This window comes from Streptomyces sp. NPDC091376, assembly GCF_044757085.1.
Lineage (GTDB): Bacteria > Actinomycetota > Actinomycetes > Streptomycetales > Streptomycetaceae > Streptomyces > Streptomyces pratisoli.
Window position 1 is genome coordinate 167,676 of the sequence record NZ_JBIVUF010000002.1, and the last position, 111,337, is coordinate 279,012.

Below are 111,337 nucleotides of genomic sequence, written 5' to 3' on the forward strand. Positions count from 1 at the left end.
TCCTCGTGCCGCTTCAGCGCGCCGAAGCGTTCGAACAGCGTGACGTCGTGCTCGTGGAGGAAGTCGACGCGCAGACCGGCCGCGGCGACGGCCGAGACGACTTCGCCGATCGGGTGCTGCCACTCGACACTGCGGTTGTGGACGGTGCGCGCGTCGAAGTCCGCGTACGTGCCGGGCGACTCGTCCACCCAGGCGTCACGGGCGAAGTAGTCGTGCGTGACGTGTGAGCCCGTGGCGTCGTCGAGGCTGTCGGTCAGCGGGTGGAACTCGGCGAGATAGAGGAAGCCGCCCAGGGCGACGAGCGCGGCGGCGGTCTCGGCCCAGCGGACGATGTCGGGGAGCCAGTTCAGCGCGCCGATACCGGTGTAGACGATGTCGTACGAGGAGTCGGGCACGGACTCCGTGGCGTCGTACACGTCGGCGGCGACGAAGGCGGCCCGGTCGGGGCCGAGGCCGGCGTCGGCGGCGAGCGAGCGCGCGGCGTCGACGGCCGGCTCGGAGAAGTCGAGGCCGACGACGTGCGCGGCGCCGCGGCGGGCCCACGAGAGGGTGTCCAGGCCTATGTGGCACTGGAGGTGGAGGAGGGAGCGGCCGGTGACGTCGCCGACCTCGGCCGTCTCGAAGTCGCGCAGCGAGTCCTTGCCGGCACGGAACGAGTCGAGGTCGTAGAAGTCGCCCGTGAGGTGGATCGGGACCCGTTCGTCCCAGCGGGAACGGTTCGCCTCCCGCCAGTCCGGAGGGGGTGGAGAGTACATGTCGCGGAGGTTATCCACAGGCTGCGGACGACGCGAACGTTTTGTGGGCGGGGCGGCGCAGAATGGTGGGCATGACTGAGATCACCGAATCCACGGCGTCCGAGGCGCCCACCACCGTGCCCGTGGCCGTGCCCGCGGCCATGCCGGCCTGGGAGCAGCGCTTCCGGGCGCCCCGCGTCTCGCTGCCCGACTGGGCGGAGGACGCCCCGCACCGCTCCCTCTTCGTTTCGAACGCGACGGGGACGTACGAGCTGTACGCGTGGGACCGCGCGACGGGCGAACAGCGCCAGGTGACCGACCGGCCGAACGGGACGACGGACGGGATACTCACACCGGACGGCGAGTGGATCTGGTGGTTCTCGGACAAGGACGGGGACGAGTTCGGGGTCTGGATGCGGCAGCCGTTCGGCGGCGGGCAGGACGAGCCCGCCGCGCCCGGGCTCGACGCCTCCTACAGCGCGGGGCTGGCGCTCGGCCGGGACGGCACGGCCGTGGTGGGCCGGTCGACCGACGAGGACGGCACGACGATCCATGTCGTGCCCCCCGGCTCCGACCCGGTCGAGATCTACCGGCACCGGGAGTCGGCGGGCGTGGGCGACCTCTCGCACGACGGGTCGCTGATCGCGATAGAGCACACCGAGCACGGCGACGCGATGCACTCGGCACTGCGCGTCGTCCGGCTGGACGGCTCGACGGTGTGCGAGATGGACGACACCGAGGGCGGTTCGGTGGAGCTGGGGCTGGAGGTCCTCGGCTTCGCCCCGGTCGAGGGCGACACCCGGCTGCTGGTGGGCCACCAGCGACGCGGACGCTGGGAGCCCATGCTGTGGGACGTGGCGTCCGGCGAGCAGAGCGATCTGGCGATCGACCTGCCGGGCGATGTGAGTGCCGAGTGGTATCCGGACGGCTCCGCGCTGCTGATCGCGCACAGTTTCGAGGCGCGCAGTGAGCTGTGGCGCTTCACCCCGGCGACGGGCGAGCTGACCCGGGTGGAGACCCCGGCGGGGTCGGTCTCGGGCGCGACGGCGCGGCCCGACGGCACGGTGGAGTACCTGTGGTCGTCCGCGGCGCAGCCGCCGAAGGTCCGCTCCACGGCGGGCCGCGAGGTGCTGGACCCGCCGGGGATGAAGGCGCCGGGGTCGGTCGACGTGGAGGACGTGTGGGTGGACGGGCCCGGCGGCCGTATCCACGCGCTGGTGCAGCGGCCGTCCGGAGAGGGCCCGTTCCCCACGGTCTTCGAGATCCACGGCGGTCCGACCTGGCACGACAGCGACTCCTTCGCGGCCGGGCCCGCGGCCTGGGTGGACCACGGCTATGCGGTGGTGCGGGTCAACTACCGGGGGTCGACCGGGTACGGGCGGGAGTGGACGGACGCCCTCAAGCACCGGGTCGGGCTGATCGAGCTGGAGGACATCGCGGCGGTCCGGGAGTGGGCCGTGTCCTGCGGGGTGGCGGACCCGGCGAAGCTGATCCTGGCGGGCGGCTCATGGGGCGGCTATCTCACCCTCCTCGGGCTCGGTACGCAGCCGCAGGCATGGGCACTGGGACTGGCCGCGGTGCCCGTCGCGGACTACGTCACGGCGTACCACGACGAGATGGAGGCGTTGAAGGCGATGGACCGGACCCTCCTCGGCGGCACACCGGAGGAGGTGCCGGAGCGGTACGAGGCCTCGTCCCCGCTGACGTATGTGGACGCGGTCACCGCCCCGGTCTACATCTCGGCCGGCGTCAACGACCCGCGCTGCCCGATCCGCCAGGTCGAGAACTATGTGGACCGCCTCGCGGCCCGCGGCGCCGACCACGAGGTGTACCGGTACGACGCGGGCCACGGCTCGCTGGTGGTGGAGGAACGGATCAAGCAGGTGCGCCTCGAGCTGGACTTCGCCGAGAGGCATCTGCGGTAGCGGCGGCGCGGGTCCCGGCCAGGGCCGGGACCCGGCAGCGGGGAGGGGAGGAGCGTTCCGTACCGTGGAGGGGTGTACCGGTTCCTGCTGACGCCCCGCTGGTGGGGCATCAATGCGTTCGTCGCGCTGGCGATCCCCTTCTGCATCTTCATGGGGACCTGGCAGCTCGGCCGGTTCGAGGACCGCGTCGACACGCACCAGGCGGCCGAGCGGCGCCCGGACGCGGCGAATCAGGGCGCGGCGCCGCTCGATGACCTGCTGCCCGTCGACAAGGACACTTCGGGCAGGCACGCCATGGCCAGCGGGCGGTACGGGAAGCAGTTCCTGGTGCCGGGCCGGGAGCTGGACGGTGAGCGCGGGTCGTATGTGCTGACGCTGCTGCGCACCGACGGCGGCAAGGCTCTGCCCGTCGTACGGGGCTGGCTGCCCACCGGGGCGAAGGCACCGGCGGCTCCGGTCGGCGAGGTGACGGTCACCGGTGCGCTGCAGGCCTCGGAGACACAGAGCAGCGACGGGGTGCGCACCGCGGGCGGGCTGCCGAGCGGTCAGCTCGGCATGATCAGCGCGGCCTCACTGGTGAATCTCGTGCCGGACGACGTGTACGACGGGTGGATCACCCTGTCCACGGCGCCGGAGGGGATGCGGCCGGTGCCGGCGGCTGCGCCGCAGGGCAGCGGGCTCGACCTCAAGGCGTTCCAGAACCTGGGCTACACGCTGGAGTGGTTCGCCTTCGCCGGCTTTGTGCTGTTCATGTGGTTCCGCTTCGTGCGGCGTGAGGCGGAAGCCGCCAAGGACGAGGCGCTGGGTCTCGACCCGGCCTGATCCCCTCTCAGCCCCGCACCCCGCACCCGGCGTCCGGCACCCGCCACCCGGACCTGGCACCCGGCGGCTAGGGGGCGCTGAGGATGCCCGTGCGGTAGATCGTGCCGGCGCACGCGTTCGGGATCGTGGCCTCGGCGTTCGGGCCGCCCGGTTCCGGGGTGTGGGTCACCGCGATGCTGCCGTCCGCGGTTCCCTCGCCCTCCTCACCGAGGAGCTGGGCCTCGGTGCTGGTCGTGCCCGCCGCGCCGTCGGTCGTGCCCGAGGAGCCGCCGTCCGAGGGCGAGGGGTCGGGTGAGGGACCACCGGTCGTGGGACAGGTCTCCGAGGGGACGAAGGCGAACTTCACCTCGTACGCCGCCTCCGGCTTGAGCACCACCGCGCTGATCTCCTCGGACGGGTCGGGGAGTCCGGCCGCCGCGTCTCCGGTGATGTGCGTCACGACATTGATCTTCGTGGCGTCGGCGGCGCCCTTCGCCTGGAAGTTCACGGCACCGGCCGCGGCGACCGAGCATTCGCTTCCGGAGACATTGGCGATGCGGAACGCGCCGTACACCTTGCCGTCGGCCTCGGGCGCCCCGGCCTGGGCCGAGTTCACACCGAGCTGACCGGCTTCGCAGGCGGGGGTGGAGACGGCGGCGCTGTCCGTCGGCGCGGCCGTGCCGCCCGTCGCGTCGCCCGTCGAGTCGGTGCCGGGGGAAGGTGACTCCACCGCCGCGCTCGGAGCGCCCGGGGCGCTGGGCTGTACCCCGGCCGAGTCGCCGTTCCAGACCTCGCCGCCGTCGTCGCTCTCGTCCTCACCGGTGCCGCCCTGGGCCTGTTCGCCGTGGCCGGCGTTCACGGGCAGGCCGTCGAAGCCGCCGGAGCTCGCCACATGGACGGCCGCGGGGACGGCGGTGCCGAGCAGGATCACCGAGGCCGCGAGGCCGACCAGGGCCTGGCGCTTGCGGGCGCGCCGCGCGGGCACCGCCCGGCGCAGATGATCCAGGGCGCCCTCGGAGGGTTCGAGGTCCTCGACCGCGCCGCGGAGCATCCGCCGCAGGGCCAGTTCGTCCTGACCGAGTCCGTCCTGACCGAGCGCGTCCTGACCCAGGTCGTCCGACGCGGACGCGTGCGGCACCGGTACTCCTGACGCTCCGGCAGCGCCCGGGCCCAGCACGTCCCGCAGCAGCCGGTCCCGGCCCGGGAGGTGGCCGAACGGGGTGTCCTGGCCGGACGGCCCGCCACTCCGGGGTGTCTCACCCCCGAGCCCGTGATCGTCCATTCCGTTCCGCGGCCCGTCGTTCACAATCTCGTTTCCAGTCCGGTCGTTCAACGGCCCGTCCGGCCCGTACCGCTCAGTCGTGTGCTTCTCGTCCCGCGCATCGCGGGACACGTCGTGTGTATCACGGGACGGATGGTCGTCCCGTCCCTGCTCGTGCCCGCGTTCGTGCCTGGTCATGCCGTGGCCTCCATGGCGACGCGGAGTGCCGCGATGCCCCGTGAGCCGTACGCCTTCACCGAGCCCAGGGATATGCCGAGCGTCTCGGCGACCTGGGCCTCCGTCATGTCCGCGAAGTAGCGGAGCACGAGCACCTCTCGCTGACGCCGCTGGAGCCCCTTCATGGCCTTGATCAGCGCGTCCCGCTCCAGCTGGTCGTACGCGCCCTCTTCGGCACTCGCCATGTCGGGCATCGGCTTGGAGAGCAGCTTCAGCCCGATGATCCGCCGGCGCAGCGCGGACCGCGACAGATTGACGACCGTCTGCCGCAGATAGGCGAGGGTCTTCTCGGGGTCGCGGACGCGACTGCGCGCCGAGTGGACGCGGATGAAGGCCTCCTGGACGACGTCCTCGCAGGAAGCGGTGTCGTCGAGCAGCAGGGCCGCGAGACCGAGCAGCGACCGGTAGTGGGCACGGTAGGTCTCGGTGAGGAGATCGACTGTGGTGCCCGCCGCCATCGCGTCGTCAGCGCCTTCGCGCTGCGACGGAATGCGGGACGGGCGAGCAGCGGGCATGGGAGCGATCACCGGCATCCCGCCGCGCGGACCCCTGCCGACGGCAAGGGGAGCGCGGAACGGCCGGACGGAAGCGCCGCGGGCCGGAGCCGCGCCGGTGCCCCGGGACGGGAGCACGCCGACGCGGGCCGGGACCACTGCCCTGCCGCGAACGGGGACCACCGCGGTGATGTCGAGAACCTCTGCCACGCCTGTTGGACACGCTGCCCCCCGTCAGGGTTGTACGCGCACACCACCGATAGTGACGATGCACCGTATGCCCTCATGCGCACCCGCTTTTCACCAATGCCCCATTTGTTGTGGCTTATCGCGGCACCGCGAAGGGACGACCGCATAGACGCTTCCCGCACAGCAACCGGTTGCACAAGGACGGGAATGCATCGTCGAACATGCCATCACCCCACTTCAAGTGGTACGGACCAGCGACTTGATCACAGGGTGCACACAGATCCTACAAAGTTCTACTACATCGGGGGATCAAAATTCCCGGGCGATGGCCTCGGCGAGCTGAGCGGTGTTCAGCGCGGCACCCTTGCGCAGGTTGTCACCGCACACGAAGAGTTCGAGCACCCGGCTGTCGTCCATGGCCCGCCGGACCCGCCCGACCCAGGTCGGATCCGTGCCCACTACATCGGCCGGCGTGGGGAATTCGCCCGCCGCCGGGTCGTCGAAGAGCACCACGCCCGGCGACGTGGCCAGGATCTCGTGGGCCCGCTCCACCGAGACCTCGTGCTCGAAGCGCGCGTGCACGGAGACCGAGTGGGACGTGACGACCGGCACACGGACGCAGGTCGCGGACACCCGCAGCTCGGGCAGGGAAAGGATCTTGCGGGTCTCGTCCCGGATCGCCAGCTCCTCGGAGGACCAGCCGTCCGCCGCGAGCGCCCCGGACCACGGCACGACGTTGAGCGCCATGGGGGCGGGGAAGGGGCCGACGCCGTCGCCGACGGCACGGCGCACATCGCCGGGGTAGGTGCCCAACTCCGTGCCCGCGACCAGCGCGAGCTGGGTGCGCAGCGCCTCGACGCCGCCCTGCCCGGCCCCGCTGACGGCCTGGTACGCGGAGACGACGAGCTCGTCCACGCAGAACTCGGCGTGCAGCGCCCCCACGGTCACGATCATGGCCAGGGTGGTGCACCCGGGGCTCGCGACGATGCCGCGCGGCCGGACCCGCAAGGAGTGCGGGTTGATCTCGGGCACGACGAGAGGAACATCCGGATCCCGCCGGAAAGCGGCTGAATTGTCCACGACCACCGTGCCCTTGGCGGCGGCGATCGGCGCCCAGTGGGCGGCCACCTCGGCCGGCACCAGGAACAGCGCGACGTCGATTCCTGTCAGCGTCTCCTCGGAGAGCGCGACGACCTCGGTCTCCTCGCCGCGCACGGCCAGCTTGCGGCCGGCCGAACGCGGCGAGGCGATCAGGCGTATCTCACCCCAGACGTCCGCGTGCTGGGACAGGATCTGGAGCATCACCGCGCCGACGGCTCCGGTCGCTCCGACGACCGCCAGAGCCGGCTTGCGGTTCATCGCACGACCACCGGCGCTCGCAGGGCGGCCGCGCGCAGGACGGTCACCGGCCGGTGCCTCCGTAGACGACGGCCTCGTCGGAGTCGCTGTCCAGACCGAAGGCGGTGTGGACGGCGCGGACGGCCTCCTTGACGTCGTCCGCGCGTGTGACGACCGAGATCCGGATCTCCGAGGTGGAGATCAGCTCGATGTTCACACCGGCGTCGGAGAGCGCCTCGAAGAACGACGCCGTCACGCCCGGGTTGGTCTTCATGCCCGCGCCGACCAGCGAGATCTTGGCGATCTGGTCGTCGTAGCGCAGCGACTCGAACCCGATGGCGCTCTTGGTCTTCTCCAGCGCGTCGATCGCCTTGCGGCCCTCGGTCTTCGGGAGGGTGAAGGAGATGTCGGTGAGACCGGTCGACGCGGCGGAGACGTTCTGCACCACCATGTCGATGTTGATCTCGTTGTTGGCGATGGTGCGGAAGATCGCGGCGGCCTCGCCCGGCTTGTCCGGCACGCCGACGACGGTGATCTTCGCCTCGGAGGTGTCGTGGGCGACACCGGAGATGATGGCCTGCTCCACCTTGCGGTCCCCTTGCGGTTCGTTGCTGACCCAGGTGCCCCGCAGCCCCGAGAAGGACGAGCGGACGTGGATCGGGATGTTGTATCGGCGTGCGTACTCCACGCAGCGGTGCAGCAGCACCTTGGAGCCGGAGCTGGCGAGCTCCAGCATGTCCTCGAACGAGATCCAGTCGATCTTGCGGGCCTTCTTCACCACCCGCGGGTCGGCGGTGAACACACCGTCGACGTCCGTGTAGATCTCGCAGACCTCGGCGTCCAGGGCCGCGGCCAGCGCGACGGCGGTCGTGTCCGACCCGCCCCGGCCGAGGGTGGTGATGTCCTTCTTGTCCTGGGACACACCCTGGAAGCCGGCGACGATGGCGATGTTGCCCTCGTCCAGCGCGGTGCGGATACGGCCCGGCGTGACATCGATGATGCGCGCTTTGTTGTGGACCGAGTCGGTGATGACGCCTGCCTGGCTCCCGGTGAACGACTGGGCCTCGTGGCCCAGGTTTTTGATCGCCATCGCCAGCAGCGCCATGGAGATCCGCTCTCCGGCGGTCAGCAGCATGTCGAACTCACGCCCGGCAGGAATGGGGGAAACCTGCTCGGCGAGATCGATCAACTCGTCCGTCGTGTCGCCCATCGCCGAGACCACGACGACCACCTGGTGGCCGCTCTTCTTGGCATCGACGATTCGCTTGGCGACGCGCTTGATGCCCTCGGCATCCGCAACGGAGGAGCCTCCGTACTTCTGCACGACAAGGCCCACGTGCGCTCCTCGCTCGGTCTTCTGCCGCAGTCATTACTGCGGTCGGCGTCAGTTTAACGAGCAGCCCGGATTCACCCTCCCCGTATCACTGCGTGAGATGTCCCGCTCACGAAGTGACCCGCGGACAAGCGCCGGGCTGCCCGGGATGTGTCTGCCCGGGGGACGGCGTGGTACGCGGATGTGTGGGCGGCCTCACACCCCGCCCGGCCGGGGGACGGGTCCGGTCACGAGCCCTGGGCCGCCCTGGTGCCGACCATCAGGGACGTACGGGCCGGGACGGCGGTGTCGTACGCCGCCTCCGCCGGCGCTGCCGTGTCCACGACCTTGATCATCAGTGGCGTACGGCCGATGGGGCCCTTCACCGCGGCGCGCAGCCGGAAGCGTTCGACGCGCGAGGCGTCGCGGGCGAGCGGGGAGCCGGACGGGACGAGCCAGTGGGGCTGGACGTCGTTGGCCACGCGGAGTTCCACGGAGTTCCAGCGTCCCGTGGCGGGATCGCGGCGCTCCAGGACGAGCCCGTTCCGGGCCGGGGCCGGACCGTCGCCCGCGCTTTCCATGATCTCCATCTGGAACGCGACGGCCAGTTCGGCGTAGGCACGCGCGCTGCCGTTGTGGACGGAGACCGTGAACTCCTTGGCGGCACCGCCCCGTACGAGCTCGATCCGGCCACCGGCGGTGGAGGCGTACATGCTGAGCACGGTCCGCCGGGCGGGAGCGGAGACCGGAGCAGGAGCGGACGGCTTTGCCGCGGGAGCGGGCGTGACGGCCGTCGACGGCCCGGACCCGGCGGGCGGGGACATCGACTCCGGGGGCGTGTGCGCCGGGGTGAGCGGAAGCGGCTGGGGCGGCTCCGACGAGGGCGGGCCCGGCACCGCGGCCGGGGCCTTCGCCTCGTCGGCGGCCGGGCCGCAGCCCGCCAGGAGCGCCGCCACCACGACCGCCGTACCGGCAGCGGTCACTCGCGCCCTCTGCATACGTCTCACAAGGACCACCGAAGGAAGAGAAGGGAAGGACGTTGAAGATCGAACGGCTTGATGGATCGTCAACGTACAGCCCGGCGGAGGCGGTGGCTCCGTCCCGGAGGTCTCGCTTCTGCTACAGCGCTCCAGCTACGGCACTTCTCCTACGGGCCGGATCAGCGCGGTGCGCGGACCGCCCGCAGCCCCAGCGGACCCGCGATCTCCTGGGCCATCACCCGGCCCGCCTCCTCCGCGAGCGTGTCCTCGGGCAGGTCCTCGTCCGTGTCGAGCCCGTCCAGCTCCTCCAGCGGCTGGTCGAGGCGGACGTGCGAGACCAGGGACTGGAGTGCGCGCAGCGTCGCCGAGGCGGTCGGGCCCCAGTTGGAGAAGTACGAGAACTGCCACCACCACAGGGCCTCGGTGGTGCGGCCCGCGCGGTAGTGGGCCAGACCGTGGCCCAGGTCGGCGACGATGTCCGCGAGGTTGTCGGAGATCCGGCACGGCACCGGTGCCTTGCGCGGCTCGTACGGGTCGAAGACCTCGGAGAAGACGTCGACCGGGTCGAGGAGCCGGGCGAACCGCTCACGCAGTTCGTCGACGTCCAGGTCGGGACCCGTGTCCACCTCGTACCGCTCCTCGGGAACGATGTCCTCGTGGGCACCCAGCCGACCGCCGGCGAGCAACAGCTGGGAGACCTCCAGCAGCAGGAAGGGCACCGCGCTGTCCGGCTCGTCGCCGCGCGCCACTTCCGTGGTGGCCACGATGAAGCTCTCGATCGAGTCGGCGATCTGTACCGCGAAGTCGTCGGGGTCCTGCGTGGCGGAGTGCAGCGTTGCGTCAGACATCGAGAAGTCGTCTCCCCTCGAAGGCACGCCCGAGCGTGACCTCGTCGGCGTATTCCAGGTCGCCGCCAACGGGAAGTCCGCTGGCGAGGCGCGTCACCTTCAGCCCCATGGGCTTGATCATGCGCGCCAGGTACGTCGCGGTGGCCTCGCCCTCGAGATTGGGGTCGGTCGCCAGGATCAGCTCGGTGACCGTGCCGTCCGCGAGCCGCGCGAGCAGTTCGCGGATGCGCAGATCGTCCGGGCCGACACCTTCGATCGGGCTGATCGCACCGCCCAGCACGTGGTAGCGCCCGCGGAACTCACGAGTCCGCTCGATCGCCACGACGTCCTTGGGCTCCTCGACCACGCAGATGACCGCCAGGTCGCGGCGCGCGTCCCGGCAGATGCCGCACTGTTCCTGCTGCGCGACGTTTCCGCACACCGCGCAGAAGCGGACCTTGTCCTTCACCTCGAGCAGGGCATGGGCGAGGCGGCGGACGTCGGTCGGCTCGGCCTGGAGGATGTGGAAGGCGATCCGCTGCGCGCTCTTGGGACCGACGCCGGGCAGCCTGCCCAGTTCGTCGATGAGGTCCTGAACCACGCCTTCGTACAACGGAACGCCTCTCTGAGAACGCTTTGATGGTTACGGTAGTTGGTCCGCCCGCGCCTTAGAAGGGCAGTCCCGGGATCCCGCTGCCGCCGCCCAGTCCCTGGGTGAGCGGGCCGAGCTTCTGCTGCTGCAGCTGCTGCGCGTTCTCGGTGGCGGCCTGGACGGCGGCGAGGACGAGATCGGCGAGGGTCTCGGTGTCCTCGGGGTCCACGGCCTTGGGGTCGATGACGAGGCCCCGCAGGTCACCGGAGCCGGTGACGGTCGCCCTCACGAGACCTCCGCCGGCCTGCCCCTCGACCTCGGTCGCCGCAAGCTCCTCCTGCGCACGGGCGAGGTCCTGCTGCATCTTCTGGGCCTGCTGAAGCAACTGCTGCATATTGGGCTGCCCACCACCGGGAATCACGGTCACTCCTGGCATTTCGACGACGATTGTTCGGTAAACCGAGCCTACGTGGTCGCAGGGCGGCATGCCCCGCCCAGTGGGCACGAACTCTTTCGAGTGACTTCCAGGCGGGAAGGGCCGTCCTTCCTCTACCGGATCAAGACCCCCGTGCGGGCGGAAATACCGGGATTTCGCTCCCGCGGCCCACCATTCGGCGGTAGGAAGACCGTACGCACCAGTACCCACGCGCGCATCGCAGGTCACGCAGGGTTAGCAGGTTACGTACGCAGTCACGCTGAGCGCAGAGGAGTGCCCCGGTGAGTCAGCCGGAGATGCAGCCTGGGGGGTCGGCCCGGGAGGAGGACGGGGTCGGGGTCCCGGCGAACGGCGGTGCCCCGGGCTCCGGAGGCACCGCGCGGGGCGATCGCGACCGCGACGGTGATCGGGTCCGTGACCACGACCGGGTCCGTGACCTGGCCGGACGGCCGTTCCCGCTCGGCGACTGGGGCGAGCCGGCGGAGCGCCTCGACGAGCTGTACCGCTGGGTGGAGGCCAACGCGCTGCGCACCGCCGACTGGTATCTCGCCGACCGCGTCCGCAAGCGCCGTGGCGCCCGCGCGCTGCGCGCCGGGACGGCTCTGGGCGCGGTCGCGGGCGCGGCGCTGCCCCTGCTGGACCTCACGGACGTGCTGGCGGGCGCGGCGGGCTGGGGCTACCTCTCGCTGCTGCTCGGCGCGGCCTGTCTGGCCTGCGACCGGTACTTCGGCCTGACCACGGGCTGGATAAGGAGCGTGGCCACGGCCCAGGCCGTGCACCGCCGCCTCCAGGCGCTCCAGTTCGACTGGGCGTCCGAGAGCGTGCGGGAGGTCCTCGGCCCCACGGAGGGCACGGCCGGCGAGGCGGCGGAACGCTGCCTGAACGTGCTGCGCCGTTTCTCGGAGGACCTCACGGACCTGGTCCGCACCGAGACCGCCGACTGGATGATCGAATTCCGCGCGGGCCCCGCGCCTCTGCTGATGCAGTCGGCGACCACTCAGCCCCGCCCCGACCCCGCCCATCCCTCGGGCCGCTTCCCGCTGTCCCCGCCGACCCGTCCGAACATGCCGAGGCAGCGCCCGCCTGAGGCGCGGTGACGCAGGCGCGCGGGCACTCGGGCACGCAGTAACGCAGGCACGTAGGCGCCCAGGCACCCAGGCAGGACCAGGTGCGGAGACAGGTCGGCCGCACGTTCGGCTCGACGACGGCTCAGCTGAAGATGATCATCGAGCCCTGTCCCAGGCTGCGGGTCGCCGCCGCGTGCAGGCCCAGCCAGACGTGGCGTTCCCGGGCGAAGGGGCTGTCGTCGTGGGGGATGGGGCCCGCCGGCTCCTCCAGGGAGGTGGGGCGGGACGGAGGCGCCGGGGCGGACGGGGGGTTGGCGGGGTCGATCCCGATCGAGGGGGCCACGTACTCGAGTTCGCGGAGCAGTCCCTGGGACGAGCCGAGGGGGCCGCCGCCGGCGAGGAGGTCCTCGTTGGACAGGGGCTCGGGGAAGTCGACGGGGACGTAGGCGCCCGCGTGGTCGTAGTGCCAGACCAGGTGGGACTCCTGGGCCGTGGACTCGAACATCTCCAGGAGCTGCTCGTAGTCACCGCCCAGTTCGTCGACCGGCGTCACCGCCAGTCCGCAGATCTGGAGCAGATACGCCCGGCGCAGGAAGTGCAGGGCGTCGTAGTCGAAGCCGGCGACGGGGGCGACGTCCCCCGAGAGTCCGGGCATGTAGGCGAAGACGGGGACGGTGGGCAGACCGGCCTCGGTGAGGGCCTTGTCGTACGAGGCGATCTCCTCGGCGAAGGGGTTGTCGGGGCTGTGGCACAGCACATCGACGAGGGGGACCAGCCAGAGGTCACAGGCCAAAACGGGCTCGCTCTCCATCGGAGTCGTACCAGGTTGTGCGATGGTCGGGACAGCGTAGTGCTACTAGCACATCGCGCACAGTCAGCCGTCGCGGGCGCTGGAGTCGGAATCGGCATCGAGGGTGTGCAGATCCCATACCCACACTCCGCCGATGCGCTCCCCCGGGCTGCCCAGCAGTTTCGCGACCGCCTCGTGCAGCGGCCCGTCGTTGTCCTGCGGCGCCAGCACCACCACCCCCGCCCGCCAGTACTCCAGGTCCGCACGGGCCTGGGCCCGCCAGTTGGCGCCGATGTCGGGTACGGGGGCGCCGTAGCGGATGTCACGGAGGAGGTTGGAGGTGTGGCGGGGGGAAGCGCCGTAGATGCCGATGCGGTCCGGACCCCAGGGCCCGTTGAAGTATCCACCGGGCACCCGGAAGCCGAGCCCGGTCGCCGACTGCCAGTGCAGCGCCTCCGCGTTGCCCGGGTCCGGCAGTGGGACCGGGACCAGGGTCTCGCCCGGTCCGAGGTGCTCGCGGTACATGCCGTCGGCGATGAACGCCGGGATCTCCGGGCGCTCCCGCACGGGGTACGGGGTCGGCGCGATGGGGACGAGCGCGGCGGCCAGGGCGGCGAGCCCGGTCAGCCTGTTCACCCGTACGGGCGTCGCGAGGAGACGGTCCGCCGCGAGCGCCACCAGCATGCCGAGTGCCGGGGCGCAGATCATCGCCATCCGTGACTCGATGACGGACTCGAACAGCGGCCGGTCGGCCAGCCATCGCCACGGTCCGGTCAGCACGATGTCCGTGTACGGGACGCGGAAGTGCACGCCCAGGGACAGGAAGGCGGCCGCGACGGTGGTGAACGCCAGTGCCCTGACCGCCGCCAGACGCCACAGGCGCACCACCACCGCCACGGTGAACGCGACCAGCGGCCAGCCGTAGAACGCGTTCTGCTCGGTGCGGTTCATGGCGAGGAGATCCGCCCGCACCTCGTCCCCCAGCAGCGACCGCCCCGAGAACTCCAGGAAGGACAGCGGGCTGTTGAAGGTGTTGTCGCCGTGCAGCACGTCGGTGTAGCTCTGCGGGCCGAAGAACTGCCACCACAGCGGGAACGCCACCAGCGGGACGGCGACGGCCACGCCGATACCGAGCCCGCTCAGCAGCGGCCGCCACGCCACTCGGGCGACGTCGCGGCGGGCTGCCGCGTACGACAGCGCGAAGAGCAGCATGCCGACGGCCGCGAGCAGCAGCGGTTCCTCGCCGAGGAAGATCTGGTACGCCGCGAACAGGCCGAGCAGCACCCCGTCGCGCACCACCCGGCGCCCCTCGCACAGCCGCAGCGCCCTGTCGATGACCACCGGAATCATGAACAGGACGAGGAAGTTGGGGTGGGCGTTGCCGTGGGAGATCATCGGTGGCGCGAAGGCGCAGAGCGCGGCCCCGAGTGCGGCCGCGCAGCGGTTGCGCACGGCCCTACCGGCGACGAGGTGCCGGGCGATCAGCCGGTACCAGGCGTACGCCGTCGCCGTCAGGCCGAGCGTGAGGACGAGGGCCCAGGTGACGGTCGGGCCGAGGGCGAGGGTGACGGGGGTGAGCGGGACGGACAGTCCCAGCATCACCGTGTTCGCCATCAGGTTCACGCCGTCGGGATGCCCCTGGAGGGTCGTGAAGAGCGGGTTGCGCAGATGGGCCACGTTGTCCGCGGTGACCGCGAAGAACCACTCCCACTGGTTCTGGTCCTGCATCGAGTCGGCGAGATAGCCGCGGCTCAGATCGGACCAGAGGTTCTTGTAGAGGAGGAGGGAGGCGAGGAGGAAGAGGCCGAGGACGGCGAGGTCCGCGCGTCGTAGGCCACGCCACGGTCCTGCGGACCGGCCGGGGCGCGGGTCGTCGGCGTGGGTTCGGTCGGCGCGGCCTCGGTCGGCGTGCGGTCGGCCCGTGCGCGCTTTGAGGCGTCCGAGCTCCAGCAGCACCTTCGCGTAGTCCACCGGCCGCACCTTGGAACCGGCGCGGTGCGACCAGCGCACCGGGACCTCGGTGATCCGCCAGCCCGCCCGCCGGAAGAAGCTGAGGATCTCGACGTCGATCCCCCAGCCGTCGATGCGCGAGTCGGCGAAGGCGGCCCGCGCCTTGTCGCCGTCGAAGAGCTTGAAGCCGCACTGGGTGTCGTGGACATCGGGTACGGCGACCGCGCGTATCAGCCGGTTCCCCATGCGTCCGAGCCATTCGCGCAGCGGGCGCTGGTGCACCTCGATACGGGAGTCGGGGTGGGCGCGCGATCCGATGGCGGCGCCGCCGCCCTCCGCGGTGAGCTGCTTGTCGACCCGGTCCAGTTCGTCGATGGGGGTGGCGAGGTCGGCGTCGGTGAGGAGGACGCGGCGGCCGTAGGAGGAGAGGACGCCGAGCCGCAGCGCATGGCCCTTGCCGTGGTTGCGGTCGCAGGTGACGACCTGGACACGGGCGTCCTCGGCGGCCGCCTCCCGGGCGACGCGCGCGGTGCCGTCCGTCGAACCGTCGTCGACGACGATCAGCTCCCACGTGCCCCAGCGGCCGGGGTCGGCGTTCAGATGCTCCCTGATCGCGTCCAGGGTGAGCGGCAGGCGGGCTTCCTCGTTGTACGCCGGGACGACGACGGTGAGGTCGACGGCCGGGTCGGAGGTGGCCGCGGGGGCGGCGCTCGAGACGTTCGCGGAGGTCACGCCGACTGCCGCTCCAGGCGGTCCGCCCACTTCAGGGCGAGGTCGTCGTGCGACGCGATCACGGCGTGGACGGCGTCGGCGTCGCCGAGGGTCATCGCGTCGACCAGCTCCTCGTGCCCGCTCCACAGCCACTCGCCGAGCTCGGGTTCGGCGCGGAGGTGGGGGACCGCGAAGGCCCAGGACTGGACGCGGAGGCGGTGCAGGAAGTCGGCGATGTAGCTGTTGGTGACGAGGGTGCCGAGCTCGCGCCAGAACCGCAGGTCGTAGCCGATGAGTACGTTCAGCTCCCCGCAGCGGGCGGCCCGTGCCGCCTCCTCCGCGCGGCGGCGTACGGAGACGAGCGCGACGCCGCTCGCCAGGTGGGCGCGCGGGGCACCGCCCTCGCGGAAGATGCCGTCGACGATGAGCGAGCGGGCCTCGATCATGCCGCGGAAGTCCTCGACGGAGAATCGGTGCACCTGGTAGCCGCGATGCTGGTTGGAGTCGAGCAGTCCCTGGCCGGCGAGATCGACGAGCGCCTCGCGTACGGGGGTGGCGGACACGCCGTACTGCTCGGCGATCTGCTTGACCGTGAACTCCTGGCCGGGCTGGAGACGCCCGGCGAGGACTTCGTCACGCAGCGCGTCGGCGATCTGCTGCCGCAGGGTGTTGCGGGTCACAGCTCCGCTCGCGGGCATCGTGTCCGTCCCCTCCATCCGGTTGCGGACACCTTAAGCCAGGGGAGGCGTGCGGCTGTCTGCGCACGGCACGCTGCCCCCGGGCGGAGCGCCTGCGCCGGGCCAGGCGCTCCGCGAGCGGCCGGCTACGCCGTGTGCTCGTCCGCCACCGCCAGCGCGGCGTCCAGCGCGGCGAGGCCCTCCTTCGCCTCCGCCTCGGTGATGTTGCAGGCCGGGACGGCGTGGGTGCGGTTCATGTTGATGAAGGGCCACAGGCCGTTGGCCTTGCAGGCGGCGCCGAAGGCGGCCATGGGCGCGGCGGCCTCGCCCGAGGCGTTGTACGGGACGAGCGGCTCGCGGGTCTCGCGGTCGCGTACGAGGTCGAGCGCCCAGAAGGCGCCGAGGCCGCGGACCTCGCCGACCGACGGGTGGCGGTCGGCCAGTTCGCGCAGGCCGGGGCCGAGGACGGTCTCACCGATGTGCGCGGCGTGCTCGACGACCTTCTCGTCCTCCATCGCCCGGATCGTGGCGACGGCGGCCGCGCAGGCCAGCGGGTGACCGGAGTAGGTGAGGCCGCCGGGGTAGGGCCGCTTGTCGAAGGTGGCCGCGATCTCTGCCGAGATGGCGACGCCGCCGAGCGGCACGTACCCGGAGTTGACGCCCTTCGCGAAGGTCATCAGGTCGGGCACGACGTCGTAGTGGTCGGCGGCGAACCACGTGCCGGTCCGTCCGAAGCCCGCCATGACCTCGTCGAGGACGAAGACGATCCCGTACCGGTCGCAGATCTCGCGGACGCCCGCGAGGTACCCGGGCGGCGGGGTCATGATGCCCGCCGTGCCGGGGATGGTCTCCAGGACGATCGCCGCGACGGTCCCGGGACCCTCGAACGCGATGGTGTCCTCGAGGTGGGTCAGCGCCCGCGCGCACTCCTCCGCCTCGGTCGTGGCGTAGAACGGCGAGCGGTAGAGGAACGGCGCCCAGAAGTGGACGACACCGGCGGAGGCCGTGTCGGAGGCCCAGCGCCGCGGGTCGCCGGTGAGGTTGATCGCCGTGGACGTGCCGCCGTGGTACGAGCGGTAGGCGGAGAGCACCTTCGTACGGCCCGTGTGCAGCCGGGCCATGCGCACGGCGTTCTCGACGGCCTCGGCTCCGCCGTTGGTGAAGAAGATCTTGTCCAGGTCGCCGGGCGTGCGCTCGGCTATGAGGCGTGCGGCCTCGGACCGTACGTCGACGGCGAACGCGGGCGCGAACGTGGCCAGCCGCCCCGCCTGCTCCTGGATCGCGGCGACGACCTTCGGGTGCTGGTAGCCGATGTTGGTGTAGACGAGGCCACTGGTGAAGTCGAGGTAGCGCTTGCCGTCGTAGTCCCAGAAGTACGAACCCTCCGCGCCGGCCACGGCGAGCGGGTCGATCAGGCCCTGGGCGGACCACGAGTGGAAGACGTGCGCGCGGTCGGCGGCCTTTACGGCCGCGCCGGCCTGGGGGTCGGGAGCGACATGAGGGGTCAGAGGGGTCATGCGGCCAGGTTAGGGACGCCCGGGTCACGGTCGACATGGCCACCTTGTATGGCCTCGGCCACTTTCATGGGCAAGGTGTCGCGACGGAGACACCCCTGCGCGAGACACCCCGAATCTGCGAGACACCCCCGAAGCATTGACAGCATGCTGCCGATATGACAGTTTACTGTCAATCGACCGCAGGGAGGCCGCCATGACCGTCCATCTCGCCGTCTACGACACCTTCGCCGACTGGGAAACCGGCCACGCCACCGCCTGGCTCGCCCGCACCGGCCACCCCGTCCGCACCGTCGGCCCCGCCGCCGACAAGCCGGTCACCAGCATCGGCGGCCTGCGCGTCCTGCCCGAACTCGCCCTCGAAGAGCTGCGGCCCGAGGACAGCGAGCTGCTCGTCCTCCCCGGCGCCGACCTGTGGGACGCGGGCGACGACCTCGCGCCCTTCGCCCGCAAGGCGCGCGAGTTCCTGGACGCGGGCGTGCCCGTCGCCGCGATCTGCGGGGCCACGGCCGGGCTGGCGCGGGAGGGACTGCTGGACGACAGGAAGCACACCAGCGCCGTGTCGTTCTATCTCGCGGCGACCGGCTACGCGGGCGGCGGGAACTACGTCGACACCGACGCCGTCACCGACGGCGATCTGATCACGGCCGGCCCGACCGAGCCTGTCGCCTTCGCCCGTGAAGTGCTCGGCAGACTGGGCGCGTTCGAGGGATCCCGGCTCGACGCCTGGTACCGGCTGTTCCACGACTCGGACCCGGCCGCGTACGAAGAGCTCAACTCATGACGGACGCACCCCGGGCGCAGCAGGATCTGCTGAGCGCCACGGCTCTCGGCGTCTTCCGCCTCAACGGCCAGTTCCTCGGTGTCGCCGAGGAACTGGCCCGCCCCGCCGGGCTGACCGCCGCCTGGTGGCAGGTACTCGGCGCCGTGCTCGGCGAGCCCCTGCCCGTCGCCGGGGTCGCCCGCGCCATGGGCATCACCCGGCAGAGCGTGCAGCGGATCGCCGACCTGCTCGTCGACAAGGGCCTCGCCGAGTACGTCCCGAACCCGGCGCACCGCCGCGCCAAACTGCTGCGCCCCACCGCCGAGGGCCGGGCCGCGATCCAGCGGATCGACCCCGGCCACGCGGACCTCGCGGCCCGGCTCGCCGAAGAGCTCGGGACGGAGCGGTTCGAGCAGACGGTACGGGTCCTGACGCGACTGTCCGAGGCGATGGACGCGATCAGTTCGAAGGACGCGATCAGTTCGGCGCACTGGCAGGATCGTCCGGCTTCGCACCGGCCCGCGCCGGCGAGCCCGTGACGTACGCCATCGACTCGCTGAACTCCGGGTCGGACAGCCGCCGTTCCAGCTCCGCCTCGTCCACGTCCTCGACGTGTGTCTGGATCCACCAGACGTTGCCGTACGGATCACGGACCCGGCCCACCTTGTCGCCGAAGTACAGGTGGGTCACCTCCGTCACCGACGTACCCCCCGCCGCGACCGCCCGCCGGTGCGTCTCCTCCGCGTCCGGCACGTACAGCCGCACGAAGGCGGGGGTGGCCGGCCAGTCCCTGGGACTGTCGAAGGCCATCAGCCGCGCGTTGCCGATGCGCAGCTCCGCGTGCCCGATCGTGCCGTCCTCCATCTCGAAGCGGCCCAGGTCCTCCGCGTCGAAGGCCCGTTGGAGGTAGTCGATGAGGCCCGCCGTGTCATGGCCGATGATCCACGGCGTGACCGTGGTGTAGCCCTCGGGAACCGGCTGAACGGTCATGCCTGTCTCCTCGCGTATGCCTACGGGATCGCAACTCGACAGAACGTAGGCCGGAATTAGGCCGGTTTCCGGCCTGGTGCCGACCATCTGTGGGGACCGCTTCCTCGCGCACTATCCTCAGGCGATCGAGCACGCGCGTACGCGCGTGACGAACTTCGGGGGGAGGGCCGCTCGGCCATGGAGCAGCTCGCATCGGGGGATCCGCGGCGCATCGGCGCGTACCGGCTGCTCGCCCGCCTGGGAGCCGGCGGCATGGGCCGGGTGTATCTCGCCCGCTCGGACCGGGGCCGTACGGTCGCGGTCAAGCTGGTACGGCGTGAGCTGGCGGAGCAGGAGGAGTTCCGCAGCCGCTTCCGCCAGGAGGTGGCGGCGGCACGCCGGGTGGGCGGGCCCTGGACCGCGCCGGTGCTGGACGCGGACACCGAGGCGGCGGTGCCGTGGGTCGCGACCGGTTACGTCGCCGGGCCCTCGCTGCACGCCGTCGTGTCCGGCGGCCGGCGTGGCGACGGGGGCGACGGGAGCCACGGCCGTCAGGGCGGCGACGACGGCGGCCGGGACAGCGGCCCCGCCGCCCACGGCCCGCTGCCCGAGCATTCCGTACGCACCCTCGGCGTCGGCCTCGCCCGCGCCCTGACGGACATCCACCGCGCCGGCATCGTCCACCGCGACCTCAAGCCCTCCAACGTGCTGATCACCATCGACGGACCCCGCGTCATCGACTTCGGAATCGCCCGCGCCCTGGAGACCGTCACGGACGGCGGGCTCACCCGCACGGGAGCGCTGGTCGGTTCACCCGGGTTCATGGCGCCCGAGCAGGTGCGCGGTGACCGGATCACCCCGGCCTGCGACGTGTTCTGCCTGGGCTCGGTCCTCGCGTACGCGGCGAGCGGGCGGCTGCCGTTCGGCTCGGCGGACAGCGGAGTGCACGCCCAGATGTTCCGGATCGCCGAGGAGGAGCCGGATCTCTCCGGCGTCCCGGACGGGCTGCGGGACCTGATACGCGACTGCCTGCACAAGGAGCCCGGCTCCCGGCCCACGCTGGAGCAGTTCCTGGAGCGGGCCGGGGGCGTGTCGCAGGACTCCACGGTGCCGTGGCTTCCCGGATCGCTCATCGCCCAACTGGGCAGCCATGCCGTGAAACTGCTGGAGGTCGAGCACCCGGAGAGCTTCCCGGACCCGTCGGAACCGACTCCTCCGGCCCCTGCTCCTGCGGGCCCTGCGCCTACGGCACCGTCCACTCCGGGTACCGCTGCTCCGGGTACCGCTGCTCCGGGTGTGCCCGCGGTGCACGCCCTTCCCACGATGCCCGGCCCTGCGACGCCGCCCCCGTACGTCCCCCACCCCGTCTACGTCCCACTGCCGCCCGCCCCCGAGCCGCCGCGCCCCAGCACTCGCGGCACGGTGGCCCTCGTCGCCGTCGCCGTGGTCGTCGCGGTCGCCGCCGGCACGTCGGTGTACGCGCTCATGAACGGCTCCGGCCATACGAAGAACCCGCCGGCGCCCGGCCCTTCGGCATCCGGGAGCCCCACGACCGCCGAGTCGTCCCCGAAGTCGCCCGAAGCATCGCCGACCACCGGCCCCGGGACCGTTCCGCAGGAGTACGTCGGCACCTGGCAGGCGGCCTTCACCACCGCCGACGGCAACACCAACACCCGCGTCATGACCATCACGCGCGGCTCGACCGGCGACACCGTCATGACCCTCACCGGCACGAGCGCCACCTACGACTGCGCCTGGTCCGCCACGCTGCGCGACCCGGGCCCGCCCCTCGAACTCGGCCCCACCCAGGTCTCCTCGGGCGATCCGCAGAGTTGCTCCCCCGGCGAGTGGAGCCGTCTCAACATGCCCGACGACCGCACGATCGTCCGCGAGCTCGTCGGCTCGGGCGGAGCCCCGCTGACGTACACGAAGGTGGACTGACGGCCGGCAAGTCCCGTCCCGCCGTCCGTTCAGTGACGGGACCAGCGCAGCGTCAGCGTCCCGTCCCCGCCGAGCTCGGGCTCCACCTGCGTGCCGAACGCGCGCCCGGCCCGGCTCAGGACCTCGCACAGCCAGCCGGAGTCCCTCGCCGAGGCGGGGTGGAGCCGCATCCGGCGGGCCTGCATCGGGACGATCCGCAGCGCGGCCAGTGCCCCCGACTCCGCGTCCAGGGACGGGAAGTACAGCAGCCGCAGGTCGTCGCGGTAGCGCTCGTAGCCGGAGATGCCTTCGTAGTCGTCGATGAGGTCGCCGCAGCCGTACAGGATGAGCTTCCCCCGGTAGACCTGGATCGGCCGCGGATGGTGCGAGGAATGACCGTGGACGAGATCCACTCCGCCGTCGATGAGCCGGTGGGCGAACGCGCTCTGGCTCTGTGAGACCCCGTATCCCCAGTTCGAGCCCCAGTGGATGGAGACGACGGTCAGATCGCCGGGCTCGCGCACGGCCCGCAGCCGCCGTACGAGCGCGTCGGCGCTGCGGGCGGAGAGATCGGGGACGAAGTCGACGCCCGGCCGGCTCTCGCCCGCCGCCCAGCGGGACGGGATGCCTGCGGACGCCATCCCGCAGGACAGGACGAGCACCCGCCCGCCCGCCTTCGTCGGCACCGGGACGGGCCGCTGCGCCTCGTCCCTGTTCCGCCCGGCCCCGGCCGACCGCAGACCGGCACGGCTCAGCGCCGCCAGGGTCTCCTCCAGACCGCGCCGCCCGAAGTCGAGCACATGGTTGTTGGCCAGCGCACAGACATCGGGCCGCGCGGCCGCCAGACACGGAACGTTGTCGGGGTGCATCCGGTACGTCACCGCCTTGCCCTGAGCGAACTCGTCACTCGTCGTGACACTGCTCTCCAGGTCGATCACTCGCACATCGGGCGCGAACCGGTCGAGCACGTCCAGCGCGGCGCCCCAGGGCCAGGCGTAGTCCACGGGCTGTGGAATCGCCCCGTTCACGGCCTCCGCGAGCGCCACATAGTCGCGGGCGTCCCGGATGTAACCCTCGCGCAGCGTGGGATCACCGGGGTGCGGAAGGATCTGGTCGACGCCCCGGCCCGACATGACATCGCCGCTGAGGAACAGCGACACGAGGGCCCGGCCGCTCATGGGTGCCATTTTCCCACCTGCGGCTCTGCGCGGCTCCGAGCCGATCAATCGTCAACACTTCAACCAGCTGTTCGGCGCTGCCGGCGTGCTGCCGGCCCGGGCCCCGCGCCCCACGGGACCTGCGGTGGAGAGCGGAGAGCCCCTCAGAGCTCCAGGCCGTAGGCGAGCAGCCTCAAGCCGGGCACGGGCTCCCAGTCGCGCTCCGGGGTCCGCACGAAGCCGATCCGCTCGTATATGCGGTGCGCGGCGTGCATGGCTCCCTGCGTCGACAGCATGAGCTGCCGACAGCCCTCGATATCGCGCGCCCGCGCGGTGCAGGCCCGGACGAGGGCCTCACCCGCGCCCCGGCCACGAGCGCGCCGCGAGACGGCGAGCATCCGGAACTCGGCCTCGCCCTCCCCCGCGACATCCGCGAAGGGCCCGCCGTCCCCCACGAACGTCACTCCGCCCAGGATCGTCCCGTCCTGGTCCACGGCGACGAGCACCTCGGCGGCGCGCGCCCGGGCGGCGACGTCCCGCAGTACGCGCAGATACGCGTCGTGCTCGCCCGAGGTGAGCAGTCCGTCCCCGAGGTAGGCCTGTGCGGTGATCTCGCCGAGCTCCTCGTACTCCTCGGGCTCGGCGCGCCTGACGGTGATGTCCATACCAGGCAGTGTGCCGCACGGGTCTGACAGCGGGACTCGGACCGGGCAGTTCAGCCCAGCAGCTCGACGGCCGCCGTACGCAGCAGCAGTGGATGTACGAAGCGGTCGGCCGCGGCGGGCGGGAATCGCCAGGCCAGCGGCCAGGTCGGACCTTCGAGCGCGGGTACGGGTACGTAACCGGCGGACCCCATGGGCGAGTTGTACCGGGTCACTCCGCGCGGCCAGGGGCGGTTGACCGTACTGGCCGCCGGGAGGAGGAAGTACACGCCCCGGCAGCCGTTGGCCTCGGTGACGACGGGGCCGGGATCGCCGCCTGTCATGCGGTGCATCAGGTCGGCCAGCCGGCGTCCGTCGTCGCCGTCGACACGTACCGCGTCGAAATGCACGCCGGCCTTTCGGAGCTGGAATCCGGAATCGGGAATCCAGTCGATGCTCGCCCCGCGAGTTTGCGCATTCACAACTCCAGTCTGACCACCTGCGGTTAGCGTTTTCCATGACCCGGGCGGGCCCGTCGCACCCCCTTTGACCTGCGTCAAGGTCCGTCGATACGGGTCGAGTTCGGCGGGGCCGGGTAGTGACCGGTTGAGACCGGTTGAGTCAGAACGGGATCGCAATGGCGCGAGCGGAAAACAAGGAATCGGCGAGTCCGACAGCGCGACTGGTGGCGGACGTGGCGCGAAAGCTCCGCGTGCGAAAGGGATGGACGCAGGAACAGCTCGGCAGGGAGATGGGCTTCTCGGCCGCGGCGGTGAGCGCGATGGAGACGTGTGCGCAGCCGGCTAGCGACGAGATGCTCGTCAAGCTGGAGCAGGTGCTCGGGGACGGGCTGGAGATCTTCGAGCAGGCGCGGGTGTACATGCGGATGGAGAAGTATCCGCCGCAGTTCAAGGACTACGTATTGGTGGAACAGAAGGCGCTGGTGCTGCGCCTGTACGCGACGTTCGTCGTCCACGGCCTCTTCCAGACGGAGGAGTACTCGCGAGCACTCATCGGGGGCGGGTACCCGCCACTGCCCGAGCACCGGGTGGAGGAGCTGGTGGAGGCGCGTATGGCGCGCAAAGCACTGTTCGACCGAGTACCGGTGGCGACGATCGAGCTCGTACTGGAGGAGTCCGCACTCAAGCGGCCGATCGGCGATGACGAAATCATGCGGAAGCAATTGCTGCATCTCGCCGAGTGCGCGGAGCGGCGCAATGTCACGCTTGAGGTGCTACCGATGAACTGTGGACTCGGCGGCGAGCACGCGGGCGACCGGGGCGAGATGAACCTCATCGAAACCCCCGAGCACGACCACCTCGTCTACCTGGAACCTCAGGACGAGAGCCTGCTGATCAGGGACCCAGGAAAGGTCAGTACGTACGCCCAGCGGTATGCGAGGATCCGAGCACAGGCCCTGGATCCCCGGGAATCACTGGGCCTCATCGAGCAGTTGGCGGGAGAGCAGAGATGAGCGAGAGCCTGCGGTGGTTCAAGTCCAGCTACAGCGATGACAGCGGCGGCAGCTGCGTCGAGGTCGCCATCGACCAGCGCACGTCGTCGCACACCATCCACCTCCGCGACTCCAAGTCCACCGACGGCCCCACCTTCGCCGTGGCACCCATCGCCTGGTCGACGTTCCTCGACTGGGCGAAGTGACCGACGACGAGCTGCTGGCGCAGCGCTTCGAGGAGCATCGGTCTCATCTTCGGGCGGTGGGATACCGCATGCTCGGCTCGTTGAGCGAGGCCGATGACGCCGTCCAGGAGGCGTGGTTGCGGCTCAGCCGCTCGGACGCGGATGCCGTGGAGAACCTGGGCGGCTGGCTGACGACGGTGGTGGGCCGCGTATGCCTGGACATGCTGCGGTCGCGTACGTCGCGCCGTGAGGACCCGCTCGACGTCTACGTGCCCGATCCGGTCATCAGTGGCCTCAGCGGCACCGACCCGGAGGCCGAGGCGCTGGTCACCGATTCCGTGGGCCTCGCGATGCTCGTCGTCCTCGACACGCTCGCGCCCGCGGAGCGGCTGGCCTTCGTGCTGCACGACATGTTCGCCGTGCCGTTCGACGAGATCGCGCCGATCGTGGGCAAGTCGGTCGCGGCGACGCGGCAGCTCGCGAGCCGCGGGCGGCGGCGGGTGGGCGAGGCGCCCGTACCGGACCCCGATCTGGCGCGGCAGCGCGAGGTCGTGGACGCGTGGATCGCGGCGTCGCGCGGCGGCGACTTCGACGCCCTGCTGTCACTGCTCGACCCGGACGTGGTCCTGCGGGTGGACGGCGGCGTCCTGGCGGCGACCACGACGAAGCTGGTCCACGGCGCGGAGAACGTCGCCGGCCAGGCGATGACGTACCAGCGCTTCGCCCCGCTCGCGCGCGTCGTCCTCGTCAACGGCACGGTGGGCATGGTCGCGGCGCCCGAGGGCAAGGCGCTCTCGGTCATGTCCTTGGCCATCGTGGGCGGCAAGGTCGTCCGGATCGACATCCTCACCGACCCGGAACGACTGGCACGTCTGGACCTGGCGGCCCTGGGCGACTGACATGTGGCGGCGTGCCCCTTTCGGCCATACGGTCGAAAGGGGGCATTCCGCGTCGCGGCGGCAGCCCGTTCTGCAGCTCACCGACGCCTTCCGGTGTGGAACCAGGTCGTAGGAAGGGCGAGCACGATGGGTAGCGTGACCACTCAGGACGGCACCAAGATCTTCTACAAGGACTGGGGTCCGCGCGACGGCCAGGCGATCGTCTTCCACCATGGCTGGCCGCTCAGCGCCGACGACTGGGACAACCAGATGCTGTTCTTCCTCGGGCACGGCTATCGGGTGATCGCCCACGACCGACGCGGCCACGGGCGCTCCAGTCAGACCGCGACCGGTCATGAGATGGACACCTACGCCGCCGATGTGGCGGCGCTGACGGACGCGCTCGATCTGCAAGGGGCCGTCCACATCGGCCACTCGACCGGCGGCGGAGAGGTCGCACGCTACGTGGCCCGCGCCAAGCCGGGCCGCGTGGGGAAGGCGGTGCTCGTCAGCGCCGTTCCGCCGATCATGGTCAAGACGGACGCCAATCCCGGGGGACTGCCGATCGAGGCCTTCGACGAGATGCGCGCGGCTCTGGCCGCCAATCGCTCGCAGTTCTTCATCGAACTTCCGACGGGTCCGTTCTACGGCTTCAACCGGCCCGGCGCGAAGGTGTCGCAGGGGTTGATCGACAACTGGTGGCGGCAGGGGATGACGGGCGCGGCCAACGCCCACTACGAGTGCATCAAGGCGTTCTCCGAGACCGACTTCAACGACGACCTCGCGGCGATCGACGTCCCGGTCCTCGTCGCCCACGGCACCGACGACCAGATCGTGCCGTACGCGGACGCGGGCCCGTTGTCGGCCGAGATCCTGAAGAACGGCACCCTGAAGAGCTACGAGGGACTCCCCCACGGCATGCTGTCGACCCACCCGGAGATCCTCAACCCGGACCTGCTGGCGTTCATTCAGGCGTGAGTCCGTGACGACCCCCTGTGTGAACAGGGACGCTTCAACGGGACGGCCACAGGCCGCCAAAGGCTGCCCAGGAGGCGGAAAGAAGCGGGGCACCACGGTTCGTGACCGTGGTGCCCCCGCCTTGTGCATCACGCTAAGGCTCAGCAGTACAGGTTGCCGCCCGTCGGGACGCCCAGGATCTGCGCGAAGCGCGTGTAGTTGTCGACCCGGCTCTGGACCTGCGCCGGGTTCTTGCCGTCGCATTCCAGCGAGCCGTTGATCGAGCGGATCGAGTGGCCGAAGCCGGCCTGGTTGACCATCGCGTTGTGGCCGGTCATCGTGCCGGGGCCGCTCTGCGTGTTCCAGTACCAGAGTCCGGTCTTCCAGGCGACGGCCGCGTCCTGCTCGACGCGCCAGGGGTTGCCCAGCAGGTCGATGCCGAGTGCGTCACCCGCGGCCTTGTAGTTGAAGTTCCAGCTGAGCTGGATGGGGCCACGGCCGTAGTACGCGGCTTGGCCGGCCGGGCAGCCGTAGGGCTGGCTCCAGTCGCAGTAGTGCGGGTAGTTCGCGGTGTTCTGCTCGACGATGTGGACCAGGCCGCCCGTCTCGTGCGAGACGTTCGCGAGGAAGGCCGCGGCCTCCTGCTTCTTGACCGTGTCGCTGCCGGTGTTGGCGAAGGCCGGGTAGGCGCTCATGGCCGTAGTCAGCCCGCTGTACGTGTAGAACGAATTCCGGTTCGGGAACATCTGGTTGAACTGCGCCTCGCTGACGACGAAGCCCGAGGGGTCCGGGTTGCCGCCACCGCCGCAGCTGCCCTGGTCGGCCCAGACATCGGCGGAGCCGGGGGTCTCGTTCTGGGTCCACCACTTGGCCAGCCAGTTGTGGCCGTTGTGGGAGGCGGTCATGCCCCCGGTGTAGACGGAGGAGGAGTTCCAGGGCGCGGAACACTCGGCCGCGGACGCGGTCGAGGGAACGAAGACCGCGAGCCCGAGTACCGCCGCGAAGGCGGCGAGCAGGGTGAGAATGCGTCGTGACAACGTTATCGACCTTTCCCTGTGGGGGGATGTGGGGGAAGCAGGGGTGCTCAGGTGCAGGGGGTGCTCAACGTGCGTTGCCATGGGGCGTGTTGAGCACTGAACCGGGAATGGTCTGGACCTGTCAAGGGTCTAGACCATGATTGTCGAAGTGGCCCAGGCCGGAGGCGGTCCCGGCATGAGGCCGGGGGCGGTCCCGGCAGGCGGAGGCCCTACGTCCCGAACGTGCGGTGTGCGAAGATCCGGACGTGGACCCGCTGACGCCCGAAGACCCGGCCCGCATCGGCCCGTTCCGCCTCCTCGGCCGGCTCGGCACCGGTGGCATGGGCCGGGTGTACCTGGCCCGTTCCGAGGGCGGACGCACGGTCGCCGTCAAGGTCGTGCACCCGCAACTCGCCGCGGAGCAGGAGTTCAGGCTGCGCTTCGCACGTGAGGTCGCCGCGCTGGAACGCGTCGGCGGCACCGGCACCGCGCCCGTGATCGGCTCCGACACGGCCACCGACCCTCCGTGGGTGGCGGTCGCCTACGTACCCGGGCCGGCGCTGAAGACCGTCGTGGACGAGGAGGGACCGCTGCCGCCGGACTCGGTGCGCACCCTCGCCGCCGGGCTCGGACAGGCGCTGGAGCACATCCACGCCGCCGGGCTCGTGCACCGCGACCTGAAGCCGTCCAACATCCTGCTGGCCGTGGAAGGCCCGCGGATCATCGACTTCGGGATCGCGCGCGCCGTGGACACCGTCACCGACGGGGGCCTCACCAGCACGGGCGCGGTCGTCGGTTCGCCCGGTTTCATGTCTCCCGAGCAGGTGCGCGGTGAGAAGGTCACCGCCGCCTCCGACATCTTCTGCATCGGGGCTGTGCTCGCGTACGCGGCCACCGGGCGGCAGCCGTTCGGCGCCTCCGACAGCGGCGTGCACGCGATCATGTTCCGGATCGCGCACGACGAACCGGACCTGCAGGGCCTGCCCGACGAACTGGGCCCGCTCGTCCGGGCGTGCCTCGACAAGGACCCCGCACTCCGCCCCACGGCCGCCCGGCTGGCGCAGGCCGCGCCCGTGTCCGGCGGCGCCTGGCTGCCGCCGGAGTTGCTGGCGCGGCTGGGTGAGCAGGCGGCGCGGCTGCTGGACGCGGAAACCCCGACGCAGGGCCTGCGCGCGCAGGACACGACGGGCGCCCCGGGCGCGCCCACGCCGGGCACCCAGGTCGACGGGCCGCCACGGTGGCGCCGTTGGCGTACCGTCCTCGCGGCCGGCTGCGCGGTGGCGGTTCTCGCGGGCGGTGGTGCGCTGGCCACCGCGTACTGGCCGGACCGGTCTCCCGAGTCGTACGAGCGGCCGCCCGGCGGCGCCACCGGCAGCGGCAGGACGGGCAAGACGCCCGGCCCGTCGGCCGGGGACGTCCCGGACGTCTTCGTCGGCGCCTGGGAAGGCGTGCTGAAAGGCAGCGACGACAGCCCCAAGTCGACCAGCCGTATCGAGATCAGCCAGGGCCGCAAGGGCAGCAAGACCGCCGTCTACGTCCAGGTCACCGGCGAACGGCTGTGCATGGGGCGGTCGGTCCTCGCCTCGGCGGACGACGACGCCATCGTCTTCGGCGAGAGCGACGTGACCACGAGCGTCCCGGCCGGGGAGTGCCTCCCCGCCGCACACCAGACGCTCACCATGCGCTCCCAGGACGTCATGCAATGGCGGTCCGGCGCCGTGACCGCCACGTTCCGCAGGGCGAGGACCGGCCCTCAGATCGTCCCCGCGGCCTTCGTGGGCACCTGGAAGCAGCACTTCGACGAGCTCGCCGGCGGCGATCAGAACGAGCTGTTCGACAACACCGTCACCATCACCCAGGGCCCGGTCGGCGCCCCGCTGGTCCGCTTCCAGGACTCGTACCCGAAGATGGACGAGACGACCGGGGAACCGCTCGAAGGCACCGTCAACTGCGCGAGCACGGCGATCCTGGGCGGCGTCGGCAGTCTGCTCGTCATCGGCCCGCGCGTGCCCGACCTCCGCGCCTCCGACGCCGACTGCGCACCGGACGGCGCCTCGCAGAGCCTGCGCATCGACCGCTTCAAGGGCAAGGAGCGGCTGCTCATGTACGGGATGGGGCCGGACGGGGAGCCCGGGGAGTACTTCCGCCGCTGAGCCGTCCCGTGTCCGGCGCGCTCTGAACCGGCACCTGGGACGTGCGCCTCCTGAACGCGCGGCGAACATCAGCCGACGGATCGCCCGGCCAGCCCCAACTCACCTCGCACGCACGTACGGTGACTGTCCGTGGAGTGGGTGAGCGCCGAGAACATCGTGGCCCTGGGTACCGCCGTGCTCGGCATCCTGGCCTCGGCCGGCGTGCTCTGGTACGAGCGCCGTGTCCCGAGCAGGAAGCGCATCGGGTACCGCATCCAGCTCGACACCCCGATCGGCAGCAACGTGCGCAACGGCCGGTCCAACATCCGGCTCGGGCTGTTCAACGACACCCCCGACATGTCCGACGGCACCCTCGTCCTGCTGCGCATCGAGAACGACGGCTCGCAGAGCATCGCGGACAACGACTACACGGGCCGTGAACTGCACGGCCTCACGGTCGACTTCACCGACCGCTTCGTGCGCGGCCTCGCCGTCACCCAGCCGTCCGGCGCGGACCATCTGGCGGAGCACTTCACGCCGGCCGCGGGGCTGCGGTTCGTCGGCAACACCCTCTACATCCCGCGCGTTCCGCTCAACCACGGCGAGCACTTCAAGCTGCTGGTGCTGCTCTCGGGCGGGCCGGTCGGCTGCGAGGTCCGGATCACGGGAGGCATCCGCGACGGCGAGGTGATGCCGAACCGCGCCATCCTGCCCGACGACAAGACCCCGCTGTTCAGCACGGCGGCCCGCAACATCACGGTGCTGCTGACCGCCTGTGTCGTCGCGCTCGCCGCGATCATCGTCGTACGGGACGACACCCGGCCGCCGATCGGCTGCGCCAAGGGCGAGCTGACCATCACCGGGTCGACCGCTTTCGCGCCCGTCGCACGGGAGCTGGCGAAGAAGTACGAGAAGGACTGCGCGGGCTCGAAGATCACCGTGGACGCGCACGGCAGTGCCGCCGGGATACGGGAACTCGCCGAGCGCGGCGAGCAGACGGACAAGGGCTCCCCGCCGCTGATCGCGCTCTCCGACGGACCCAAACCGGGTGGCTTCGCGCAGCTGCGCGAGAACCGTGTCGCCGTCTCGGCCTTCGCCCTCCTCGTCAACGACAAGGTGCCGGTGAGGAATCTCGCCCTCGACGACATCCGCAGCATCTACGACGGAGAGATCACCGACTGGAGCGAGCTGGGCGGCCCGCCCCTCGGCATCCTCCTCGTCAGCCGTGATGCCAACTCCGGCACCCGCGAGGTCTTCCAGCGCCGCGTCCTCGGCGGCAACGAGCCGGCGAACTCCTCCCGCGACTGCCTCCACAAGGACGACCCCCGGGCGAAGGTCGTCCGCTGCGAACTCGACAGCACCGAACAGGTCCTGGCCACCGTGGCCAGGCTTCCCGGCGCGATCGGCTACAGCGAACTGCGCGGTGGCGCGGGCCTGAAGGGCGCCCACCGGCTCGACATCGACGGCGAGGCGCCGTCGGTCGAGACGATCGGCGCGAGCGCGTACCCGTACCGGGAGATCGAGTACGCGTACACCTACGGCCGGCCGCCGGCCGACTCGCTCGCGTCCAGCTTCCTCAACTACATGAGGCTGGGCGGCGGGCAGGACGTCATCACGACGCACGGGCATCTGCCGTGCGTGACGCCGAAGGGGCTGCGGGTCTGCGGCGAGGAGTGACCTCACCGCGGGACCCACAGCCCCTCCGTCGTGGCTACCCGCGCTCCTACAGGAACGAGTTGATCTCGATCGTCTCGGTACGGCCGGGGCCGACACCGATCGCCGAGATCGGCGCGCCCGACATCTCCTCCAGCGCCTTCACATAGCCCTGCGCGTTCTTCGGCAGGTCGGCGAAGGTCTTGGCCTTGGTGATGTCCTCGGACCAGCCCGGCAGGTACTCGTACACCGGCTTCGCGTGGTGGAAGTCGGTCTGGGAGTACGGCAGCTCCTCGACGCGCTTGCCGTCGATCTCGTACGCGACGCAGACCGGGATCTGCTCCCAGCCGGTCAGCACGTCCAGCTTGGTGAGGAAGAAGTCGGTCAGGCCGTTGACCCGGGTCGCGTAGCGGGCGATGACCGCGTCGAACCAGCCGCAGCGGCGGTCGCGGCCCGTGGTCACGCCCCGCTCGCCGCCGATGCGGCGCAGCGCCTCACCGTCGTCGTCGAACAGCTCTGTCGGGAACGGGCCGGCGCCGACGCGGGTCGTGTACGCCTTGAGGATGCCGATGACGCGGCTGATCTTGGTCGGGCCGACGCCGGCGCCGGTGCAGGCACCGCCCGCGGTCGGGTTGCTCGACGTCACGAACGGGTACGTGCCGTGGTCGACGTCGAGGAGGGTGCCCTGGCCGCCCTCGAAGAGGACGACCTTGCCCTCGTCGATGGCGTCGTTCAGGATCAGCGTGGTGTCGGCGACGTACGGCTTGATCTGCTCCGCGTACTGGAGCATCTCCTCCACGATCCGGTCCGCCTCGATCGCGCGGCGGTTGAAGACCTTGGCCAGGAGCTGGTTCTTGTTCTCCAGCGCCGCCTCGACCTTCTGGGCCAGGATCGACTCGTCGTAGAGGTCCTGGACCCGGATGCCGACGCGGTTGATCTTGTCGGCGTACGTCGGGCCGATACCGCGGCCGGTCGTGCCGATCTTGCGCTTACCGAGGAACCGTTCCGTCACCTTGTCGAGCGTGACGTTGTACGGGGTGATCAGATGAGCGTTTCCGCTGATCAGGAGCTTGGACGTATCGACGCCGCGCTCGTTCAGCCCGCTCAGCTCGGAGAGCAGGACCGCCGGGTCGACGACGACTCCGTTGCCGATGACCGGGGTGCACCCCGGCGAGAGGATTCCGGAAGGGAGGAGGTGGAGCGCATACTTCTGGTCGCCGACGACAACCGTGTGGCCGGCATTGTTACCGCCCTGGTAACGCACCACGTAATCCACGGATCCACCGAGGAGGTCGGTGGCCTTTCCCTTGCCTTCGTCACCCCACTGAGCACCGAGCAGCACAAGTGCGGGCACAGGCGTACACCCCTTCCGGGCGGGGCATGTCCATGGTCAGGGGGCCTGAGCCGCCAACCCGGTGCCCCGGAATAGACCAAGCCCCTGGCGCAATAGCGCAAGGGGCTCTTGCACAAAGATGCTACCCGAGGAAGGACCGAGGTGTCGGCTCACGACCAGCTCCTGGTGGTCATCGACCCGGTCGCCCGCCGTTTCGACGGCGAGTCCGTTCGGATCGTGAAGGATGTGTTGTGTGCCGGGTCGGCGGCGAAGATCTGCCTGCCCGACGGGCCCGAGGAATTTTCCCGGGCGCTGGCCAGGAGGGGTTCGCGGCGGCCCGTCGTGGTCGGCGACGACCGTGCGCTGCTGCGTGCCGTGGGCCTTCTGCACCGGGCGCGGGAGCTGGCCGACGACGCCCTCTCGCTCGTACCGGTAGGGGCCGCGCCGTCCGTGGAACTGGCACGGACGCTGGGCGTGCCGACGGGTGCGGTGGCGGCCGCGCGGGCGGTGCTCGACGGCGCCGCGCACCCGCTCGACCTGCTCGTCGACGACAGCGACGGGGTGGTGCTGGGAGAACTGCGCGTTCCGGCCACGCCGACGGCGGCGGGCCCCGGTGCGGCCGCGGCCGGTGGCCCCGCGGGGGTGGCGGGCTCGGTGTGGGACACCTGCCGGTCCCTGGTCCGCACCCTGGTGCGGCCCGCCCCGCCCGTGCCGCCGCTCGCGCGCACGCACCGGCTGCGGGTGGAGGCGGACGGGGTGTTGCTGAGCGATCTGGACGAGCCGGTCGAGGACGTACGGGTACGGACGGCCGAGGGCGCCGTCGAGGTGAGCGTGCGCCGCCCGTCCGCCGAGGAGCCCCTGCGCACCCTCGCCAAGGTCGTCACCGTCTCGGGCCCGAGCTTCCGCTACCGCGCGGACGCCGTGATCACGGGCCCGGTCAGACAGCGCACGTGGACGCTGCGGCCGAAGGCGTGGTCGCTGACGCTTCCGGTGGTGGCGCCGCCCGGGTAGTCACGAGCCGCCCGGGTAGTCACGAGGGGAAGTGCTCGCTGCGGTGCGCCCGCCAGCGCTCCATCATCTCGACGAGCTCGCCCTGGATGAAGTCGAAGAAGGCGATGGTCTCCGCCAGCCGACGCCCGGCCGGGGTGTCGGCGCCGAGGCCGGCCACGCCCTCGCGCAGGGAGTCCGACCACCGCTTCAGGATCGCGTCACGGTTGGTCAGCGCCTCGTACCACTGGTCGCTGTGCACGCGGTAGCGCTCCCGTCGTGAACCGGGCTCGCGCTCGCGCGACACCATGTGCACCTGGGAGAGGTAGCGCACCGCGCCGGAGACCGCGGCGGGGCTGACCTGGAGCTGTTGCCCCAGCTCGGCGGAGGTCAGCGCGCCGGAGTCTGAGGCGAGCAGCGCGGCGAAGACCCGTGCGGGCATGCGCGTCATCCCGGCTTCGACGAGCTGCGCGGCGAAGCTCTCCACGAATCGCGAGACCGCCTCTTCGTCCCTCGCCTTGTCGGTCATCTGCGTCATCCCTGGATCATCTCCCCTGCTCACCGGCCCGCCGCCCAGTTTATACGCTTCCTTAACTTCACAAATTTGTGAAGCTAGCGTACGTTCTGAATCATGACGAAGGCAATCACGGTCGCCGGACTGCACAAGTCGTTCGGGCGTACCCACGCACTGGACGGCCTCGACCTCGCGGTCGAGACCGGTGAGGTCCACGGTTTCCTCGGCCCCAACGGCGCCGGCAAGTCGACCACCATCCGGGTCCTGCTGGGCCTGCTGCGTGCCGACTCCGGCGCCGCCCAGCTGCTCGGCAGGGACCCCTGGAAGGACGCGGTCGAGCTGCACCGGCGCGTCGCGTACGTACCCGGCGACGTGACGCTGTGGCGCAACCTCTCCGGCGGCGAGGTCATCGACCTCTACGGCCGGCTGCGCGGCGGCCTCGACAGGACGCGGCGCGGCCGCCTCATCGAGCGGTTCGAACTCGACCCGACCAAGAAGGGGCGTACGTACTCCAAGGGCAACCGGCAGAAGGTCGCCCTCGTCGCCGCCTTCGCCTCCGACGTCGACGTGCTCATCCTCGACGAGCCGACGAGCGGTCTCGACCCGCTGATGGAGGAGGTCTTCCAGAGCTGCGTCGCCGAGGAGCGCGACCGCGGCAGAACGATCCTGCTCTCCAGCCATGTGCTCAGCGAGGTCGAGGCGCTCTGCGACCGGGTCAGCATCATCCGCAAGGGCGTCACCGTGGAGAGCGGCTCGCTCGCCGACCTGCGCCATCTGACCCGTACCAGCGTGAGCGCGGAACTCGTCGGCGCGCCCAACGGGCTGGCCCGGCTGCCCGGCGTGCACGACCTCGACATCCAGGGAAAGCGGGTCAGGCTCCAGGTCGACACGGACAAGCTGAACGCCGTGCTGCGCTCGCTCACCGAGTCGGGCGTCAGGTCGCTGACCAGCACGCCGCCCACGCTGGACGAGCTGTTCCTCCGTCACTACCAGGACGACGTACGCACGGAAGAGGCGATGGCACGATGACCGCCGTAGCGGAGGCCGGCACCTTCGCCGTGCGCGGCGGAGGTTCCCGGCCGCTGGCCGGCACGGGGGCGTTGCTCAGGCTCGCCCTGCGCCGTGACCGGCTCATGCTCCCGATCTGGGTGATCGTGATCGCCGTGATGGTCGTCAGCGGGGTCGGCTCGCTCGAGACGCTGTACGACACCGAGGCGAAGCGGTCGCAGCTCGCCGCGTCGATGGCCGCGAACAGCTCGATGCGCAGCATGTACGGACCGGTGTTCGACCACGGCATCGGCGGTCTCGTCGCCTGGCGGTTCGGCACCTTCGCCGCCGTGCTCGCCGCGGTGATGAGCCTGATCATCGTCGTACGGCACACGCGCGAGGAAGAGGAGACGGGCCGTCAGGAACTGCTGTCGTCGGCGATGGTCGGCCGACGGGCGCCGCTGACCGCGGCGCTGCTGACCGCGGTGATCGCCAACGCCGCGGTCGCACTGATGGTCACCGCGGGTCTGTCCGGGCTGGGCGCGGGCGGTGCGCTCGCGCTCGGCCTCGCGATCGGCGGGACCGGCGTGCTGTTCGCCACGATGGCGGCGATCGCCGCCCAGCTGAGCGAGAGCGCCCGGCTCGCCAAGGGACTGACGTCCGGGGTCCTCGGGCTGGCCTTCGTCCTGCGGGCTTCCGGGGACGCGGGCACGGCAGACGGGTCGTCCGTGCTGACGTGGCTGTCGCCGATCGGCTGGGCCGAGAACGTACGGGCCTTCGCCGACGAGCGCTGGTGGGTGATCCTGCTGATCGCCGCGGCGGTGGCCGGGCAGTGCGTCGTCGCGTTCACCCTGGCCGGGCGACGCGACGTCGGCATGAGCTTCCTGCCCACCCGCCCGGGTCCGGCCGAGGGCCGGATCGCGACGGCCGGCGGCCTCGCCCGGCGGCTCCAGCGCGCCACCCTCCTCGGCTGGGCGGCGGGCTTCCTGCTCGCCGGGATCGTCTTCGGCGGCATGGCGAGCGGTGCGGCCGATCTGGTCGGCGACAACGAGCAGGCCAGGGAGATCTTCCAGCGGATGGGCGGGCAGGCGGCACTCACCGACGCCTTCCTGGCCGCGATGACCGGGATGTTCGGGATGATCGCCGCGCTGTACGCGGTGGCGTCGGTCCTGCGCATGCACGGCGAGGAGACGTCCCAGCGCGCCGAGCCGATCCTCGCGAACGCCGTGGGCCGTCTCCCGTGGGCGGCGGGCCACCTCACCATCGCCTTCGGCGGCGCCGCGCTCGTCATGCTCCTCAGCGGGGCCGGCATGGCAATCGGCCACGGCGGCGAACTCCCCGCCCTCCTGGGCGCCGCTCTGGTCCAGGTACCCGCGGTGTGGACGCTCGCAGCCCTCGCGCTACTGCTGTACGGAGCCTTCCCCAAGGCGGCCGTGGCGGCGTGGGGAGTGGCGGGGCTGTGCCTGGCACTCGGCTGGATCGGACCCGCGCTGAACCTGCCCCAGTCCGTGCTGAACCTCTCCCCCTTCGGACATCTGCCGAAGCTGCCGGGGCCTGAGATGTCGTGGACGCCGGTGGTGCTGCTGACGGCGCTGGCGGCGGGGCTGGCGGCGGCCGGTCTGGCGGGCCTGCGCCGCCGCGACCTCCAGACCTGACGTCCCGTTCCCCGGACGCGCGGCGCCTTCACCTGTAGCGGAGCGGGGGCGCCGCGCCCGCACGTTCCAGGGCTCCGCCCAGGAGGGGTCCGGCCCGGATCCGGGCCCCGGTCACAGCTCGACGCGCAGCTCCCGTACCCCCCGGATCACGAAACCCGGCCCCCACTGCGGCTCCGACGCCAACCGCATCGACGGAGCCTGACGCAGCAACTCACCGAACACCGCGCCCAGCTCGACCCTCGCCAGCGGCGCGCCCAGGCAGTAGTGGATGCCCGCGCCGAAGGTGATGTGCGGGTTGTCGGGGCGGGCGAGGTCCAGTTCGTCCGGGCGCGCGAAGCGGGCGGGGTCGCGATTGGCCGAGCCGAAGAGCAGGGCGACCTCGGAGCCGCGAGGCACGACCGTGCCGCCGATCTCGATGTCGTCGAGGACCCAGCGTTCGAAGAGCTGGAGCGGGGTGTCGTACCGCATCAGCTCCTCGATGGCCGTGGGCAGCAGCGCGGGGTCGGCCCGCAGGGCGGCCAGCTGCTCCGGATGCCGGAAGAGCGTCCACCAGCCGTTCGCCGTCGTGTTGACGGTCGCTTCGTGCCCGGCGTTCAGGAGCAGCACACACGTGGAGACCATCTCCTGCTCGCTGAGCCGGTCGCCCTCGTCGTACGCGGCGATCAGTGCCGAGATCAGGTCCTGGCCGGGCTCCTTGCGCCGCTCGGCGATCAGCTCCCGCAGATACGCGGAGAATTCGAGCGACGCCCGCACGGCCCGCGCCGCGGTCTCCTCGGACGGGTTCAGCTCGTACATCCCGCAGATGTCCGCCGACCAGGGCCGCAGCGGGTCACGGTCGGCCTCGGGGATGCCGAGCATCTCCGCGATGACGGCGACCGGCAGCGGTTCGGCGACCTCCGCGAGGAGATCGCCCCCGCCGTTGCCGGCCAGCTTCCCCACCAGCCCGGCGGCCAGCCGCCGTACGGTCGGCTCCAGCTCCTGCACGGTCCGGGGCGTGAACGCCTTCGTCACCAGCCGCCGGATCCGCGTGTGGTCCGGCGCTTCGAGGTCCAGCAGCCCGTTGTCGTTCAGCGTGTGGAACGGCTCGTGCGCGGCCGGCGGCGGTGTACGCCCGAACTCCTCGTGGCTGAACCGGTGCAGATACGTCCGGCCGAGGCGACGGTCCCGCAGCAGGGCCGACACGTCGGCGTGGTGCGGCACGAGCCACTGCCTCGTCGGCTCGAACCAGTGCACCCGCCCCCGCGCACGCAGGTCCGCGTACGCGGGATACGGGTCCGCGACGAACGCGGGCGACCAGGGAGCGAACACAGGAGCATCCATACGCGGACGCTAGCCGGGCTACCCCGGCGTGACCAGCCTCGCCTCGTAGGCGAACACCGCCGCCTGCGTCCGGTCCCGCAGCCCCAGTTTCACCAGGATCCGGCTGACGTGGGTCTTGATCGTGGACTCGGCGACGACGAGGTGGGAGGCGATCTCCGCGTTGGACAGGCCCTGGGCGATCAGGACGAGGACCTCCGTCTCGCGTTCGGTCAGATCGCCGATCTGGGCCAGCGCCGGAGGCCGGGGCGCCGCCGAGATGCGGGAGAACTCCGTGATCAGACGGCGGGTGACCGTCGGGGCGAGGAGCGCCTCCCCGGCCGCCACGACCCGGACGCCGTCGGCGAGCTGCCGGGCGGAGGCGTCCTTCAGGAGGAAGCCGGAGGCCCCGGCGCGCAGGGCCTGGTACACGTACTCGTCGAGGTCGAAGGTGGTCAGGACCAGGACCTTCGCGTCCTCGTCGGCCGCGACGATCTCCCGGGTGGCTTCTATTCCGTTCAGCTCGGGCATGCGGATGTCCATGAGGACGACATCGGGGCGCAGGGCGGCGACCTGGGCGACGGCCTCGCGGCCGTTGACCGCCTCGCCGATCACCTCGATGTCGGGCATGGCGTTCAGCAGGACGGAGAAGCCCTCGCGGACCATCGCCTGGTCGTCGACGATCAGCACACGGATGCTCATGCGGTCTCGTCCTTCACGACGGGGAGGAACGCGGCGACCTCGTAGCCGCCGTCGTCGGTCCGCTCGGCCGTCATCTCGCCGTTCAGCATGGTCACCCGCTCCCGCATGCCCGTGATGCCGTGCCCTGCCCCCGGCGAGGGCTTGACCAGCCCGCGCGCGGGTCCGTTGACGATACGCAGACCCAGCCCGCCGAGGACGTAGGAGACCTCGACCTTCGCGGGCGCGCCGGGCGCGTGGCGCAGCGCGTTGCTGAGGGCCTCCTGGACGATGCGGTACGCGGACAGCTCGACGCCCTGCGGCAGTTCACGCACCGCGCCGGTGATCGCGAGGTCGACCTCGAGACCGGCGTCACGGACATTGCCCAGCAGCCCGTCGAGATCGGCGAGCGTCGGCTGTGGCGCGTCCGGCGCCTCGTAGTCCTCGGCCCGTACGACTCCGAGGACCCGGCGCAGTTCGGTCAGCGCTGCGACCGCGTTCTCCCGGATCGTCACGAAGGCCTGCTCCAGCTCGGGCGGCGGGTTCTCCACCCGGTAGGGGGCGGCCTCCGCCTGGATCGCGACGACCGACATGTGGTGGGCGACCACATCGTGCAGCTCACGGGCGATGGTGGTGCGCTCCTCCAGGAGCGTGCGCCGGTCGCGCTCCACCGCGGTGACGCTCTGCTGTACGGCGACCTCCTCACGCGCCTCGCGACGGACCTGGACCATGGCGACCACCAGGAGCACGAAGGCCGAGAGGACCATCAGCGGACCGGTGCTGCCGGTGCTGTACCCACGGCTCAGCAGCGTCTCGGCGGCAAGTCCGTACGCGCCCGTCAGGAGCCACATCCACATGGCGGTGCGCGGACGGGTGCGCGCCGCGACGAAGGTCAGGACGGCGACGTGCATGGTGATCGTGGCGCCCGACCAGGGCCAGTCGCCCCACGGGTTGGCAAGCACCCCGAAGAAGAGCGTGGTGGCCAGCGAGGCCCAGAACGCCAGCACCGGACGGACCAGCGTCATCAGCACCACGGCCGCGGGGATCGCGCCGAAGACGATCGACACGAGACCGTTCAGACCGTTCGTCGTTCTGCTCGCGGCCAGCACGATCAGCGCGACGAACGCGACGAACGCGTGCGGGGTCCAGACCGCGTACCTGCGTATCCGCTTCGGCAGCCGGCGGATCACCGGCCCGTCGGCCGGCCTCGGCTGCAGCGGGCGGTAGGCGAAGGCGTCGTGGAAGAGGTCCTGCCGCAGTCCGCCGAGCGCGCCCATGGCCAGGCGGAACTCGGGGCTGCGGCTCTCGGCATCGGTGCGCGGTGAGCGCGGTATGCGCTGCGTGGGCTGCGTGTCGGTCACGTCAGCCAAGGTACGTGCGCGGACGGACGCGGTCGTCACCTGTGATGCGGATCCTTCCGCGTCCGTCGCAGGTACTACACGGGTCCGCCCTGGTCAGACACGGAACGCGGCCGCGTGCTCGGCCGCCCGCCGGGCGAAGGTACGGGCCGGGCGCCCGGTGACCCTCCGCACGGGATGCGGTGACCCGTCGTGCGAAGCCGGTGACCCTGCGTACGGGCTGTCGTGACCCGCCGCACGAAAGCGGTGACCCGCGTACGGTGCCGGTGACCTGCGTAGGAGTTGCGGTGACTCGCCGCGCGAAAGCGGTGACCTTCGTGCGGCTTCGGTGGCCTTCGTGCGGCGCCGGTCGGGCCCGGCCGCCGTCACCCGGCGGGCGCGGTCACCGAGCCGCTGTCACCAGGCCAGTTGGGCGATCTCCTCCGCCACCACCGCGCACGCGTCCGCCGCCGGATCGATCAGCGGGAAGTGACCGACGTCTTCCAGCAACGTCAGCCCCACCGTCTCGCCCGCCTTCGCGGCCGCGTCGACGTACGCCTCGGCGACGGCCTGCGGGACGACGGTGTCCTCACGACCCTGGACGACGGCCGTCGCGATCCCGGTGGGCAGCAGCGCCGCCGGGTCCACGTACCCGGCGCGCTTGTCGAACTCGCCCTCACCGCCGATGAGCTGGAGCACCGCGCCACCGCACACGTCCAGCTCGACCGCCCGCCCCAGGTCCGCGATCGGGGCGAGCGCGACGACACCGCGCAGCAGCGGCGCCGCCGTCAGCCGCCACGGCGAGCCGGCCGGCAGCACATGCCGGGCCGCCGCCCACAGCGCGAGATGCCCGCCCGCCGAGTGGCCGGTGACGACCGTGCGTCGCGCGTCGGCCTGCGGCAGCGTCGTACGGACCAGCTCCGGAAGCGCGTCGAGCGCTGCCGCGACGTCGTCGAACGTGTCCGGCCAGCGGCCCGCCACCGGGCCGCCGCCGGCCGCGTCGTCGTCGCGCTGCTGGGGCAGCGAAGGGCCCCGGCGGTACTCCACGTTGGCCACGGCGAAACCTCGCCGCGCCAGGAAGTCCGCGAACGGCGTGATGTGCCGCCGGTCGTACGGCGCCCGCCACGCCCCGCCGTGCAGCACCACCACCAGCGGCGCCCGGTCCCGGCCGTCGCGCGGCGCGTAGAAGTCCACGACCTGGTCGGGGTGTTCGCCGTACGCGGCCGAGGCGTCCGGGGCAACGGCCGGATGCGACATGGCCGAGGCCTCCTCGGCGGCGTCGCGAGCGGCGGCGGAGTCCGGCATGCTGCTCCAACCTTTCGGTGAGGGGGCCGAATTGGCCTGACCAGCGGGGACGGTACCAGGCCCCCGGCCCCCCGCTGTCAGCCGATCTGCGGGGCGGGCACCTCGGCGAGGACGTCGGCGAGAGTCCGCGCCGCGCGCTCGGTGTCCGCGAATCCGACGTACAGCGGAGTGAAGCCGAATCGCAGCACGTCAGGGCGGCGCAGATCGCCGACGACCCCGCGGGCGATCAGCTCCTCCATCACGGCCGGGGCCTCCGGGCAGGACAGCGCGACCTGGCTGCCGCGCTCGGCGTGCGCGACCGGGGTGAGCGAGGTGACCCTCCCCTGCGGCACGTACGCCTCGACGCACTCCAGGAAGAAGTCCGTGAGGGCGAGGCTCTTGGCCCGTACCGCCTCCACCGGGACCCCGTCCCACACGTCGAGGGCCGCCTCCAGCGCGAGCATCGACAGGATGTCGGGCGTGCCGACCCTGCCGCGCACCGCTCCGTCCGCCGCCGCGAATCCCGCGGCCATCGCGAACGGGTCGGCGTGCGAGTTCCAGCCGGGCAGCGGCGAGTCGAACCGGTCCTGGTGGCGCTCGGCGACGTACAGGTACGCCGGCGAACCCGGGCCTCCGTTGAGGTACTTGTACGTGCACCCCACCGCGAGGTCCACACCGTGCTCGTCGAGGCCGACGGGCAGCGCGCCCGCGCTGTGGCACAGGTCCCACACGGCCAGGGCGCCCGCCTCGTGGACGGCCGCGGTGAGCGCCGGCAGGTCGTGCAGCCGGCCGGTGCGGTAGTCGACGTGGTTGAGGAGCACGACGGCGGTACGGGGCCCGAGCGCGGCGGGCAGCTCCGCCGGGTCGACGGGCACGAGGCGGCGGCCGGTCAGCCGGGCCGCGGACTGAGCGATGTACCCGTCCGTGGGGAACGTCGTCGCGTCGACGAGGATCTCCTCCCGGTCGTCCGGGGCCATCCGTACCGCCGCGACGACGGCCTTGAAGACGTTGACGCTGGTCGAGTCACCGACCACGACCTGGCCGGACGCCGCGCCGACGAGCGGGGCGATCCGCTCGCCGATCCGCTCGGGCGCCGTCCACCAGCCGCTCTCCTCCCAGGAACGGATGCGCAGCTCGCCCCATTCACGGGTGACGACATCGGCCAGCCGGTCAGGGACGTGGCGCGGCAGCGCGCCGAGCGAGTTCCCGTCGAGGTACACCACGGAGCCTTCGAGCGCGAACAGTTCGCGTCGCTTGGCCAGTTCGTCCGCGGCGTCCAGCGCCGCCGCCTTGTCGGCGAGTGTGGTCTCAGACATGGCTGCGCGCCGTCCACAACTCGGGGAACACGTTCTTCGTCGCCCGCTTCTCCAGCCAGGCGACGCCGGCGGAGCCACCGGTGCCGGTCTTGGAGCCCATGGCCCGCCGGGTCGCGACGAGGTGGTCGTTGCGCCAGCGCCACACCAGCTCGCCGACGTCGGTCAGCGCCTCGCCGAGCCGTACCAGCTCGGCGTGCTGGTCGTCGCCCCGGTACACGGCGGCCCACACCTGCTCGATCTCGGGCGACGGCTCGTAGCGCTGCGACAGATCGCGGTCGAGGACGGACTGCGGCACGGGCAGCCCGCGCCGGGCGAGCAGCCGCAGCACCTCGTCGTAGAGGCTCGGCTCGTGCAGGGCCTTCTCCAGCTCGGCGTGGACGCGCGGGGCGCCGCGGTGCGGCACCAGCATCGACGCCGACTTCTCGCCGAGCAGGAACTCCATCCGCCGGTACATCGCCGACTGGAAGCCGGAGCCCTCACCGAGGGCGCTGCGGTACGAGTTGAACTGCATGGGCGTGAGCTGTGCGAGGGGCCGCCACGAGGCGTTGAGCGCGTCCAGCTCCCGTACGGAGCGCTTGAGCGCGTCCAGTGCGACGGGCACTTCGTCGCGGCGCAGGGCGCGGGAGGCGGTCTCCCACTCGTGGACGATGACGGTGAACCACAGCTCCATCACCTGGGTGGTGACCAGGAACACCATCTCGCCGGGATCGTCGGAGAGGGGGTGCTGGAGGTGGGTGAGCACGTCGGCCTGGACGTAGTCCTCGTACGGGGTCGTGCCCGCGAAGTCGAGGTTCGGGGTGTCCGAACCGGCTCCGGAGGCATCGGGATACTGCGACATTCGCTGTCTCCTGACACAGGTGTCCGGGTAGCGGTCCGCCCCTTTCCGTTGGTGGTGTCGGAGCTCCGGTCCCCTGCGCGCATCATAAACACGGGTCCCGCCGGTGACGCGAGGGGCGGACGCCCGGGAAGGACGTCCGCCCCCGAGGGCCGGTGGGGCCGGGGCCGGGGATCAGCCGAGGGTGTCCGCCGCCGTCTGGGACGAGTCCCGCAGGAACGCCGTGCAGCGCTCGTACTCGTCCTGCTCGCCGATCGCCTGGGCGGCGCGGGCGAGCGCGTGCAGGGCACGCAGGAAGCCACGATTGGGCTCGTGCTCCCACGGCACGGGGCCGTGGCCCTTCCAGCCGCTGCGGCGCAGCGCATCGAGGCCCCGGTGGTAGCCCGTGCGCGCGTACGCGTACGACTCGACGACTCGGCCGCCCGCGAACGCGTCGTCGGCGAGCTGGGCCCAGGCCAGCGAGGAGGTCGGGTACTTCGCGGCGACGTCGGCGGGCGCCGTGCCGCTCGCGAGCATCTCCCGCGGCTCGGGGACGTCGGGCAGATGAGTGGGGGGCGGTCCCCCCAGCAGGTTTTCGTGGATGACCATGGGTTCCAGTGTCACAGGTCGATGCGGAATCCGTGGAAGCGGTGCGGGCCGTCCGGGCCGGGCCGGCGGCGAGATCATGTGGATCTTCAACCAGATCGACCGCCCGTAGGGTCCTGCCCGGTCGTTCCCGTCGTGCCCGTCGTCCTCCTCTGCGGTTCCAGCGGCGGTGCGCCGACACCGCAGTGGAGCTTGCACTTGGCGTGGGAGTACTTCTCCGGCGTACGCACCGTCGCGAAGGCCAGCACCGCCCCCACCACGAGCACCCCCGCACACAGGGGCATCGCCCGCCGGAACGTCGCCGCGAACTCCTCCGGAATCCGGTACGCCTCCGGGCCCATCCCGGTCAGCAGCGGCAGCGCGGCCACTGCGAGCAGGCCGGCCGCGCGGGCCGCCGCGTTGTTGATGCCGCTGGCCAGCCCCGCCCGCGAGCTTTCGACGGACGCCAGGACGGTCGCGGTCAGCGGCGCCACCACGGTCACCATGCCGAGGCCCATCACCAGCAGCGCCGGCAGCACGTCCGTGGCGTACGAGGCGCCCGCGTCCACCCGCAGCATCAGCAGCATCCCGGCGGCGCACAGCAGCGGACCCACGGTGAGCGGGATACGCGGGCCGATCCGCTGGCCGAGCTCGCCGGAGCGCGCGGAGAGCAGCAGCATCAGCACCGTGGTGGGCAGCAGCGCGACGCCGGCGGCCAGGGCCGAATAGCCGAGGACGACCTGGAGTTGCAGCGAGGCGAGGAAGAAGAACCCGCCGAACGCGGCGTACACGCACATGGTCACCAGGTTGACCGCCGTGAACAGCCGGGAGTGGAAGACCGACAACGGGAGCATGGGATGGGGCCGGTGTCGCTCGACCCACACGAACAGCACGCCCACGACGACGCCCGCGATCCCGGTCCACCAGGTCGTGTCGATCAGCGCGTACGTCACCAGCGCAAGGCTCAGGGCCCCGAGCGCCGCGCCCAGCACGTCGAACCGGCCGTGCGCCGCGGGGTCCCGCGACTCGGGGACGTGGCGCAGCGCCACGGGCACGCACAGCGCGGCCAGGGGCACGTTCAGCAGGAACACCCAGCGCCAGCCGGGCCCGTCGACCAGCCACCCGCCGACGAACGGCCCGATCGCCGCGCCGACGCCGCCGAACCCGGACCACAGGCCCACGGCCTTCGCCCTGTCGTCCGGGTGGAAACTCGCCTCGATCAGCGCGAGCGACCCGGGGGTGAGCAGCGCGCCGCCGACGCCCTGCAGGGCCCGGGCGATGATCAATGCCAGGTCGTTGGGCGCCAGCCCGCAGGCGAGCGACGCCAGCGCGAACCACACCACCCCGATCACGAACACTTTTCGTCGCCCGTACCGGTCCCCGAGCGCCCCGCCGAGCAGGATCAGCCCGGCGAGGGTCAGTGTGTAGGCGTTGACGATCCACTGGAGGCCGGCGAGGTCCGCGTCGAGGTCGTCGCCGATGTGGGGCAGGGCGACGTTGACGACGGTCGAGTCGAGCAGGGCCATGCTGGACCCGAGGACGGTCGTCAGGACCACCCAGCGCCCGGTGGCCGACGCGAGCCTGATGTCCATAGGGCGATCATCGCGTCCCCTCGTCCCCCTGGCGACCCGGCCGGGTACGGAGCCACCGCCCCCCGGCCCGGCGCCGTCAGGTCAGGAGGCCGGGACGGGAGGGCGGCCAGCCGGTCGGCCGGTCGGTCACGCCGTCATGCCGTCACGCGGGCACGCGGGCACGCGGTCGCCTGGTCAGGGCGATCACGCTGTCAGGCGGGTCAGAGCGCGGACGAGGGCATCGGCGCCGGCCTCCGCCTTCGTACGCGGGCAGCCCAGGTTCATGCGGACGAAGCCCTCCGCCCCGTAGACCCCGCCCCGCATGATCGCGACCCGCTCCCGCTCCACCAGCTCCCGCTGGAGCGCCTCGTCGTCCACGCCCAGCGCGCGGAGGTCGATCCACGCCAGGTATCCGGCCTGTGGCGGCTCCCAGCGCAGCTCGGGGAACGCGGATCGCAGCCGGTCCGCGAGCATCGTCATGTTCCCGGCGACATAGCTTCGCGCCGCGTCCAGCCACTGGGCCCCCTCCCGGTACGCGGCGATGTGCGCGGTCAGGGAGAGCACCGCCGGGGAGGCGAGGCCCTCCCCCGTCTCCATCCGGCGGACGAACGTCGCACGCTCCTCGGGATCGCCGATGATCCCGTACGAACCGTTCAGCCCGGGGAAGTTGAACGCCTTCGACGCGGACGTGATCAGCGCCCAGCGCCCCGGCCCAGGCCCCTCGTCCGTCACGAACCGCGTCCACGGCAGATGACGGTGCCCGTCGTGCGCGAAGTCCGCGTGGATCTCGTCGGCGATCACGGCGACGCCGTGCGTCCGCGCCATCCGGGCCATCTCACCCAGCGCCGTCTCCGTCCACACCCGTCCGGTCGGGTTGTGCGGCGAGCACAGGATCAGCACCTTCGCGTCCGGCCGGGCGAGCTCCCGCTCCAGACCGGCCGCGTCCCTCATCGGCACCCCTCGAAGCTCCCGCCCGAGCCCGGTCACCGCCTTGCGGAAGCCGTCGTACGTGGGCGTGTGGACGACCACCCCGTCCCCCGGTTCCGTCCACATCTGCAGCAGCTGCGACAGCAGGCTCAGCACGGACGGCGCGTACACGATCCACTCCGGATCGAGCGCGGTGTCGTGCCGTCCCGCGTACCACCCGCGTATCGCCTCACGGAACTCGCCGAGCCGCCAGTCGGTGTACCCGAACACCCCGTGCGCAACGCGCTCACGCAGCGCGTCCAGCACCTGCGGCGGGCAGGGGAAGTCCATGTCGGAGATGGTGAACGGCAGCAGTCCGGGCACGCCGAAGCGGTCGGCGACACCGTCCCACTGCACGCTCGCGGTGCCGCGCCGGTCGACGGAGGTATCGAAGTCGTACGTCGTCATCCTCGTGCTCCCCTTCGGGCAGGACGGCAGGACGAAGGCCCGGCACCGAGGTCGGTGCCGGGCCTCTGCCTGCCTGAGCTTGGTGGCCGGCTGAGCCGGGTGACAGCTGAGCCGTGTGCCTGCTTGGGCTTCGTGCCTGCTTGAGCTTCGTGCCTACTTGAGCTTCGTGCCTACTTGAGCTTCGTACCGGTCGAGCGCAGCGCCGCGCACGCCTCGGTCACGCGCTTGGCCATGCCGGCCTCGGCCGCCTTGCCCCAGGTGCGCGGGTCGTACGTCTTCTTGGAGCCGACCTCGCCGTCGACCTTCAGCACACCGTCGTAGTTCCTGAACATGTGGTCCGCGACGGGGCGGGTGAAGGCGTACTGGGTGTCGGTGTCGAGGTTCATCTTCACGACGCCGTTCTCCAGCGCGGTGGCGATCTCCTCGGCCGTGGAGCCGGAGCCACCGTGGAAGACGAAGTCGAACGGGTCAGCCTTGCCGAACTTGGCGGCGACTCCGGCCTGGAGGTCCTTGAGCAGCTCGGGACGGAGCACGACGTTGCCCGGCTTGTAGACACCGTGGACGTTGCCGAAGGACGCGGCCAGCAGGTAGCGGCCCTTCTCGCCCAGGCCGAGCGCCTCGGCGGTGCGGATGGCGTCCTCGACGGTGGTGTACAGCTCGTCGTTGATCTCGTGGGTGACGCCGTCCTCTTCACCGCCTGTCGGGGTGATCTCGACCTCAAGGATGATCTTCGCTGCGGCGGCCTGGGCCAGCAGCTCCTGGCCGATGGCCAGGTTGTCGGCGAGGGTCTCGGCGGAGCCGTCCCACATGTGCGACTGGAAGAGCGGGTTCTGGCCGTTCGCGACGCGCTCGGCGGAGATCGCGAGCAGCGGGCGGACGTAGCCGTCCAGCTTGTCCTTGGGGCAGTGGTCCGTGTGCAGGGCGACGGTGACGCCGTACTTCGCGGCGACGATGTGCGCGAACTCAGCGAGCGCGACCGCGCCGGTCACCATGTCCTTGCTGTACTGGCCGCCCAGGAACTCCGCACCACCCGTGGAGATCTGGATGATGCCGTCGCTCTCGGCCTCCGCGAAGCCGCGCAGCGCAGCGTGCAGGGTCTGGGACGAGGTGACGTTGATGGCCGGGTAGGCGAACTTGCCAGCCTTCGCCCGGTCGAGCATCTCGGCGTAGACCTCGGGGGTTGCGATGGGCATCTGTCCGCTCCTTGTGATGTGCGGTTTGCGTGCTTGGCCCTGACCTGGGGGCGACGTCATCGTCGCACCTATCCTTCCAGACGCCCATGCGGGCTCCCGGTCCAAGGGCGGGACGTTTCACGTGAAACTCCCGCCCTATGGCGAAACCGCAGGTCAGGCCAGACCGAGGTCGTCGAGCGAGTACGCGTTGACGTACGGGAGGCCCGCCTCCGCGATCTTGGGGGCGGCGCCCCGCTCCACGATCACGGCGACCGCGACGACCTCGCCACCGGCCTCCCGTACCGCCTCGACGGCGGTCAGCGGGGAGCCACCGGTGGTGGAGACGTCCTCGACGACCAGGCAGCGCCGGCCCTTCACGTCCGTGCCCTCGATGCGGCGCTGCATCCCGTGCGCCTTGCCCGCCTTGCGGACGACGTACGCGTCGAGGCGCTGCCCGCGAGCCGCTGCCGCATGCAGCATCGAGGTGGCGACCGGGTCGGCGCCGAGCGTCAGACCGCCCACGCAGTCGTAGTCCAGGTCCGCGGTGGCGTCGAGCATCACCTGGCCGACCATCGGTGCCGCCTGACCGTCCAGCGTGATCCGGCGCAGGTCGATGTACCAGTCAGCCTCGATCCCCGAGGAGAGGGTCACCTTGCCGTGCACGACGGCCTTGTCCTTGATCTGCTGGAGCAGCTCAGCGCGTACGTCAGTCATGGCCCTGAGCTTATGCGAGGCGGCGCCACGTCCAGGTCGCGGCGATTTCGAGGGGGTCGATGGGGGTGACCAGACGCGGGTGGGTGTTCAGCCCGTTCGGCGGGCCGGACTGCGGCTCGACGCAGACCGCTTCGTCCTGCTGGTCGTAGACGACGACCCACTCGGTGCGGCTCTTCACCGTGAGCTCCAGCTGATCCGGCCACGTGACGGTGACGTCGAGGCCGTCCTCCATGCCGAAGCAGTCGTCCCACGGGCCAGGCGTGGGCTCGATGCGCCGGCCGGTGGGGAGGTAGTTCGGGCCGCGCTCCTCCTGCCAGTCGGCGATGAAGTCGAGCCGGGCGCCCTTGCCTTCGGGGAAGGCGTTGCGCAGGAACCACGGGTGCCAGCCGGCCTGGGCGGGAAACGAGTCGTCGTACGTCTCGATGCCGAGCTGCAGCGCGAGGGAGTCCTCGGTCAGTTCGAACGTCTGGGTGACGAGCCCGGTGTACGGCCAGGGGTCGGCGAGTTCGTAGGTGAAGACCGCCTCCGCCGCACCGGTGCGCGCGGTACGCCAGGCGGATTCGCGGGCGGTGCCGTGGATGGCGTGCGGCGGGTCGTTGATGGGGAGCTGGTGCTCGACACCGCCGTTGCGGAAGCGGCCGTTCTCGGTGCGACCGCACCACGGGACCATCGGGAAGCAGCCGTAGCGCTCTCCCTGCCGCAGCAGCTCGGTCCCGGCGATGCGGAGGCTGCTGATCCGGCACCCGTTCGCCGGGGCCACGGTCAACTCGACGTCGCCGGCGGTGAGCCGGACGCTCTCTTCGCTACTCACACTCCGACCCTACTGGGGGGCGGCTCGGCGCGCCCGCGCCCAAGCGGGCTACTTGCGGCGGCGCAGAGCGCGCCCGACCACCACGGCGGAGGCGAGCGCGAGCGCGGCGGCCGGGGCGACCCACCGCAGGGTGTTCCCCGCGGTGCCGGTCTGCGGCGCGGGCACGGGGGCGTACCGTCCCCGCGGCGGCGCGTGGTCGACCTCCTCCGCGCTGCGCCCGATCATCGTCCGGCGGGCGTGGGCAGCCTCCGCCGGCGGCTCCTCGTCGTCCCCGAACGCCTCGTCCGCCAACGGGTCCAATGCCGAGGGCGGCACCTCCACGTCGTAGACGGACGCATCGGCACCGGGCGCGTCAGCCGCGTCGGCGCGCTGCGTCTCACCGGCACCGTTCTCCGCGGGTCCGGGCTCCGCGTCCGCGGCGGGCGTGCCGTCGTCGTCCCCGGACGGCCGCGTCACCGCGTCGTCCGTGCTCCCGGCGCCGGAAGGTCCTTCCGGCTCCCCGCCGGGGGTGGCACCGGCATCGGTCTTACCCGGGCCGGCCTGCGCCTCCGTGGACGCCCGCGTCGCGCCGGCGTCCTCCGGGCGGCCGCCCGACGGTCCCGGTTCGGTGGAGTCGTCCGGCCGCGCCGGGTCCTGCGGCGCGTCCGCGACGTGCGAGGCGCCGGGCCGCGCCTCGGAAGGCCGCGCCGGGCCCGGCCCCTGATCCGTCGCCTTGGACGCGAGGGACGACGCGAACCGGTCGAGCAGGCGCGTGCCCGCCTGAGCGACCGTGGCGGCGTCCGCCTCCGCGAGTCGGCCGTCCGCGTGGGCCGTGCCGGTGAAGGTGAGGGTGGTGCCGCCTTCGGCGGGCGTGAGGCGGAGGGTCAGGGCGAGCTTGGCGGAGCCGGAACCGCGGGCCTCCGTGCCCTCGCCCTCGACCGCGAAGCCGTCGTCCTGCCCGGTGATCCGGAGAGCACCGCGGTAGGTGATCGTGTGGCCGCCCACGCGGACCTTCAGCCGGCCGGCGAGCGGGCCCGCCGACGCGTCGGCGTCCTGTTGGAGCCCGGGGACGCACCGGGCGACCCGCGCGGGGTCGGCCAGCGTCTGCCGGAGGGTCTCTGCCGGAACCGGAACGAACACCTCATGCTCCATGGAAGCCGAGCCTACTCAGCCCCGGCCCGCCGGGAGACCTTCTGCGCAGAACCGGCACAGTCGGCGGCGCTCACTCGGCGTACCGCGGACGCAGCAGCGTCGACGGCGGGAGTCCCCTCGGCCGCTCGTCCTCCACGCCGACCACCCCGGGTCCCGGGGCCGGCGGCGTGCCTCCCGCCACGGCGACCGCGAGGACGAAGCCCCGGTCGGGCCGGCCCGGTGCACGGTACGCCCGCGTCGCGAACCCGGCCGCGCGGATCGTGGCCTCGACGGTCCAGTAGGCGTGCGACCTCGCCGTCACGGGCCCGGCGTGCACCGCGAGCCGTCCGCCGTCCGCGAGGACGTCCGCCGCGAGCCCGTAGAACTCCTGGGAGTACAGCTTGGCGCTGGGCGCGACGCCCGGATCGGGCAGGTCCGAGATCACCACGTCGTAGGCATGGTGCGGCACCGCCGTCCCCCGCAGCCAGCAGAAGGCGTCCGCGTACACGACCTTCAGCCGCGGGTCCCGGTACACGTACCCGTTGAGCGCCGAGAGCGCCGGATCCGAGCGGGCGAGGCGCACCATTCCGGGGTCGAGCTCGACGACGGTCACCGACCGCACTCCGGGGTGCCGGAGCACTTCGCGCGCCGCAAGACCGTCGCCCCCGCCGAGGACGAGGACGCGCGCATGCGGTCCCCCGCGCATCGCGGGGTCCACCAGCGCCCGGTGGTGCCGGTCCTCGGGGCCCCCGCTGACCTGCAGCCTGCCGTCCAGGAACAGCTTGACCGGCCCGTGCTCCGCCCCGGTCAGCACGACCTCCTGCACCCCGGTCCGTACGGCGACCCGCACCGGCTCGCCGTACACCGCGCGCCGCGCGGCCGACTCGAAGTCGTCGACCAGGGCCGTCGCGGTGGCCAGCACGGCCAGCACCGTCAGATTCGCCACGAGCAGCCACCACCGCGACCGGGCCGACATGTCGCGCCGGAACAGCCACAGCACGAGCGCCCCGCCCGCCACCGCGTTGACCGCGCCGGTGAGCAGCGCGCCCGTCAGCTGGCCCAGCCACGGCAGCAGCAGGAAGGGAAAGGCGAGTCCGCCGACGAGCGCGCCCACGTAGTCCGCGGCGAACAGGTCGGCCACGGTACCCGCGGCGTCCTCGTCGCCCCCGTCCCCGCCGCCGCGTCGTGACGCCCGCTGGATGAGGGTCATCAGCAGCGGGATCTCGGCGCCGATCAGCACCCCGATGGCGAGTGAGAACGCCACCAGCGCGTGCCGCGCCTCGCCGAGCCAGGCGAACGCCGCGTACAGCACGAGTGCCGAGCAGCCGCCGATGAGCGCGAGCGCCGCCTCCACCAGGGCGAAGCCGACGGCCGCATGGCAGCGCAGCCGCTTGGCGAGCAGGGAGCCGATGCCCATCGCGAAGACCATGACTGACAGCACGACGGACGCCTGGGTGACCGAGTCTCCGATCAAGTACGAGGCGAGGGCGACGAGTTCGAGTTCGTACACGAGTCCGCATGCCGCGCAGACGAAGACCACGAGGAGGACGAGGAACCGGCCCGCGCCCGGACGGACGGGCGGCCGCACCCCGCCCTGAACCGGTGCGGGCAGAGGCGGGTCGATCATGTCGTAACGCTACGTTATGCATCTGTCGCGCATGGTCACCCACAAGGGTGCAACTGCCACAAAATGCCGTAGCGGCGCATGGAGTCAGCGTGCGGTGGGCAGTCGCGCGCCGACCCGGGTACGGGTCACCACGAGCTGGCCCTCCTGCGGGTACGCGTGCCAGGTCCGCCACCCCACCTGGCCGTCCAGGCGCTGGGCGACCATCGCCGTGAACGCGTGCGGCGAGCCGGGGAACGTGCCGGCGAGCCCGTGCGGATGGTCGGTCACCAGCGCGAGCAACTCCTGCGCACGGCCCGCGAACGAGTCCTGCGACAGCGTCTCGACGCGCGCGGCGAACTCGTACTCCCAGTCACCGAGCCGCTGTTCGACGCCCAGCGGCAGGGGGGTGCTGCTGCCCGGCATGCAGGCGACGGTCTCGGAGCAGGCACCCCGGTCCTCCTCGAGCAGCACCTGGTGGGAAGCGCCCAGCAGTCTCAACTGCAGCTTCGCGCCGGACAGTTCGAGGTCGAGCTCGGCGAGGGCGGGCAGCGGCTCCCGGCCCAGCGCCCAGGCCAGATCGGCCGCGCGGGTGTCGGTGTAGGAGGTCTTCAGGGTCGTGAGCATGGATCGGCTCCGCAAACACGCGTGACGGGTGGACCGGGGCACCCCGGAGGCGGCACAGAGGAGGTGGGGGATCTGCCGGCTCGGGTCCACAGGAGGTCCGAGGGCTGGATGTTCTCAACAGCGAGGGAATCATGAAGTGGGAGACGCTCACAGCGCTTTTACCCAACTTGACGTGGTTTCCATCCCCCCGGGGGCCTGTCTGTTCAACTGTTCAACTGAAATCCCTCTCCGGGGTGCACAATCTCGCCGCGCACATGCATCAGGCGTCAACAGGAAGGCGCCCGGAGGGAGTTCGTCCCGCCGGGCGCCTTCGGTCGCGGCGCGGTCGGCTGCCCCGTGTCAGCCGCCCCCGCCGACGCCGCGGTCAGTTGCCGCCACCGCCACCGCACGACGAGCCACCGCCGCACGACGAACTGCCGCACGACGAACCGCCGCCGCAGGACGAACCGCCGTCCCACCAGCTCCCGTGACGGCGCGAGCGGCTCACGCCACCACGCCCACCACCCGACGCGATCGCCACGAACACGACGAGCACGATCACCCCGAGCGCGATCCAGACTCCGACCACTGACCTCACCGTCCTTCCGGTCCCCCGAAGCGAGGCTGCTTCTGGCGTGCCTGGGGGATGCCCCCGGCCCTCGCGGCCCAAAGCAGACTTGAGCTACTCCAGAGGTTGCGCGCAGGATGGCCCGCATGACAGGACGCGCACCCGGTCACCGACCGCTGCTCAACCGCCGCCTCGCCGAGTTCGGGACGACGATCTTCGCCGAGATGTCCGCGCTGGCCGCGCGGACCGGCTCGATCAACCTGGGCCAGGGCTTCCCGGACACGGACGGCCCCGAGGAGGTCCGGGAGGCGGCGGTGCGCGCGCTGCGCGACGGCCGGGGCAATCAGTACCCGCCGGGGCCCGGCGTCCCCGAGCTGCGCGCCGCCATCGCCGGCCACCAGCGGGAGTGGTACGGCCTCGCGTACGACCCCGACACCGAGGTGCTGGTCACGGCCGGCGCCACCGAGGCGATCGCGGCCGCGCTGCTCGCCCTCGTCGAGCCCGGCGACGAGGTGATCGCCCTGGAGCCCTACTACGACTCCTACGCGGCCTGCATCGCGATGGCGGGCGGGACGCGCGTGCCCGTCACGCTCCGCCCCGACGAGGGACCGGGCGGCGGAGCCGCGGATCGACACTACGCACTGGACCTGGACGAACTGCGCGACGCGGTCACCGATCGCACCCGCCTCATCCTCCTCAACAGCCCGCACAATCCCACCGGCACCGTCCTCACCCGCGAGGAACTGGCGGCGGTCGCGGCGCTCGCCGTCGAGCGGGATCTGCTGGTCGTCACCGACGAGGTGTACGAGCACCTCGTGTTCGAGGGCGAGCACACGCCGATCGTGACCTTCCCGGGAATGCGCGAGCGCACGGTCACCATCGGCTCGGCCGGCAAGACGTTCTCGTTCACCGGCTGGAAGGTCGGCTGGGTCACGGCGGCGGCGCCGCTGGTCACGGCCGTCCGCTCGGCCAAGCAGTTCCTCACCTACGTCGCGTCCGGCCCGTTCCAGTACGCGGTCGCCGAGGCGCTCGCCCTCCCGCGGTCGTACTTCGACGGGCTCCGGGACGATCTGCGCGCCAAGCGGGACCTGCTGGGCTCCGGTCTCGCCGCGGCCGGCTTCGACGTGTACCGGCCCGCCGGGACGTACTTCGTCACCACCGACATCCGCCCGCTCGGCGAGAAGGACGGCTTCGCCTTCTGCCGCGCGCTGCCGGAACGCTGCGGGGTCGTGGCGATCCCCAACGCGGTCTTCTACGACCACCGGGACGAAGGGGCACCCTTCGTCCGGTTCGCCTTCTGCAAGCGCACCGACGTCCTGGAGGAGGCCGTCGCACGGCTCAAGGGGCTCGCGGCGGGCCCTGGCGAGTCCGCCGGCCGACGGTCTCAGTAGGCCAGGGCCCAGACTCAATAGGCCAGGGACCAGGCCAGGGACTCGTCCGCGACCTGCTCCCAGCCCTCGTGGAAACAGGTGCCGTGGTCGCGTCCCGGATACTCGCGGAACTCGGTGACCGCCCCCGACCTCGCGTACCGGCGGTGGTTCTCGCGCACCACACCCGGCGGGACGATGTGGTCGGCGCCGCCGGCCACCAGCAGCAGCGGGGAGCGGGAGTCGTTGCGGTAGTCGATGCGGGTCGCGGCCCGGGCCCTGGGGGTGAAGTTGGCCAGTCCCGCCTGGAACAACGGGCGCCCCGGGCCGGGAATCGCCCAGGTCGCGCGTTCCCGCGCGGCCTGCTCCGCGGAGACGGTGTTGGCGAAGGCGTAGTGGAACTGCCGGTCGGTGAGGGCCACGGTGCGCCTGCGGTTGGCGGGGTTGCCGAGGACCGGCCACGCGGCACGCAGAGTGGACAGCGGCAGCGCCAGGACCCCGCGCGGCTGCCCGGGGTGGATCGCGACGCCCGCCCGGCCGTAGCCGCGGTCGAGCAGGATCTGGGTCACCAGCCCGCCGAAGGAGTGCCCGATGATCACCGGCTGCTCCGGCAGTGTGCGCAGGAACGCCTCGTAGTGGTCCGCGATCTCCCGCACACCAAGCCCCGCCGGGGCCTTCGCGTGGTCGAGCGGCTCGCCGAGCTGTGACACGCCGGGCCAGCCGGGCGCGTGGACGGTGTGGCCCTGGGCGGTGTAGCGGTCGATCCAGGGCTGCCAGCTGTGCGGGGTCATCCACAGGCCGTGGATGAGAAGGATGGTCCGATCGGACACGAGAACTCCAGAGGTGACGGCGGAACAGAAAGAGACAGACCGTTCTTTCTTCTGAGTGTGGACCGTCGGCGGAGCACTGTCAAAACAAGCAGGCCAGACCGGTCGGTTACGTTTGACGCCATGAGCACGGAACCGACCGCGCGGATCTCGCACCCGCGGCAGCGCCTACTGGAGACGGCCGAAGAGCTCTTCTACGCGGAGGGCATCCAGGCCGTGGGCGTCGACCGGCTGATCGCCACGGCCGCGGTCACCAAGGCGACGTTCTACCGGCACTTCCGCAGCAAGGACGAGCTGGTGCTGGCCTACCTGCGGGTGCGCGACGAGGAGATCCGCGCCCGCATGGCGCAGGCGGCGGCTGCCGCGAAGGAGCCGCGGACGGTCGTGGAGCTGATGGCGAGCGGCCTCGCCGAGGAGGTCTGCGGTCCGGGCTTCCGCGGCTGCCCCTTCATCAACGCCGCCGCCGAGTACCCGGATCCGGAGCATCCGGTCCGGCGGCTGATCGCGGAGCACCGCGCGTGGTTCCGTGGCGCGCTCGCCGACCTTGCCGCCGCCTGCGGTCACCCCGCACCCGCCGAGGCCGCGGCGGCGCTGGTCCTGCTGCGCGACGGCGCCCTGGCGGGCGGCTACCTCGACGGCGGGGACACCGTCCGCACCCATCTGTCGGCCACCGCGCAGGCCCTCCTCCGCCTGAACTGACCTCTTGTCAGATCCGCACCGACGCCGCGTCGCACCGCCCGTAGCGCGCCGGCGGCCCGCTGTCACGGCGACACGCGTGCGCCGGTCCTTCGGGGAAGGATTCCACCCGCGCGGCTGCCCAGCGCTCGCGCCACCTGCGCATACCACGGAAGGTCGGGGTGACCGCTCACGCGCGCTCGGAGGTGCCCCCTGTTCGCCGAGACCTTCGACAAGGCATCGCCGGCCGCCGGCCGGGCCGTCTCCCGCTGTCGTGCCGCCCTGCACCGGGCCGCCCCCGCGCTCGGGCTGTTCGCGGCCGCCAGGCTCACCGGGATGCTCGTCATGGCGCTGTGGGCCTGGCACATCGGCCGGTCGCCGCGGGCGCTGCTCGCCACTTCCTGGGACTCCCTGTGGTACGTCCGCATCGCGGCGCACGGCTACGGCCGCACGCTGTACTGGCCGGACGGTGCCGTCCAGTCCGACCTGGCGTTCTTCCCGCTCTACCCGGGGCTCGTGCGGACCGTGACGTCGGTACTGCCCGTGACGGGCGGGACCGCGGGGCTGGTGCTGTCCTGGATCGCGGCGGGGGCGGCGGCATGGGGCATCTACGCGGTCGTCGAGCGGCTGCACGACCGGAGGACCGCGACCGTCGTCGTGCTGCTGTGGGGGCTGCTGCCGCACGCGATCGTCCTGTCCATGGCGTACACCGAGCCCCTGCTGACGGCGTTCGCCGCCTGGTCGCTGTACGCGCTGCTCACCCGCCGCTGGCTGTGGGCGGGGGTGCTGGCGGCGCTCGCCGGGCTGACCCGGCCGAACGGGATCGCGGTCGCGGCGGCGGTGTGCGTGGTGGCCGGCTGCGAGCTGTGGAAGCGGCGGGGAACGAAGGGCGGCCGGGCCGGGATCCGGGCGGCGGCCGTGCTGGCGCCCGCCGGATGGCTCGGGTACCTGCTGTGGGTCGGGGCGCGCAAGGGCGACGTGCTCGGCGGGTACTTCGCGGTGCAGAGCGGCTGGACGTCACGGTTCGATCTGGGGCTCGGGTCCCTGCGGGTGATCCGCGGCATGGTGACGGCGCCGGCGTTCTTCGGCTTCCCGATGGCGCTGGTGATCGCGGCCGCGGGTGTCCTGCTCTTCGCGCTGTTCGTGCTGGACCGCCCGCCCCTCGCGCTGCTCGTGTACACGGCGGTGCTCGTGCTCATCACGGTCGGCGGGTCCGGCTACTTCGAGTCCAAGCCGCGCTTTCTGCTGCCGGCGTTCCCGCTGCTGCTGCCGCTGGCCTCGGCACTGACGAAAGCCCGGCCGAGAGCGGCGATCACGGTGATCGTCGCCCTGGCCGGGCTGTCGTTCGCCTATGGGACGTATCTGACGACCGCCCCTATGGCCCTGTGAGGAACGCTGCGGCGCTCAGCCCTCGTCGGAGGGCTTCTCGTCCGCGGCGTCCTCGGCGGCCGGGGCCAGGCCCAGCAGCTCCACCAGCCACTTGTCGAACTCGATGGCCGCGCGCACCCAGCTCACCGTCGACGAGACGAAGTGCTCCAGGCTGACACCGGTACCGATCAGCATCTGGGCCTCGCCGATGAGGCGGACGGTGGTGGGCTCGCCCTCCTCCTCGTGAGTGTGCGTGTAGACCTTCGGCCACAGCGTGCGGCGGTTCCAGTCGTCGATGGCGTCGAGGATCTTCGCCTTGTCGCCGAGCGCGTGCGGGCGGTCGTAGAACGTCCGCACCGAGAAGACCTGCTGCTCGTCCTCGCCGCGGAACATGAAGTACGTACGGAACTCCTCCCACGGCGCCGCGAGGTCACCCTCGTCGTCGACGACGTACTTCAGTTCCATCTGGTCGAGGAGCTGCTTGACCAGGTCCTGGTCGGGGATGACCGGGCCCGCGGGGGGTGCGGACTGAGGCTGGGGCTGGCCCCCGAAATTCGGAATCGAGGACGGGTCGATGCTCACCGGGTGTTTCCCTTCGTACGGATGCGGCCATCCTCTCCCATCCCGGGCGGGGGCTGGCAACCCCCACCCGGGCGTGGCTTACTGCACCGGTCCCACGATCAGGCCGCCGTCGAAGCGGTCGACGCGGATCGTGTCGCCGTCCTTCACCTCGCCGGAGAGGATCTCCCTGGCGAGCCGGTCGCCGATCGCGGTCTGGACGAGACGGCGCAGCGGCCGGGCACCGTAGGCCGGGTCGTTGCCCTCGTCGGCCAGCCACTCCAGGGCCGCCGGGGTGACGTCCAGGGAGAGCCGCCGCTCGGCGAGCCGCTGGGCGAGCCGGGCGATCTGGAGCTCGGCGATGTGCGCCAGCTCGTCCTTGGACAGGGCTGAGAAGACGACGAGATCGTCGAGCCGGTTGAGGAACTCCGGCTTGAACGAGGCCCGTACGACCTCCAGGACCTGCTGCTTCTTCTCCTCCTCGCCGGTCAGGGGCTCCACGAGGAACTGACTGCCGAGGTTGGAGGTCAGGATCAGGATGGTGTTGCGGAAGTCGACGGTCCGGCCCTGTCCGTCGGTCAGCCGGCCGTCGTCGAGGACCTGCAGCAGGATGTCGAAGACCTCGGGGTGCGCCTTCTCCACCTCGTCGAGCAGGACCACGCTGTACGGGCGCCGGCGGACCGCCTCGGTGAGCTGGCCGCCCTCCTCGTAGCCCACGTATCCGGGCGGGGCTCCGACGAGCCGCGCGACGCTGTGCTTCTCCCCGTACTCCGACATGTCGATGCGGACCATCGCCCGCTCGTCGTCGAAGAGGAAGTCCGCGAGGGCCTTCGCCAGCTCGGTCTTGCCGACACCGGTCGGTCCGAGGAAGAGGAACGAGCCCGTCGGCCGGTCGGGGTCGGCGATCCCGGCCCGCGAGCGGCGCACCGCGTCGGACACGGCCCGCACCGCCTCGGTCTGGCCGATCAGGCGCTTGCCCAGCTCGTCCTCCATCCGCAGGAGCTTCTGGGTCTCGCCCTCCAGCAGCCGGCCGGCCGGGATCCCGGTCCAGGCGGCGACGACGTCCGCGATGTCGTCCGGGCCGACCTCCTCCTTGACCATGGTGTCCTTGGCGGCCTCCTGCTGGGCCTCCTCCTCGCTGGCGGCCTCCAGCTCCCGCTCCAGCGCCGGGATCTCCCCGTAGAGCAGCTTGGAAGCGGTGTCGAAGTCGCCGTCGCGCTGGGCCCGCTCGGCCTGGCCGCGCAGGTCGTCGACCTTCTCCTTCAACTCGCCGACGCGGTTGAGGGACTCCTTCTCCTTCTCCCAGCGGGCGGTGAGGCCGCGCAGCTCCTCCTCCTTGTCGGCGAGGTCGCGGCGCAGCTTCTCCAGACGCTGCTTGCTGGCCTCGTCGGTCTCCTTGGAGAGCGCGAGCTCCTCCATCCTCAGCCGGTCGACGGAGCGCTGGAGCTCGTCGATCTCGACCGGTGAGGAGTCGATCTCCATCCGGAGCCGGGAGGCGGACTCGTCGACGAGGTCGATGGCCTTGTCGGGGAGGAAGCGGGAGGTGATGTACCGGTCGGAGAGGGTCGCGGCGGCGACCAGTGCGCTGTCCGCGATCTGCACCTTGTGGTGGGCCTCGTAGCGGCCCTTGAGCCCGCGGAGGATCGCGATGCTGTCCTCGACGGTCGGCTCGGCGACCAGGACCTGCTGGAAGCGGCGCTCCAGCGCCGGGTCCTTCTCGATCCGCTCGCGGTACTCGTCGAGGGTGGTGGCGCCGACCATGCGCAGCTCGCCGCGCGCGAGCATCGGCTTCAGCATGTTGCCCGCGTCCATGGCGGAGTCGCCGCCGGCGCCCGCGCCCACGACGGTGTGCAGCTCGTCGATGAAGGTGATGATCTGGCCGTCGCTCTCCTTGATCTCGGACAGGACGGTCTTCAGGCGCTCCTCGAACTCACCGCGGTACTTCGCGCCGGCGACCATGGCACCGAGGTCGAGGGCGACCAGCCGCTTGTCGCGCAGCGACTCGGGGACGTCGCCCTTCACGATGCGCTGGGCGAGGCCCTCCACGACGGCGGTCTTGCCGACGCCGGGCTCCCCGATCAGCACCGGGTTGTTCTTGGTGCGGCGGGAGAGCACCTGGACGACGCGGCGGATCTCCTGGTCACGGCCGATGACCGGGTCGAGCTTGCCCTCCCTGGCCGCCTCCGTGAAGTCGGTGCCGAACTTCTCCAGGGCCTTGTACTGACCCTCGGGGTCGGGTGTGCTCACCCGGCGCCCTCCTCGTGCCTTCTCGAACGCTTCCTGCAGTCTCTTCGCGGTGGCGCCCTGCCCGGAGAGCACCTCGCCGGCCCGGCCGCCCTTGGCGGCGACGCCGATGAGCAGATGCTCGGTGGAGAGGTAGTCGTCACCGAGCTCCTTGGCGCGCTGCGCGGCGTCGGCGATGACGGCGAGCAGCTCACGGTTGGGCTGCGGCGGCGCGACGGTCGACCCGGTCACGCTGGGCTGGTCCGAGAGCACCCGCTCCGCACCGGACCGTACCGCGGCCTGGTCGGCGTCGACGGCTGCCAGCAGATCGGTGATGTTCTCGTTGTCCTGGCCCGCGAGCAGCGCCAGCAGCAGATGGGCGGGCGTCAGATCGGGGTGGCCGTCGGACACGGCCCGGGTGCTCGCGGCGTTCAGCGCGTCCCGGCTCCTGTTGGTCAGCTCGGCGTCCACGTGCGGTCTCTCCTCCTCGTCCTCGGCGATGACTTCGCTATGACTCTTCCAAGGTACACAAAGTTGAGTCTATTCCACTCAAGGCATGGACCAGAGTAGTCCGGGACCGGCGCCCCCGGTAGGTTCCTGGGCATGGCCATCGACCCACGACACCCCGACGCGTCCTATCTCAGCTTCTGGCGCGAGTACCACATGTGCACGCTCACGACGCCGCGTCCGGACGGCAGTCCGCACGTCGTCGCGGTCGGCGTCACGTACGACCCGGAGGGCGGCGAGCGGGGCGTCGCCCGCGTGATCACCAACAAGCACAGCCGCAAGGTCGCGAACGTCCTGGCCGCCGGCCCGGAGGGGGCACGGGTCGCGGTCTGCCAGGTGGACAAGGGCCGCTGGGCGACGCTGGAGGGCCGCGCCACGATCCGCACGGAGCCGGACGTCGTGGCGGACGCGGTGGCCCGTTACGCGGCGCGCTACGAGCGCACCCCGGCCCCGAACCCGGACCGCGTGGTCATCGAGATCGCCCTGACACGGGCGATGGGCCGGGCCTAGAGGCCGCGGCCGTCGGCATCGCGGGCACGAGGGCACCGGGGGCACGAAGGCATCGAGGGTCAGCCTCCGGGAAACGGGCAAAGCACAGCGGCGCCATCGTGTTTCAGGTCCACGATGGCGCCGCTGTGTGGGGGAAGCGCCTGAGCGATCTTGAACGACGGGGGAACCGCTCAGGCACTGCGGGGGGTGGCGGTGGTGGTCTCGGGCTCGACCAGCTGGTGGTCCCGCTGGTCGAGATTGACGAAGATCATGCCGTACCTGATGGCACAGCGAACGGGGCGTGGGGCCCCACGTGGCCGACGAAGGCACCGGTAGGCACGGACGTCCTCGTCGTCCTCTCGGGCGACGACGATCGGCTCCCCGAAGAGAGTGACCATCAGCGAGTCGCCACGGTGGGGGATGGCCGTGACGAGATCGATGAAGTGCCACCCGGATCGGTACGCCGTCGCCATCTCCCGTCGGAAGACGCGGTCGTCCGGGGGAGCGCTCATGCGTCGACGTCCGCCGGCCCGCTTTCCCAGGTTGGCTCACCCGGCGACGCGATCACCGACGTGGATGCGGATTCCCAGGTGGGCTCACCCGGGGCCGCGGTCACCGACCCGGGGGTCGACTCCCACGTGGGCTCACCACTGCCCGCGAGACCGCCGAGAGCAGCCGCAACGGCTATAGCGCAAAGTGCACGAACCATCCTGGTCATGGCCGATCTCCACCTCTTTTAATCACTACCTCCTCCCCCGCGCATAAGACGATGGCTCACTCCGAACGCTTCCACCAGCGAGTCCAGGCATCATGTTCCTGTAATTCAGGACCCTGAGGGGGGTGCAAATGCAGGCGAAAGGGAGCGATTCGGGAGACAAGCACAGTCACGACGAGCTGTGCGAGGCCGGGAGAAACCTCTATGCGTCCGCGCTGCGCAGTGGCCGCATAGCCCGCGCCGAGGTGGCCGACACTCCGTGTCTCATCGACCTGGCCATGCTGCGCCCGGATCCCGACGACAGTGAATGGCTGCGTCCGGTTCCACCGTCCGTCGCTCTGCATCAGCTGATACACCCCATAGAGCGGGAGATCCAGGAGCGAAGGCGTCTCACGGTCTCCCTGGCGGACGCCTTTGAGCCATTCATGTCGATCAACGCGCACAGCTCGTCGGCCACACACGCGATCACCGTGCTCGAAGGCCTGAGCCTGATCAACACGACGCTGGACCGGGTCATCGCCGACTGCACGGAGGAGCTCCTGACGGTGCAGCCCGGCAGCGGGCGCAGACCGGCGACCCTCGAGGACGGGCTGCGCCGCGTCGAGATGCTCGTCGACCGGGGCGTGGTCATGCGAACGCTGTACCAGCACACGTCGCGCCACCACCCCGCGACGATGGCGTACGTGGAGCGCGTCGCCCCCTACGGCGCGGAGGTCCGCACCCTCGAGGAGATCATCGACCGGCTCATCATCGTCGACCGCAAGGTCGCCTTCATCCCGGCGCGCAGCGACCGGCGGGTCGCCCTGGAGCTGCGTCACGAGGGCCTGGTGCAGTACCTCGTCGGCGTCTTCGAGCAGTTCTGGCTCCACGGCGTGCCCTGGGACGACCAGGTCGTCGCCTACGCCCCGGAGCTGGACGGCATCAGCGGTGTGCAGCGCTCCATCGCCAAGCTCCTCATCGAGGGCCACGTCGACGAGGCGATCGCCCGTCGTCTCGGTATGAACGTCCGCACCTGCCGCGCCCACATCGCCAAGCTCGCCTCCGCCCTCGGCAGCGGCTCACGCGCCCAACTCGGCTATCTGATCGCCCAGTCCGGCATCCTGGAACACGACCACTGACTACGAACGGCGCCGCGCCCGGGTCCACGAGACCCTCGCCGACCGTGACGCGGACAGGCACGGCGAAAGGCCCCCTCCCGGTCTCCCGGGTGGGGGCCTTTCGCCGTTCGTTCCAGAGCGTTGTCCGGCGGACTCGGTCAGCCGTCCCGCTTGGGCCGCCAGACCACCAGCGCGCTGCCCTGCTGCACGTCCTGGTACGGCACCAGGTCGCGCCGGTACGACGCGTGCACCTGCGCCTCGCGCTGCTGCATCGCGACCGCCGCGCCCTCGACCGCCGCCGAAAGCTCGGCGACCCGGGACTGCAGGGCCGCGACCTGGTTCTCCAGCTCGATGATGCGCTTGATACCGGCCAGGTTGATGCCCTCGTCCTGCGACAGGGCCTGCACCTGGCGGAGCAGGTCGATGTCACGGGCCGAGTAGCGCCGGCCGCGGCCGGCGGTCCGGTCCGGGGAGACCAGGCCGAGGCGGTCGTACTGCCGCAGCGTCTGCGGGTGCAGACCGGACAGCTGGGCCGCCACCGAGATGACGTACACCGGCGTCTCGTCGGTCAGTTCGTAAGCCCTGCCACCGAATCCGGGCTGTCGACGTCGGCCGTCCATCGCATCATGCTCCCTTCGCGGCCTGGAACAGTTCTGCCCGCGGATCGAGGTCCTCAGTCGCCTTCCGGTACGCCTCCAGGGCCTCACGGGCCTCGTCGCCGAGGTCCTTCGGCACCGCGACCTCCACGGTGACCAGCAGATCGCCGCGGGTGCCGTCCTTGCGGACCGCACCCTTTCCGCGGGCCCGCATCGTACGGCCGTTGGGCGTGCCGGCGGGCAGTTTCAGCGTGACCGGGGGCCCGCCGAGCGTCGGGACCTTCACCTCGCCGCCGAGCGCGGCCTCCGTGAAGGTGACCGGCACGGTGACGGTGAGGTTGTCGCCCTTGCGGCCGAACACCGGGTGCTCGCCGACATGGACCACGACGTACAGATCACCGGCAGGGCCACCGCGCTCGCCCGGTGCGCCCTTGCCGCGCAGCCGGATGCGCTGGCCGTCGCTCACCCCCGCGGGGATGCGGACCTGCATGGTCCGGGACGACTTGGCGCGCCCGCTGCCGTGACAGACCTCGCACGGGTTCTCCGCGATGAGGCCGCGGCCCTTGCAGTCCACGCACGGGTCGGTCAGCGAGAAGGAGCCGCTGCCCCCGCGCGAGACCTGGCCGGTGCCGACGCAGGTCGGGCACACCCGCGGCGTGCCGTTCTTGTCGCCGGTGCCCGAACAGGCCTTGCAGGGCTGCTGGCTGGACATCCGCAGCGGGACCGTGGCCCCGTCCACCGCCTCGGTGAAGCTGAGCGTCACCTCGGACTCGATGTCCTGGCCGCGGCGCGGCTGCGTCCGCGGACCGGGCGCGGTGCCGCGGTTGAACAGCCCGCCGAAGACGTCCCCGAGCCCGCCGCCGAAGCCGCCGGCTCCGGCGGCGCCGCCACCCCCGGCCTGGGTGCCTCCGAAGAGGTCACCCAGGTCGAAGTTGAACGTTCCGCCCGCCCCGGGTCCTGACCGGAAACCACCGTTGCCGAAGAGGGCGCGGGCCTCGTCGTACTCCTTGCGCCGCTTGGGGTCGCCGAGCACGTCGTTGGCCTCGGAGATCTCCTTGAAGCGCTCCTCGGCCTTGGCGTCGCCCTTGTTGGCGTCCGGGTGGTTCTCCCGGGCGAGCTTCCGGTACGCCTTCTTGATCTCCGCGTCGGTGGCGTCCTTGGGGACGCCGAGAACCTTGTAGTAGTCCTTCTCGACGAAGTCCTTCGTGCTCATCGACGTCCCTCCTTCCCGTACGTCACTGCGCCGGTCACCGCACCGGTCCCTGCGTCAGCCCTCGTCCGGGCCACCGCTCTCCTCGTCCGTGGCCTGCTCCGCCTGGTCCTTCGGCTGGGCCCCTGGCTGGGGCTCGGCCACCGCGACGCGCGCGGGGCGGATGGTCCGCTCGCCGATCCGGTAGCCCGGCTGCAGGATCGCCACGCAGGTCGTCTCCGTGACGTCCGGCGCGTAGCTGTGCATCAGGGCTTCGTGGATCGTCGGGTCGAAGGGCTCGCCCTCCTTGCCGAACTGCTGCAGACCCATCTTGGCGGCGACCGTCTCCAGCGATTCGGCCACCGACTTGAAGCCGCCCACCAGTTCGCCGTGCTCACGGGCCCGGCCGATGTCGTCGAGGATGGGCAGGAGCTCGGTCAGGAGCTGCGCGACGGCGATCTCCTTGACCGTGATCCGGTCCCGCTCCACGCGACGACGGTAGTTCTGGTACTCGGCCTGCAGCCGCTGGAGGTCCAGCGTGCGCTCGTTGAGCGCGGTGCGGACCTGGTCCAGCTGGGCCGTCAGGCCGGCCTGAACCGCGTTCTGTGCTGCGTCCCCGGCCGGGGCCGCCCCCTCCTCCGCGGAGGGGGAGGCGGCCTGCGCCGCTTCGTCGGGAGTGGCGCCGGAGGGGACGTCGGGCTTCTCCTCGAAACCCGGGGTCTCCTCCGTCATCAGGCAGCGCCGCCCTTCGTGTCGTTCGGCTTCTCGTCGTCGACGATCTCGGCGTCGACGACGTCGTCGTCGGCCTTCGCCTGCGAGGCACCGGCGTCACCGTCGCCGCCCGCGGCCTGCTGGGCCTGGGCGTCGGCGTACATGGCCTGGCCGAGCTTCTGGGAGACGGCCGCGACCTTCTCGGTGGCGGTGCGGATCTCCGCGGTGTCCTCGCCCTTCAGCTTCTCCTTGAGCTCGGTCACCGCCGTCTCGACCTCGGTCTTGACGTCGCCGGGGACCTTGTCCTCGTTGTCCTTGAGGAACTTGTCCGTCTGGTAGACGAGCTGCTCGGCCTGGTTGCGGGTCTCGGCGGCCTCGCGGCGGCGGTGGTCCTCCTCCGCGTACTGCTCGGCCTCCTGACGCATCCGGTCGACCTCGTCCTTGGCGAGCGAGGAGCCGCCGGTGACGGTCATCTTCTGCTCCTTGCCCGTGCCCAGGTCCTTCGCGGTCACGTGCATGATGCCGTTGGCGTCGATGTCGAAGGAGACCTCGATCTGCGGGACGCCGCGCGGGGCCGGCGGAAGGCCCGTCAGCTCGAACATGCCGAGCTTCTTGTTGTACGCCGCGATCTCGCGCTCGCCCTGGTAGACCTGGATCTGCACGGACGGCTGGTTGTCCTCGGCCGTCGTGAAGATCTCCGAGCGCTTCGTCGGGATCGTCGTGTTGCGCTCGATGAGCTTGGTCATGATGCCGCCCTTGGTCTCGATACCGAGGGACAGCGGGGTCACGTCGAGGAGCAGGACGTCCTTGACCTCACCCTTGAGGACACCGGCCTGGAGCGTGGCGCCGATGGCGACGACCTCGTCCGGGTTCACACCCTTGTTGGCCTCCTTGCCGCCGGTCAGCTCCTTGACGAGCTCGGCGACGGCCGGCATACGGGTGGAGCCACCGACGAGAACGACGTGGTCGATCTCGGAGAGCTGGATGCCCGCGTCCTTGATGACGTTGTGGAACGGGGTCTTGCAGCGGTCCAGCAGGTCCGAGGTCAGCTGCTGGAACTGGGCGCGCGTGAGCTTCTCGTCCAGGTGCAGCGGGCCCTCGGCGGACGCCGTGATGTACGGCAGGTTGATCGTCGTCTCGGTCGAGGACGACAGCTCGATCTTCGCCTTCTCCGCGGCCTCGCGCAGACGCTGGAGAGCCATCTTGTCCTTCGACAGGTCCACGCCGTGACCGTTGGCGAACTGCTTCACCAGGTAGTCGACGACGCGCTGGTCCCAGTCGTCACCACCGAGGTGGTTGTCACCGTTGGTGGCCTTCACCTCGACGACGCCGTCGCCGATCTCCAGCAGCGAGACGTCGAAGGTGCCGCCACCGAGGTCGAAGACGAGGATCGTCTGGTCGTCCTTGTCGAGGCCGTACGCCAGAGCGGCGGCCGTCGGCTCGTTGACGATGCGCAGGACGTTCAGTCCCGCGATCTCGCCGGCCTCCTTGGTGGCCTGGCGCTCCGAGTCGTTGAAGTACGCCGGGACGGTGATCACCGCGTCCGTGACCTTCTCGCCGAGGTAGGACTCGGCGTCCCGCTTCAGCTTCTGCAGGATGAAGGCGGACATCTGCTGGGGGTTGAAGGTCTTCCCGTCCAGCTCGATCTTCCAGTCGGTACCCATGTGACGCTTCACGGACCGGATGGTCCGGTCGACGTTCGTGACCGCCTGACGCTTCGCGACCTCTCCGACGAGCACCTCACCGTTCTTGGCGAAGGCGACGACGGACGGCGTGGTCCTGGCGCCCTCGGCGTTGGTGATGACGGTGGGCTCACCGCCCTCCAGAACGCTGACGACGGAGTTAGTCGTGCCCAGGTCGATGCCGACCGCACGTGCCATTTCGATTCCTCCAGTGAACTTGAGCGGAACTCGCTCAAGGATGCACCACCCGTCCCACAGAGTCAACAGACCTGAGTCGAGGCGACTCAACTATGGTGCGCGCACCCCTGCGAGCGCGGCCCGGCGCGGCCTGCGCCCTCGCCCGCTTCCACCGTGCCATCGTTCTGCAAAGCACGCGAAAGGTTCACAGACGCGACGCAGTGGACAGAAAACAGCAGCAATCGATACAGAACCGACAGAACGGTCAGGTGAGAGCCGTGCACTCCGTGCAGCCCAAGCGCCTTCTCGATCTGACCCTCGGCACACTCCTACTGCTGATCGCCGCCCCCCTGCTGGCCGCGGCCGCCTGCTCCACGGCGCTCGGACGCCCGCCCGGCGGCGTCTTCGTACGCGAACTCAAGACCGGACTGCACGGCTATCCGTTCACCGTCCGATCCCTGCGCACCCGGCGCTGGCGGCTGGACCTGCTCTCCAGGCTGCCTCATGTCCTGCGGGGTGAGATGTCCCTCGTCGGCCCCGCCGCCCTGGCGCCCGACGACCCGCGCGCGGCCGTACCCTGGCGGCAGACCGTACGACCGGGACTGACCGGCCCGGCACAGCTGCGCAGGCATTCGTCGCTCCCCTGGGACGAGCCCGAGCTGCTCGACCAGGATTACGTGGAGCACCATTGGATCGGGCTGGATCTGGCCGTCCTGCTGCGCACGATTCCGGCCCTGCGTGCACCTCGCACTGAGGGTCACCTGAGCGACGCAGATCACCGCCTGCCTGGCTACAGTGCGACGGAATAAGTGGGTACTCTCAGCACGGACTGGATAAGTTACCGCTTAGTAAGTGCTGATTCACCACCTGATCCATCGCAGGCCCGAGGAGCCTTCCATGCAACTCGCCGCGATCATCGTGTCGCTGGTCCTGACCGTGGTCGGCGTTGCGCTCATCGCCCGCGCCGTCGCGCAGATCTACCGGTTCGTGAAGCTCGGTCAGCCCGTGCCCGCGGGCAGTCGCACCGACGACCCCAAGGCCCGCACGGTCACCCTGGTCAAGGAGTTCCTCGGCCACACCCGGATGAACCGGTGGGGCATCGTGGGCTTCGCCCACTGGTTCGTCGCGATCGGCTTCCTGACGCTGCCTCCGACGCTCGCACAGGCCTACGGCCAGCTCTTCCAGGCCGACTGGACCCTGCCCATCCTGGGCGGCTTCCTGCCGTTCGAGATGTACATCGAGTTCATCGGCGTGATGACGATCCTCGGCATCGTCGTCCTGATGGCGATCCGGCTGCTGAACCTGCCCTCGCGCGCCGGCCGAAAGTCGCGGTTCGCGGGCTCCAAGGCCTGGCAGGCGTACTTCGTCGAGTACGTCATCCTCACCATCGGCCTGGCGATCTACGTGCTGCGCGGCCTGGAAGGCGCGCTCCACCACGTGGACCACTACGAGGCGGCGTACTTCGCCTCGTACCCGCTGGTCCTGGCCTTCAAGGGGCTCAGCGTCCCGACCCTCCAGACGCTGGTCTACCTCGTCGCGATGATCAAGATCGGCACGTCGCTGATCTGGATGATCACGGTCTCGCTCAACACCAACATGGGTGTCGCCTGGCACCGCTTCCTCGGCTTCCCGAACATCTGGTTCAAGCGCAACGCCGACGGAGCGACCGCGCTCGGCGCCCTCCAGCCGATGACGAGCGGCGGCAAGGAGATCGACTTCGAGGACCCGGGCGAGGACGACGTCTTCGGCGTCAGCCAGGTCGAGCAGTTCTCCTGGAAGGGCATCCTCGACTTCTCGACGTGCACGGAGTGCGGCCGCTGCCAGTCGCAGTGCCCCGCCTGGAACACCGGGAAGCCGCTCTCGCCGAAGCTCCTCATCATGTCGCTGCGCGACCACGCGCACGCCAAGGCCCCGTACCTGCTGGCCGGCGGCGGCAAGACCATGGAGGGCGAGGAGAAGGCCTCCGAGGAGCAGCTCGCCGGCGTGCCCGCGGCGGCTCTGGCGGAGGCCGAGCGCCCGCTGATCGGCACCGCCGAGGAGAACGGCGTCATCGACCCGGACGTCCTGTGGTCCTGCACCACCTGCGGTGCGTGCGTGGAGCAGTGCCCGGTCGACATCGAGCACATCGACCACATCGTCGACATGCGCCGCTACCAGGTCATGATCGAGTCCTCGTTCCCGTCGGAGGCGGGCACGATGCTCAAGAACCTGGAGAAGAAGGGCAACCCCTGGGGCCTGGCGAAGAAGCAGCGCCTGGAGTGGACCAAGGAGGTCGACTTCGAGGTCCCGGTCGTCGGCAAGGACGTCGAGGACCTCAGCGAGGTCGACTACCTGTACTGGGTCGGCTGCGCCGGCGCCCTGGAGGACCGGGCCAAGAAGACCACCAAGGCCTTCGCGGAGCTGCTGCACACGGCGGGCGTCAAGTTCGCGATCATGGGCGGCGACGAGAAGTGCACCGGTGACTCCGCCCGCCGCCTGGGCAACGAGCCGCTGTTCCAGCAGCTCGGCCAGGAGAACGTCGCGATGCTGAACATGGCGTTCGGCGAGGACGACGAGGACGAGTCGACAAGGAAGCCGAAGGCTTCCAAGAAGATCGTCGCGACCTGCCCGCACTGCTTCAACACCATCGCGAACGAGTACCCGCAGCTCGGCGGCGAGTACGAGGTCATCCACCACACCCAGCTGCTCCAGCACCTCATCGACGAGGGCAGGCTGATCCCGGTCACGCCGGTCGAGGGTCTGATCACGTACCACGACCCCTGCTACCTGGGCCGCCACAACAAGGTCTACACGCCGCCGCGCGAGATCATGGACAAGGTCCCGGGCCTGCGCCAGCAGGAGATGCACCGCCACAAGGAGCGCGGCTTCTGCTGCGGCGCCGGTGGTGCCCGCATGTGGATGGAGGAGCGGATCGGCAAGCGCATCAACACCGAGCGGGTGGACGAGGCGCTGTCGCTGAACCCGGACATCGTGTCCACCGCCTGCCCGTTCTGCCTCGTGATGCTCTCCGACTCGGTCAACGGCAAGAAGGGCGAGGGCAAGGCCAAGGAGTCCCTCCAGGTCGTGGACGTCGCCCAGCTGCTGCTCGACTCCGTGAAGACGCCGGCGGACCCCGGCGACGCGGGTGAGACGGCGACGGCGGACGCACCGGAGCCGGAACCGGTGAAGTGACTCCGCCGTCTGGATAGACAAGCAGCAAGCGGCCGGACCTGCCTCGGGGGCAGGACCGGCCGCTTCTGTCATCACCGGCCCCACGCGTTCCCGTGCGGCCCTCTGCGCTTCCGTAGGTCCCACGCCGCCTCGGTGGTGCGTCGCCATGCGCCTCCGTGCGCCTCGTGCCTATCTCTGCCGATCTCCGCCGATCTTCGCCGATCTTCTCCGAGTGGCCCATTACTCAGTGCCCGGCCATTGGCCGGTGCGTCTGACAAGAGCATGATGAGGCGGCTGGTTCCGGAGCGACGGGACGGGCCCCGGAGACGCTCTCGGGCGGCCCGGGAGACGGGTGGGGCCGATGGACGGGCCGATGCACGGGGCCGCAGAGAGACGGACAGGGCCGAGAGACGGATGGGGTGGGTGCCGCCGGTGATGCGTCGACTGCGCACAGCCGCGCCCGTCTGCTTGGCCGCGCTGCTGCTGGCCCCGCTGGCGGGCTGCGGGCTCATCGGGGACTCCACGCCCACGCCCGACCGCCCCACACCCGGCACCTCCGCCCTGGCGGGCAAGGCCGCGCCGCGCGCCCTCCCCGTACCCCGCGGCGACGGCAGCCGGGTCCCGGAGGACTTCAACGGGGACGGCCGTCGCGACCTCGTCCTCAACGACCTGGTCAAGGCTCCGGGCGCCGGCCATGACGACGACGCGGGCATAGGCATCGTCTACGGCACCGCGACCGGCTCCCTTGCCCCCTCCGTACGCCGGCTCCTGACCCCGCGGGCGAACGGCGCACGCGTCGCCGGCGCCCTCCCCTCCGCCTTCGACGCCGCGGCGGCCTGCGACCTCGACAAGGACGGCTTCAGCGATCTCGTCGTCACCACCGACCCCCCGTACGACGGCATCGGGCGGCCCCCCGTCCCCCTCCAGCTGCTCTTCGGCGGTCCCGACGGCCTCACCGGCAAGGCGGTCGTCCTGCGGATCCCCGAGCAGGCCAGGTACGGCAACGAGTGGCCCGACCACCCGGTGTGCGGCGACCACGACGGTGACGGCGCCCAGGACCTCGCCGTGACCGCGAGCGGCGGCCGGGTCAGCTTCCTGCGCGGCCCCTTCGCCCGCACCGGAGCCCCCCGCGCCGCCGGGGCCCCGGTCCAGGGCGCGGGCCCGGTACTGGCCGCCCCGTCCCCCCGGGCCGACGCGGACGGCGACGGCTACGACGACCTCGTCCACGCCACCCGCGCCCTCACGCCCGGCACCGCGGCGAGCGGCAGGCTCCTGCGGGGCGGCCCCGACGGCCCGGGACGCCCCGGCGGCACGTACACCTTCAAGGCCGTCCCCCTGCCGCCCGCGCCGCCGCTCCCGGCCGGCGAGACCGGACCGGTCACCGAGCTGCTGCGGTACGCGGACTTCGACGGCGACAAGCGCGCCGACACCGTGACGCGCACGCACAGGGGCGAGAGCGCGGACGTCATCGCGGTCTACTCGGGAGCGGGCACGGGCGGTGGGGACCGTATCCGCCCCTTGATCACCTTCAGCACGTCGATCTTCCTGGAGATCCCTTAGGGGATGTCACAGGTCGGCAGCAAAGGCCCTCCTGTTCCCGGACCGAGGGCGCCGGACACAGCACGACCGGGTACGTTCGATTGCGTGGCTGGATTCAGGATCGGACGCGGCCGGGACAACAACCGCACCCCGCAACAACAACCGCAGCAGGCGCCCCCGCCGTACGGACAGTCGTACGGCCCGTACGGGGGTGGTCAGGCGACGCCTTCGTACCCCCCGGGGCAGCAGGCACCGCACGCGCACGGCGAGCCGGAGTACTTCGGCGACCCGTACCACCACCAGCAGCACCCGCAGCAGCCCCCGGGTGGGTACGCGCCGGGTGACCCGTACGCCAACAACCCCGGCCACACCCAGGCCTTCACCGTCGGCGACGACCCGTACGGCGACGGCTCCATGTACCGCACAGGCACCGCCCCCGCCCCCGCGGGCCCACGCCTGCACTGGAAGCAGCTGCTGAGCGGCATAGTGCTGCGCCCCGGCCCGACGTTCCTGCAGATGCGGGACTATCCGGTCTGGGGCCCGGCCCTCGGCGTCACCTTCCTCTACGGCCTGCTCGCGACCTTCGGCTTCGACCAGACCCGCGACGAGGCGCTCAACGCCCCGTTCATGAGCGCCCTCATGTCCGTCGCCATCACGGGCGTGGTCTTCGTCATCGGCGGCCTGATCCTCGGCGCGGTCACCCACACCCTGGCCCGCCAGCTCGGCGGCGACGGCGCCTGGCAGCCGACCGTCGGCCTCTCCATGCTGATCATGTCGCTCACGGACGCCCCACGGCTCGTCTTCGCCCTCTTCCTGGGCGGCGAGAACTCGCTGGTGCAGGTGGTGGGCTGGCTGACCTGGCTGGCGGCCGGTGCGCTGTTCACCTCGATGGTGAGCAAGTCGCACGACCTGCCCTGGTCGAAGGCGCTGGGCGCGTCGGCGCTCCAGCTGATCGCGCTGCTGGCGATCATCAAGCTCGGCACGATCTGATCCCCTGCGCCCCCTGCGCCCCGTACCTCCCGTACGCGAGAAGGCTCCCGCCGGTGACCGGCGGGGGCCTTCTGCTGCCTGCGGACGGGAGAGGGGTTCAGGCGTCCAGAACCTGGCCGCTGCGCTGCACGACGGGCTTCTCGACGCTCCAAGCTGACTTGACTCTATGACGGTAGTAACCTTGTCCTGCTCTGAGACGCAGGGGAGGCCCGTTCACCGTGGCGCGCAAAGTGGGGATCTACACCCGAATCTCTCGGGACGACGAGGGCGACGCCCTGGGCGTGGCCAGGCAGCAGCAGGACTGCGAGCGCCTAGCCGATCTTCGGTCCTGGCAAGCGGTGAAGATCTACGAGGACAACGACGTCTCAGCGTTCAAGCGGAACGTCGTCCGCGACGAGTTCGAGCTGATGCTGAGGGACCTTCGCGCTGGCCTCATCGACGGCATCGTCGCCTACGACCTGGATCGCCTCGCTCGCCAGCCGCGCGACCTGGAACGGCTGATCGAGATCTTCGACGAGCGCCCAAAGTTGGAGTTCGCAACGGTCACCAACGATGTGAACCTCGGAACGCCGGACGGCCGGACCATGGCCCGCATCATGGTCGCCTTCGCCAACAAGTCCTCGCATGACGCGTCCCGCCGGATCAAGCGCAAGCACCTGGAGTTGGCCCAGCAGGGCAAGGACAGCGGCGGTCCCTCACCGTACGGATGGCGCAAGGACGATCGGACGAAGGTCGACCCCGATGCCGCGCGAGCGATCCGCGAGGCCCAGCAAGAAATTCTGGCCGGCGTCCGCATCGGCACGATCCGTGCGCGTTGGTGGGAACAGGGACTCGGCAACCCGCGCGCCGGCACCAAGCGCATGGCGCACCACCACGTCGAGCACATCCTGACCAACCCTCGCTTGGTCGGGTATCGCACGTACCACGGCGAGATCCTGACCGGGGACAACGGAGAGCCCATCAAAGGCGAATGGGAGCCGATCAACACCGTCGCAGAGTGGGAGGCAGTGTGTGCAGCCATCGCCGAGCGGAAGCTGCAGCAGCGCCCGGGAAAGCTCCTGGCCCGCAAGTATCTGCTCTCAGGCATCGCGCGGTGCGGACTCTGCAAGACCAAGATTCGGGGACAGGTCAACCAGCGTTGGAAGCCAGACTCAAAGGCAGCCAGGTACACGTATCAGTGCTCGGTGGTCAATGGCGGGTGCGGCAAGGTCGGGCGCGTGGGTGAGCCCGTCGACAAGCTGATCGCGGAACTGGTACTTGAGGAGCAGCGCGAAAAGGCGGCCGTGCGAGGGGTGCCCGTCGAGCAGCAGTGGCCGCGGGAGACCGAGCTGGAATCGGTCGTGGCTGACATCAGCCAGCTGCTGGAGGCCGAGAAGGCCAAGCAGATCACCGTGTCCACCCTCCTGCAGCTCCTCCCCGCGAAGGAGAGGGAGCGCGACGAACTCAAGCTGGAACGGGCCCGCTTCTACAAGCAGCAGAAGCAAGCAGAAGCCCAGAAGGCAGCAGCCGACCTCTCGTTGGCCGAGTTCCTTGATCTCCCGATCGAGCGCCAGCAGGAGGTCGTACTCCACAGCCTCTCAGCCGTGATGATCTACCCAGCCGGACGAGGTGCCCGCAAGTTCGACCCCAGGCTGATCGAACCCGTCTGGCGATGAGGGTCACGCCTTCCCATGCAAGATGAGCACGCGACGCACCCACTCCTGATCCCTCTCAGGGGCCCGACGGAGGTGCATCCGCATCCACTCCTCGGTACTCATGACCTCACGCTTCGGTGCACCCTTGTGAGCCTTCGGCCGCTCAGCGTTCCTGCTCATCGGTGACACCTCCTGCCCATTCCTCGCGGGCGGTTTCGCGGTTGAGCTGAAGGTCTCTGGCGATGGTGGCGGCGAGGACGGATTCGCCCGGGGTGTGGCCGTGTCCGGCGTACTCCCAGGAGGCGAGGACGAGCACGGTGTCCGGATCGCCGAGGACCTCTTGCTCCTGGGCGGCGCGGTAGTCGGCGCGGATCTGGCGCAGCGCGCCGAGGGTGGTCGAGTAGCGGCGGGACTTGGTGGAGAAGTGGCCGCGGAAGCCGAGCATGTGAGCCCAGGCGCCCAGCTTCCGGTCCGGGTAGAGCGGCGCGAGGTCGAGGCATGCCTCGATCAGGCGGCGGGGGTGGTCGGGCACGTCCAGGAGGTGGAGGACTTCCCGGTTCCCGATGCGGCGGTCGAGGCTGCCGGTCGATTCGGCGGCTTTGGTGGCGTACTTGGCGACGTAGGAGGCGACGGCCTGTTCGGTGATGTCGGAGCCGTCGCCGAAGGCTTTGACCGGCCGGATGTCGAGCTGTCGGCCCCAGCGGAAAGGCCGGCGGGGCTGGTCCCCTGCGGCCGGGACGGTAATCGAGGTGTAGGAGTGGGCGATGGCGGCGCGGATGGAGTCGGTGAGCAGCTGCACCGTGGCCCAGGACGGCGGGGCCGTGTCGGGGCCGTCCGGGCCGTCGAGTCGGATCACGGCGTGGAAGTGGATCGCGCCGCGCTTCTGGAACTCGGCGACCTTGCCGTAGGAGACCCGCAGCGCGTCTTTGAGGTCACGTTGCGTGAGTCCGGCGCGGGCGGCGAGTTCGCGGCGAAGCCGGGTGGTGAAGCGCTGCCACAACTGGCCCGCGTGGTTGTTGAACAGGACCGTCCCGGCGTAGTCGTAGGTGGCCGGGTCCAGGGCGGTACCCAGGGCGGGGTCGTTCTCGGCGTGCCTGGTGCCGCAGCGGCAGACTCCACGGTCGGGGCGGTTGTGGACCGGGCCGAACGACGGCGCGGTGAAGGTGGCGAAGACCCGGGCGTGGTCGCGGACGGTGGCGGGGATGTCCTTGGACTCGTCTCCGGCCAGGCCCGCGCGGATGAGGTGGTAAGTGTCGCCCGCGTAGGTGTAGGCGCAGGAAGGGCAGCGTGAGGCGCGGCGGTTACCGCAGGCGACGCGGAGCCGTCCGTCCGGCTCGGTGTCGGTGGAGTAGCGGCGCAGCGTCTCGCCGCTCACGCGGTCTTTGGCGAGGGTCCAGCCGGTGAGGTGGATCGGGTCGGAGCAGCCGCCGGTGCGGTGCACCTGGTCCTTCCAGCGCTCGAAGCCGGGGGACCCGGCCACCCGCAGCACGTCGCTAAGGATGACCGGGTCCAGGCCCGCCATGGTGGCGGTGGCGCTCACGCGGCCACCTCGATGCGGGACGAGGCCGGGCGACGGGCAGGGCGGGTGCCGGTGCCGTGGCAGGCCGGGCAGTGAACCGTGATCGTGCGGAGGTTTCCGCGTAGGTCGCGGCCGCCGAGGGTGACCCTCACGGTGGGGAAGCCGTCGCAGTTCGCGCAGACCCGCACGGGGGCGGTCGTGGGCTGGGCCATGATGGGTGTTCCTTCCGGATCGGTTGGTTCGGGCAGGGGCACGGCTTCCGGGGCGGCGGATACTTGGCGGTTGAGACCGCCCCGGAGGCCGGTCAGCGGCGCTTGGTCTCGGAGGCGAGCAGCGAGCGGAGCACGACGGCGCAGACCGCGACCGAGGCGGCGGTGACGGCGACCGCGAGGAGCATCGAGACCAGGACCGTGCCGACGACCAGGACCACGGCGGTGCCTCCACCGACGAGGGCGAGCGCGGTGCCGGGGGTGAGCTGGACCGTGGGCCGGGCCGGTGTCGGCGGTGCGAGGGGTGCCGGTGCCGGGGTGTGGTGGACGATCGTGGTCGGCGAGACGGTGGGCGGGGTGACGATGCCGGTCGGGGTCGGCATGGTGGGGATCTTCGGGCGGAGCATGGTGGTTCTCCCTTCTGCGTGAGCTACTTGACGGCGGTGTCGATGCCGGGGGCCAGGAGGCTGTCGGCGAGGAGGTAGCCGCCGAGGAGGAGTACGGCGACGAGCCACCAGGGCGGGCGGATGAGCTTGATGCCGAGGGCGCCGACGACGATGAGGGCGAGCCAGAGCGGTACGTCCATGGCGGTGTTCTCCCGGTCAGTCGGTGATGCGGCAGCGGTGGGTGCGGGCGGCGAGCTGGGCAGCGGACTGGCTGGTGTAGTCGGCGGACCAGCCGCAGCGGTCGGCGGTGCATACGGCGGCGTGCTTGGTGCGGCCGTGCCGGTCGCGGTGGGTGCCGATCTGCACCGGGCCGATACGCATCACGGAGTGGAAGTGGTCGCGAGCGGGCATGACGAGTTCTCCTTTCTGGTCAGGTGAGTTGGGCGGCGATGGCGTCGGCCATCGGTGCGGGGACACCGAGGCGGGCGCGCAGAGTGTCGGTGTCGATCGGCGTACCAGTACGGGCGCGGTGATCGGCGGCGACCTTGCGGGCGTGGTCGACCAGCGCCGCCGGAACGGCGCGAGCCAGTTCGGGAGCGGGCTCGGGGGCGGCGGGCAGAGCCGGGGCAGGCTCCGAGAGCTCGACGGCCGCAGGCTTAGCAGCGGGGGCCGGTTCGGCCGGCACACTCTCGGCCGGTTCAGGCTCGGGGTCGGGTTCGGGGTCGTGGTCGACCGCGGCTGGTGAGTGGGCGAGGAGTGTGCCGCCGAGGAAGGCGAGCGCGGGCCATCCGGCGATGCCGAAGCGCAGCCACGCGGGCGGGTGCTGGAGGTCGAGGAACCCGGCGGTGGCGACGTTCGCGCCGAGCGAGGCGACCAGGGCGATCAGGAACCAGCACCAGGCGAGCCGGGAGGGTCCGTCGTTGCGCAGCCGACGCCAGGCGGCGACCAGGAGCAGGTCGACACTGACCGGGTAGGCCCATGCCTTCCATCCGGTCTGCCCGGCAGCGGCGGCGAGGTCGTGCAGGTGGGCGAAGGACAGGGCCCCGGCAATCACGGCTTGCACCAGGACGGCGTCGACGCGGAGTGAGCGGGTCATGTCTTCACCTCCTCTTGGGGTGTCAGGCGGTCGGAGCGGCACCGGAGCCGAAGCAGGTCAGGCAGAGCGCGGCCTGCCGGTCGGCGGTCTCGCGGAGCTTGCGGGCGGAGCCGACACGGACGGTTTCGGCGATCTCGCCGACGCCCTTGCAGTCCGGGCACTTCTTCGGCCGGGGCTTGCGAGTGGCCATGAGCGTTCCTTCCGGTTTCAGGCATGGCGGGGGTAGGGACGTGGCGCGAGGCGGTCGCGCCGACCGGGATGCGTGTGGATCAGACGGAGGCGGGTGCCTCGGTCGGAGCCGGGGTCTTGACGAGTGAGACCGTGGGCGGCAGTTCGGGCCGGAAGGCGGCGAAGCCGGGCAGCACGGGGGCGCGGTGGGCGTGCCGATTGCAGGCGTTCACGGCCTGCCGCATCGAGGTGTGCGGAGTGCGGATGCGGGCCCAGCCGCCGGAAGAGTCGCCGGTGACGGCGAGGCCGGGGGTCTCGGTCGGGATGGAAATGGCGGCCAGGACGGCGTCGGGTGCGATGTCACCGAAGGCCATGTTCGCGGAGGGTTCGTCGTTGACACGGTGCGCGGTCCGGCCGGTGAGCTGGGCACGGAGCATGGTGACGCCCTTGCCGAGCTCGGAGCCGAAGCGCTGCCCGCAGATCTCCAGATAGATGCCGGCAGCACGGCCGAGCTGGGCGAGGCGTACGAGGGCGGTGATGATGCGATCCCGGCGCGGCTCGTCCGCCTTGGTGGGGGACAGGGCGAGTTCGGCGACCTCGTCGACGAGCAGGACGATCGGGGTCGGACGCAGATGGGCCGGGAGATCCCAGATGTCGGCGGCGATCTCAGCATCGGGCACGTCCGCGGTGATGCGCTGTTCAGCCCGGATCAGCTGGTAGACGCCCTCCATGTGGGAGACGAGTGCGTCGAGGAGATCGGCGGCGGTGTCGGGGTTGTCGGCCAGCGCGGAGAAGCGGCGGGCAAGCGGGAACAGCTCCACACCCTGTTTGCAGTCGATGCCGACCAAGGCCACGTCCTGCGGGGCGAGTTCGGCGACCAGGTTGCGCTGGTAGACGGACTTGCCGGACTTCGTGGCGCCGAGGGTCAGGGCGTGCGGGGTGCTGCGGTAGTCGCGGTAGTGGACGGCGCCGTCCTCGCGCAGGGCGACGGGGACGCGCATCGGGGCGTTGTCGACCTTGGCGGGCATCTGCACCCGGGCGAGTACGTCGTAGCCGGTCATCCGCAGCTCGACGACCCCCGAGCGCAGTTCGCGGGAGGTGACGCCGTACATCGCGAAGGAGTGCCGCAGCCGGTCGCATGCGGCCGCCACGTCGAAGGCGTCCTGTCCGGGCCGGAGTCCCAGCCGTAAGACGAGGCCGGTCCGGGTCGGGCGGAGCCGCAGGATGCGCGGCGGGCGTGATTCGGGAGCGGGCCGGTTGGCCATCCGGGCGATGGCGAGCCGCCAGCGCGGCGGGGGGACGGTCAGCCCGCACGCTTCCATGACCGAGCTGTAGTGGACCAGGACCCGCAGCGTGGCCAGGACGACCCCGATGGTCAGCCAGTACCAGGCGGGGCGCCGCCACCGCAGAAGACCCGCGGTGACGACGACCAGCGTCAGGAGGGCGGTCAGCCAGGACATGATCAGGCCGCCTTGGGCTTCGTGGCACCTGCTGCGAGCGACGTGACGGCGACCGCGCGGAACGCGATGCCGTGACGGCGCTGGCCGTTGAACTCGTTCTCCCACGGCCGGGCGATCAAGCCCGTGATAGCGACCGGGGTGCCCATGGCCAGATCACCGGAGATACCGGTCTCGGGCACGGTCACCGAAAGGATCTCCACCTCACCGTTCGCCGCGAACATCACGTCCACGGTCGACAGCGCGGCACCGGTCTCGGCGTCCATCGCGCGCTCGCCGGTACGGCGGTCCTTCACCTTGGGCTGCGGGGGCTGGGCCACCATCACGGTGGCAGCGTTGGTGTCGACAGGGATCTGACGCACAGAGATCACTCCTCTAGAGGTGATGGACTCCGCCACTCATGTATATGAGTGACATGAAGAAGAGTGCCTGACTCCTGTATATGAGTCAACCCGCCTGGACGAAGAAGTCCGGGCGGGCTGTGGGAAGTTGAGCGAGCGTCAGTCAGCCGCGGGGATGCGGTAGCTGAAAACGAACTGGTCAGCAGCCATGAGGGTGTCGCAGACCTCAACCACGCGACCGGTGTCGGTGACCGCATCGCGGATGAGGTGAATAACGGGTGCGCCGGGGCTCAGTGCCAGTTCGGATGACTCGGCCTTGGTGGCCGGGCGTGCCTGCAACGTCTCGACGAACTCGGCGAAGGTGTGGCCATCGTCCTCGAGGCGGGCGTAGATGCCGCCGGGGCCAGGGTTCTCGGCGAACAGCTCGGGGATGTCCTTGACCACGTCCCACGGCAGGTACGAGGTGGCCGTCTCCACGGGGACACCGTTGCGGAAGTAGAGGCGTCGGCGAGCGAGCACCTGAGTGCCGGCATCAACGCCGAGCCGTTCCGCGATCTCCTCCGGGGCCTCCGTCGGGCCGATGTAGAGGACGCTTACCTTGGCCGTCGCGCCGGACTGCGCCGACTCAGCGAGGTACGCGGCCTTGCCGCCCCGACGGTGCGAGGCACGGAACCGATCCGAGGAGCGCAGCCGTACAGGCGGCCGGTCCTTCACGATCGAACCCTTACCGTGACGGGTCTCCACCAGGCCACTGGCCCGGACCTCGACCATGGCCTTACGGATCGTCCCGCCAGCGACGCCGTAGCGCTCGACCAGCTCGGACTCACTCGGCACCATGTCACCAGGCTTGAGGACGCCGGCCCGGATCTGCTGAATGATCTCGTCGGCGATCTGAACGTACCGAGGTACGGCCCTGCCACCTCCTACGGCTGTTCCCATAGTCCTTCTCACTCTCCTATGCTCCTGTACATGAGTAACAGCGCCCGCGAGACCCAGTCAACGCCACTGCACTCCGTGTCGGTGGCCGGAGCCGTGGTGCGCGAGGACGGGCGACTGCTGGCAATCCGCCGAGCAGACAACGGGACATGGGAACTGCCGGGCGGAGTCCTCGAACTCACCGAGGCCCCGGAGGAAGGCGTAGCCCGCGAGGTCTGGGAAGAGACTGGCATCCGCGTCGAGGTCGACGAGCTCACCGGGGTCTACAAGAACACGAGCCGAGGCATCGTCGCCCTGGTCTTCCGGTGCAAGCCCTCGGGTGGCGTCGAACGAACCTCTGCGGAGTCCACGGCAGTCGACTGGCTCACTCCCGAAGAGATCCGCGAGCGGATGGCCGAGGTCTACGCCGTGCGCCTGCTCGATGCACTGGACGGGCACGGGCCCCACGTCCGGAGCCACGACGGCAAGCAGCTGATCCAAGCGCGGTAAGAGTTTCTCTACTTCATTAAAGGCGGCTCGCTCCGCTCGCCGCGCGCGGCCCCGGCTCCAGCGCCGGGCCCCGACGCTCCTGTCTCCGCCCCGCTCCGGGCCCCGGCTCCGCCGGCCGCGCGGCTAGAGCGAGCACACCTGATGCGGTGGACGGTAGCCCGCTGTGGCTGGGGCGGTCGGCTCCACGGCTTTAGGCAGCCACCATGGGGCGAGCCTCCAAGATCGGGGCCCACATCGGGCTATTGCGGGCAGGTCCAGAGACTGCCCGAGTCGCGGGAAGCTTACGGGCCCCGATCTCTCGCCCCATGGCAGCTCCCGCCCAAAGCCGCTCCACCGACCTCAGTCTGTCGCCATCCCCCAAGTGGTCGCCAGCAGCCCCCAGCCACCGCCGGCCACGAACCACACGTCGAGTTGCGTCCACGGACGTCAGCAGCGGCACAGCTCGGCGACCATCCACAATCGGCGTCGTCCGAACAAGTACTTCAGGGTCCGCTCCGGCGCTTGACCGGCCCATTGAGACTCCGCCGATCTGTCATTCCTGTCGGGCAATTCCGCTAGAACGTCGAGGGATCGAGCGATACACGGCAAATGGAATCAAAGAGAACCCAGGACTCTGAGGAAGGTCGATGAATCCCATACCACCCAGATACTTCATAAGCCCATTAATCGAATCCGCGAATTGCCCTCTGTTTACACTTCCATCCGGATTGGTGAATGTTAGATCGGGCAGTTCTGTGTCATCAGGGCCGTAGCTCCCAATGCTCCCGACCAGCGTCCATTCTTGCCTGGACGTTCCGTAACGCGCGAAGAGAATATCCGCCTCAGTGTCCAGGTATTGGCGACCTTCTTGCAGTCGGGAGCCGATCAACACCTCCCCCGAGTCGACGGGCGAGAGGTTGATGTGCAGCCCTGGCGCGAAGATTCCCCGAGCCATTCGGATAATGGACCGAAGCGATGCACCGTCGACTCCCTCCATCCCGTGAAAGTCTACGATGGCATCTTCCAGCTGGCGCTCCGGCTGAACTTGGTCAGGCTTCGGCGGTCGCTTCTGCCCCTGCTTGCTCGTGCGAGAGGAGCCAGCGGGTGGAGACGAGGGCAGAGCACCGATACCCTGCAGCCCCGTCGCAACTGACGCAAACCCCGAGAAGACGCCCGCGGCATATCGCGTGTCGAAAAGCGATCCCGGCGCAGTGATGCGAACAAGTGACCCCGGAGGGGCGATCTCCTTCAAATTCCCCGACGTCCATTGAGAGATGTCAGCGGCTTCTGTCGAGATATCCCGGAGCAATGACTCAGATTCCAGCGCGTCTTCAAGAGCGGGGAAAATGGCGTCACCGAGAGATTTCTGCGTATATCTCTCACTACCGGTCGCCCGCAAGTGCTGGGCAGCACTCCTAGGACCGAAAGTATTCTTCTTCTCGTGGCGACTGGTTTCGCGTTCCTCTTCCACTACCCCGCCATCAAGCTGGGCTAGCATGGCTCTGACTTTGTCAGTGTCCACATACAAGAATTCACGCAGGATCAAAGGACGCACCTCGCTTCAATCGGAGGCCCATGCTATTCGCAGTGCGTCTAGCTCGCAGGATGTCCCGGAAAATGGCACCGGGTGCCGGGAGTCCGACGCGAGTGGTAGTCAAGGGCCGTAGCGCACGGCAAGCGAAGTTCAGCAACCACGTTGATCGCAGCCTGCCGGTCACAAGCGTGCGTGTCGAACGGCTACCAGCGGACCTCAGCGACTGCCCTGCTCATGGTTCGCAATCGAAGGAATCTTGTCCGGATGACGGAGTGAGCGCAGGTCAGAGCGCTTCCTTGTTCTCCTTCGGTGCCTCGCCCGACGTATGTACTGGAGGCAAGACGCTCCAGGGGAAGTTGATCCAGTCGTCGGTGCGCTTCCAGACGTACTCGCACTTCACGAGCGACTGCGACTTCTCGTAGATCACGGCCGACCGCACCTCGGCGACATGGTCGACGCAGAAGTCGTGGACGAGCTTCAGGGTCTTGCCGGTGTCGGCGACGTCGTCGGCGATCAGGACCTTCTTGTCGGAGAAGTCGATCGCGTTCGGCACGGGCGCGAGCATGACCGGCATCTCCAGGGTGGTCCCCACGCCCGTGTAGAACTCCACGTTCACGAGGTGGATGTTCTTGCAGTCCAGGGCGTACGCCAGGCCGCCGGCGACGAAGACACCGCCGCGGGCGATGGACAGGACGATGTCGGGCTCGTACCCGTCGTCGGCGATGCTCTGCGCGAGCTCACGGATCGCGCCGCCGAACCTCTCGTACGTCAGGTTCTCGCGTACCTCACTCATCGCGTACCGGTCCTCACACCTGCGTCCGATGGAAATTCATGAAGGACCGCGAGGCCGTCGGCCCTCGCTGGCCCTGATAGCGCGATCCGTACTTCTCGGATCCGTACGGGTGCTCCGCCGGCGAGCTCAGCCGGAACATGCACAGCTGCCCGATCTTCATCCCCGGCCACAGCTTGATCGGGAGCGTCGCCAGGTTCGACAGCTCCAGCGTGACGTGCCCGGAGAAGCCGGGGTCGATGAAGCCCGCGGTGGAGTGCGTGACCAGCCCGAGGCGGCCCAGGGAGCTCTTGCCCTCCAGGCGGGAGGCGAGGTCGTCGGGCAGCGTGATCACCTCGTACGTCGACGCGAGCACGAACTCGCCGGGGTGCAGGATGAACGCCTCGTCACCCTCCGGCTCGACCAGCCGCGTCAGATCCGCCTGCTCGACCGCGGGGTCGATGTGCGGATAGCGGTGGTTCTCGAACACCCGGAAGTAGCGGTCGAGCCGCACGTCGATGCTCGAGGGCTGCACCATCGAATCGTCGAACGGGTCGATACGGACCCGCCCCGCGTCGATCTCGGTCCGGATGTCCTTGTCTGAGAGAAGCACGCCCCGAGGATACGCAGAGCGCGCGGGCCCACCCCAATCGGGCGGATCCCGCGCGCCTCACTCCCCTGCCTTCTCCACTCTCGCCGCCGCTTCTCCGGCACCGCTCTAGCGGTTCTGCAGCTCCACGGGCACGGCCTGCCGCAGCCGCGCGCACCTGGGGCACCGGATGAGCCGCCCGGGCCCGATCCGGCCGCTGCCGAGCTGCTGCATCGGGAACGACGGGGTGGTGAAGACATGCCCTTCGGCACACCGGACGACGGTGCGTCCCAGTGAATCCCCTTGATCCATCAAGTCCTTCGAGTTCATCGGGTCCATCAAGTCCCTTCCCCAACAAGCACGGACGAGATAGCCACATTAGGGGATGAACAGGACACCACTCCACGCGGCACTCCGCCGCCAAAGGTACGCCCCCAACCCCTCCACCCCGCACCCACATCCCCCACCCCACGCCCCCTCACCGGAGCCCGGATTGGCCACCCACCACCTCCCGCCGGAACCCTCCCCGAAACGCACGGAAGACCCTCGGCGCAATACACCGGGGGCCTTCGATGGGGTACAGTGTGCAACGCTGCGGCATTGATCACCGAGCCGCTGCGCGGGTGTAGTTTAATGGTAGAACATGAGCTTCCCAAGCTCAGAGCGCGGGTTCGATTCCCGTCACCCGCTCCACGACGAAGGCCCAGCTCATAGAGCCGGGCCTTTCTTGTTGTCTGGACCACGCTGGGCGTCGCGTGCCCGTTCCGTGCCCGATGCCTGATCGTCGGGCACGTTCGCGGCCTTGTCACGCTCGGCCCGGACGCGGGAGTCGATACCGCCGGCCACCTCCCTCTGCCGCTCCAGGTTCGAGTGCTGATAGATCAGCGCGGCCCGCTCGGAGGACTGTCCGGCGCGGACCATCGTGTCCTTGAGGGTGGCGCCCGACTGGGTCGAGAGCGTGTGTCCGGTGTGGCGAAGATCGTAGAAGCGGAAGTTGTCCGGGAGCCCGACCTTGGTGCGGGCCTGGCGCCACTTCCGCCCGAAGGTGGACCTGCGGAACGGCTTGCCACGCTCCCCCACGAACAGCAGGCGGTCAGGCTTCTTCTCCGCGTACCAGGCGAGGTGACGCTTCAAGTCCTTCTCCATGAAGGCCGGCGTCGCGCGCCCGCCGGGGATTGCGGGGCAGACCTTGGACGGCGCACGAGGCGCGGGTTCGGCGGAACGGTGAAGGCGGGCCACGCCTCTGGTCGGCTGACCGAGAGCCCTCGACACACTGACCTCACCCCTAACTCCCTTCACATACAGCCCAGTTGACTCAAGCTTGCCTCAAATCGATTCTCACCAGTCTTCACACAGACCATAGTTGTGGCCATCCGGTGCAGCCGAGGGGCGACCGGTCATCCACCAAGGGGGAACACTTCATGAAGCGTGCATTCAGCGCGATGCTCGCGACCGTCGTCGTGGGCGGAGGCGTGATCGTCGCAACCACCACGCCGGCCTACGCGGCGTGCGACAACACCGGCACCTTCATCAGCATCATCAACAAGAAGACGACGTGGAAGCGCACCAACGTCCACAGCGACTGGGCGCAGCCGGGCATCAACATCCGCTACTCCAAGACGAAGGAAGCCACGTTCAAGGCGGAGGGCACCGCAACCATCGGAGCCGACGCCGGCGTCGTCTTCGCCAAGGCCAATGTCTCGTTCAGCGGCACGCTCGGTAAGTCGTGGTCCCAGAGTGACTCCTGGTCGTACTCCGGTACGGTGCAGCGCAAGCCCGGCAAGACGAAGGGCCGTCTGATGATGTTCCACGAGGCCAAGAGCTTCACGGCACACAAGTACCGGGTCACGAACGGGACCGGCGGCCAGTGCAAGTCGACGACCGTCTACAAGAAGGCCGGCACGTACCCGGTCAAGAAGAACGTCAACACCTGGGGCATCGAGTACTCCTGATCGTCGCCTGGCCGCCACACGACAGGTGCCGTTCGTGTGTCCGGGACGGGCGTCCGCCTCTCGCCCTCGTCAGGTGCTTGAGCCGTCCACAGCCGACGCGGTGACGCAGGGAAGGGCGACCTCCCAGGTGTCGGCGGCGCACTGCGCGCCCGTTGTTGGACCGGGATGCCGCCCTGGAAGGCAATTGCGGCCCCGCACACGTAAGCCCCGGCCACCCGTGAAGGGCGACCGGGCGTGGCGGATTCGGAGGCGAGTGGATCGCTAAGGCGAGGGAGTAGCAACCGGAAGCAGAATGCAGAGTGCTCGGCAGCACAACATCGCCCTAAGTGCTCCGCGCAGTCGGGCCGAGAGCAAGTCCGGCACTCGCCACCCGTCTAGTCCGGGGTGCGACAACGCGCCCGCGCTGTTGCGCGGGATCGCCGACTCCATCGAGGCCTTGGGGCCGGCCGAGATTCAGGACATCGTGATCTGCTCAGAAGTCACCGAACACGGCGATTGCCTCTCGGCGACGGTCTACTACCACCTGCCGGAGAGTTGATCGCCCGCCGCAAGGGAGAAGACGCGTCGCCCACAGCGCGTGCCGGATCCGTGCCGGAACGCGTGGTCAACCACGGTCGACCACAGGGCAACAAAGTGCATCGACGCAGTGGCGTCACGCCTCGCAACGGCTGGGCCGACACCGATGGACGATCGAACGCACCATGCCCTGGCTCGCCGGCACGGACCGTCGCGTGGTCGGCCGAACACGAAACGGTCTCCGCTACCGGTGAGCGGTGGATCGAGCAGCCCCGAGACTTGGTGATCAGCGGAAACTGTCCAACACCGGTGCGGGCTGCTACTCCGTGTGGACCCGGTTCACCAACGATCTTGCCCCTGGTCCGCTCGCGAAGCAGGCCCAGGTGTGCGGCCCTGGCACTGTCGGTGCCGAGGCACGACAGACCTACCGGCTCACCACCACACGCCAGTTCACGGTGTGCAAGGGCACCGAAAACACCAAGGACTGCGATCCCTGGCACAACATCACCTCGTGGCCCGTCAACCGGGCCTGACCACGCCTACTGAGAGGAGCTACATCATGAGCGGCATCGACAAGAACGATCTCGACGAGGTCATTGCCAAGACCTTCGACGAGGTCAAGGCGGCCGTGAACTCGCACAACGAGAAGAGCATCCAGATGTACAGCAATGCGCTGCGGGCATTGGTGGAGCTGCGGCAGCAGATCCTGTCCCAGGAGCGCTCTGTCAGCTAGCCACTGCGGTGCGTCGGTCCTCAGGCCCTGATCATGGTCTGAGGACCGACACTGTCGTGTGCGAGGCCGCTCTCCGGCAGACGAACCCGGACACGTACGCAGGCCCGTCCTGGGTCGATAGCCCTGCTGTCGGCCTACGGACGAAGAGGCTGCTTCTTCCAAACGGTCCCACGATGACCGGCAAACTGTCAGGTCATGCGTAGGGGAGGCGAGGTTGAGCGCCGTGGCTGAAGGGAGACCCAAAGGCTGAGATCTCGGCGAACGTGTCGACCGGCTCGACAAGCACGTCGAACAGGAAGGTCGTCGACAGATTGCAGCGTCACGAATGGAAGCGCCTCAAGCAGACAAGCCGTCGGACGACGAACCGAGGCGCGTTGTGATGGCACATCTCGCAGAGGCCGAGCATTCCGGCGCCGTGGCTGTGGCGGTGGCGGTGGCGGTGGCGGTGGCACTGGGCCAACCGGTGCGCCTGCGCCTTGTCCAGGCCGTCATTAAGGGACAGCGCACGTTCAAAGAGCTGAGCGCTCTCGACGACATCGGAACGAGCGGTCAGCCGTACCACCATCTGCGCCCGCAGAGGCCGGGCGGCTGCACCGTTGCGAATGGGGCAGTAAACCATCACCGAAGGGCGGGCGAAGGGTGCGCTGCTGGCTTTCGCCACCACAGCCGGAACCCTCTCCCTAATCCTGAATCAGCAGGTCCGGATGCGTGAACACAAAGATCATGTACGTGACCGCCGCCATTGTCCCCACGAAGGACAACGCCAGGCCGGACGGAGGCTGAGAACGACTCGCACTGTGACGCGTGGCAGCACGGTATTCGATGAAGCCCCGGACAAGGCCGGTGAGGCCAAGCGGCAACGCCAGCGCCCAGACGAGCATCCAGAACGGGCAGCAGAACCAGAACGCGACGGAAGCCTCACCGAAAACGACGGCAAGACTCATTCGCCCCGATCTGTGACTAGTCGCGTCATCAGTGCGGGTCACCCGCTGATCAAAGCGGCATGAGAGGGAAGCTCAGCAGCCGCCCCTGGCCGGCACGCTGACCCTCACCTGCCCGATCGACCAGAGAGCCACGGGGACTATCGGGCACGGCTTGCCGTCGGGACCCAACCACGAGAGCAGGCGCAGCTCGTCCGGCGGCGGATCGCGGGGCGCGAGTGGCGCCCGGAGACCGGCTGCCCTCACGTGCATCGGCCAGGAGTGCGGCGTGGGCAAGAACTCGTCCGGCGGGCTCAGGAACTCTTTATCTGCCAGGTCGAGTTGGAGGGACGAACCGGGTCAGGGACGAACGTGGTAGAGCCCCGGCAACGGGTGCGGCTGGTTCGGTCCGCCGCGCGCGAGCAGCCAGATGGTTCGCCGTTCCGCGCGGACATGAAGGCCGTGGGGCGGAACGGCGGCTGGGAGAGCCGGACCGATGCCAAGGTGCCTGCGCCGGCGGAGATCGCTGCGCGGCTCGGGATGGGCGAGGGCGAGCTATGTGTCCGTACCGTGTATGAGTTCCTCGCCGACGGCCGGCCCGTGCAGCTGTCGACGAGCTGGGAGCCATACGAACAGCCCAGCGGGACCCTCGTCGTACTTCCTGAGGGCGGGCCGCACGCCGGGACCGGCGTTGTGAACCGGATGGCCGAGATCGGCGTCACGGTCAACCATGCCGTCGAGCAGCCGGAGCCACGGCAGGCCACCACCGAGGAGGCGTCACTCCTCGGGATCCAGAAGGGCGCGCTCGTCACGCACATCCGGCGGACGTACTGCAGCGACGAGGGGCGCCCCGTGGAGACGGCGGACATCGTCGTGCTCGACGCCCTGTGCGAGATCGCTTAGATCCCCATCAATCCGTAGCTAGCCTCGTTCTTGCAGGTGCGGCCAACCGTCCCTGTTGGAGTAGCTTTCGAAGCAGTACCTGGTAGAGCGGCCCCACTGCTCACCGGTGGCCAGCTCGTATGCCTTGTCCGGCACGTACAGCAGCCACTCTCCGTCGCACTCGCTTGAGGTGTAGGGGGCGAACTTGTCGACGTCGAAGAAGACGCTCTCCCACACGGCCTGCCCCGCAGCCACCACAGCGCAACGTGTGTACAGGAACACGTCGGACGACTGCGGGAACGGGCTGCCATCGCGCAGAGTCAGGTCGACCACGGGCAGGGTCCCGAACTTCTCCTGGTCCAGGCGATGAAGCGCCTCAGCATGGCGCTCCGCGAAGCCAATGATGTCGGGGACGGGGCGGCGACTCAGCTCCTCGGCCAAACGCCGGCAGTTCGCGTGGGTGGCTTCGCCGTTCAGGGTGGCTATCAGCGCCCAGAAGTCGGCCCATGTCATTCTCACGGGCGCAGCATGGCAGGGCGGTCCGACATGCGTAGCTGACATCAACGGCGGGGTGTCGGTGGTCAGCTGGGCCGCAGCGCGCCGGTGACGCTGTCGTGACCCTGGGCTCTGTTCCTCAACACGGCTGAGATTGCGGGGACTTCTTGGGACATCGCTCCCCCAGAGGTCCGGCACCACTGGTAGGGCTATTTCGCAGTCAGCGGGTCAGGCCGTGCTTGTGCAGCGCGGACGATGCCCGGAAACGGATGCGCCCACACTGCTCACGATCTTCCTCCGAAGTGTCCTCCGAGCAGCAGCAGTGGGACGCGAGCCGACGAAGATCCTCTGCGTCCAGCCACAGTGAGACACGTCCCCTGGCCCTCTCGGCTTCCGGATCTGTCGGCTTGACATCAGGCATGAGCTGCAGGCTACCCGTGTCCGTCGTGTGTGGTCCATGGGGATTCCTCCATGTCCTCCTCCAGCTCCGTGATGGGCCGGGCACCGAGTATCACCGCGATGGAAATGCCCGGCTCCTCCTCGTACTTCCAGCTGGCTGGGTCCTGTACGAGGGCGGCTACCCGATCGGTCGGCACATCGTCGCCGACGTAAGCCACCGGCCACTCGGGTCCTCGGCGAACCTTGAGGAAGCCGAGGCGTTGCCAGCGCACGATGAGTCGAGAGAAGACCGGGACGTATTCCTCCCATAGCTTCTCGTCCTCGCTCTGCGTACGGTCCGCCAGGATCTCCCAAAGGCAGGAACCCTCCGTGGCGTTCACATAGAGGAGGTACTCGTCGTCGGTCCACTCCTTCATCGTTTTCTCCTGCGTACGGCCAAGTCTTCCGGCGCGGACCCGGCGAGGCCGCCCTCGTCTCGCTATTCAACTCGAGTTCGTGATGTCAGCGGTGTCACGGAGCCCGCTTGGCGCCCGTCGTTCGGGATCAAGAGTGTGTCTGCAACCAATGACGCGCGGCAGCCAGTGTCACTTCCATGTCGTCGCGCCATGAACAGACTTCCAGCCACGACATGTAGCCGCCCTGGGTGAAGACCAGGACCTCACCTGGGCACTCGCCGGCTTCGGTGACGAGCTGCGCTTCGGCCGCCACGACCGTGCTGGAGCCGGTGGGTGCAGAGTCCACCTTGCTGGTGTCGAGCGCGAAGTAGGCGGTGCCACACCCACATGTGCAGCGGGCTCGCACGCTGAGGTGTGGAATCTGCCTTCGGAGCGCGATATGAACCAGGGTGTCCCCGTTCAGGACCGCCGCAAGCACGTCGGCTACGTCGGCAGGCAGGCTCTCGGTCATCTCGTCACCGTATCTGCGGCCTGCCGCGCCGGAGCGAAGCTGGTGAGATCCGCGAGCTGTACGTCCAAGCTCTGGATGAGCTTGGCGTGCCCCTTCCAGACGAGGAGACGGCAGGCCGACGTCTCCTCGTGAGTCTCGCCTTCGGTCTGACGCGAGGCGAGCTGGGCGCCGAGGATGTGGCTGTCCGGCTCTTGATGACGGTCACAGCTCGTACGCGGGAGGAGACGCAGTTCCTTTCCATCGCCGCCGACTACAGCGAATGGATCGGACCGGACGAACTCCCGAGATGGGAACACGATCTACAAAACGCAGCCCACACTTTGACGGCCTCCACCGACTTTGCTCCAACAGCGGCACACCAGGTTCGCGGCGTAACCGGCTGACCCGCCTGAGTCGCGCCTCTTACCAGACCCGTGCCAGATGCTTGTCGGGGCGGTCTCCCGCGCCATGATCGGCACTCATGCAGCAAATCACTCGGCCCAGGGTGACTCCATGACAGCGTCGACGAAATCCGCACGAACGAAGCCCGGCATGAAGCGATCCAAAATGTCGGCCTTGAAGTTGCAGAAGGCGGTCTGCGGGCGGGGTGCGACGCTGTGCGTGAACTCCCGGAGAATGCCGTTCTTGAAATCGGACCGAGGGTGGAGCGCCACGACTGCCTCCCGCTGTTCCTCGGAGATCTCGTCGTAGCCGATGCCGAGGACGTCCAGTTCGACCCCGGCGGTGACCAGGGCGATCTCCGGTGCCATGTGCCAGGGGATCTCAGGAGTGGTGTGGAGAGCGATCGCCTCCCACACCAGGCGGGCGCGGTCCTCTGCTGTACCGCGCTCCAGCAGGAAGCGGCGTGCCTCGTCGGCGCCGTCGATCTCGAAGCGCTGGTCGGTCCTGGCGTACCTGTCGGTCAGGCCGAGGTCGTGGAAGAGGGCAGCGACGTAGAGCAGCTCCGGGTCGTGCTGCATGCCGCGCCTGCGTGCGCGCATCGAGCCCCAGAAGTAGACCCGGCGGCAGTGGTGGAAGACGACCGGCGAGGCCACGTTCCGTACGAGCTCAGTGGCCTCGCGTACGAGTTCGGTCCCGGGCACCTCGACGTCCGCGATGATCTCGGCCATGCCGCACCTCCGGAGGGATTCCGCCGATCGCCCCGTCCACGGCCGACGGGACAAGGTTGCTGACATCTCCCAGTCTGTTGCGCAGGTCCGCCGTCCGCCTGCGGACAAGGCGCACGCACCCACGGAGTGTGCAGGTGAGAGAGCCGTTCGGGCGGGCGCGCGTCGACGTACCAGTGGTGTCACCGAGGCAGGCCGGGGACCCGGGCAACGGCTGAGGGCACCGTGTGGCGCCTGCGGAGCGACTCCCGTAGGCGGTCGTGATCGCCCTATGCAGGCGTGGGCCGATCGGCCGGAACCCCGGGCCGGGGCCTGACGCTCGTCGCGCAGGCGTTCCGGGCCCGAGGCCGGCCTTCCGGTAGCCGGATCAGGCCTTGATGTCGACAACCTTCAGGTTGTACGGGTAGCCGGAGGAGCCGCAGTTGATCGTCGCCATCTTCTCCACGCCACGCGTGCGGTAGCCAGGGGTGCCCTTGTAGGGACCCCTCGCGCCGCCCGGGCCACCGCACCAGGCCTGGACGTTCCAGGTGCCGTTGCCCGACCTGCAGGCGCCCACGGCGATGTGGTCGTTGGTGTGCGACACGTACGCCGTGCAGCCGGTCGGCCCGACGGCGGCCTGCGCCGACGGCGCGATGCCGAACGTCATGCCCGCGGTCAGCAGGCCGATCGCCGAGGCGGTCGTCCCGAACTTCTTCAGTGTGCTGGTCATGCACTCTCCCCGTTGGAACGGATCTTCCAACAGGTGAAGATATCCAGGCGTGATCATGGATCGCGTCCTACCGGGAGACGAGTGCAGTCCACCCCAAGGTGTATTGACATGGCCCCAACTGACCGTTTTCCGACGGTAGTTGGGCGGCGCAGTACCTCCATGCCCGGTCGTCGATCCGGACAGCTCATGCTCCGCCGAGGAAAGGTTCCATCGAGAACAACAGGCAGCGCAGCCTCGTTCATGGTTCAGGTCGCCGCGGCTCGAACGGCCCCGATCCCGAAGAACGGAATGAGGTGCAGGGAATCACGGGGAGCCACGGAGGCGAGCAGGCACGGCACGGCACGGCAGCCCCTGACCGAATCGGCTGGTCAAGGGCCGTTCACACGCGATGGGTGTGGGATGTGAACCCACGGTGGCATCTGCGAAGACGGTTATCGCGACCGCTGCCGACAGCTCGGAGGGGAGGCTCTACGATCTCGCGGTGAGCTACGACATCTACTTTCTGAGCCGACGCGAGGGCCAGTCTTGGGATGACGTCCTGGAGGCCATGGAGGACGCGGCCGAGGACAGCGAGCCGATCCCCGCCGAGCTCCTCGAAGCGTGGCAGCGAATAGTGCCACAGGCCCGGGCCCTGCTCGGCAACGTGGACATCACGGAGTACGAGCAGGAGTCGCGAGACCTGAGCCACTCCGGCACCGGTATCAACCTGTCCGTGTTCAGTGACGAGGTCAGCATCACGGTGCCCTACTGGCACGTCGGCGACGGTGCCGCAACAGTGCTCGGCATGCTCGTCGCCCTCTCCGCGATCGTGGAGAAGGAGACCGGCCTGACTGCCTATGACCCTCAAGTGGAGATGCCGTTGGCGGATACGCCTTCGCAGCAGGCGATGGGCATCATGTCGCGGATCACGACGGACCTGCGAAACCGCTACGGAGGTTGAGGTCCGCGTGCCCGATCCGTCCCCGAAGGAGCAGTCGGCCACGGTCGACAGCGGGTGTCAGGAAGGCCCTCTGCTGCACCCTGGCGCCCGTTCTTGCTGTGAGTCTCGGTCACCTGCGCTGACCAGGCCCATGGGGTCATACGGCCAGCGTCCCGTCCGGAGACGGGTCGGGGAGCGGGAAACGGGCCTCCAGTGTGTAGTGCCCGGAAGGGTAAGGGCCGTGGGTCAGTCGGCCGCCGGCGGCGGCGATCCGTTCGGCGAGGCTGCGCAGTCCCAGGCCCGGCTCCCCGGCAGCCTCGGGAGGGGGCGGCTGGTTCGGGGCGCGGACCCCGTCGTTGGCCACCGTCAGCAGCACCTCGCCCGGCAGCGTGTCCACTGCCACCCGGCAGTTGCGGGCGCGGCTGTGCCTCAGCACGTTGGCGGCCGCCTCCCGGACCGTCGTGGCCAGCACCGTCTGCAGCGGCGCGGAAAGCGGCGCGCTCACCGGTCCCGCCTCGGTGCGGATCCCGGCCGACTCCAGCAGGTTCCGGACGGACTCGATCTCCGTGTCGAGTGACAGGCAGTGGTAGCCGTGCGCCACCCGCCGGGCCTCCTCGTGGATCTCGCGCATCCCGGAGAGCGCCTCGGCCAGCCGGCTCCGGGCCGAGTCCGGTGTGCGGTCCATCAGACGCAGCGCCAGCTCGCACTGGAGCGTGATCGCCAGGAGCCGCGGCCCGAGAAGATCGTGCAGATCGCGGGCGAAGCGCAGCCGCTCCCGTACGACGACACGGCGCTGGGCGGTGTCGGTCACGACGGCGGACACGGTCGTTGCGGTGCCGGTCGCCATGGCGGTGCCGGCGGACGTGGCCGTGTCCGCACCGGCCTTGGTCCGCGCGGACGGTACGCGCAGCGTGGACGGCGCGGTCAGCGTGGACGGTGTGCGCAGGGCGGTCAGCGCGGACGGTGTGGACGGTGTGGGCAGGGCCTGTGCCATGTCGCCCCCATTCTGCGTCTGGTACCGCGAGAGCGTCACCGCTCCCGCTATCACTCCGCTATACGAGCCCCGCTGGTGTGACCCTCCCCGGTGGTACACAGGGCGCCTTGACTCGCAGAGGGCCCGTCGTCGGACCAGTCCGGCGGGACACAGGACGGGCCCCGGACGGACAACGGGGGAACCGATGCAGAGGATCGTGCTGGCCGAGGACATGCACATGATTCGGGTGGCGCTGGCCGCGCTCCTGGAACTGGAGCCGGACATGGAGGTGGTCGCACAGGTCGCGACCGGCAGCGAGGTCGTTCCGGCGGTCATCCGGACGGAGGCGGACACCGCGGTGCTCGACATCGACATGCCCGGCATGGACGGCATCACCGCCGCCGGTCTGCTGCGCGACCAGGTGCCGGACTGCCGGACGCTGATCCTCACGGGCGTCGCACTGCCCGGGCAGTTGTGGCGGGCGCTGGACGCGCAGGTGAGCGGCTTCCTCCCCAAACACGCCTCACCGGACGAACTTGTCGAGGGGGTGCGCAGGGTGGGTGCGGGCCGCCGGGTCATCGACCCCGAACTGGCCATGTCCGCCTGGGAGATCGGTGACAATCCGCTCACCAGGCGGGAGGTCGAGGTGCTGGGCCTCATCGCGGCGGGGGCGGAGACCGCGCAGATCGCCACCACCACGAACCTGTCCGTGGGGACGGTCCGCAACTACCTCACGACGATCGTGAACAAACTCGGCGCACGCAACCGCATCGACGCCCTGCGCACCGCGAAGGAGAACGGCTGGCTGCCCTGAGCGCCGCCTCCTCCCAGCTGCACTGCGGCGAGCGCGGCGTGACGTCGCCGCGTGACGTATAGGGCCTTTATCGGAGCGCGCGCTGTACTCCTGCCATGCCAAGGAGACGACGTGCGCGGAAGCAGAACCCGGAGACGCGGGAGGAGGCCCGCTCCGGCGGGCTGCACGCACAGGACCGCACCGCGGCGCACTGGGCCCTCGACTACGCGCGCCGGCTCGCCGACCGCCATCCTCCGGCGCACCGCATCCTGATCCAGACCAGCATGTCGCCGACCGGCTACTTCCACATCGGGAACTTCCGGGACACCGTCTGCGCCCACCTGGTGCACCGTGCCCTCGCTCGCATGGGCCGCCGCTCCGCGATCCTGCTCAGCTTCGACGACTACGACCCCGTGCGGGAGAGCCAGGCCGCCCGGGACCCGGAGCTCGCGGACTGCGGAGGGCGGCCGCTCGCCGAACGCCGGGAGCGTGCCGCCCGCATCTGCCGCGTCTACCTCGCGGAGCTCCGGGCGATGGGCATCCTGCCCGCGGAGGCCGACGAGGACGGGCGGACGCCGCCTGGCGGCGACTGGGAGACGCACTACCAGTACGAGCGCTACCGGGCCGGTGAGTACAGGGAGATCCAGCGCCGCTACCAGCGCGACGCCGAGCGGCTCGCGACGCTGCTCGGCAGGGGCGACGGGCGGGACCTCTTCGCCGTCTACTGCCTGCAGTGCGGCCGCAACACCACAGAGATCCACTGGCTGGACGGGCATGCCGCGCGCTACCGGTGCCTGTCCTGCGGTGCCGAACTGACCGCCCACGACCCCGCGGACGTCAAGCCGTCCTGGGCGCTGGACTGGACGCTGCGCGTCGCGCACGAGGGCATCGACTGCGAGCCGGCGGGTCAGGACCACTGCAGCGCGGGCAGCACCATGGACCGGACCCGGCCGGTGTACGACGGCTATCTCGGCTCCCCGCAGCCGGTCATCGTTCCGTACGGGCTGGTCCGCGGCGAGCGGGGCGGCGGCAAGATCTCCGGGTCGCTCGGCGGCGGCCCGTTCGTACGCGATCTGCTCGCCGTCCATCCCGCGCCGCTGGTGCTGTGGCTGTACGCCCGCCGCAACTGCCTGTCGGATCTGCGGCTGGGCTTCGGCCCGGGCGCGTTCCTGGGCGCGTACGACGAGTTCGACCGGTTCGTCCGGGACGTCGGGCGGGACGAGCGCGCCCGGATCCTCTGGGAGCTGCTGACCGACGAGAAGCCCGGCGGATACGCGGCCCTGCCCCGGATGCGCTCGGTCCTGGGGGCGCTGTACGCGCACGGCTGCTCGGCGGACGCGGCGCGGCGGCATCTCGTCGCCCTGCACCCGGGCGCCGACCGGGCATTGCTCGACGAACGGCTCGGCCACGCGCTGGCCTGGCTCACGGAACACGGCCGGGACCACTACTGGGCGGAGGCCGGTGACACACCGGCGGGCTCCGCGGTCGACCTGCTGATCGAGCAGCTGAGGGAGCACAGCGGAACCGGCGCGCCGCGGGCCGACCGCACCCGGGAGGACTTCCGGGAGATCTACGGGGCGCTGTTCGGCACCGTGCACGGTCCCCGGCTGGACACCCTCGCTGATGTCTTCACCCCCGCCCTGGTCGCCGACGCGCTGGCCGCCTACCGCGATCGCGGTGAACGCCCCCTGCGCGCAAGGCTGTCCGGCGGATCCGACCGATCCCGTCAGGAGGCCCTGAGCCGTGCGAGCTGAGATCTTCACCCCCGGTAGCGGGCCGGCGCCCGACGGCTGGGACGCCTTCGTCCGGGACCGGCGCGCCTGCGTCCTGTGGGAGGAAGACCTGCTGGAGGCGGCCGGCCGGGGGAACCGACGGCCGCTTTTCGCCGGACTGGTCCGGGACGCGGGCGAACCGGTGGCGGCATTCTGCGGGCGGCTCGGGGTTCGGCCGCTCGCCCAGCGGTTCCGTCCGCCCGGCCGTGCGGCCGTACCAGGCTGGTTCCAGGTCCATCTGCCGAACAGCTTCAGCGCCGGACGGCTGTACGCCCCCGGTCTCGCAACCGCCGGGCGCCGGGCCGCCACGCGCGCCTTCGAGCGGGCGGTGCGCCGCCGACTGGGCCCGCGCTGCCTGGGGATCCTGCACCTCGACGTCGAGTCGCCCGAACTCGGCCATCTCGATGGCCCGTTGCGGCTCAGGAGAGCCACCGCCTCCAACGCCGTGCTGCACAACGGCTGGGAGAGCATGGACGCGTACTTCGCCGGGCTGCCGCGGGGCCGGCGACGCAGGCTGTCGGCGCTCCACGAACGGATCGGCGCCGACCCGGACCTCGTCGTGGAAGTGGCGGTCCCGACGATCGACCCGGTGCACGCCAGCCGGCTGGACCAACTGACCCGGATGAAGCACACGAGCCGCCCGGGCGGGGTCGTGCCGCTGCTGCCCTCCTACTTCGAGCGGCTCAACCGGTCCTCCGGCGCCTCGTACTTCGTCCACCGCGACAAGAGCTCCGGCCGGCCCGTGTCCTTCGACCTCGTACTTGACGTGCCCGGCGGCTGGGTGACCACGGTGACCGGATCCGCGGGCGGAAGGGACCTCTATCTCGACCTGTATCTGAGGGAGATCAGCAGGATGATCGACACGGGAGTGCCGGCCGTCGAACTCGGCCCCGGCATGGGGCAGCTGAAGGAGTCCTTCGGCGCCACGGCCGTAGCGCGCCACGCGGTGGCCGTCCCCTTCTGACGCCCGCACGACCGACCATCAGCCATGAACCACTGGTCGCCAACCACCGACCACCGACCACCGACCACCGACCACCGACCACCGACCACCGACCACGAAAGCAGATCCCATGGACTTCACCACCGCGCTCGACCAGCATCTCGCGGCCGTCCGCACCCGCGACCTGGACGCCTACATGGCCACCGTCCACGACGAGGCGACGGTCATCCTCCCGAACGGGAAGACCGTGGAGGGCGCCGACGCCATCCGGGCCTTCCACAAGGGCTGGTTCGAGGACCCCGACTGGACGATGGAGACCGAGACGAGCCGCACGGTGGTGCACCAGGACACGGCGGTGGCCGTGCTGACCGTCGACTACCGGGACCTGGACCAGCACGGCAAGCCGTACGAGCTGCGCTATCTGCTCAGCCTGGTCTTCGCCCGCACCGACGGGAACTGGCTGCTCGTCCACGACCAGAACACCCACTGCTGAGATGCGCGGCCGACAGCGCTACGCACGGACCGTGCGCCGTGCCGTGGCCACGGTGCCGCACTACAGGGAGCGGTACGCGGCGACCGGGGCCCTGCCGCCGCTCACCCGCGACGAGGCCGAGCTGCGGCGGCATCTGCTGATGCCGCTCGGCTCGGCCCTGCTCGCGCGACGCGACCCCGGCCGACCGGCCACCGAGCACATCGCCGAACTGCACGAGGCGCTGCGGCTCGCCGGACACCGGACCGGCAGCGGCAGCGGCAGGGACGTGTACGAGATCGCCCCCGCGCTGCGCGATCCCGTGCGGGCGTACGGCACGAACTGGCGGGTGCTGCTCGCGACCACGGCGGACGCCGCACGCTGCACAGAGCGGGACGCGGACCGGTCCGGCACCGGCCGCCCGGTGCCGGACAGGCACGCGCTCGTGGTCGGCGACGCCGGGCAGCTCGCGGGCGTGGCGGCGGGTCCGGTGACCGTGGAACGCGTCACCCTGGCGGCGGCCGCCCGGACCCGCCCGGCCGCCGGTTCGGTCTGGTACGAGCCCTGGCTCGGCCACCTCGGCGGGGTTCCCGGCGCTTGCGGGGAGCTGCATCTCAACCCGTCCCGCGTTCATGCGCGGCTGCTCGACGGGGAGACGGTGCTCACGCTGCTGCGCCGGCGCCGTCCCACGCTCGTCCATGTCCGGCCCGAGGGAGCCGAGTTCTTCGGTCCCGGGCAGTGCCCCCTGCACGGCGTACCCATCCTCGGGAGACCCCTGTGACCGCGGCCGTCTCACCCGTCATGCGGCTCGTGCCGGTGCTGCTCAATCTCGTACGGACCCACCGGCTGGAGCGGGCCGACCCGGCCCGTCTCGAACCCGAGCGGCGGCGCCGGCTGGTCCGGCTGGTCCGGCACGCGCAGGCCGGCGTGCCGCGCTACCGGGAGCTGATCGCGCCGGAGACCGCGGCCGCCTTCCGGGGGCCGGAGGACCTTCCGTCGCTACCGACGCTGGACCGCGCCGAACTCCACGACCGGGCGCCGGAGGACCTGCTCGCGGACGGTTTCACCACGGCGAACACCAAGGGGGGCACCACCAGCGGCTCCTCCGGCATCCCGATCACCATCCGCAACTCCGAGCACGATCTGGGCTATCTGCGGGCGTCGTACCTGTACGACATGCTGGCAACGGGGCTGCGCCCGTGGGACCGGGTCGCGTACTTCCGGGTCGCTCCCTTCCTGCGGCACCCGCTGGAGCGGTTCGGTCTGCTGCGCACCTTCCACATCGACACCAGCAGGACGCTGGACGAACAGGTCGAGGCGTTCCTGGCGGCCCGGCCGACCTTCCTGGTCGGCTTCCCGCATGTGATCGCCTCCGTGGTGGAGGAGCTGGAGCGACGGGGCCTGCGCTACCGGGGCGCCCGCCGGGTGCTGTTCGGCGGGGAGCGGCTGACGCCGACCGCGCGGGACCGGGTCGTCGGACATCTGGGCGCGCGCTGCCACGAGGTGTACGCGTCCGTCGAGGTGTTCACCATCGCCCGCACGTGCCGCCTGGGCTCGCTGCATCTGCGCTCCGCGGACGTCGTGGTCGAGCTGGAGCAGGAGGACGGCTCCGTCATGCCGGTCGACGGGATGCGCGAGGCGGAGGGCGAGATCCTGGTGACCCGGCTGCACAGCGAGGCGATGCCGCTGATCCGCTACCGGCTCGGCGACCGGGTGGCCGTGGGACCCGCGGACTGCGCCTGCGGGCGGCGCACCCCCGTGGTGCTCCGGGTGCAGGGGCGCAGCCAGGACCGTTTCCGCGGCCTCGACGGCCGTGAGTTCTACGCCGACTTCCTCACCAGCCGGGTGCAGGACTTCCCCGAGGTCTCCCGGATGCAGCTGGTTCAGGAGCGGCCGGCGCAGGTCACCGTCCGTGTGGTCCTCGCGCCGGGGTCCTGCGCCTCGGTGACGGAGCGGATCGGGTCGGCGGTGCGGGAGGCGGTTGCCGGCTTCGACGTGGTCGTCGAGCAGGTGTCCTCCATCGCACCCGAGGCCAACGGCAAGATCAGGGTCGTGAAGGTCCTGCCGTCCGGAGCGGCCGGCTGAGCGGGAGGGGCGGCAGGCTGGGGCGGAGGGTTCGGCCGACTGAGCGGGAGGAGAGACCGCCGTCACGAGCCGTCCCTCCTCCCGTTCGTCCTTGTCCTCGCCGACCCGCCGGACGGTTCCGCTTCAGATGGCGCGGCGCTCCTCCAGCGCCGCCCGCCAGGACGGCGGCAGGTTCCGGACCACCTCGATGCCGGAGAAGACCGAGGGCTCCTGCGGGCCGACCTGCTTGACCCATGCAGCCATGCGCCCGATGCCCTCCTCGAGGCCGACGGGCTGCTCGCGGGTGCCCAGGACCTTGTGGACCTTCTCGTGGGTGGCGTAGGCGTCGCGCACCTCGTTGCGCTCCGGCAGGTGGTTGACGCGCAGCTCCACGTCCATGGCGTCGCAGACGGCGGCCGCGATGCGGTTGACGCTGTACACCTGGTCGCCACCGACGTTGAAGACCTCGTTGTACGCCTCGGGCGTCTCCACGGAGCGGGCGATGGAGGGCGCCACGTCCTTGATGTAGCTGAAGGCACGGGTCTGCTCGCCGTCACCGAAGACCGTGAAGGGCTCGCCGCGCAGCGCCTGGTTCATGAAGATGCCGATGACGTTGCGGTAGCGGTCGCCGATGTTCTGGTACTCGCCGTAGACGTTGTGCGGCCGGAAGATGATGTAGGGCATGCCGAACATCTCGTGCGTGACCCGGAGTTCCTGTTCGACGGAGAACTTCGCGATGCCGTACGGGTCCTCGGGCGCGGGTACCAGGTCCTCGCTCATCGGAAGCTGGTTGGCGCCGTAGACCGCGATGGACGACGTGAAGACGAAGCACTTGACCGTGCCCGCGTTGACGGCCGCGTTGATGAGGTTGACGCTGCCGACCACGTTGTTCATGTAGTTGAAACGCTTGATGAAGTGGCTCAGTCCCTCGGCGGCGTACGCGGCGAGGTGGAAGACGTAGTCGACGCGGTGGGCGGCGAAGACGGCGTCGACCACGTCGGGGTCGCAGACGCTCCCGTGCCGGAACTCGGCACCGTCGGGGACATTGCCGCGCACGCCGCCGCTGAGGTCGTCGAGGACGATCACCCGGTGGCCGGCGGCGAGGAGTTCACGCGCCACGTGGGATCCGATGAAGCCGGCGCCTCCGGTGACGAGGGAGACGGGGGCGGGGGAGTCGAGGTTCATGCGGGTTCCATTTCCTTGGCGGGGGTGGCGGAGGCGTTGTCCGCCGGGGCGGGGGACGCGGGAGCGGTCCCTTCGTGGACGGAGCCGGCGCCCGGCCGGCGGGTGAGCTTCAGCAGATGCAACGCGGGCCCGGTCATCACCGTGGTCAGCACCGCCATCACGACCAGCACGGTGAACGCGTTCTGGTTGATGAGCCCGGCGTCCAGACCGGCACGGAGCACGACGATCTCGGTCACACCGCGGGCGTTCAGCAGCACGCCGAGTCCGAGCGACAGCCGCCAGGGCAGCCCCGCGGCACGCGCGGTGACGGTGGTACCGGCGAGCTTGCCCACGACGGCGGTGACGACCGCGAGGGCCCCGGCCAGCAGCAGACCGGCGTGTCCGGTCACCTGGGTGAGGTCCACGGTCATGCCGACGGACACGAAGAACAGCGGAAGCAGCAGCCTGCGGTTCACGGAGTCGAGCCGGGTCTGCACGGCGGTGAGCGCGGATCCCTTGCGGTGCGGTACCAGCGTTCCGGCCAGGAAGGCGCCGAATATCGAGTGGACGCCGATCAGGTCGGTGAGCCAGGCCAGCGAGAACGCGAGCAGCAGCAGGGCGAGCAGCCGGGCCGCGGACGACACCCGGGCCCGGTCCGCCCACCGGTCGGCGGCGCGCACCAGCGGGCGACCGGCGAGCAGCACGACGGCGGCGAACCCCGCGGCGAGCAGCACGGTGCCGCCGGCACCCCAGATGCTGCCCGCGCTCGCCACGGCCATGGCGGCGGCGAGGGCGCCCCAGGCGATCACGTCGCAGGCGGCGGCGCAGGTCATGGCCATGGTGCCGAGAGGATGGCGGGCGAGGCCCGACTCCTGGACGATGCGGGCGAGCACGGGGAAGGCGGTGATGCTCATCGCCGTCCCGAGGAAGAGCGCGAAGGGGACGAACCCGATGCCGCCCGCGGCGAACTCCCGGTACACCAGGGCCGCGGACAGCACGCCCAGCACAAAGGGAATGATCATGCTGCCCTGGCTGACCGCGCCCACGATCCGGCCGCTGCGGCGCAGTTGGGAGCCGTCGAACTCGGAACCGACGGCGAACATGAAGAGGATCAGCCCGACCTGGGCGAGCAGCCCGAGGAGCGGCTTCGCCGCGGTGGGGAAGAACACTTCGACCGAGCCGGGGAGCAGTACGGCCAGGAAGGACGGTCCGAGCAGCAGGCCCGTGGCGATCTCTCCGATGACCGGGGGCTGGCCCAGCTTGCGGGCCAGCCAGCCGCCCGCGGTGGCGACCGCGGCCACCGCGGCGAGTGCGGCGACGACCCGCAGCACCGTTTCGCTGACGTGCGTGCCTCCGGAGGGCGGCCCGCCGCCCACAGCCCCCGCGCCGCCGGGATCCGGCACCCCGAGGCCGAACCCCAGGGCGGCGACGAGCACACCGAGGGCCGCGGCGGAGATCAGCAGGGGATAGACGATGCCGCGCCAGCGGGGCGTACCCGCGGGGCGCGACGGAAGGTCGTTCATCATGGGGCTCCAAGGTCGGTCGGCACCGCGGCCGGTGCGGTGGGCGTGGTGGGCGCGGCGGTGGTGGACGCGGTGGTACGGGACGCGGTCGTGCGGGACGCCGAAGCGCCCGTGGACGGCTTCGCGGTGCCGCGACGACGGCTCCGCAGCAGGAGGCGCGCCAGCACGGCGTGGGCCACCTCTCCCGAGGCGAGGGCGGTCACCGCGCCGAGCGCGCCCAGGGCCGGTACGAGGACCAGGCCGAGCACGACGGCGCAGACCAGTCCGCCCAGCGCGCTCACCGCAGTGGCCCGCAGAGTGCGGGAGGTCGCGTTCTCCAGCAGGTAGTTGAGGCTGCCGACGGCGAAGAACAGCGGGACGCACAGCACGTACAGCAGCAGGACGGCCACGGACGACGGTACGAGCGCGGCCTGTTCGGCCGACCGTGCCAGCCACAGGGCCGGCGCGGTCCACACCGCTCCGACGACGGCGACGGGCAGCAGCCGCCGTACCACCCGGCGGTCCAGCGAGGCGGGGTCCACCGACCGGAGGGTCAGGGACACATGCGGCTGGAAGAGCCGCATCAGATAGCCGAAGCCGTTCAGCAGGACGGACGAGGCGAGGACCATCAGGTACAGATGGCCGGTCTGTTCGTGGTGCCGTGAGGCGCCGAGCATCCAGAAGAGGAGGCTGACCGTGCCGGCGGCCGCGATGTCACCGCAGGCCATCAGCACGGAGGTGGACACCACGGGCCGGGTGATCCCACGGCGCACCGGCCGGCGGGTGACCCGGTACAGGGCCGGCAGGTGGGCCAGGTTGAGCAGGGCGGTGCCGGCGAGTATCCAGCCGGTGAAGGCCGTGGGCCCCCAGCCGAGCAGGCTCGCTCCCCCGGCACCGGTGGCGATGACCAGCGACAGGATCGTGAAGTTCAGGACGTCGGCACGGTTCCTGTCCAGTGCCCGGCAGAGCCCGACCAGCACGGTGTTCAGTCCGAGGAGCGCGGCGTAGAGGCCTGCGAGCAGCCCCAGCATGCCGGTGTCCCCGGCCGGGAGGAACAGTGCCGCGCAGCCCAGCCAGAGCACGGCAGCGCCGGCGAGCAGCAGCGCGGACGCCAGCAGGACGGTGATGAGCTGGGGTCCGGTGCGGCGTGCCCTGGGCACGAGTTTCAGCGCGGACTTCTCGATGCCGAGCGTGGTGAGGGTCGTGAGCACCTGTGCCGTGCCCATGGCCGTGGCGTAGGGCTCGTACGTCCCCTCGCCCCAGCTCGCCAGCAGCGCGGCGTTGGTCCCGAGCAGCGCCAGCCGGAAGGCGGTGCGTCCGGCGAGCAGGGAGGTCAGCGACCGGACGGTGGGGCGCCGGCCCGGCCCGCCGGACGGCGCCGTCATGCCGGCGCGGAGTGGGCCGGCCGGGGGACCACCGCGTCGGAGGTGACGAAGCGGCCCTTGCCGCCTCCCGTGATCTCGATGCTGTCCGTGCGGACGACCTCCAGGGGGAAGTCGCAGCCGGCCACGGTGAGCAGGCGTTCCCGTACCGCCGCGGTCAGTTCGTCCCATGCGGCGCGGGACAGCGGCGTGGACGGGACCACGTTCAGTCGGACCGCGCCCTCGCGGCTCTGCACGACACTGCACTCGGCGATGCCGGGGAAGGTCGCGGCCAGATGCAGGAAGGTGTCCGGATACAGCTGGCGGCCGGTGGGCAGCAGCACCGCGTCGTTGACGCGGCCCGCGGTCAGCCGCAGGGTCCTGAAGCGGCGGCCGCAGGGGCACGGGTCGGTGTCGATCCGGCCAACGTCGCCCAGGTCGTAGCGGATCAGCGGCATCGCGCGCTCCATGAACGCGGTCACCACCACCCGCCCCTCGGCGCCGTCCGGCACCGACTGCCCGTCCGGTCCGAGGATCTCCACGAGCAGCCGGTCCTCGGCGAGGTGGGCCCGCTGGTGGACGCACTCGTAAGCGATGTTGAGCACCTCGAACGCCGAGTACTCGTCGTGCACGGGTGCCCCGAACTCCCGCTCCATCAGGGCACGGTGCTCCGGGACGAGGAGTTCGGACTCCGTCATCACCAGCTTCAGCGTGCCCCGCAGCGTGGTGAGTTCGGCCGGGGTCAGCGCCCTCAGCAGGGCACGCAGATGCACCGGGTACCCGATGATCACCTGCGGTGCCGCGGCGAGCAGCTCGGCCTTGATCTCGCCCATGGGCCGGTCGGTGAGCAGCACGTGGCGGCGGAAGAGCCCGGCCTTCTGGAAGCCGCGCGCGGGCGGCGCGAACGGCCTGATGTGCGAGAGCCGGTCCGTGGGCAGGTAGCGCCCGGTCGCCAGGAACCGGCGTACGCACGAGGCCATGTGGTAGTCGTGGCTGTGCCGGTCGTGGACGACGGTGACCCGGCGTCCGGTGGAGCCGCTGGTGCGGAAGGTCGGTACGGTGCCCGGCACCACCCCGTCCGCGAGGAGTTCCTCCAGAGGCCGGCCCCGCAGGACCTCCTTGTCGATGACCGGCAGCTGCGCCACCTCGTCGAGGGAGCGCAGCGGTCCGGTGCGGTAGTCGGGGTCGTCCCGGTAGTACGGGACCCGCGCCCGGGCGTGCGCCAGCATCCGGTTCAGCGATGAGAGCTGGCGCCGGCGCAGTGAGCGCCGGGAACCGTACTGCCGGGCGAACGTGACGGGCACGTACCAGGCCTCTCGGAGGAACATCTCGTCAACTCCCCTTCGGGGGGCGGGCCGTCAGGCGGCGGTGCGGGACACGGCGGAGCGGCGCGGGACGAACCGGCCCAGCGCGCTGAACCAGCGGGTCGGGGCGAGCAGCACGAAGAGGGCGAGCACGACGTGCGTGATGATCAGCGCGAACGCCTCGTACTTGCTGGCCGGGTGACCGAGCCGGACCGTCATGTGGGAGGCCCAGGTCCACACCTCGGGGATGGTCTGCCACTGCGGGTCGGTGTGGTCGTTGACCGTGAGGTACGCGAGGTCCTCCAGGCCCGAGAGCATGAGCAGGAGCATCGCGTAGGCGAGCCGGCGCACCAGGTGGGCCGCACCGCCGCCGAGCCGGAAGCAGAAGGCGAAGGTCAGGATCAGGAACGGCGTCAGCGTCAGGACGTAGTAGTACAGCTCGGGGTGGTTCTCCGCGTAGAAGAAGATCTTCGGTACGAAGTAGGTGAAGTAGAGCAGGAAGCACAGCGGCACGAAGAGGTGCAGTCTCAGCTTCTTGGCCCACTCCGGGTCGAGCTGGGCGATCGCCTCGGTGGCGAGGACGAAGGGCACCAGCTTGAAGAGCATGACGGCGAGGCTCTTGACCTCGCGGTCGTGCGGCATCGCGAACCACACGACGCCGGCGAAGGCGAGGCTGAGCGCGGTCAGTATGAGGAAGGGCGCATGGCGCCGGAGCGTGGTCAACGCTTCTCCGTAAGCAGTCGGGTTCGAACGGGGGTCGCGGTCGCGGCCGCCGGCGGTGCGGGGTTGCGTGGAGCGTCGGGCTCCACGTCGAAGCGGAGCAGGGACCTCGCCCTGGCCTGCGCCTCCCGGAGCTCGCCGTAGCTGTCGGCGACCAGCAGCAGGTAGCCGAGCTTGTGACCCGCCTGGGTGTAGCGCCGCACCCGGTTGCCGGGGCCCGCGAAGAGCTTCAGCTCGGCGGTCTGCGGCAGGGCGCGGACCTCGTCGGCGCCCTCGACGGCGCGGAGGATGCCGTCGGTGTCCGTGGTCAGGATCTGCAGCGCCGTCTTCTTGTCGTGGCGGGCCTGCAGGTCGAAGGGGAGCCCGAGGGCGAGGCGGAGCGCGGCCTCGTAGGTGTTGATGCCGTAGGCGTGCCCAACGAGCAGCGGCATTCCGTTGCCGCCGAGCCGGGCGCCCATCTCGATGAAGCGGATCTCCTCGGTGCGGTCCACCACGAAGTCGAAGTTGACCGGGCCGTCCGTGTGTCCGAGCGCGCCGCAGATGTCCATGACCATGGAGCGCAGGGCGATCTCGGTGGCCGGCGCCAGCTCGGCAGGGACCATGTGGCCGGTCGTGATCATGTGGGGCGCCCCGGTGGTGCTGCGCTCGGTGACCGCGATGGTCCCCAGCTTGCCGTCGCGCAGGAACGCCTCGGCGGAGAGATGCCGGCCGAGCAGCATCTCCTCGACGATCACCTCGCCCGAGAAGGAGTACTTACGGGCCTCGGCGACGGCCCCCGACAGCGCGGCCTGGTCGGCGACGACCTGGACGCCCTTGCTGCCGGAGGAGTCGCTCGGCTTCACGACGACGGGCAGTGGCAGCGCCGCCGCGGCGAGCCGCAGCTCCACCGGGTCGGCGGACTGGATGTAGGCGTACGTGGGCAGCCCGAGCCGCTCCAGCACCTCGTGGAAGTACCCCTTGTCGACCGAGGCCCGGACCGCGTCGGGGGCCGGCTGGTGCGGGGTCTCCAGCAGCCGGCTCAGCTCGGCCACCGACTCCTGGGCCGCGTCGCTCGCCGGTGAGATCACCGCGGCGATGTCGAGGTGGCCGACCATGGCGGCGATCCGCTCCGGGGCCCGGGTGGTCATGCACAGGAACAGGTCGGCGGCGGAGGCGCCGAGGGCGTCCTGGCGCTGGTCGACACCGACGACTCCGTACCCGAGGCGGCGCGCCTCGTGGTAGGCGGGCAGTTGGTCCTCGCCTCCGCCCAGCACGAGGATGTGAGGCTTTGTCATGGCAGGTTCCCTGTCTGGAGCAGCGGCGCGGGTGCCGCCCGGCCGGTGGACTCGTTTCGGTAGGCGTAGAGGTCGTCCTGCGGCCGGACGGGCACGTTGGCCTCGCGGATCTGGTAGCGGGGCAGGCCGGCGCTGCCCCGCATGATCCGCACCATGTAGCGGGCGAGCAGGGCGATCGAGCCCAGTCCTGCTGTGTGCAGCACGACGGAGGCCAGGGCCAGCGGCCGGACACCGCTGCCCGCCGCCGTCAGCGTCACGGCCGCCGCCACGGCCCCCAGCGCCGCGAGGTAGATGAGGGCGAGCGGCCGGTAGGAGAAGCCCACGAAGAGATCGGCGGCGTGCCGGAACAGCTTCCCCAGCGACCATTTGGCCCGTCCCGCCGTGCGCGGCGAGTGCGCCGTCTCCACCGTGGTGTAGCGCGCGCCGATCAGCGGCAGGGTGGCGATGAAGTAGGGGGTGCTGACCTTGCATGCGGCGACCTTGCGGGCCACCGAGGTGCGCACCACCCGGAACACCGAGGCGTGGACGGGCAGTTCGATGCCGAGGATCCGGGTGGCGATGGCCTGGTGGGCGACCGTGCCCAGCCGGCGGTACCAGGGGTCCTGCCGGCTGGTCCGGACCGCGAACACCGCGTCGTAGTCCCCTTCCACGGCCCGCCGGGCCAGCTTGTGGAGTTCAGGGGGCGGGGACTGCAGATCGGCGTCGAGTTGTACGGTCCACTCCTTCGACGCGTACGAGAACCCGGCGGTGAAGGCCGATTCGAGTCCGAAATTGCGGGCGAACGAGATGTAGCTGACGCGCGGATCCTCGCGGGCGATCCGCTTGATGATTCCGAGGGTTCCGTCCGTGCTGCCGTCGTCGACGAAAAGGATTTCGGAATCCTCGTACTGGTACACCTCCTCCTTGATGCGCAGGTATGCCTGCTCTATGCATTCCTCCTCGTTGAAACAGGGCACCATCGCGGTGATCGAAAGCGTGGCAGGCATCCTGGCCATCGTCCGTCGCCTTTCTGTCCGCAACCCGGTCCGGGTCAGTCGAACATCGCATTCATCGTCTCGTGCGTGGCGGCCTTCTCCTGGTCCGCGCGGCTGGCCCAGCAGGTGTTGAGGATGATGCGGGTCTTGTCGGCGTTCAGCGGGACGGTGCGGTGCAGCGTGGTGTCCGAACGCAGGAAGTACAGGTCGCCCTTGGCGTGGCCGTAGCTGCGGATCGGGTGCTTCTGCAGGTATTCCTCGACGCGCGGGGCGTCCTTGTCCCAGTCGGTGTGCGGGATGCACTGCAGCATGCCGCCGTACTCCAGCGACGGGGCCTCGATCAGCCAGATGACGGTGAAGCTGAAGTCGCCCCAGTGCCAGCCGTGGGTGTCACCCTTCTGGTGCTGGCGGGTGACGATGTACTTCTCCTCGTCCCACGGGCAGCCCATGACCTCCTCCTTGGCCAGGCGGGACAGGAAGGCCTTGAGCGCGGGGGACTCGTAGACGGCCGGGATCAGCGAGCCGTCCGTGGCGATCGCCTTCTGGCCGACCGTGGACATGTAGCGCGGGGAGTCGCCGGTCTCCTTGAGACGGATGTCGATGCGCTTCTGGTGGGTGTCGATCAACTGGTGGGTCTCCTCGGCGACCGCGGCGAAGACCTCCGGCGAGACCAGGCCGGGGAGCTTGACGTAGCCCTCGCGGCGGAAGTGCTGGGAGAGCCCGAGCACCTCGTGGTCGTCGGCGAACCGTTCCGTGATGTTCTTCGCGATCAGCTCTTCGACATTCGCGGCGGTGATGGTGTTCTCGGACACGGTGAACTTCCCCTCGAATAGGAGCTGCGGAATCCCCGGTATCGCTGCGACTCTGCACCGGACCGACTCTCCGCTGTTGACTCCTCGATTCTTGTGAACGCCCTCGCGGTCCGGTAGTGCCGGCCTCATCGATTGCGCATGAGGAAGCCATGCGCCCACCGGACATGAAGATCTCACCTGCCGTATGAGGAACTCATGGACCGCCCCGCCATGAAATACACACGCTTGCAGGAGTTGGCCTGTTGCTGTCAAATCCCAAAAGAAGCGGGGGACTCATGGAGCTCCGCCACGGATATGCCGTGCAAATCCAGAGAGGAAAACAACGATGACGAGAACAGCGGTGGTGGCCGGTGGTGCGGGGTTCCTGGGCTCACATCTGTGCGAACGGCTGCTCGCGGACGGCTGGCAGGTCTTCTGCGTCGACAATTTCGTCACCGGGTCCCCCGAGAACGTGGCTCATCTCGTCGGCGACGCCTTCCGGCTGGTCGAGGCCGATGTCACGGCGGGACCACCGGCGATCGAGGGCCAGGTCGACGCCGTGCTGAACCTGGCCTCACCGGCCTCGCCGGCCGACTACCTCGAACTGCCCCTGGAGACCCTGCGGGTGGGCTCGGAAGGCACCCGGCATCTGCTCGACCTGGCCCGCGAGAAGGGCGCCCGGTTCGTCCTCGCCTCCACCTCGGAGACGTACGGCGACCCGCTGGTGCACCCCCAGCCGGAGACCTACTGGGGCAACGTCAACCCGGTCGGGCCGCGTTCGGTGTACGACGAGGCCAAGCGATACGCCGAGGCGATCACGATGGCGTACCGCCGCACGCACGGCGTCGACACGGGC

The 111,337-nt window shown here is 70.4% G+C and carries 110 protein-coding genes, 1 tRNA gene and 2 pseudogenes (2 of these 113 only partly in view); 39 read left to right on the plus strand and 74 right to left on the minus strand.

Going from position 1 to position 111,337, the window contains the following annotated elements:
- On the minus strand, positions 1-755 hold the 5' portion of the coding sequence (locus ACIQMR_RS04990) for a class I SAM-dependent methyltransferase (protein WP_401382990.1). 136 nt of this gene lie to the left of the window's left edge; the window shows 755 of its 891 coding nt (coding positions 1-755); its start codon is at positions 753-755; its stop codon lies off the left edge, out of view.
- A gap of 71 nt (positions 756-826) precedes the next feature.
- On the opposite strand from ACIQMR_RS04990, the gene ACIQMR_RS04995 reads away from it, so the two are divergent.
- Positions 827-2,659 carry a prolyl oligopeptidase family serine peptidase gene (locus ACIQMR_RS04995; protein ID WP_401382993.1) on the plus strand — a complete coding sequence of 611 codons (1,833 nt, stop codon included), beginning with the start codon at positions 827-829 and terminating at the stop codon, positions 2,657-2,659.
- Positions 2,660-2,731: 72 nt separating this feature from the next.
- Positions 2,732-3,481: an SURF1 family protein gene (locus ACIQMR_RS05000; protein WP_401382995.1), complete on the plus strand. Its 750-nt coding sequence runs from the start codon at positions 2,732-2,734 to the stop codon at positions 3,479-3,481.
- Between the two features lie 67 nt (positions 3,482-3,548).
- On the opposite strand, the gene ACIQMR_RS05005 is transcribed toward ACIQMR_RS05000, so the two are convergent.
- From ACIQMR_RS05005 to ACIQMR_RS05040, 8 genes are all read right to left on the minus strand, one after another.
- Positions 3,549-4,598 carry a hypothetical protein gene (locus ACIQMR_RS05005; RefSeq protein WP_401382997.1) on the minus strand — a complete coding sequence of 350 codons (1,050 nt, stop codon included), beginning with the start codon at positions 4,596-4,598 and terminating at the stop codon, positions 3,549-3,551.
- Between the two features lie 317 nt (positions 4,599-4,915).
- A complete protein-coding gene (locus ACIQMR_RS05010) occupies positions 4,916-5,662 on the minus strand; it encodes a SigE family RNA polymerase sigma factor (protein WP_401383000.1) in 747 nt (248 codons plus the stop codon).
- A gap of 288 nt (positions 5,663-5,950) precedes the next feature.
- Positions 5,951-7,000, minus strand: coding sequence for an aspartate-semialdehyde dehydrogenase (locus ACIQMR_RS05015; protein ID WP_401383002.1), 1,050 nt, complete (start codon positions 6,998-7,000; stop codon positions 5,951-5,953).
- 43 nt (positions 7,001-7,043) lie between these two features.
- A complete protein-coding gene (locus ACIQMR_RS05020; protein WP_266381081.1) occupies positions 7,044-8,315 on the minus strand; it encodes an aspartate kinase in 1,272 nt (423 codons plus the stop codon).
- A gap of 224 nt (positions 8,316-8,539) precedes the next feature.
- Entirely contained in the window at positions 8,540-9,298 is a 759-nt protein-coding gene (locus tag ACIQMR_RS05025) for a hypothetical protein (protein ID WP_401383005.1), read from the minus strand.
- A 152-nt stretch (positions 9,299-9,450) separates the two neighbouring features.
- Entirely contained in the window at positions 9,451-10,119 is a 669-nt protein-coding gene (locus tag ACIQMR_RS05030; RefSeq protein ID WP_401383007.1) for a DUF5063 domain-containing protein, read from the minus strand.
- Positions 10,112-10,711, minus strand: coding sequence for a recombination mediator RecR (recR, locus tag ACIQMR_RS05035; protein ID WP_401383008.1), 600 nt, complete (start codon positions 10,709-10,711; stop codon positions 10,112-10,114). Before recR ends, ACIQMR_RS05030 begins: the two co-directional genes overlap by 8 nt.
- A 55-nt stretch (positions 10,712-10,766) precedes the next feature.
- Complete coding sequence (locus tag ACIQMR_RS05040) at positions 10,767-11,111, minus strand: YbaB/EbfC family nucleoid-associated protein (RefSeq protein ID WP_266384292.1); 345 nt, start codon at positions 11,109-11,111, stop codon at positions 10,767-10,769.
- Between the two features lie 296 nt (positions 11,112-11,407).
- Between ACIQMR_RS05040 and ACIQMR_RS05045 the strand changes: the two genes are divergently transcribed.
- Complete coding sequence (locus ACIQMR_RS05045) at positions 11,408-12,223, plus strand: SLATT domain-containing protein (protein WP_401383011.1); 816 nt, start codon at positions 11,408-11,410, stop codon at positions 12,221-12,223.
- 112 nt (positions 12,224-12,335) lie between these two features.
- On the opposite strand, the gene ACIQMR_RS05050 is transcribed toward ACIQMR_RS05045, so the two are convergent.
- The 4 genes from ACIQMR_RS05050 to ACIQMR_RS05065 form a co-directional block, all read right to left on the minus strand.
- Complete coding sequence (locus ACIQMR_RS05050; protein ID WP_401384066.1) at positions 12,336-12,986, minus strand: hypothetical protein; 651 nt, start codon at positions 12,984-12,986, stop codon at positions 12,336-12,338.
- A gap of 81 nt (positions 12,987-13,067) precedes the next feature.
- On the minus strand, positions 13,068-15,665 hold the full coding sequence (locus tag ACIQMR_RS05055; protein ID WP_401383012.1) for a glycosyltransferase: 2,598 nt from the start codon (positions 15,663-15,665) through the stop codon (positions 13,068-13,070).
- Positions 15,662-16,342 carry a GntR family transcriptional regulator gene (locus ACIQMR_RS05060; RefSeq protein WP_401384068.1) on the minus strand — a complete coding sequence of 227 codons (681 nt, stop codon included), beginning with the start codon at positions 16,340-16,342 and terminating at the stop codon, positions 15,662-15,664. Before ACIQMR_RS05060 ends, ACIQMR_RS05055 begins: the two co-directional genes overlap by 4 nt.
- 125 nt (positions 16,343-16,467) lie before the next feature.
- Positions 16,468-17,838, minus strand: a complete 1,371-nt coding sequence (locus ACIQMR_RS05065) for an aspartate aminotransferase family protein (protein WP_401383015.1) — start codon at positions 17,836-17,838, stop codon at positions 16,468-16,470.
- A 193-nt stretch (positions 17,839-18,031) separates the two neighbouring features.
- On the opposite strand from ACIQMR_RS05065, the gene ACIQMR_RS05070 reads away from it, so the two are divergent.
- Together ACIQMR_RS05070 and ACIQMR_RS05075 are read left to right on the plus strand one after the other, a co-directional pair.
- Positions 18,032-18,619, plus strand: coding sequence for a DJ-1/PfpI family protein (locus tag ACIQMR_RS05070; protein ID WP_401383018.1), 588 nt, complete (start codon positions 18,032-18,034; stop codon positions 18,617-18,619).
- Entirely contained in the window at positions 18,616-19,137 is a 522-nt protein-coding gene (locus tag ACIQMR_RS05075; RefSeq protein ID WP_401383021.1) for a MarR family winged helix-turn-helix transcriptional regulator, read from the plus strand. Before ACIQMR_RS05070 ends, ACIQMR_RS05075 begins: the two co-directional genes overlap by 4 nt.
- Here the strand turns inward: ACIQMR_RS05075 and ACIQMR_RS05080 are convergent.
- A complete protein-coding gene (locus tag ACIQMR_RS05080; RefSeq protein WP_401383024.1) occupies positions 19,076-19,588 on the minus strand; it encodes a VOC family protein in 513 nt (170 codons plus the stop codon). The two genes, ACIQMR_RS05075 and ACIQMR_RS05080, sit on opposite strands and share 62 nt — an antisense overlap.
- 177 nt (positions 19,589-19,765) lie before the next feature.
- On the opposite strand from ACIQMR_RS05080, the gene ACIQMR_RS05085 reads away from it, so the two are divergent.
- Positions 19,766-21,508 carry a serine/threonine-protein kinase gene (locus tag ACIQMR_RS05085; RefSeq protein WP_401383026.1) on the plus strand — a complete coding sequence of 581 codons (1,743 nt, stop codon included), beginning with the start codon at positions 19,766-19,768 and terminating at the stop codon, positions 21,506-21,508.
- 29 nt (positions 21,509-21,537) lie between these two features.
- Here the strand turns inward: ACIQMR_RS05085 and ACIQMR_RS05090 are convergent, their stop codons facing one another.
- The 3 genes from ACIQMR_RS05090 to ACIQMR_RS05100 all read right to left on the minus strand — a co-directional run bounded on the left by ACIQMR_RS05090 (position 21,538) and on the right by ACIQMR_RS05100 (position 23,767).
- Positions 21,538-22,665: a CapA family protein gene (locus ACIQMR_RS05090; RefSeq protein ID WP_401383027.1), complete on the minus strand. Its 1,128-nt coding sequence runs from the start codon at positions 22,663-22,665 to the stop codon at positions 21,538-21,540.
- Between the two features lie 143 nt (positions 22,666-22,808).
- A complete protein-coding gene (locus ACIQMR_RS05095) occupies positions 22,809-23,309 on the minus strand; it encodes a GNAT family N-acetyltransferase (RefSeq protein WP_401383029.1) in 501 nt (166 codons plus the stop codon).
- 50 nt (positions 23,310-23,359) lie between these two features.
- Positions 23,360-23,767, minus strand: coding sequence for a hypothetical protein (locus ACIQMR_RS05100; protein WP_401383032.1), 408 nt, complete (start codon positions 23,765-23,767; stop codon positions 23,360-23,362).
- Between the two features lie 155 nt (positions 23,768-23,922).
- Here ACIQMR_RS05100 and ACIQMR_RS05105 point away from each other — a divergent pair, with 155 nt between their 5' ends.
- The 4 genes from ACIQMR_RS05105 to ACIQMR_RS05120 all read left to right on the plus strand — a co-directional run bounded on the left by ACIQMR_RS05105 (position 23,923) and on the right by ACIQMR_RS05120 (position 26,779).
- Positions 23,923-24,759 carry a Scr1 family TA system antitoxin-like transcriptional regulator gene (locus tag ACIQMR_RS05105; RefSeq protein WP_401383034.1) on the plus strand — a complete coding sequence of 279 codons (837 nt, stop codon included), beginning with the start codon at positions 23,923-23,925 and terminating at the stop codon, positions 24,757-24,759.
- On the plus strand, positions 24,756-24,944 hold the full coding sequence (locus ACIQMR_RS05110; protein ID WP_401383036.1) for a DUF397 domain-containing protein: 189 nt from the start codon (positions 24,756-24,758) through the stop codon (positions 24,942-24,944). The genes ACIQMR_RS05105 and ACIQMR_RS05110 overlap by 4 nt, the downstream gene beginning before the upstream one ends.
- A complete protein-coding gene (gene sigJ / locus ACIQMR_RS05115; protein WP_401383039.1) occupies positions 24,941-25,822 on the plus strand; it encodes an RNA polymerase sigma factor SigJ in 882 nt (293 codons plus the stop codon). Before ACIQMR_RS05110 ends, sigJ begins: the two co-directional genes overlap by 4 nt.
- 126 nt (positions 25,823-25,948) lie before the next feature.
- Positions 25,949-26,779, plus strand: coding sequence for an alpha/beta fold hydrolase (locus ACIQMR_RS05120; RefSeq protein ID WP_401383042.1), 831 nt, complete (start codon positions 25,949-25,951; stop codon positions 26,777-26,779).
- 140 nt (positions 26,780-26,919) lie between these two features.
- Here the strand turns inward: ACIQMR_RS05120 and ACIQMR_RS05125 are convergent, their stop codons facing one another.
- Complete coding sequence (locus tag ACIQMR_RS05125; RefSeq protein ID WP_401383045.1) at positions 26,920-27,795, minus strand: glycoside hydrolase family 19 protein; 876 nt, start codon at positions 27,793-27,795, stop codon at positions 26,920-26,922.
- Positions 27,796-28,040: 245 nt separating this feature from the next.
- Between ACIQMR_RS05125 and ACIQMR_RS05130 the strand changes: the two genes are divergently transcribed.
- Positions 28,041-29,927 carry a protein kinase gene (locus ACIQMR_RS05130; protein ID WP_401383046.1) on the plus strand — a complete coding sequence of 629 codons (1,887 nt, stop codon included), beginning with the start codon at positions 28,041-28,043 and terminating at the stop codon, positions 29,925-29,927.
- Between the two features lie 129 nt (positions 29,928-30,056).
- Complete coding sequence (locus tag ACIQMR_RS05135) at positions 30,057-31,583, plus strand: substrate-binding domain-containing protein (RefSeq protein ID WP_401383049.1); 1,527 nt, start codon at positions 30,057-30,059, stop codon at positions 31,581-31,583.
- Positions 31,584-31,629: 46 nt separating this feature from the next.
- Here the strand turns inward: ACIQMR_RS05135 and ACIQMR_RS05140 are convergent, their stop codons facing one another.
- Positions 31,630-32,913, minus strand: coding sequence for an adenylosuccinate synthase (locus tag ACIQMR_RS05140; RefSeq protein WP_401383051.1), 1,284 nt, complete (start codon positions 32,911-32,913; stop codon positions 31,630-31,632).
- Between the two features lie 141 nt (positions 32,914-33,054).
- Here ACIQMR_RS05140 and ACIQMR_RS05145 point away from each other — a divergent pair, with 141 nt between their 5' ends.
- The gene (locus ACIQMR_RS05145; protein ID WP_401383054.1) at positions 33,055-33,903 is read left to right on the plus strand and encodes a diacylglycerol kinase; all 849 of its coding nucleotides are present in this window, start codon (positions 33,055-33,057) and stop codon (positions 33,901-33,903) included.
- A gap of 19 nt (positions 33,904-33,922) precedes the next feature.
- Here ACIQMR_RS05145 and ACIQMR_RS05150 read toward each other — a convergent pair whose 3' ends face one another.
- A complete protein-coding gene (locus ACIQMR_RS05150) occupies positions 33,923-34,417 on the minus strand; it encodes a GbsR/MarR family transcriptional regulator (RefSeq protein ID WP_401383056.1) in 495 nt (164 codons plus the stop codon).
- A 93-nt stretch (positions 34,418-34,510) separates the two neighbouring features.
- Here ACIQMR_RS05150 and ACIQMR_RS05155 point away from each other — a divergent pair, with 93 nt between their 5' ends.
- On the plus strand, positions 34,511-35,422 hold the full coding sequence (locus ACIQMR_RS05155) for an ATP-binding cassette domain-containing protein (protein WP_401383058.1): 912 nt from the start codon (positions 34,511-34,513) through the stop codon (positions 35,420-35,422).
- On the plus strand, positions 35,419-37,035 hold the full coding sequence (locus tag ACIQMR_RS05160) for an ABC transporter permease (protein ID WP_401383060.1): 1,617 nt from the start codon (positions 35,419-35,421) through the stop codon (positions 37,033-37,035). Before ACIQMR_RS05155 ends, ACIQMR_RS05160 begins: the two co-directional genes overlap by 4 nt.
- A 111-nt stretch (positions 37,036-37,146) precedes the next feature.
- Here ACIQMR_RS05160 and ACIQMR_RS05165 read toward each other — a convergent pair whose 3' ends face one another.
- The 15 genes from ACIQMR_RS05165 to ACIQMR_RS05235 form a co-directional block, all read right to left on the minus strand.
- Positions 37,147-38,355 (minus strand): cytochrome P450, encoded by a 1,209-nt coding sequence (locus ACIQMR_RS05165; RefSeq protein ID WP_401383063.1) that lies wholly within the window; start codon positions 38,353-38,355, stop codon positions 37,147-37,149.
- 18 nt (positions 38,356-38,373) lie between these two features.
- A complete protein-coding gene (locus ACIQMR_RS05170; protein ID WP_266381050.1) occupies positions 38,374-39,033 on the minus strand; it encodes a response regulator transcription factor in 660 nt (219 codons plus the stop codon).
- Entirely contained in the window at positions 39,030-40,379 is a 1,350-nt protein-coding gene (locus ACIQMR_RS05175) for a histidine kinase (protein WP_401384070.1), read from the minus strand. The genes ACIQMR_RS05170 and ACIQMR_RS05175 overlap by 4 nt, the downstream gene beginning before the upstream one ends.
- A gap of 384 nt (positions 40,380-40,763) precedes the next feature.
- On the minus strand, positions 40,764-41,651 hold the full coding sequence (locus tag ACIQMR_RS05180; protein ID WP_401383065.1) for an alpha/beta hydrolase family protein: 888 nt from the start codon (positions 41,649-41,651) through the stop codon (positions 40,764-40,766).
- Between the two features lie 77 nt (positions 41,652-41,728).
- On the minus strand, positions 41,729-42,946 hold the full coding sequence (kynU, locus tag ACIQMR_RS05185) for a kynureninase (protein WP_401383067.1): 1,218 nt from the start codon (positions 42,944-42,946) through the stop codon (positions 41,729-41,731).
- Positions 42,939-43,784 (minus strand): tryptophan 2,3-dioxygenase, encoded by an 846-nt coding sequence (gene kynA, locus ACIQMR_RS05190; protein ID WP_401383069.1) that lies wholly within the window; start codon positions 43,782-43,784, stop codon positions 42,939-42,941. Before kynA ends, kynU begins: the two co-directional genes overlap by 8 nt.
- A gap of 171 nt (positions 43,785-43,955) precedes the next feature.
- Positions 43,956-44,369: a DUF3151 domain-containing protein gene (locus ACIQMR_RS05195; protein ID WP_401383071.1), complete on the minus strand. Its 414-nt coding sequence runs from the start codon at positions 44,367-44,369 to the stop codon at positions 43,956-43,958.
- Between the two features lie 86 nt (positions 44,370-44,455).
- Positions 44,456-45,937, minus strand: a complete 1,482-nt coding sequence (locus ACIQMR_RS05200) for an MFS transporter (RefSeq protein ID WP_401383073.1) — start codon at positions 45,935-45,937, stop codon at positions 44,456-44,458.
- Positions 45,938-46,120: 183 nt separating this feature from the next.
- Positions 46,121-47,290, minus strand: coding sequence for a MalY/PatB family protein (locus tag ACIQMR_RS05205; protein WP_401383075.1), 1,170 nt, complete (start codon positions 47,288-47,290; stop codon positions 46,121-46,123).
- Positions 47,291-47,460: 170 nt separating this feature from the next.
- Complete coding sequence (gene fbaA / locus ACIQMR_RS05210; RefSeq protein WP_401383077.1) at positions 47,461-48,483, minus strand: class II fructose-bisphosphate aldolase; 1,023 nt, start codon at positions 48,481-48,483, stop codon at positions 47,461-47,463.
- A 153-nt stretch (positions 48,484-48,636) separates the two neighbouring features.
- On the minus strand, positions 48,637-49,176 hold the full coding sequence (gene pyrE / locus ACIQMR_RS05215) for an orotate phosphoribosyltransferase (protein WP_401383079.1): 540 nt from the start codon (positions 49,174-49,176) through the stop codon (positions 48,637-48,639).
- Positions 49,177-49,186: 10 nt separating this feature from the next.
- A complete protein-coding gene (locus ACIQMR_RS05220) occupies positions 49,187-49,987 on the minus strand; it encodes an aldose 1-epimerase (protein WP_401383081.1) in 801 nt (266 codons plus the stop codon).
- A 48-nt stretch (positions 49,988-50,035) separates the two neighbouring features.
- Positions 50,036-51,118 (minus strand): SRPBCC family protein, encoded by a 1,083-nt coding sequence (locus ACIQMR_RS05225; protein ID WP_401383082.1) that lies wholly within the window; start codon positions 51,116-51,118, stop codon positions 50,036-50,038.
- A 70-nt stretch (positions 51,119-51,188) separates the two neighbouring features.
- Positions 51,189-52,724, minus strand: coding sequence for a polyamine aminopropyltransferase (locus ACIQMR_RS05230; protein WP_401383083.1), 1,536 nt, complete (start codon positions 52,722-52,724; stop codon positions 51,189-51,191).
- 84 nt (positions 52,725-52,808) lie between these two features.
- The gene (locus ACIQMR_RS05235) at positions 52,809-53,327 is read right to left on the minus strand and encodes a DUF2617 family protein (protein WP_401383085.1); all 519 of its coding nucleotides are present in this window, start codon (positions 53,325-53,327) and stop codon (positions 52,809-52,811) included.
- Between the two features lie 684 nt (positions 53,328-54,011).
- Here ACIQMR_RS05235 and ACIQMR_RS05240 point away from each other — a divergent pair.
- Positions 54,012-55,265 carry a pyridoxal phosphate-dependent aminotransferase gene (locus tag ACIQMR_RS05240; RefSeq protein WP_401383087.1) on the plus strand — a complete coding sequence of 418 codons (1,254 nt, stop codon included), beginning with the start codon at positions 54,012-54,014 and terminating at the stop codon, positions 55,263-55,265.
- 14 nt (positions 55,266-55,279) lie between these two features.
- Here ACIQMR_RS05240 and ACIQMR_RS05245 read toward each other — a convergent pair whose 3' ends face one another.
- Positions 55,280-56,071, minus strand: coding sequence for an alpha/beta hydrolase (locus ACIQMR_RS05245; RefSeq protein WP_401383090.1), 792 nt, complete (start codon positions 56,069-56,071; stop codon positions 55,280-55,282).
- Between the two features lie 120 nt (positions 56,072-56,191).
- On the opposite strand from ACIQMR_RS05245, the gene ACIQMR_RS05250 reads away from it, so the two are divergent.
- Both ACIQMR_RS05250 and ACIQMR_RS05255 read left to right on the plus strand, forming a co-directional pair.
- Positions 56,192-56,767, plus strand: a complete 576-nt coding sequence (locus ACIQMR_RS05250) for a TetR/AcrR family transcriptional regulator (RefSeq protein ID WP_401383092.1) — start codon at positions 56,192-56,194, stop codon at positions 56,765-56,767.
- Between the two features lie 312 nt (positions 56,768-57,079).
- Positions 57,080-58,132 carry a mannosyltransferase family protein gene (locus tag ACIQMR_RS05255; RefSeq protein ID WP_401383095.1) on the plus strand — a complete coding sequence of 351 codons (1,053 nt, stop codon included), beginning with the start codon at positions 57,080-57,082 and terminating at the stop codon, positions 58,130-58,132.
- Between the two features lie 15 nt (positions 58,133-58,147).
- On the opposite strand, the gene ACIQMR_RS05260 is transcribed toward ACIQMR_RS05255, so the two are convergent.
- Together ACIQMR_RS05260 and clpB are read right to left on the minus strand one after the other, a co-directional pair.
- On the minus strand, positions 58,148-58,693 hold the full coding sequence (locus ACIQMR_RS05260; RefSeq protein WP_340369910.1) for a YbjN domain-containing protein: 546 nt from the start codon (positions 58,691-58,693) through the stop codon (positions 58,148-58,150).
- A gap of 78 nt (positions 58,694-58,771) precedes the next feature.
- On the minus strand, positions 58,772-61,363 hold the full coding sequence (gene clpB / locus ACIQMR_RS05265) for an ATP-dependent chaperone ClpB (RefSeq protein ID WP_401383098.1): 2,592 nt from the start codon (positions 61,361-61,363) through the stop codon (positions 58,772-58,774).
- A gap of 132 nt (positions 61,364-61,495) precedes the next feature.
- Here clpB and ACIQMR_RS05270 point away from each other — a divergent pair, with 132 nt between their 5' ends.
- Positions 61,496-61,909, plus strand: a complete 414-nt coding sequence (locus ACIQMR_RS05270) for a pyridoxamine 5'-phosphate oxidase family protein (RefSeq protein WP_266380989.1) — start codon at positions 61,496-61,498, stop codon at positions 61,907-61,909.
- Positions 61,910-62,079: 170 nt separating this feature from the next.
- Here the strand turns inward: ACIQMR_RS05270 and ACIQMR_RS05275 are convergent, their stop codons facing one another.
- Positions 62,080-62,400 (minus strand): (2Fe-2S)-binding protein, encoded by a 321-nt coding sequence (locus tag ACIQMR_RS05275; protein ID WP_266380987.1) that lies wholly within the window; start codon positions 62,398-62,400, stop codon positions 62,080-62,082.
- A gap of 334 nt (positions 62,401-62,734) precedes the next feature.
- Here ACIQMR_RS05275 and ACIQMR_RS05280 point away from each other — a divergent pair, with 334 nt between their 5' ends.
- Complete coding sequence (locus tag ACIQMR_RS05280) at positions 62,735-63,721, plus strand: helix-turn-helix transcriptional regulator (RefSeq protein WP_385471321.1); 987 nt, start codon at positions 62,735-62,737, stop codon at positions 63,719-63,721.
- 137 nt (positions 63,722-63,858) lie between these two features.
- Here ACIQMR_RS05280 and ACIQMR_RS05285 read toward each other — a convergent pair whose 3' ends face one another.
- Genes ACIQMR_RS05285 through dnaK form a run of 4 tightly spaced genes read right to left on the minus strand, consistent with a single transcriptional unit; the run spans position 63,859 to position 68,076 of the window.
- Positions 63,859-64,320 carry a heat shock protein transcriptional repressor HspR gene (locus ACIQMR_RS05285; protein WP_266380978.1) on the minus strand — a complete coding sequence of 154 codons (462 nt, stop codon included), beginning with the start codon at positions 64,318-64,320 and terminating at the stop codon, positions 63,859-63,861.
- A 4-nt stretch (positions 64,321-64,324) separates the two neighbouring features.
- Positions 64,325-65,509 (minus strand): molecular chaperone DnaJ, encoded by a 1,185-nt coding sequence (gene dnaJ, locus ACIQMR_RS05290; RefSeq protein WP_401383102.1) that lies wholly within the window; start codon positions 65,507-65,509, stop codon positions 64,325-64,327.
- Between the two features lie 54 nt (positions 65,510-65,563).
- Complete coding sequence (gene grpE / locus ACIQMR_RS05295) at positions 65,564-66,217, minus strand: nucleotide exchange factor GrpE (protein WP_266380972.1); 654 nt, start codon at positions 66,215-66,217, stop codon at positions 65,564-65,566.
- Positions 66,217-68,076: a molecular chaperone DnaK gene (dnaK, locus tag ACIQMR_RS05300; RefSeq protein WP_401383105.1), complete on the minus strand. Its 1,860-nt coding sequence runs from the start codon at positions 68,074-68,076 to the stop codon at positions 66,217-66,219. Before dnaK ends, grpE begins: the two co-directional genes overlap by 1 nt.
- A 257-nt stretch (positions 68,077-68,333) precedes the next feature.
- On the opposite strand from dnaK, the gene ACIQMR_RS05305 reads away from it, so the two are divergent.
- From ACIQMR_RS05305 to ACIQMR_RS05325, 5 genes are all read left to right on the plus strand, one after another.
- Complete coding sequence (locus ACIQMR_RS05305) at positions 68,334-68,864, plus strand: sugar transferase (protein WP_401383107.1); 531 nt, start codon at positions 68,334-68,336, stop codon at positions 68,862-68,864.
- 88 nt (positions 68,865-68,952) lie between these two features.
- Positions 68,953-71,226: a heterodisulfide reductase-related iron-sulfur binding cluster gene (locus ACIQMR_RS05310; RefSeq protein WP_401383109.1), complete on the plus strand. Its 2,274-nt coding sequence runs from the start codon at positions 68,953-68,955 to the stop codon at positions 71,224-71,226.
- 414 nt (positions 71,227-71,640) lie between these two features.
- Complete coding sequence (locus ACIQMR_RS05315) at positions 71,641-72,765, plus strand: FG-GAP repeat domain-containing protein (RefSeq protein WP_401384072.1); 1,125 nt, start codon at positions 71,641-71,643, stop codon at positions 72,763-72,765.
- 84 nt (positions 72,766-72,849) lie between these two features.
- The gene (locus ACIQMR_RS05320; RefSeq protein ID WP_401383112.1) at positions 72,850-73,734 is read left to right on the plus strand and encodes a Yip1 family protein; all 885 of its coding nucleotides are present in this window, start codon (positions 72,850-72,852) and stop codon (positions 73,732-73,734) included.
- Between the two features lie 218 nt (positions 73,735-73,952).
- Positions 73,953-75,389 (plus strand): recombinase family protein, encoded by a 1,437-nt coding sequence (locus ACIQMR_RS05325; RefSeq protein WP_401383115.1) that lies wholly within the window; start codon positions 73,953-73,955, stop codon positions 75,387-75,389.
- Positions 75,390-75,531: 142 nt separating this feature from the next.
- Here ACIQMR_RS05325 and repSA read toward each other — a convergent pair whose 3' ends face one another.
- From repSA to ACIQMR_RS05375, 10 genes are all read right to left on the minus strand, one after another.
- Positions 75,532-76,890 carry a replication initiator protein RepSA gene (gene repSA / locus ACIQMR_RS05330; protein WP_401384073.1) on the minus strand — a complete coding sequence of 453 codons (1,359 nt, stop codon included), beginning with the start codon at positions 76,888-76,890 and terminating at the stop codon, positions 75,532-75,534.
- A gap of 14 nt (positions 76,891-76,904) precedes the next feature.
- Complete coding sequence (locus ACIQMR_RS05335; protein ID WP_401383117.1) at positions 76,905-77,099, minus strand: hypothetical protein; 195 nt, start codon at positions 77,097-77,099, stop codon at positions 76,905-76,907.
- A 92-nt stretch (positions 77,100-77,191) separates the two neighbouring features.
- Positions 77,192-77,503: a SpdD-like protein gene (locus ACIQMR_RS05340; RefSeq protein ID WP_401383119.1), complete on the minus strand. Its 312-nt coding sequence runs from the start codon at positions 77,501-77,503 to the stop codon at positions 77,192-77,194.
- Between the two features lie 23 nt (positions 77,504-77,526).
- On the minus strand, positions 77,527-77,682 hold the full coding sequence (locus tag ACIQMR_RS05345) for a hypothetical protein (protein WP_401383121.1): 156 nt from the start codon (positions 77,680-77,682) through the stop codon (positions 77,527-77,529).
- Between the two features lie 16 nt (positions 77,683-77,698).
- Complete coding sequence (locus tag ACIQMR_RS05350; RefSeq protein ID WP_401383124.1) at positions 77,699-77,893, minus strand: mobile element transfer protein; 195 nt, start codon at positions 77,891-77,893, stop codon at positions 77,699-77,701.
- A gap of 19 nt (positions 77,894-77,912) precedes the next feature.
- Positions 77,913-78,578 (minus strand): DUF2637 domain-containing protein, encoded by a 666-nt coding sequence (locus tag ACIQMR_RS05355; RefSeq protein ID WP_401383126.1) that lies wholly within the window; start codon positions 78,576-78,578, stop codon positions 77,913-77,915.
- A gap of 22 nt (positions 78,579-78,600) precedes the next feature.
- Positions 78,601-78,768, minus strand: a complete 168-nt coding sequence (locus ACIQMR_RS05360; RefSeq protein WP_401383129.1) for a hypothetical protein — start codon at positions 78,766-78,768, stop codon at positions 78,601-78,603.
- 79 nt (positions 78,769-78,847) lie between these two features.
- On the minus strand, positions 78,848-80,206 hold the full coding sequence (locus tag ACIQMR_RS05365) for an FtsK/SpoIIIE domain-containing protein (RefSeq protein ID WP_401383131.1): 1,359 nt from the start codon (positions 80,204-80,206) through the stop codon (positions 78,848-78,850).
- Between the two features lie 2 nt (positions 80,207-80,208).
- Positions 80,209-80,565, minus strand: a complete 357-nt coding sequence (locus ACIQMR_RS05370; protein WP_401383133.1) for a hypothetical protein — start codon at positions 80,563-80,565, stop codon at positions 80,209-80,211.
- 138 nt (positions 80,566-80,703) lie between these two features.
- On the minus strand, positions 80,704-81,483 hold the full coding sequence (locus tag ACIQMR_RS05375) for a GntR family transcriptional regulator (RefSeq protein WP_401383136.1): 780 nt from the start codon (positions 81,481-81,483) through the stop codon (positions 80,704-80,706).
- Between the two features lie 18 nt (positions 81,484-81,501).
- Here ACIQMR_RS05375 and ACIQMR_RS05380 point away from each other — a divergent pair, with 18 nt between their 5' ends.
- The gene (locus ACIQMR_RS05380) at positions 81,502-81,969 is read left to right on the plus strand and encodes an NUDIX hydrolase (protein WP_401383138.1); all 468 of its coding nucleotides are present in this window, start codon (positions 81,502-81,504) and stop codon (positions 81,967-81,969) included.
- Positions 81,970-82,501: 532 nt separating this feature from the next.
- Here the strand turns inward: ACIQMR_RS05380 and ACIQMR_RS05385 are convergent.
- The 4 genes from ACIQMR_RS05385 to ACIQMR_RS05400 all read right to left on the minus strand — a co-directional run bounded on the left by ACIQMR_RS05385 (position 82,502) and on the right by ACIQMR_RS05400 (position 85,179).
- Positions 82,502-83,494 (minus strand): hypothetical protein, encoded by a 993-nt coding sequence (locus ACIQMR_RS05385; protein ID WP_401383140.1) that lies wholly within the window; start codon positions 83,492-83,494, stop codon positions 82,502-82,504.
- A gap of 271 nt (positions 83,495-83,765) precedes the next feature.
- Positions 83,766-84,275 carry a phosphoribosyltransferase gene (locus tag ACIQMR_RS05390; RefSeq protein ID WP_401383142.1) on the minus strand — a complete coding sequence of 170 codons (510 nt, stop codon included), beginning with the start codon at positions 84,273-84,275 and terminating at the stop codon, positions 83,766-83,768.
- A gap of 13 nt (positions 84,276-84,288) precedes the next feature.
- Positions 84,289-84,864 (minus strand): dCTP deaminase, encoded by a 576-nt coding sequence (gene dcd, locus ACIQMR_RS05395; RefSeq protein ID WP_355974202.1) that lies wholly within the window; start codon positions 84,862-84,864, stop codon positions 84,289-84,291.
- 105 nt (positions 84,865-84,969) lie between these two features.
- The gene (locus tag ACIQMR_RS05400; protein WP_266380953.1) at positions 84,970-85,179 is read right to left on the minus strand and encodes a hypothetical protein; all 210 of its coding nucleotides are present in this window, start codon (positions 85,177-85,179) and stop codon (positions 84,970-84,972) included.
- A gap of 280 nt (positions 85,180-85,459) precedes the next feature.
- Between ACIQMR_RS05400 and ACIQMR_RS05405 the strand changes: the two genes are divergently transcribed.
- A tRNA-Gly gene (locus ACIQMR_RS05405) sits at positions 85,460-85,533 on the plus strand.
- 15 nt (positions 85,534-85,548) lie between these two features.
- Here the strand turns inward: ACIQMR_RS05405 and ACIQMR_RS05410 are convergent.
- Positions 85,549-85,995: pseudogene (locus ACIQMR_RS05410) on the minus strand (tyrosine-type recombinase/integrase); the annotation flags it as partial.
- A gap of 266 nt (positions 85,996-86,261) precedes the next feature.
- On the opposite strand from ACIQMR_RS05410, the gene ACIQMR_RS05415 reads away from it, so the two are divergent.
- The 3 genes from ACIQMR_RS05415 to ACIQMR_RS05425 all read left to right on the plus strand — a co-directional run bounded on the left by ACIQMR_RS05415 (position 86,262) and on the right by ACIQMR_RS05425 (position 88,041).
- Entirely contained in the window at positions 86,262-86,792 is a 531-nt protein-coding gene (locus tag ACIQMR_RS05415; RefSeq protein WP_401383146.1) for a hypothetical protein, read from the plus strand.
- Between the two features lie 773 nt (positions 86,793-87,565).
- Positions 87,566-87,841, plus strand: coding sequence for a hypothetical protein (locus ACIQMR_RS05420; protein WP_401383149.1), 276 nt, complete (start codon positions 87,566-87,568; stop codon positions 87,839-87,841).
- Between the two features lie 26 nt (positions 87,842-87,867).
- The gene (locus ACIQMR_RS05425) at positions 87,868-88,041 is read left to right on the plus strand and encodes a hypothetical protein (protein ID WP_401383152.1); all 174 of its coding nucleotides are present in this window, start codon (positions 87,868-87,870) and stop codon (positions 88,039-88,041) included.
- 319 nt (positions 88,042-88,360) lie between these two features.
- Here the strand turns inward: ACIQMR_RS05425 and ACIQMR_RS05430 are convergent, their stop codons facing one another.
- Positions 88,361-88,705 (minus strand): hypothetical protein, encoded by a 345-nt coding sequence (locus ACIQMR_RS05430; RefSeq protein WP_401383154.1) that lies wholly within the window; start codon positions 88,703-88,705, stop codon positions 88,361-88,363.
- Positions 88,706-88,721: 16 nt separating this feature from the next.
- Positions 88,722-88,985, minus strand: coding sequence for a hypothetical protein (locus tag ACIQMR_RS05435; protein WP_401383157.1), 264 nt, complete (start codon positions 88,983-88,985; stop codon positions 88,722-88,724).
- 201 nt (positions 88,986-89,186) lie between these two features.
- On the opposite strand from ACIQMR_RS05435, the pseudogene ACIQMR_RS05440 reads away from it, so the two are divergent.
- A pseudogene (locus ACIQMR_RS05440) lies at positions 89,187-89,864 on the plus strand (GntR family transcriptional regulator).
- An 18-nt stretch (positions 89,865-89,882) separates the two neighbouring features.
- Here ACIQMR_RS05440 and ACIQMR_RS05445 read toward each other — a convergent pair.
- From ACIQMR_RS05445 to ACIQMR_RS05465, 5 genes are all read right to left on the minus strand, one after another.
- A complete protein-coding gene (locus ACIQMR_RS05445) occupies positions 89,883-90,356 on the minus strand; it encodes a DUF4240 domain-containing protein (protein WP_401384076.1) in 474 nt (157 codons plus the stop codon).
- Between the two features lie 413 nt (positions 90,357-90,769).
- The gene (locus ACIQMR_RS05450) at positions 90,770-91,153 is read right to left on the minus strand and encodes a hypothetical protein (RefSeq protein WP_401383159.1); all 384 of its coding nucleotides are present in this window, start codon (positions 91,151-91,153) and stop codon (positions 90,770-90,772) included.
- A 127-nt stretch (positions 91,154-91,280) separates the two neighbouring features.
- On the minus strand, positions 91,281-91,643 hold the full coding sequence (locus ACIQMR_RS05455) for a hypothetical protein (RefSeq protein ID WP_401383160.1): 363 nt from the start codon (positions 91,641-91,643) through the stop codon (positions 91,281-91,283).
- A 470-nt stretch (positions 91,644-92,113) separates the two neighbouring features.
- Positions 92,114-92,752: an HD domain-containing protein gene (locus ACIQMR_RS05460; protein WP_401383163.1), complete on the minus strand. Its 639-nt coding sequence runs from the start codon at positions 92,750-92,752 to the stop codon at positions 92,114-92,116.
- Between the two features lie 364 nt (positions 92,753-93,116).
- Complete coding sequence (locus ACIQMR_RS05465) at positions 93,117-93,458, minus strand: hypothetical protein (protein WP_401383165.1); 342 nt, start codon at positions 93,456-93,458, stop codon at positions 93,117-93,119.
- 481 nt (positions 93,459-93,939) lie between these two features.
- On the opposite strand from ACIQMR_RS05465, the gene ACIQMR_RS05470 reads away from it, so the two are divergent.
- Entirely contained in the window at positions 93,940-94,398 is a 459-nt protein-coding gene (locus tag ACIQMR_RS05470) for a hypothetical protein (RefSeq protein WP_401383166.1), read from the plus strand.
- Positions 94,399-94,534: 136 nt separating this feature from the next.
- Here ACIQMR_RS05470 and ACIQMR_RS05475 read toward each other — a convergent pair whose 3' ends face one another.
- The gene (locus tag ACIQMR_RS05475; protein WP_401383168.1) at positions 94,535-95,371 is read right to left on the minus strand and encodes a sensor histidine kinase; all 837 of its coding nucleotides are present in this window, start codon (positions 95,369-95,371) and stop codon (positions 94,535-94,537) included.
- A gap of 184 nt (positions 95,372-95,555) precedes the next feature.
- Between ACIQMR_RS05475 and ACIQMR_RS05480 the strand changes: the two genes are divergently transcribed.
- The 6 genes from ACIQMR_RS05480 to ACIQMR_RS05505 all read left to right on the plus strand — a co-directional run bounded on the left by ACIQMR_RS05480 (position 95,556) and on the right by ACIQMR_RS05505 (position 101,412).
- On the plus strand, positions 95,556-96,164 hold the full coding sequence (locus ACIQMR_RS05480) for a DNA-binding response regulator (protein WP_401383170.1): 609 nt from the start codon (positions 95,556-95,558) through the stop codon (positions 96,162-96,164).
- Between the two features lie 95 nt (positions 96,165-96,259).
- Positions 96,260-97,897 carry a lysine--tRNA ligase gene (locus tag ACIQMR_RS05485; protein WP_401383172.1) on the plus strand — a complete coding sequence of 546 codons (1,638 nt, stop codon included), beginning with the start codon at positions 96,260-96,262 and terminating at the stop codon, positions 97,895-97,897.
- Positions 97,887-98,879 carry a hypothetical protein gene (locus tag ACIQMR_RS05490; RefSeq protein WP_401383175.1) on the plus strand — a complete coding sequence of 331 codons (993 nt, stop codon included), beginning with the start codon at positions 97,887-97,889 and terminating at the stop codon, positions 98,877-98,879. Before ACIQMR_RS05485 ends, ACIQMR_RS05490 begins: the two co-directional genes overlap by 11 nt.
- 109 nt (positions 98,880-98,988) lie before the next feature.
- Entirely contained in the window at positions 98,989-99,351 is a 363-nt protein-coding gene (locus ACIQMR_RS05495; protein WP_401383177.1) for a YybH family protein, read from the plus strand.
- A 1-nt stretch (position 99,352) separates the two neighbouring features.
- Entirely contained in the window at positions 99,353-100,108 is a 756-nt protein-coding gene (locus ACIQMR_RS05500; RefSeq protein WP_401383179.1) for a hypothetical protein, read from the plus strand.
- Complete coding sequence (locus ACIQMR_RS05505) at positions 100,105-101,412, plus strand: phenylacetate--CoA ligase family protein (protein WP_401383182.1); 1,308 nt, start codon at positions 100,105-100,107, stop codon at positions 101,410-101,412. Before ACIQMR_RS05500 ends, ACIQMR_RS05505 begins: the two co-directional genes overlap by 4 nt.
- A 123-nt stretch (positions 101,413-101,535) precedes the next feature.
- Here the strand turns inward: ACIQMR_RS05505 and ACIQMR_RS05510 are convergent, their stop codons facing one another.
- Genes ACIQMR_RS05510 through ACIQMR_RS05545 form a run of 8 tightly spaced genes read right to left on the minus strand, consistent with a single transcriptional unit; the run spans position 101,536 to position 110,502 of the window.
- Positions 101,536-102,576 carry an NAD-dependent epimerase/dehydratase family protein gene (locus tag ACIQMR_RS05510; protein WP_401383184.1) on the minus strand — a complete coding sequence of 347 codons (1,041 nt, stop codon included), beginning with the start codon at positions 102,574-102,576 and terminating at the stop codon, positions 101,536-101,538.
- The gene (locus tag ACIQMR_RS05515; protein ID WP_401383186.1) at positions 102,573-104,081 is read right to left on the minus strand and encodes a cation:proton antiporter; all 1,509 of its coding nucleotides are present in this window, start codon (positions 104,079-104,081) and stop codon (positions 102,573-102,575) included. Before ACIQMR_RS05515 ends, ACIQMR_RS05510 begins: the two co-directional genes overlap by 4 nt.
- Positions 104,078-105,442, minus strand: a complete 1,365-nt coding sequence (locus ACIQMR_RS05520) for a hypothetical protein (protein WP_401383188.1) — start codon at positions 105,440-105,442, stop codon at positions 104,078-104,080. The genes ACIQMR_RS05515 and ACIQMR_RS05520 overlap by 4 nt, the downstream gene beginning before the upstream one ends.
- On the minus strand, positions 105,439-106,746 hold the full coding sequence (locus ACIQMR_RS05525; RefSeq protein WP_401383190.1) for a phenylacetate--CoA ligase family protein: 1,308 nt from the start codon (positions 106,744-106,746) through the stop codon (positions 105,439-105,441). The genes ACIQMR_RS05520 and ACIQMR_RS05525 overlap by 4 nt, the downstream gene beginning before the upstream one ends.
- Positions 106,747-106,776: 30 nt before the next feature.
- Positions 106,777-107,445 carry a hypothetical protein gene (locus ACIQMR_RS05530; RefSeq protein WP_401383192.1) on the minus strand — a complete coding sequence of 223 codons (669 nt, stop codon included), beginning with the start codon at positions 107,443-107,445 and terminating at the stop codon, positions 106,777-106,779.
- Complete coding sequence (locus ACIQMR_RS05535) at positions 107,442-108,716, minus strand: ATP-grasp domain-containing protein (protein WP_401383195.1); 1,275 nt, start codon at positions 108,714-108,716, stop codon at positions 107,442-107,444. The genes ACIQMR_RS05530 and ACIQMR_RS05535 overlap by 4 nt, the downstream gene beginning before the upstream one ends.
- Positions 108,713-109,702 carry a glycosyltransferase family 2 protein gene (locus ACIQMR_RS05540; RefSeq protein WP_401383198.1) on the minus strand — a complete coding sequence of 330 codons (990 nt, stop codon included), beginning with the start codon at positions 109,700-109,702 and terminating at the stop codon, positions 108,713-108,715. Before ACIQMR_RS05540 ends, ACIQMR_RS05535 begins: the two co-directional genes overlap by 4 nt.
- Before the next feature lie 44 nt (positions 109,703-109,746).
- Positions 109,747-110,502 carry an ArpA protein gene (locus ACIQMR_RS05545; RefSeq protein ID WP_401383200.1) on the minus strand — a complete coding sequence of 252 codons (756 nt, stop codon included), beginning with the start codon at positions 110,500-110,502 and terminating at the stop codon, positions 109,747-109,749.
- A 325-nt stretch (positions 110,503-110,827) separates the two neighbouring features.
- On the opposite strand from ACIQMR_RS05545, the gene ACIQMR_RS05550 reads away from it, so the two are divergent.
- Positions 110,828-111,337, plus strand: partial view of a UDP-glucuronic acid decarboxylase family protein gene (locus ACIQMR_RS05550; protein WP_401383202.1) — the 5' portion only. It continues 471 nt past the right edge of the window; only the first 510 of its 981 coding nucleotides appear in the window; the start codon lies at positions 110,828-110,830; the stop codon falls past the right edge of the window.

Bases quoted from the DNA above. Each gene is read 5' to 3' on its own strand.
- ACIQMR_RS05155 (WP_401383058.1), top strand. From the start codon at position 34,511: ATGACGAAGGCAATCACGGTCGCCGGACTGCACAAGTCGTTCGGGCGT.
- ACIQMR_RS05510 (WP_401383184.1), bottom strand. From the start codon at position 102,576: ATGAACCTCGACTCCCCCGCCCCCGTCTCCCTCGTCACCGGAGGCGCC.
- ACIQMR_RS05070 (WP_401383018.1), top strand. From the start codon at position 18,032: ATGACCGTCCATCTCGCCGTCTACGACACCTTCGCCGACTGGGAAACC.
- ACIQMR_RS05065 (WP_401383015.1), bottom strand. From the start codon at position 17,838: ATGACCCCTCTGACCCCTCATGTCGCTCCCGACCCCCAGGCCGGCGCG.
- ACIQMR_RS05280 (WP_385471321.1), top strand. From the start codon at position 62,735: ATGCAGGCGAAAGGGAGCGATTCGGGAGACAAGCACAGTCACGACGAG.
- ACIQMR_RS05150 (WP_401383056.1), bottom strand. From the start codon at position 34,417: ATGACGCAGATGACCGACAAGGCGAGGGACGAAGAGGCGGTCTCGCGA.
- ACIQMR_RS05435 (WP_401383157.1), bottom strand. From the start codon at position 88,985: ATGAGTCTTGCCGTCGTTTTCGGTGAGGCTTCCGTCGCGTTCTGGTTC.
- ACIQMR_RS05365 (WP_401383131.1), bottom strand. From the start codon at position 80,206: ATGTCCTGGCTGACCGCCCTCCTGACGCTGGTCGTCGTCACCGCGGGT.
- ACIQMR_RS05275 (WP_266380987.1), bottom strand. From the start codon at position 62,400: ATGAGCGCTCCCCCGGACGACCGCGTCTTCCGACGGGAGATGGCGACG.
- ACIQMR_RS05165 (WP_401383063.1), bottom strand. From the start codon at position 38,355: ATGGATGCTCCTGTGTTCGCTCCCTGGTCGCCCGCGTTCGTCGCGGAC.
- ACIQMR_RS05475 (WP_401383168.1), bottom strand. From the start codon at position 95,371: ATGGCACAGGCCCTGCCCACACCGTCCACACCGTCCGCGCTGACCGCC.
- ACIQMR_RS05540 (WP_401383198.1), bottom strand. From the start codon at position 109,702: ATGCCTGCCACGCTTTCGATCACCGCGATGGTGCCCTGTTTCAACGAG.
- ACIQMR_RS05085 (WP_401383026.1), top strand. From the start codon at position 19,766: ATGGAGCAGCTCGCATCGGGGGATCCGCGGCGCATCGGCGCGTACCGG.
- ACIQMR_RS05270 (WP_266380989.1), top strand. From the start codon at position 61,496: ATGGCCATCGACCCACGACACCCCGACGCGTCCTATCTCAGCTTCTGG.
- ACIQMR_RS05525 (WP_401383190.1), bottom strand. From the start codon at position 106,746: ATGTTCCTCCGAGAGGCCTGGTACGTGCCCGTCACGTTCGCCCGGCAG.
- ACIQMR_RS05120 (WP_401383042.1), top strand. From the start codon at position 25,949: ATGGGTAGCGTGACCACTCAGGACGGCACCAAGATCTTCTACAAGGAC.
- ACIQMR_RS05380 (WP_401383138.1), top strand. From the start codon at position 81,502: ATGCTCCTGTACATGAGTAACAGCGCCCGCGAGACCCAGTCAACGCCA.
- ACIQMR_RS05415 (WP_401383146.1), top strand. From the start codon at position 86,262: ATGAAGCGTGCATTCAGCGCGATGCTCGCGACCGTCGTCGTGGGCGGA.
- ACIQMR_RS05255 (WP_401383095.1), top strand. From the start codon at position 57,080: ATGCTCGTCATGGCGCTGTGGGCCTGGCACATCGGCCGGTCGCCGCGG.
- ACIQMR_RS05310 (WP_401383109.1), top strand. From the start codon at position 68,953: ATGCAACTCGCCGCGATCATCGTGTCGCTGGTCCTGACCGTGGTCGGC.
- ACIQMR_RS05345 (WP_401383121.1), bottom strand. From the start codon at position 77,682: ATGGACGTACCGCTCTGGCTCGCCCTCATCGTCGTCGGCGCCCTCGGC.
- ACIQMR_RS05205 (WP_401383075.1), bottom strand. From the start codon at position 47,290: ATGACGACGTACGACTTCGATACCTCCGTCGACCGGCGCGGCACCGCG.
- ACIQMR_RS05250 (WP_401383092.1), top strand. From the start codon at position 56,192: ATGAGCACGGAACCGACCGCGCGGATCTCGCACCCGCGGCAGCGCCTA.
- kynA (WP_401383069.1), bottom strand. From the start codon at position 43,784: ATGTCGCAGTATCCCGATGCCTCCGGAGCCGGTTCGGACACCCCGAAC.
- repSA (WP_401384073.1), bottom strand. From the start codon at position 76,890: ATGGCGGGCCTGGACCCGGTCATCCTTAGCGACGTGCTGCGGGTGGCC.
- ACIQMR_RS05060 (WP_401384068.1), bottom strand. From the start codon at position 16,342: ATGCCCGCGAGCGGAGCTGTGACCCGCAACACCCTGCGGCAGCAGATC.
- ACIQMR_RS05225 (WP_401383082.1), bottom strand. From the start codon at position 51,118: ATGGAGCATGAGGTGTTCGTTCCGGTTCCGGCAGAGACCCTCCGGCAG.
- ACIQMR_RS05105 (WP_401383034.1), top strand. From the start codon at position 23,923: ATGGCGCGAGCGGAAAACAAGGAATCGGCGAGTCCGACAGCGCGACTG.
- ACIQMR_RS05375 (WP_401383136.1), bottom strand. From the start codon at position 81,483: ATGGGAACAGCCGTAGGAGGTGGCAGGGCCGTACCTCGGTACGTTCAG.
- ACIQMR_RS05230 (WP_401383083.1), bottom strand. From the start codon at position 52,724: ATGATCGACCCGCCTCTGCCCGCACCGGTTCAGGGCGGGGTGCGGCCG.
- ACIQMR_RS05160 (WP_401383060.1), top strand. From the start codon at position 35,419: ATGACCGCCGTAGCGGAGGCCGGCACCTTCGCCGTGCGCGGCGGAGGT.
- ACIQMR_RS05340 (WP_401383119.1), bottom strand. From the start codon at position 77,503: ATGCTCCGCCCGAAGATCCCCACCATGCCGACCCCGACCGGCATCGTC.
- grpE (WP_266380972.1), bottom strand. From the start codon at position 66,217: ATGACGGAGGAGACCCCGGGTTTCGAGGAGAAGCCCGACGTCCCCTCC.
- ACIQMR_RS05110 (WP_401383036.1), top strand. From the start codon at position 24,756: ATGAGCGAGAGCCTGCGGTGGTTCAAGTCCAGCTACAGCGATGACAGC.
- ACIQMR_RS05455 (WP_401383160.1), bottom strand. From the start codon at position 91,643: ATGACCGAGAGCCTGCCTGCCGACGTAGCCGACGTGCTTGCGGCGGTC.
- ACIQMR_RS05355 (WP_401383126.1), bottom strand. From the start codon at position 78,578: ATGACCCGCTCACTCCGCGTCGACGCCGTCCTGGTGCAAGCCGTGATT.
- ACIQMR_RS05480 (WP_401383170.1), top strand. From the start codon at position 95,556: ATGCAGAGGATCGTGCTGGCCGAGGACATGCACATGATTCGGGTGGCG.
- ACIQMR_RS05520 (WP_401383188.1), bottom strand. From the start codon at position 105,442: ATGACGGCGCCGTCCGGCGGGCCGGGCCGGCGCCCCACCGTCCGGTCG.
- ACIQMR_RS05445 (WP_401384076.1), bottom strand. From the start codon at position 90,356: ATGACATGGGCCGACTTCTGGGCGCTGATAGCCACCCTGAACGGCGAA.
- ACIQMR_RS05460 (WP_401383163.1), bottom strand. From the start codon at position 92,752: ATGGCCGAGATCATCGCGGACGTCGAGGTGCCCGGGACCGAACTCGTA.
- ACIQMR_RS05030 (WP_401383007.1), bottom strand. From the start codon at position 10,119: ATGTCTGACGCAACGCTGCACTCCGCCACGCAGGACCCCGACGACTTC.
- ACIQMR_RS05195 (WP_401383071.1), bottom strand. From the start codon at position 44,369: ATGGTCATCCACGAAAACCTGCTGGGGGGACCGCCCCCCACTCATCTG.
- ACIQMR_RS05200 (WP_401383073.1), bottom strand. From the start codon at position 45,937: ATGGACATCAGGCTCGCGTCGGCCACCGGGCGCTGGGTGGTCCTGACG.
- ACIQMR_RS05515 (WP_401383186.1), bottom strand. From the start codon at position 104,081: ATGATGAACGACCTTCCGTCGCGCCCCGCGGGTACGCCCCGCTGGCGC.
- dnaJ (WP_401383102.1), bottom strand. From the start codon at position 65,509: ATGAGCACGAAGGACTTCGTCGAGAAGGACTACTACAAGGTTCTCGGC.
- kynU (WP_401383067.1), bottom strand. From the start codon at position 42,946: ATGTCTGAGACCACACTCGCCGACAAGGCGGCGGCGCTGGACGCCGCG.
- dnaK (WP_401383105.1), bottom strand. From the start codon at position 68,076: ATGGCACGTGCGGTCGGCATCGACCTGGGCACGACTAACTCCGTCGTC.
- ACIQMR_RS05465 (WP_401383165.1), bottom strand. From the start codon at position 93,458: ATGACCAGCACACTGAAGAAGTTCGGGACGACCGCCTCGGCGATCGGC.
- fbaA (WP_401383077.1), bottom strand. From the start codon at position 48,483: ATGCCCATCGCAACCCCCGAGGTCTACGCCGAGATGCTCGACCGGGCG.
- ACIQMR_RS05400 (WP_266380953.1), bottom strand. From the start codon at position 85,179: ATGGACCCGATGAACTCGAAGGACTTGATGGATCAAGGGGATTCACTG.
- ACIQMR_RS05080 (WP_401383024.1), bottom strand. From the start codon at position 19,588: ATGACCGTTCAGCCGGTTCCCGAGGGCTACACCACGGTCACGCCGTGG.
- ACIQMR_RS05495 (WP_401383177.1), top strand. From the start codon at position 98,989: ATGGACTTCACCACCGCGCTCGACCAGCATCTCGCGGCCGTCCGCACC.
- ACIQMR_RS05500 (WP_401383179.1), top strand. From the start codon at position 99,353: ATGCGCGGCCGACAGCGCTACGCACGGACCGTGCGCCGTGCCGTGGCC.
- pyrE (WP_401383079.1), bottom strand. From the start codon at position 49,176: ATGACTGACGTACGCGCTGAGCTGCTCCAGCAGATCAAGGACAAGGCC.
- ACIQMR_RS05360 (WP_401383129.1), bottom strand. From the start codon at position 78,768: ATGGCCACTCGCAAGCCCCGGCCGAAGAAGTGCCCGGACTGCAAGGGC.
- ACIQMR_RS05090 (WP_401383027.1), bottom strand. From the start codon at position 22,665: ATGAGCGGCCGGGCCCTCGTGTCGCTGTTCCTCAGCGGCGATGTCATG.
- ACIQMR_RS05425 (WP_401383152.1), top strand. From the start codon at position 87,868: ATGAGCGGCATCGACAAGAACGATCTCGACGAGGTCATTGCCAAGACC.
- ACIQMR_RS05075 (WP_401383021.1), top strand. From the start codon at position 18,616: ATGACGGACGCACCCCGGGCGCAGCAGGATCTGCTGAGCGCCACGGCT.
- ACIQMR_RS05180 (WP_401383065.1), bottom strand. From the start codon at position 41,651: ATGCCGGACTCCGCCGCCGCTCGCGACGCCGCCGAGGAGGCCTCGGCC.
- ACIQMR_RS05450 (WP_401383159.1), bottom strand. From the start codon at position 91,153: ATGAAGGAGTGGACCGACGACGAGTACCTCCTCTATGTGAACGCCACG.
- ACIQMR_RS05015 (WP_401383002.1), bottom strand. From the start codon at position 7,000: ATGAACCGCAAGCCGGCTCTGGCGGTCGTCGGAGCGACCGGAGCCGTC.
- ACIQMR_RS05285 (WP_266380978.1), bottom strand. From the start codon at position 64,320: ATGGACGGCCGACGTCGACAGCCCGGATTCGGTGGCAGGGCTTACGAA.
- ACIQMR_RS05485 (WP_401383172.1), top strand. From the start codon at position 96,260: ATGCCAAGGAGACGACGTGCGCGGAAGCAGAACCCGGAGACGCGGGAG.
- ACIQMR_RS05095 (WP_401383029.1), bottom strand. From the start codon at position 23,309: ATGGACATCACCGTCAGGCGCGCCGAGCCCGAGGAGTACGAGGAGCTC.
- ACIQMR_RS05390 (WP_401383142.1), bottom strand. From the start codon at position 84,275: ATGAGTGAGGTACGCGAGAACCTGACGTACGAGAGGTTCGGCGGCGCG.
- ACIQMR_RS05240 (WP_401383087.1), top strand. From the start codon at position 54,012: ATGGCCCGCATGACAGGACGCGCACCCGGTCACCGACCGCTGCTCAAC.
- ACIQMR_RS05315 (WP_401384072.1), top strand. From the start codon at position 71,641: ATGCGTCGACTGCGCACAGCCGCGCCCGTCTGCTTGGCCGCGCTGCTG.
- ACIQMR_RS04995 (WP_401382993.1), top strand. From the start codon at position 827: ATGACTGAGATCACCGAATCCACGGCGTCCGAGGCGCCCACCACCGTG.
- ACIQMR_RS05335 (WP_401383117.1), bottom strand. From the start codon at position 77,099: ATGGCCCAGCCCACGACCGCCCCCGTGCGGGTCTGCGCGAACTGCGAC.
- ACIQMR_RS05170 (WP_266381050.1), bottom strand. From the start codon at position 39,033: ATGAGCATCCGTGTGCTGATCGTCGACGACCAGGCGATGGTCCGCGAG.
- ACIQMR_RS05535 (WP_401383195.1), bottom strand. From the start codon at position 108,716: ATGACAAAGCCTCACATCCTCGTGCTGGGCGGAGGCGAGGACCAACTG.
- ACIQMR_RS05235 (WP_401383085.1), bottom strand. From the start codon at position 53,327: ATGCTCACGACCCTGAAGACCTCCTACACCGACACCCGCGCGGCCGAT.
- ACIQMR_RS05350 (WP_401383124.1), bottom strand. From the start codon at position 77,893: ATGCCCGCTCGCGACCACTTCCACTCCGTGATGCGTATCGGCCCGGTG.